The organism is Aquimarina aggregata (assembly GCF_001632745.1).
Taxonomy (GTDB): domain Bacteria; phylum Bacteroidota; class Bacteroidia; order Flavobacteriales; family Flavobacteriaceae; genus Aquimarina; species Aquimarina aggregata.
Window position 1 is genome coordinate 1 of record NZ_LQRT01000035.1, and the last position, 115343, is coordinate 115343.

General features: G+C 31.4%; 98 protein-coding genes and 1 tRNA gene. 53 read left to right on the forward strand and 46 right to left on the reverse strand.

Features of this window, described 5'->3' with window-relative positions; translation table 11 throughout:
- The 12 genes from AWE51_RS18310 to AWE51_RS18370 form a co-directional block, all read left to right on the forward strand.
- A partial coding sequence (locus AWE51_RS18310; protein WP_157766172.1) for a hypothetical protein occupies positions 1-324 on the forward strand: 324 nt, incomplete at its 5' end.
- Positions 325-523: 199 nt separating this feature from the next.
- The gene (locus AWE51_RS18315) at positions 524-994 is read left to right on the forward strand and encodes a hypothetical protein (RefSeq protein ID WP_066316494.1); all 471 of its coding nucleotides are present in this window, start codon (positions 524-526) and stop codon (positions 992-994) included.
- A gap of 99 nt (positions 995-1093) precedes the next feature.
- Positions 1094-1891 carry a hypothetical protein gene (locus AWE51_RS18320; protein ID WP_066316497.1) on the forward strand — a complete coding sequence of 266 codons (798 nt, stop codon included), beginning with the start codon at positions 1094-1096 and terminating at the stop codon, positions 1889-1891.
- Between the two features lie 456 nt (positions 1892-2347).
- Positions 2348-2872, forward strand: coding sequence for a hypothetical protein (locus AWE51_RS18325; protein WP_066316500.1), 525 nt, complete (start codon positions 2348-2350; stop codon positions 2870-2872).
- Between the two features lie 83 nt (positions 2873-2955).
- A complete protein-coding gene (locus AWE51_RS18330; protein ID WP_066316502.1) occupies positions 2956-3435 on the forward strand; it encodes a hypothetical protein in 480 nt (159 codons plus the stop codon).
- Positions 3436-3531: 96 nt separating this feature from the next.
- Entirely contained in the window at positions 3532-4065 is a 534-nt protein-coding gene (locus tag AWE51_RS18335) for an RNA polymerase sigma factor (RefSeq protein ID WP_066316503.1), read from the forward strand.
- Complete coding sequence (locus tag AWE51_RS18340) at positions 4046-4705, forward strand: hypothetical protein (RefSeq protein ID WP_066316504.1); 660 nt, start codon at positions 4046-4048, stop codon at positions 4703-4705. Before AWE51_RS18335 ends, AWE51_RS18340 begins: the two co-directional genes overlap by 20 nt.
- 203 nt (positions 4706-4908) lie before the next feature.
- Positions 4909-5469, forward strand: coding sequence for a hypothetical protein (locus AWE51_RS18345; protein WP_066316506.1), 561 nt, complete (start codon positions 4909-4911; stop codon positions 5467-5469).
- A gap of 186 nt (positions 5470-5655) precedes the next feature.
- On the forward strand, positions 5656-6171 hold the full coding sequence (locus tag AWE51_RS18355) for a hypothetical protein (protein WP_066316510.1): 516 nt from the start codon (positions 5656-5658) through the stop codon (positions 6169-6171).
- Between the two features lie 153 nt (positions 6172-6324).
- Positions 6325-6804, forward strand: coding sequence for a GNAT family N-acetyltransferase (locus tag AWE51_RS18360; protein WP_066316512.1), 480 nt, complete (start codon positions 6325-6327; stop codon positions 6802-6804).
- 181 nt (positions 6805-6985) lie between these two features.
- Entirely contained in the window at positions 6986-7816 is an 831-nt protein-coding gene (locus AWE51_RS18365; RefSeq protein WP_232517411.1) for a DUF4261 domain-containing protein, read from the forward strand.
- 454 nt (positions 7817-8270) lie between these two features.
- Complete coding sequence (locus AWE51_RS18370; RefSeq protein ID WP_066316514.1) at positions 8271-11510, forward strand: WD40/YVTN/BNR-like repeat-containing protein; 3240 nt, start codon at positions 8271-8273, stop codon at positions 11508-11510.
- 290 nt (positions 11511-11800) lie between these two features.
- Here AWE51_RS18370 and AWE51_RS18375 read toward each other — a convergent pair whose 3' ends face one another.
- From AWE51_RS18375 to AWE51_RS18410, 8 genes are all read right to left on the reverse strand, one after another.
- Entirely contained in the window at positions 11801-13084 is a 1284-nt protein-coding gene (locus tag AWE51_RS18375) for a CFI-box-CTERM domain-containing protein (protein WP_066316516.1), read from the reverse strand.
- Between the two features lie 257 nt (positions 13085-13341).
- A complete protein-coding gene (locus AWE51_RS18380; RefSeq protein WP_066316517.1) occupies positions 13342-13809 on the reverse strand; it encodes a hypothetical protein in 468 nt (155 codons plus the stop codon).
- A gap of 171 nt (positions 13810-13980) precedes the next feature.
- Positions 13981-14736 carry a hypothetical protein gene (locus AWE51_RS18385; protein ID WP_066316518.1) on the reverse strand — a complete coding sequence of 252 codons (756 nt, stop codon included), beginning with the start codon at positions 14734-14736 and terminating at the stop codon, positions 13981-13983.
- A gap of 138 nt (positions 14737-14874) precedes the next feature.
- The gene (locus tag AWE51_RS18390) at positions 14875-15660 is read right to left on the reverse strand and encodes a hypothetical protein (protein ID WP_066316520.1); all 786 of its coding nucleotides are present in this window, start codon (positions 15658-15660) and stop codon (positions 14875-14877) included.
- A gap of 27 nt (positions 15661-15687) precedes the next feature.
- Positions 15688-16755 (reverse strand): serine hydrolase domain-containing protein, encoded by a 1068-nt coding sequence (locus AWE51_RS18395; protein ID WP_157766173.1) that lies wholly within the window; start codon positions 16753-16755, stop codon positions 15688-15690.
- Positions 16756-17103: 348 nt separating this feature from the next.
- Positions 17104-17757 (reverse strand): hypothetical protein, encoded by a 654-nt coding sequence (locus AWE51_RS18400; protein WP_066316523.1) that lies wholly within the window; start codon positions 17755-17757, stop codon positions 17104-17106.
- 193 nt (positions 17758-17950) lie between these two features.
- Positions 17951-18781, reverse strand: coding sequence for a LytR/AlgR family response regulator transcription factor (locus AWE51_RS18405; protein WP_066316526.1), 831 nt, complete (start codon positions 18779-18781; stop codon positions 17951-17953).
- A gap of 235 nt (positions 18782-19016) precedes the next feature.
- Positions 19017-20093: a helix-turn-helix domain-containing protein gene (locus AWE51_RS18410; RefSeq protein WP_232517412.1), complete on the reverse strand. Its 1077-nt coding sequence runs from the start codon at positions 20091-20093 to the stop codon at positions 19017-19019.
- A gap of 395 nt (positions 20094-20488) precedes the next feature.
- On the opposite strand from AWE51_RS18410, the gene AWE51_RS18415 reads away from it, so the two are divergent.
- Positions 20489-23068, forward strand: coding sequence for a glycoside hydrolase family 3 C-terminal domain-containing protein (locus tag AWE51_RS18415; protein ID WP_082832504.1), 2580 nt, complete (start codon positions 20489-20491; stop codon positions 23066-23068).
- Positions 23069-23473: 405 nt separating this feature from the next.
- Here AWE51_RS18415 and AWE51_RS18420 read toward each other — a convergent pair whose 3' ends face one another.
- Positions 23474-23929 (reverse strand): DUF6252 family protein, encoded by a 456-nt coding sequence (locus AWE51_RS18420; RefSeq protein ID WP_066316531.1) that lies wholly within the window; start codon positions 23927-23929, stop codon positions 23474-23476.
- Positions 23930-24391: 462 nt separating this feature from the next.
- Between AWE51_RS18420 and AWE51_RS18425 the strand changes: the two genes are divergently transcribed.
- Positions 24392-24910: a hypothetical protein gene (locus AWE51_RS18425; RefSeq protein WP_066316532.1), complete on the forward strand. Its 519-nt coding sequence runs from the start codon at positions 24392-24394 to the stop codon at positions 24908-24910.
- Positions 24911-24998: 88 nt separating this feature from the next.
- On the opposite strand, the gene AWE51_RS18430 is transcribed toward AWE51_RS18425, so the two are convergent.
- From AWE51_RS18430 to AWE51_RS18450, 5 genes are all read right to left on the reverse strand, one after another.
- The gene (locus AWE51_RS18430) at positions 24999-25658 is read right to left on the reverse strand and encodes a hypothetical protein (RefSeq protein WP_066317775.1); all 660 of its coding nucleotides are present in this window, start codon (positions 25656-25658) and stop codon (positions 24999-25001) included.
- A 64-nt stretch (positions 25659-25722) separates the two neighbouring features.
- Positions 25723-26217: a hypothetical protein gene (locus AWE51_RS18435; protein WP_066316534.1), complete on the reverse strand. Its 495-nt coding sequence runs from the start codon at positions 26215-26217 to the stop codon at positions 25723-25725.
- Between the two features lie 183 nt (positions 26218-26400).
- Positions 26401-27456 (reverse strand): ribosome small subunit-dependent GTPase A, encoded by a 1056-nt coding sequence (gene rsgA / locus AWE51_RS18440; RefSeq protein ID WP_066316536.1) that lies wholly within the window; start codon positions 27454-27456, stop codon positions 26401-26403.
- Between the two features lie 440 nt (positions 27457-27896).
- On the reverse strand, positions 27897-28412 hold the full coding sequence (locus tag AWE51_RS18445; protein WP_066316539.1) for a prealbumin-like fold domain-containing protein: 516 nt from the start codon (positions 28410-28412) through the stop codon (positions 27897-27899).
- Positions 28413-28548: 136 nt separating this feature from the next.
- Complete coding sequence (locus AWE51_RS18450) at positions 28549-29652, reverse strand: YaaC family protein (RefSeq protein ID WP_066316542.1); 1104 nt, start codon at positions 29650-29652, stop codon at positions 28549-28551.
- A 302-nt stretch (positions 29653-29954) separates the two neighbouring features.
- Here AWE51_RS18450 and AWE51_RS18455 point away from each other — a divergent pair, with 302 nt between their 5' ends.
- Positions 29955-30362 (forward strand): BLUF domain-containing protein, encoded by a 408-nt coding sequence (locus AWE51_RS18455; RefSeq protein ID WP_066316544.1) that lies wholly within the window; start codon positions 29955-29957, stop codon positions 30360-30362.
- A gap of 24 nt (positions 30363-30386) precedes the next feature.
- Here AWE51_RS18455 and AWE51_RS18460 read toward each other — a convergent pair whose 3' ends face one another.
- Positions 30387-30812, reverse strand: a complete 426-nt coding sequence (locus AWE51_RS18460; protein ID WP_066316547.1) for a hypothetical protein — start codon at positions 30810-30812, stop codon at positions 30387-30389.
- 145 nt (positions 30813-30957) lie between these two features.
- Here AWE51_RS18460 and rpe point away from each other — a divergent pair, with 145 nt between their 5' ends.
- The 5 genes from rpe (at position 30958) to AWE51_RS18485 (ending at position 36240) form a co-directional block, all read left to right on the forward strand.
- A complete protein-coding gene (rpe, locus tag AWE51_RS18465) occupies positions 30958-31620 on the forward strand; it encodes a ribulose-phosphate 3-epimerase (protein WP_066316548.1) in 663 nt (220 codons plus the stop codon).
- A gap of 9 nt (positions 31621-31629) precedes the next feature.
- Positions 31630-32760: an AraC family transcriptional regulator gene (locus tag AWE51_RS18470; protein WP_066316550.1), complete on the forward strand. Its 1131-nt coding sequence runs from the start codon at positions 31630-31632 to the stop codon at positions 32758-32760.
- An 82-nt stretch (positions 32761-32842) separates the two neighbouring features.
- Positions 32843-34600 carry an FG-GAP-like repeat-containing protein gene (locus AWE51_RS18475; RefSeq protein WP_066316552.1) on the forward strand — a complete coding sequence of 586 codons (1758 nt, stop codon included), beginning with the start codon at positions 32843-32845 and terminating at the stop codon, positions 34598-34600.
- A 136-nt stretch (positions 34601-34736) separates the two neighbouring features.
- Positions 34737-35702 carry a YpdA family putative bacillithiol disulfide reductase gene (locus AWE51_RS18480; protein WP_066316554.1) on the forward strand — a complete coding sequence of 322 codons (966 nt, stop codon included), beginning with the start codon at positions 34737-34739 and terminating at the stop codon, positions 35700-35702.
- A 1-nt stretch (position 35703) separates the two neighbouring features.
- Positions 35704-36240 carry a DinB family protein gene (locus AWE51_RS18485; RefSeq protein ID WP_157766174.1) on the forward strand — a complete coding sequence of 179 codons (537 nt, stop codon included), beginning with the start codon at positions 35704-35706 and terminating at the stop codon, positions 36238-36240.
- Positions 36241-36289: 49 nt separating this feature from the next.
- Here AWE51_RS18485 and AWE51_RS18490 read toward each other — a convergent pair whose 3' ends face one another.
- The 10 genes from AWE51_RS18490 to AWE51_RS18540 form a co-directional block, all read right to left on the reverse strand.
- On the reverse strand, positions 36290-37156 hold the full coding sequence (locus AWE51_RS18490; protein ID WP_082832506.1) for a zinc-dependent peptidase: 867 nt from the start codon (positions 37154-37156) through the stop codon (positions 36290-36292).
- Positions 37157-38001: 845 nt separating this feature from the next.
- Positions 38002-38451, reverse strand: a complete 450-nt coding sequence (locus tag AWE51_RS18500; RefSeq protein ID WP_066316564.1) for a hypothetical protein — start codon at positions 38449-38451, stop codon at positions 38002-38004.
- A gap of 274 nt (positions 38452-38725) precedes the next feature.
- The gene (locus AWE51_RS18505) at positions 38726-39481 is read right to left on the reverse strand and encodes a hypothetical protein (RefSeq protein ID WP_066316566.1); all 756 of its coding nucleotides are present in this window, start codon (positions 39479-39481) and stop codon (positions 38726-38728) included.
- A 577-nt stretch (positions 39482-40058) separates the two neighbouring features.
- A complete protein-coding gene (locus AWE51_RS18510) occupies positions 40059-41345 on the reverse strand; it encodes a KamA family radical SAM protein (RefSeq protein WP_066316568.1) in 1287 nt (428 codons plus the stop codon).
- Between the two features lie 14 nt (positions 41346-41359).
- Entirely contained in the window at positions 41360-43618 is a 2259-nt protein-coding gene (locus AWE51_RS18515) for a TOMM precursor leader peptide-binding protein (RefSeq protein ID WP_066316570.1), read from the reverse strand.
- Positions 43619-43757: 139 nt separating this feature from the next.
- Positions 43758-44342 carry a hypothetical protein gene (locus AWE51_RS18520; protein WP_066316573.1) on the reverse strand — a complete coding sequence of 195 codons (585 nt, stop codon included), beginning with the start codon at positions 44340-44342 and terminating at the stop codon, positions 43758-43760.
- Between the two features lie 69 nt (positions 44343-44411).
- Positions 44412-45335: a hypothetical protein gene (locus tag AWE51_RS18525; RefSeq protein ID WP_066316575.1), complete on the reverse strand. Its 924-nt coding sequence runs from the start codon at positions 45333-45335 to the stop codon at positions 44412-44414.
- 236 nt (positions 45336-45571) lie between these two features.
- On the reverse strand, positions 45572-46477 hold the full coding sequence (locus AWE51_RS18530) for a hypothetical protein (RefSeq protein WP_066316578.1): 906 nt from the start codon (positions 46475-46477) through the stop codon (positions 45572-45574).
- Between the two features lie 21 nt (positions 46478-46498).
- Positions 46499-50593 carry a TOMM system kinase/cyclase fusion protein gene (locus tag AWE51_RS18535; protein ID WP_066316580.1) on the reverse strand — a complete coding sequence of 1365 codons (4095 nt, stop codon included), beginning with the start codon at positions 50591-50593 and terminating at the stop codon, positions 46499-46501.
- Positions 50594-50644: 51 nt separating this feature from the next.
- Positions 50645-51604 carry an FHA domain-containing protein gene (locus AWE51_RS18540; RefSeq protein ID WP_066316582.1) on the reverse strand — a complete coding sequence of 320 codons (960 nt, stop codon included), beginning with the start codon at positions 51602-51604 and terminating at the stop codon, positions 50645-50647.
- Between the two features lie 935 nt (positions 51605-52539).
- Here AWE51_RS18540 and AWE51_RS26195 point away from each other — a divergent pair.
- The 3 genes from AWE51_RS26195 (at position 52540) to AWE51_RS18545 (ending at position 56213) form a co-directional block, all read left to right on the forward strand.
- Complete coding sequence (locus AWE51_RS26195) at positions 52540-52698, forward strand: DUF1737 domain-containing protein (RefSeq protein ID WP_082832507.1); 159 nt, start codon at positions 52540-52542, stop codon at positions 52696-52698.
- A 149-nt stretch (positions 52699-52847) separates the two neighbouring features.
- On the forward strand, positions 52848-53009 hold the full coding sequence (locus tag AWE51_RS26200; protein WP_082832508.1) for a DUF1737 domain-containing protein: 162 nt from the start codon (positions 52848-52850) through the stop codon (positions 53007-53009).
- A gap of 291 nt (positions 53010-53300) precedes the next feature.
- A complete protein-coding gene (locus AWE51_RS18545) occupies positions 53301-56213 on the forward strand; it encodes a PKD domain-containing protein (RefSeq protein ID WP_066316583.1) in 2913 nt (970 codons plus the stop codon).
- A 32-nt stretch (positions 56214-56245) separates the two neighbouring features.
- Here AWE51_RS18545 and AWE51_RS18550 read toward each other — a convergent pair whose 3' ends face one another.
- Complete coding sequence (locus AWE51_RS18550) at positions 56246-56779, reverse strand: CIA30 family protein (RefSeq protein WP_066316584.1); 534 nt, start codon at positions 56777-56779, stop codon at positions 56246-56248.
- 253 nt (positions 56780-57032) lie between these two features.
- Between AWE51_RS18550 and folE the strand changes: the two genes are divergently transcribed.
- A complete protein-coding gene (gene folE / locus AWE51_RS18555) occupies positions 57033-57731 on the forward strand; it encodes a GTP cyclohydrolase I FolE (protein ID WP_066316588.1) in 699 nt (232 codons plus the stop codon).
- A gap of 77 nt (positions 57732-57808) precedes the next feature.
- Positions 57809-57979 carry a Lacal_2735 family protein gene (locus tag AWE51_RS26680; RefSeq protein WP_157766175.1) on the forward strand — a complete coding sequence of 57 codons (171 nt, stop codon included), beginning with the start codon at positions 57809-57811 and terminating at the stop codon, positions 57977-57979.
- Between the two features lie 108 nt (positions 57980-58087).
- On the opposite strand, the gene AWE51_RS18560 is transcribed toward AWE51_RS26680, so the two are convergent.
- The gene (locus AWE51_RS18560; protein WP_066316590.1) at positions 58088-59104 is read right to left on the reverse strand and encodes an alpha/beta fold hydrolase; all 1017 of its coding nucleotides are present in this window, start codon (positions 59102-59104) and stop codon (positions 58088-58090) included.
- Positions 59105-59323: 219 nt separating this feature from the next.
- Here AWE51_RS18560 and AWE51_RS18565 point away from each other — a divergent pair, with 219 nt between their 5' ends.
- The 14 genes from AWE51_RS18565 (at position 59324) to AWE51_RS18630 (ending at position 71533) form a co-directional block, all read left to right on the forward strand.
- Entirely contained in the window at positions 59324-60445 is a 1122-nt protein-coding gene (locus AWE51_RS18565; protein WP_066317777.1) for a sensor histidine kinase, read from the forward strand.
- Positions 60442-61146: a LytR/AlgR family response regulator transcription factor gene (locus tag AWE51_RS18570; protein WP_066316593.1), complete on the forward strand. Its 705-nt coding sequence runs from the start codon at positions 60442-60444 to the stop codon at positions 61144-61146. The genes AWE51_RS18565 and AWE51_RS18570 overlap by 4 nt, the downstream gene beginning before the upstream one ends.
- A gap of 91 nt (positions 61147-61237) precedes the next feature.
- A complete protein-coding gene (locus AWE51_RS18575; protein WP_066316596.1) occupies positions 61238-61852 on the forward strand; it encodes a nucleoside monophosphate kinase in 615 nt (204 codons plus the stop codon).
- 254 nt (positions 61853-62106) lie between these two features.
- On the forward strand, positions 62107-63582 hold the full coding sequence (locus tag AWE51_RS18580) for a hypothetical protein (protein ID WP_066316599.1): 1476 nt from the start codon (positions 62107-62109) through the stop codon (positions 63580-63582).
- Positions 63583-63659: 77 nt separating this feature from the next.
- Positions 63660-64100, forward strand: coding sequence for a GNAT family N-acetyltransferase (locus tag AWE51_RS18585; RefSeq protein ID WP_066316602.1), 441 nt, complete (start codon positions 63660-63662; stop codon positions 64098-64100).
- Positions 64101-64322: 222 nt separating this feature from the next.
- On the forward strand, positions 64323-64889 hold the full coding sequence (locus tag AWE51_RS18590; RefSeq protein WP_157766176.1) for a Crp/Fnr family transcriptional regulator: 567 nt from the start codon (positions 64323-64325) through the stop codon (positions 64887-64889).
- A 67-nt stretch (positions 64890-64956) separates the two neighbouring features.
- Complete coding sequence (locus AWE51_RS18595; RefSeq protein ID WP_066316607.1) at positions 64957-65364, forward strand: DUF6463 family protein; 408 nt, start codon at positions 64957-64959, stop codon at positions 65362-65364.
- 2 nt (positions 65365-65366) lie between these two features.
- Positions 65367-66095 (forward strand): DJ-1/PfpI family protein, encoded by a 729-nt coding sequence (locus AWE51_RS18600; RefSeq protein WP_066316610.1) that lies wholly within the window; start codon positions 65367-65369, stop codon positions 66093-66095.
- A gap of 4 nt (positions 66096-66099) precedes the next feature.
- A complete protein-coding gene (locus tag AWE51_RS18605; protein WP_066316612.1) occupies positions 66100-67272 on the forward strand; it encodes an FAD-dependent monooxygenase in 1173 nt (390 codons plus the stop codon).
- 196 nt (positions 67273-67468) lie between these two features.
- Complete coding sequence (locus tag AWE51_RS18610; protein WP_066316613.1) at positions 67469-68155, forward strand: hypothetical protein; 687 nt, start codon at positions 67469-67471, stop codon at positions 68153-68155.
- Positions 68156-68304: 149 nt separating this feature from the next.
- Positions 68305-68736 (forward strand): VOC family protein, encoded by a 432-nt coding sequence (locus AWE51_RS18615; protein WP_066316616.1) that lies wholly within the window; start codon positions 68305-68307, stop codon positions 68734-68736.
- Positions 68737-68969: 233 nt separating this feature from the next.
- Positions 68970-69827 carry a helix-turn-helix domain-containing protein gene (locus AWE51_RS18620; protein ID WP_066316619.1) on the forward strand — a complete coding sequence of 286 codons (858 nt, stop codon included), beginning with the start codon at positions 68970-68972 and terminating at the stop codon, positions 69825-69827.
- Between the two features lie 62 nt (positions 69828-69889).
- Positions 69890-70762, forward strand: coding sequence for an SDR family oxidoreductase (locus tag AWE51_RS18625; protein WP_066316625.1), 873 nt, complete (start codon positions 69890-69892; stop codon positions 70760-70762).
- A gap of 9 nt (positions 70763-70771) precedes the next feature.
- Positions 70772-71533 (forward strand): DUF1330 domain-containing protein, encoded by a 762-nt coding sequence (locus tag AWE51_RS18630; RefSeq protein WP_066316629.1) that lies wholly within the window; start codon positions 70772-70774, stop codon positions 71531-71533.
- 210 nt (positions 71534-71743) lie between these two features.
- On the opposite strand, the gene AWE51_RS18635 is transcribed toward AWE51_RS18630, so the two are convergent.
- Positions 71744-73231, reverse strand: a complete 1488-nt coding sequence (locus AWE51_RS18635) for a serine hydrolase domain-containing protein (protein ID WP_066316632.1) — start codon at positions 73229-73231, stop codon at positions 71744-71746.
- Between the two features lie 310 nt (positions 73232-73541).
- Between AWE51_RS18635 and AWE51_RS18640 the strand changes: the two genes are divergently transcribed.
- From AWE51_RS18640 to AWE51_RS18675, 8 genes are all read left to right on the forward strand, one after another.
- Positions 73542-74003, forward strand: coding sequence for a hypothetical protein (locus tag AWE51_RS18640; RefSeq protein ID WP_066316634.1), 462 nt, complete (start codon positions 73542-73544; stop codon positions 74001-74003).
- Between the two features lie 202 nt (positions 74004-74205).
- Complete coding sequence (locus AWE51_RS18645) at positions 74206-74448, forward strand: CBU_0592 family membrane protein (protein ID WP_232517413.1); 243 nt, start codon at positions 74206-74208, stop codon at positions 74446-74448.
- A 433-nt stretch (positions 74449-74881) separates the two neighbouring features.
- Entirely contained in the window at positions 74882-76249 is a 1368-nt protein-coding gene (locus AWE51_RS18650) for a family 43 glycosylhydrolase (RefSeq protein WP_066316637.1), read from the forward strand.
- Positions 76250-76882: 633 nt separating this feature from the next.
- Entirely contained in the window at positions 76883-82240 is a 5358-nt protein-coding gene (locus tag AWE51_RS18655) for a heparin lyase I family protein (RefSeq protein WP_066316640.1), read from the forward strand.
- A gap of 316 nt (positions 82241-82556) precedes the next feature.
- Complete coding sequence (locus AWE51_RS18660; protein ID WP_066316643.1) at positions 82557-83405, forward strand: AraC family transcriptional regulator; 849 nt, start codon at positions 82557-82559, stop codon at positions 83403-83405.
- Positions 83406-83490: 85 nt separating this feature from the next.
- A complete protein-coding gene (locus AWE51_RS18665) occupies positions 83491-84087 on the forward strand; it encodes a short chain dehydrogenase (RefSeq protein ID WP_066316645.1) in 597 nt (198 codons plus the stop codon).
- Between the two features lie 9 nt (positions 84088-84096).
- Positions 84097-84312 (forward strand): hypothetical protein, encoded by a 216-nt coding sequence (locus tag AWE51_RS27040; protein WP_066316648.1) that lies wholly within the window; start codon positions 84097-84099, stop codon positions 84310-84312.
- A gap of 88 nt (positions 84313-84400) precedes the next feature.
- The gene (locus AWE51_RS18675; protein ID WP_066317781.1) at positions 84401-85318 is read left to right on the forward strand and encodes an NAD(P)/FAD-dependent oxidoreductase; all 918 of its coding nucleotides are present in this window, start codon (positions 84401-84403) and stop codon (positions 85316-85318) included.
- A gap of 115 nt (positions 85319-85433) precedes the next feature.
- On the opposite strand, the gene AWE51_RS18680 is transcribed toward AWE51_RS18675, so the two are convergent.
- Positions 85434-86108 (reverse strand): NAD(P)H-dependent oxidoreductase, encoded by a 675-nt coding sequence (locus AWE51_RS18680; RefSeq protein ID WP_066316650.1) that lies wholly within the window; start codon positions 86106-86108, stop codon positions 85434-85436.
- A 79-nt stretch (positions 86109-86187) separates the two neighbouring features.
- On the opposite strand from AWE51_RS18680, the gene AWE51_RS18685 reads away from it, so the two are divergent.
- From AWE51_RS18685 to AWE51_RS18700, 4 genes are all read left to right on the forward strand, one after another.
- Positions 86188-87081: a LysR family transcriptional regulator gene (locus AWE51_RS18685; protein WP_066316653.1), complete on the forward strand. Its 894-nt coding sequence runs from the start codon at positions 86188-86190 to the stop codon at positions 87079-87081.
- A 124-nt stretch (positions 87082-87205) separates the two neighbouring features.
- On the forward strand, positions 87206-87952 hold the full coding sequence (locus AWE51_RS18690) for a helix-turn-helix domain-containing protein (RefSeq protein WP_066316655.1): 747 nt from the start codon (positions 87206-87208) through the stop codon (positions 87950-87952).
- A 135-nt stretch (positions 87953-88087) separates the two neighbouring features.
- Complete coding sequence (locus AWE51_RS18695) at positions 88088-88480, forward strand: VOC family protein (protein ID WP_066316660.1); 393 nt, start codon at positions 88088-88090, stop codon at positions 88478-88480.
- A gap of 183 nt (positions 88481-88663) precedes the next feature.
- Positions 88664-89029, forward strand: a complete 366-nt coding sequence (locus AWE51_RS18700; RefSeq protein WP_066316661.1) for a nuclear transport factor 2 family protein — start codon at positions 88664-88666, stop codon at positions 89027-89029.
- 488 nt (positions 89030-89517) lie between these two features.
- On the opposite strand, the gene AWE51_RS18705 is transcribed toward AWE51_RS18700, so the two are convergent.
- Positions 89518-91503, reverse strand: coding sequence for an FG-GAP repeat domain-containing protein (locus AWE51_RS18705; protein WP_066316663.1), 1986 nt, complete (start codon positions 91501-91503; stop codon positions 89518-89520).
- Between the two features lie 771 nt (positions 91504-92274).
- Here AWE51_RS18705 and AWE51_RS18710 point away from each other — a divergent pair.
- Both AWE51_RS18710 and AWE51_RS18715 read left to right on the forward strand, forming a co-directional pair.
- Complete coding sequence (locus AWE51_RS18710) at positions 92275-93135, forward strand: AraC family transcriptional regulator (protein WP_066316665.1); 861 nt, start codon at positions 92275-92277, stop codon at positions 93133-93135.
- Between the two features lie 14 nt (positions 93136-93149).
- Positions 93150-94835 (forward strand): amidohydrolase, encoded by a 1686-nt coding sequence (locus tag AWE51_RS18715; RefSeq protein WP_066316667.1) that lies wholly within the window; start codon positions 93150-93152, stop codon positions 94833-94835.
- A gap of 435 nt (positions 94836-95270) precedes the next feature.
- Here the strand turns inward: AWE51_RS18715 and AWE51_RS18720 are convergent, their stop codons facing one another.
- The 16 genes from AWE51_RS18720 to mraZ form a co-directional block, all read right to left on the reverse strand.
- Positions 95271-98183: a T9SS type A sorting domain-containing protein gene (locus AWE51_RS18720; protein ID WP_066316672.1), complete on the reverse strand. Its 2913-nt coding sequence runs from the start codon at positions 98181-98183 to the stop codon at positions 95271-95273.
- Between the two features lie 339 nt (positions 98184-98522).
- A tRNA-Arg gene (locus AWE51_RS18725) sits at positions 98523-98596 on the reverse strand.
- A 14-nt stretch (positions 98597-98610) separates the two neighbouring features.
- On the reverse strand, positions 98611-99060 hold the full coding sequence (locus AWE51_RS18730; RefSeq protein ID WP_066316674.1) for a GatB/YqeY domain-containing protein: 450 nt from the start codon (positions 99058-99060) through the stop codon (positions 98611-98613).
- A 142-nt stretch (positions 99061-99202) separates the two neighbouring features.
- Positions 99203-101188, reverse strand: a complete 1986-nt coding sequence (ftsZ, locus tag AWE51_RS18735; RefSeq protein ID WP_066316676.1) for a cell division protein FtsZ — start codon at positions 101186-101188, stop codon at positions 99203-99205.
- A 300-nt stretch (positions 101189-101488) separates the two neighbouring features.
- Positions 101489-102844, reverse strand: a complete 1356-nt coding sequence (gene ftsA / locus AWE51_RS18740; protein ID WP_066316677.1) for a cell division protein FtsA — start codon at positions 102842-102844, stop codon at positions 101489-101491.
- A gap of 7 nt (positions 102845-102851) precedes the next feature.
- Positions 102852-103568 carry a cell division protein FtsQ/DivIB gene (locus tag AWE51_RS18745; RefSeq protein WP_066316680.1) on the reverse strand — a complete coding sequence of 239 codons (717 nt, stop codon included), beginning with the start codon at positions 103566-103568 and terminating at the stop codon, positions 102852-102854.
- A complete protein-coding gene (gene murC / locus AWE51_RS18750) occupies positions 103565-104911 on the reverse strand; it encodes a UDP-N-acetylmuramate--L-alanine ligase (protein WP_066316683.1) in 1347 nt (448 codons plus the stop codon). Before murC ends, AWE51_RS18745 begins: the two co-directional genes overlap by 4 nt.
- Before the next feature lie 25 nt (positions 104912-104936).
- Positions 104937-106031 carry an undecaprenyldiphospho-muramoylpentapeptide beta-N-acetylglucosaminyltransferase gene (gene murG, locus AWE51_RS18755; protein ID WP_066316686.1) on the reverse strand — a complete coding sequence of 365 codons (1095 nt, stop codon included), beginning with the start codon at positions 106029-106031 and terminating at the stop codon, positions 104937-104939.
- Positions 106024-107232, reverse strand: coding sequence for an FtsW/RodA/SpoVE family cell cycle protein (locus AWE51_RS18760; protein ID WP_066316690.1), 1209 nt, complete (start codon positions 107230-107232; stop codon positions 106024-106026). The genes murG and AWE51_RS18760 overlap by 8 nt, the downstream gene beginning before the upstream one ends.
- A gap of 36 nt (positions 107233-107268) precedes the next feature.
- Positions 107269-108603 (reverse strand): UDP-N-acetylmuramoyl-L-alanine--D-glutamate ligase, encoded by a 1335-nt coding sequence (murD, locus tag AWE51_RS18765; RefSeq protein WP_066316696.1) that lies wholly within the window; start codon positions 108601-108603, stop codon positions 107269-107271.
- A gap of 2 nt (positions 108604-108605) precedes the next feature.
- A complete protein-coding gene (gene mraY / locus AWE51_RS18770; protein WP_066317786.1) occupies positions 108606-109841 on the reverse strand; it encodes a phospho-N-acetylmuramoyl-pentapeptide-transferase in 1236 nt (411 codons plus the stop codon).
- Positions 109842-109889: 48 nt separating this feature from the next.
- Positions 109890-111353, reverse strand: a complete 1464-nt coding sequence (locus AWE51_RS18775; RefSeq protein ID WP_066316697.1) for a UDP-N-acetylmuramoyl-L-alanyl-D-glutamate--2,6-diaminopimelate ligase — start codon at positions 111351-111353, stop codon at positions 109890-109892.
- Positions 111350-113290 (reverse strand): penicillin-binding protein, encoded by a 1941-nt coding sequence (locus tag AWE51_RS18780; protein ID WP_232517414.1) that lies wholly within the window; start codon positions 113288-113290, stop codon positions 111350-111352. The genes AWE51_RS18775 and AWE51_RS18780 overlap by 4 nt, the downstream gene beginning before the upstream one ends.
- A 58-nt stretch (positions 113291-113348) precedes the next feature.
- Positions 113349-113660: an FtsL-like putative cell division protein gene (locus AWE51_RS18785; protein WP_066316709.1), complete on the reverse strand. Its 312-nt coding sequence runs from the start codon at positions 113658-113660 to the stop codon at positions 113349-113351.
- A gap of 26 nt (positions 113661-113686) precedes the next feature.
- Positions 113687-114604, reverse strand: a complete 918-nt coding sequence (gene rsmH, locus AWE51_RS18790; protein WP_066316712.1) for a 16S rRNA (cytosine(1402)-N(4))-methyltransferase RsmH — start codon at positions 114602-114604, stop codon at positions 113687-113689.
- Positions 114605-114664: 60 nt separating this feature from the next.
- Positions 114665-115132, reverse strand: a complete 468-nt coding sequence (gene mraZ / locus AWE51_RS18795; RefSeq protein ID WP_066316715.1) for a division/cell wall cluster transcriptional repressor MraZ — start codon at positions 115130-115132, stop codon at positions 114665-114667.
- Positions 115133-115343: the final 211 nt, after the last annotated feature.

Below are 115343 nucleotides of genomic sequence, written 5' to 3' on the forward strand. Positions count from 1 at the left end.
AAAGTTATGGATTATTTAAACTCTCCTCTTGAATTAAAATCTGTTTCAGCAGTTGACGGTTTTTATAGTTGGAAAGATGAGTACAAATCAGAAGCGAAAAGTTTTGCCTTTTTGCCTGAAAAATTTAAAACAGTAAACAAAGATATTGAAGCATATTTTGTGTATAGTTGGCATTATGACAAACTAAATAAAGATGTAGACTTAATAAAAGTTATTTATAATATCCATTTATCTTCAAATGGAGAAAAATATGTCGTTAAAAATGAGATTGTTTTTAAATTGAAATCTGAATTAATTTTCAGAAGCCCAATACGATTTCATTAATTGGGATAAAAAACCGCTTACAACACTATATGATGTGATCATAGCTAATTAGTGATTAATCGAATGGTTCTTGTATATTTAGGATAGCGCAGTGATTTTAAAGCTGAATTAAAGTATAAAATCTGAGCAGAAATGTCGATGGTTAGGTAACATTTTGCCTCGCCAAGACACATATATTAAACGTTACCGCCAATTAAAAATGAATAAAATAAAACTCATATTGGGATTCTTAATTATCGGACTGAGTAGCTGTTCTAATACGGCAGACTCAAATAACTTGGACAGCGACGATTATGACAAAAAAGATGAAAGAATTAAAACTTTAGAAAAGGAAATCAAATCTTTCAGCGAAATCAAAAATGCCGAATTCGAATTATTTAATGTAAATGGATTTTCGAATAGTCGAACAACAGTGCCAGGAGCATCTTCATGGGACTACAAATTTGCCATTAAAGTAAATCCATCTGATATTGACAAATGGACTACAGGATTGATAAAAATTGAACTTAATGGGAGTAATAAAGAGTGGATGAATAAGATAATTGAGAAAAGAAAAAATGACTGGAAGACTAAAACCGAACCTGAATTTTATACAAGAAAAGAAGATAATGTAACGGTTGCAGTTTATAAATTAGAAGGAATTATCTTCAAACGAGTGATCAATAATTAAAAAGAAAAAGGCGGTAACAATGGCTATAAAGCATAGACCTGAGCAACCAAACCGTCCCTACGCTTCATAGTCAAAGCGTTATATGCAAATAAAACAAGTATGAAAATAAAATTTACTATTCTTTTTATAATATTTATTTCAATTCAATTATTCGGACAAAATGAATCCGAAAAAGAAGAAAACCTTAGGGCTAAAAATCAGATTGGAGAAAAACTAACATATGAATTTAACTTAGAAACAAATGATAGCATTTTGACTAATCAAGACTTCTATAATAAAAACGGAAAGCATATTAAAGATTTAAGATTTAACGAAAAAGGTGAAATAAGATATCGTTATGCTATTCAACTCGATTCAAAAGGGTTAATGGAAAAACAAACAGGTTATAAATTTGGAGAAATTTCAACTGTTCTAACTTATAAGTATGATAAGAATGGCAACAGAACAGATAACTTTCAACATAAACCAGATGGGACTTTGTTAATTCATCAGAAACGCATTTATAATAAAAAGAACTTAAATACTGAACTTCATAACAAACGAAAAAATAGTGAAGATTATTTTAGAAGTAGTCAGTACTATTATAATAAAGATGGTAAATATTCAAAAATTAAATCTTTCAATCCCAACGGGAAATTAATTCGTTTATCAGAATATGAATATAACAAAGAAGGAAATAAATCAAAAGTATATAATATCAAGGATGGTAATAAAGATCTAACTGTTTCGTATGAATATGACGAAAAAAGTAATTTAATTAAAAGATTGCTTATAAAAGCAAATAAGCATATTGAATATAAATATGATAATGAAAATAACTTAATCGAAGAAAAGACTTTCGAAAAGAATGTATTAACTAAAAAGATTAGGTTTTTTTATAAAAAAATTAGCACATAACAGTTTGTGTATTCCATATGCTCCCTTCGGGAAGCAAACGCAACATACAAGAAACGTTATACACAAGCAAAAAAATAAATGATAATTGGAAATAAAAACTCTTTTGCTGTAGAATTTACTCAATTTGATTCTGACTCAAAAATGGGTTACGGAAAAGTTTGGGTTCAAAATGAATTCTATGGAAGTAATGAATCATTGTATACTAAGTAGAACTGAATTACGTGAATTTACAAAAATAAAAGGTTTTGAAGATAAAGTTATTATTCCAAATGATGGAGAAATAATCAATTTATAAAAATACTACACACAACAAAGTATATAAAAAATAACTCACTAACTGCAAGACTAAAAGTTTTGTAGTTTTTTTATTACTATAGTTTTAACAATGAAAATATAGCAAATTAACACACTACGTTTCATATACAAGGAACGTTGTGTACAATTATAACAGAATAAATGGGGATATTTGATAAACTATTTAACAAAAAAAAGGAAGTAATGGATTTTCCTCCTAAACCTAAATGGAAACCGAATTTACCTATCGATTTGAATCTTATTTTAGAAAAATCTAAGTATTATACTGATAAAAAAATACAGATTGCAGTTTTTGAAAATGGAACTGTAATAATGTTTCCTAAAAGAGTTTCTGACATTAACTCTTCTGCTTTAGAAACACTTGATAAAATTTACAATGCTCATCCTGATTTTAACCCAACAGAAATGGATGATGGAAATTATACTATTCAATATAATGAGCCTGCCTTCAATATTGTTTTTAAAGAGGAAATTGAAAATCACTGGAAATATATTGACAAAAATCATCTTGATGGAATTTGCACTGACGAAGTTCTGATAAATGCAAATGGAGAACATAACGTATTTAATGAAATAGGTAAAATCTGTTTGTTTGGACGAAGTAAAATGTTTATGGATGCTCAGAATCCAAAAGTCATTTTGACATTTGACAACCTGGAAAAGTAACTGTAAACATAAAGTAAAAAAATCAATAAAAGTGTGATTATTTTTAAGTCTTGCGAATAATAAGTAAACTAACTTATTATAATATGGCAACTAGAAAAATTATCGGTATTGCATTTTCATTTATAGGTATTTTATTTAGCATAATCTTCCTATTACATTCAGACCTAAATACTAATTTAAAAGAATATTTTGATTTTTCTTTTAAGAGTTATTTCAGCTTATCCTATTTTAATCAAGTTTTGCCGCTAATTATTTGCTTAATTCTGTTCTATGGCGGCATATTGTTAATAATAAAACCTACAAAATCAAACCCTATCTTAGCCTTATTCGGATTTACAGTACTAGAGGAAATTGTGTTCAGTTGGTTTGGTGTAATTTCTATTGATTTCCCAACTTATATTGTCGCAATATTTTTTGCTAGTGCATTACTCTCATTATGGATTGCTTATTCAGACACTATTAACCAAAAACATTTATCATTAAAAGAAGGTGTTTCTAGTTTAATTCTTGGAACTTCAATTAACCTGTTCTCTAATTTCTTTTTTTTTTTTTTTAAAGTGTGATTATTCATTCTCCTTTTCGAATAATATATAAAACCAAGAGATATAGTTTCACAATGAGTAAATAATTATAAATTACAAAAGTACAATCACTTACAAATGATGGTAAATAAAAAAGAACAATTCATAAAAACGATAGATGAACATAAAAAAATCATCTATAAAATTGTGAATTCTTACTGTCCAAATAGAGATAACAGAAAAGACTTAGAACAAGAAATTATTATTCAGTTATGGAACGCATTTGATAAATATGATGACACCTATAAATACTCTACTTGGATGTATCGCATAGCCCTTAACGTTGCTATATCTTTTTATAGAAAAGAAAAAAAATGGTTTTCTAAAAGTGATTTTTATAATGAAGAATCTATTTTTAAAGTAGAAGAAGATACTAGTGAAGTGGAAACAGAATTAGATTATCATTTGAAATTATTACAAGAATTCATCCATAATCTAAACGAACTAAATAAAGCCTTAATGCTATTATACTTAGAGGAAAAAAGCTACGAAGAAATTGCAGAAATACTAGGCATTACAAAAACCAATGTCGCTACAAAAATTAGCAGAATTAAATTAAAATTAAAAAACGAATTTAAAAAAATACGGAAAAATGGAAGCAGGAGAGTTTAAAAAAATATTAGCAGCTTACGATACTAAACTAGATGAAAAATTAAGTTTGAACGTAGCTTCTTTTAAAAGTATCAATTTAGACAAATCAGAAAAGAGAACACTAAGTATTCTTAAGTACAGAATTACAGAAATTGTAGTTTTTTCTTTATTAGCATTGTTTATGGGAAATTATATTGCAAGTAATTGGAACCAATCACATTTAGCAATAAGTGGAATTATTGTTGGTATTTTCACTCTAATTGCGTTAGCTGGCAGTATAGGACAAGTTACTTTATTAAAACAAATTGACTTTGCAAAACCGATAGTTGATATAAGAAATAAGATAGAATTAGTAAATACTCACGGATTGTTATTTGTAAAGTTAATGTTTTTATCCACCCCAATATGGTGGTCTTTTATAGTGGTTGGTAGCGACTCTTTATTCAACATTGACTTATATGCAAATATGGATGCCGATTTTGTGCTAAAATACCTTATGGTTAATTCGTTATTAATTATCCCGTTAGTCTGGTTTTTAAATAAATTAACCTACAAAAACCTACATATTAAATGGGTAAGAAAAACGATAAGGTTATTTACAGGGTCAAAAACTATGAAAGCTTTAGAGTTTTTAAATGATATTGAGAAGTTTGAAAATTAATTAATTACTCTATACTATTATATTTGGTGCTGTGATTAGTTTCTCAAAAATATAAAAGAACGAACAGCCAACAACATATATAAAAAACAGCAGTTAAGGATTAAATTAAACGTTTATTTCTTTTCTACTATCTTTATTTCTAACAAAAAAGTAGCACTTAAAAATCCGCTACTTTTTATATACAAACCGTTGGCAATCATTAAATGAAAAGAATAATAAAAATAATAGGAATTCTTTTAATCCTATATCTCTTTATATCCTATATATTTCCAAAATATATAGCAGCTCCAATAGCAGCTTGGAATTCTCATCAAGTTTGGAAAGAACACGAAAAAAAATCACAAAAAATCTTAAATTCAGATGATTATGAAATAATTGGAGTTTATGAATTTAAAACTGAAAATAGAGAGGAAAATCATTTTGTTTTTATAGATACAGTCCAAAATAAGTTAACTGGGTTTTATTTCGGAACTGAAAGTAGTGGCGAACACGGAATTTCGCATTTTGGAAACCCATTATTGGATCTTAAACTTATTGAAAATAGAATTGAATTTGAGATTGGAGAAAGGGAACTTTATGAAACAACGAGAAATAAAATTTATAAACCATCTCAAAAACCAAAAGAAGAAACTTCTATCGGAATTTCAAAAAGCCCTCTAAGTTATTCTGGAAAATTGACAGAATTTGGATTCAAATTAACCTGTAAATCTGAGTTTTATGATTGTTGGGAGAATGAAATGGAGTTTAAAAGAATATACGATTAAAAAACGATTTGCCAACACTATATATGATGTCATGGCAGCAAAGTGATCAATTCAATGGTTATTGTATATTTATAAAGGTGCAATCCTTGCAAAAAGTAAAAGTTAGCAACCAATCTGCAGAAAAGTCGAAAAGCAAGGTAACATTTCGCCATACTACGACACAAATATTAAATACTATGGTATATAATGGAACAGACTTTCAATAAAAAGGAAATAAATTATCTGATTTTAGTAATTAAATTATTAATTCTAATATTCTTTATTTTTGTTTCAATTAGAGGTTATCAAGAAACTATTTTTGAATTGGATACTAACTATGGAAATCAATATAAATTGTCTGATTTCGTTCGATTAATAACAAGAAGAACATATTTCCGACCTTCCATCCTTTTATTATTCCCACTTATTGGCATTTTTATAAATAAAAAAATTGGTTGGATTTTTATCACATCATACTTTTACTTTCTACTGACTTGGCTAGTTTTTTCTACTATATCCAATGGACTAAATTATAATGAAGAAATACTATTTTTTGCTGTTGCATTGGTGCTAACATTAATATTTATTTGGATTATGAATCGAAAAAAAATCGTTGAGAAAGTTTACAATCTTAAAAAGAACGAAGTTTTGATTACCAATATAAAAGCTTCCTCTATTGGAATTTTCTTGACCTTATATCTTGCATGGACACAAATAATTTAGACGTACTGTAACAACGCGTATAATTAATTGCGGCGGAATTTCCTTATCGGAAATTCACTTCCATTAATTATTTTTTGCAGCAACAGAAGGTACTCGCGTACTTTCTCGAAACTAATCATACACAAACCGTTAGCATTAATTAAGAAGACTGAAATGAAAATTAGAGAAGCACATAGAAATGATTATACTATTTCTACTGACAAGGATAAATTAGATATTTTGAGCATTCACAAATTCCTTACAAACGAAACTGATTGGGCTAACGGAATTCCAATCAATACTTTGAAAACATCAATTGAAAACTCTTTGAATTTTGGGCTTTACTACGAAAAAAAGCAAATTGGCTTTGCTAGAATAATTTCAGACTATTCAACTATTGCATATTTAGGAGATGTTTATGTTCTAAAGGAATATAGAGGAAAAGGATTGAGTAAATGGTTGATAAATGAAATAATGAAACACCCCAATCTTCAAGGATTAAGACGCTGGATTTTATTAACAGATACAGCTGAATGGCTTTATAAAAAGTTTGGGTTTACAGAAATACCTAATCCCGAATTTTATATGGAGAAACATAATCCGAATGTATATAACGGAATAGATAAAACTAATGCCGACAATGGCTATAATTAATATGGGGTTTAAGGCTTAATCCAAAGTTTGAGTATATTTATAAAGCCCGAAAAATCTATCGGATTTTGCTTTGATAACAAAAAAAGAAAAAACAAAACAAACAGTTTTTGCTAAGTGCAAGTACGAAAGTTAGCGTTCTCATACTATCCGTACTACCTATAACCAAGACGTTACAGCATATATGAAAAAACCAATCATAACAATATTAACTGGAATTATTTTAATGGGATTATTTGGCTTCTTTAAAAAAAACAGAATAACGGAAAAAGATACTAAGTCAATAATTTTAGGAATGATTCTTCTTGAAGAGCCAAATTCATTTGACTTAAAAGGTACGGTAACTGAATTAAGAAAAAAATGGCACTTAAAAGTTGACGATACTGATGCCGACGATAAAGCTGCTATTTTAAAAATCAATGATTATACTATTGCTATTGCAAATATGGGGGTTTCTATTCCTGAAAATGAGGTTGAATCAGCCGCAGCATATAATTATTTCTGGAAAAATGGAGTTGAAGAAACCTCAAAACATAAAGGACATATACTATTAACGATAACTAATGCGGGTAAAAATGCTATTAAAGAAAATTTATTATATACTAAATTAGCGTCTTCTGTCATGAACAACAGTAAATCTTTAGGAATATATATTGGAGGAAGAACTTTAGTTTTGAAAAAGGAGTTTTATCAAGAAAATATTAAAATGATGTCTGAACAAGACCTTCCTTTATATAATTGGATTTATTTTGGGTTAAGAGATGAAAACGGAAAAAAATCTATTTATACATATGGTCTTAAGGACTTTGGTAAAAAAGAAATGGAAATCATTGATTCCAAAAACTCTTTTGAAGAACTTAATGAAATGATGTTTAATCTAACGCATTATGTAATTAGTTACAATGTCAAATTAAATGACGGAGAAACAATCGGAATTTCTGCTGATCAAAAACTAAAAATATCAGAATCGAAAGGAAAGTTTATTGATGGAAATACTTTAAAAATAGCATATTAAAAAACGTGCTGTAACACTATGTAAACCCAATGCTTTTAGTGCTATAAGGTAAGGGAGTTTTGTATTTGTGAGGTCGGCGACTCACATTGAGAAAAATAAAAATTCGGGTTTTCCCGCTGTGACTCCCAAGTTTTAATTTGGCTGTATTTATAAAAAACTAAACATAGAAATTATGTGGACTTAGCCCTACAATTGCAAGAGAAGCAATACGAATGTTAAAAAGTAAAAGCCTTTAACTTATCAACCAATAATCATAAAAATTGATGTATAAAAATTAAGTATCAGTTGTCCTATACAGACATAATAGCTACTATAATTGTTTTGGATTCAATGTGTTAATTAAGAGTTAATCTTAAACTGGATATAACATTTAGTTTCGTTTTTTGTAGGTTCAAGTCAGTTCTTTATTTAATAGAACTCGACCTATTAAATCACAATCACATAAAATCTTAAAATGAAAACTACTACCAAGTTAGCTTTACTCTGTTTACTCACATTCTGGGTAACTTTTAGTATCAATGCACAAGAAAAACCCAAAAACCCATTAAACGGATTAGAATTTAGAAATATTGGCCCGGCAATGACCTCGGGCAGAATCGCTGATATCGCCATTCATCCTGAAAATGAAAACATTTGGTATGTAGCTGTCGGTTCTGGTGGTGTATGGAAAACAACTAATTCTGGGACTACTTGGAAAGCCCTATTCGACAAACAAAAAGTATATTCAATCGGTTGTGTGACCATTGATCCTAATAACCCACATACCATATGGGTAGGAACCGGAGAAAATGTCGGAGGAAGACATGCCGGTTTTGGAGATGGTATATATGTAAGTCATGATGATGGTAAGACTTGGAAAAATATGGGATTAAAAAAATCTGAACACTTGTCAAAAATTATTGTACACCCAACTAATCCAGATATCCTTTGGGTGGCTTCTCAAGGGCCTCTTTGGAGTAAAGGTGGTGAACGTGGAGTTTATAAAACTACAGATGGTGGAAAAACATGGAAACGTACATTAGGAGATGAAGCATGGGTTGGCGCAACCGATATGCTTATCGATCCTAATAATCCCGATATATTATATGCAGCGACATGGCAAAGGCACAGAACGGTAGCCGGTTATTTAGGCGGTGGCCCTGGATCAGGACTTTACAAAAGTACTGATAGTGGAGAAACATGGAGAGCTCTTAAAACGGGTATTCCAAAGTCAAACTTAGGCAAAATAGGACTAGCAATGTCCCCCTTTAATCCAGAAGTTATTTATGCAGCTATCGAATTAGATAGGAGAAAAGGTGGTGTATATATGACAACAAATGGCGGAGAATCTTGGGCAAAACAATCAGATGCTGTTGGTGGTGGTACAGGACCACACTATTACCAGGAACTGATTGCTTCACCACATTATGAAGGCACCTTATATATGATGAATAATGCTGCTTTGATTTCAACAGATCACGGAAAAACCTTTACCAATATGAGTAGAACAAATCAGCATAGCGATAGCCATGCTTTGGTTTTTAAGAAATCTGACCCCAATTACTTATTGATTGGTACAGATGGTGGTTTATATGAAAGTTTTGACAATACAAAAAGTTGGAAATATGTAAGAAACTTACCTATTACACAATATTTTAAAATTGCAGTAGATGATGCCCTCCCCTTTTATAATGTATATGGAGGTACCCAAGATAATGGATCACATGGTGGTCCTTCAAGAACTATTAGTTCTGATGGTATTGCAAGTGCAGATTGGTGGAAAACGCTTGGAGCAGATGGAGCTCAAACTGCCACAGAGCCAGGTAATCCAGACATTACCTACGGAGAATTTCAACAAGGTGCATTATGGAGAATAGATAGTAAAACTAGAGAAAGCGTATTTATTCAACCACAAGCAAGAGAAGGTGATCCTTATGAACGCTTTAATTGGGATGCTCCAATTGTAGTAAGTTCACATAATCCTAAAAGATTATATTTTGCCTCGCAACGCGTTTGGAAGTCTGAAAACCGCGGAGATGCTTGGGAACCAATTTCAGGTGACTTAACCTTGAATCAAGAAAGAATGACCTTCCCATATTATGGCACATCTCAAAGTTGGGATAATGCTTGGGACGTATTTGCCATGTCTAACTACAATACGATTACCTCTTTAGCAGAATCACCAAAGCAAGAAGGCTTGATTTATGCTGGTACCGATGATGGACTCATCCAAGTAACAGAAGATGGAGGAGCTAATTGGAGGAAATTCTCTCTAAATACTATAAAAGGAGTCCCTACCACACCATTTGTGAATGATGTTCGTGCAGATCTTTTTGATGCTAATATCGTATATGCAGCTTTAGACAATCACAAGTATGGCGATTATAAACCTTATATTATTAAAAGTAGTGACAAAGGAAAAACCTGGTCTTTGATCAATGGCGACCTGCCAAACAAGCTATTGATATGGAGACTCGTACAAGATCACATTAAAAAGGATTTGTTATTTGCCGCAACAGAATTTGGTGTATATGTTACCCTGAATGGAGGCAAAAACTGGATAAAATTAGAAGGTGGAATGCCGACAATTCCAATTCGAGATATTACAATACAAAGACGTGAAAATGATTTAGTAGCTGGATCATTTGGTAGAGGTATATTCATTTTGGACAATATTGCTCCTTTACGTGAATACAATGCAAATTTGAACTCTACAGAAGCAAAACTTTTTCCTGTAAAACCAGTACAATGGTATCGACAATCTAGTAGAGTTGGTAGTCAGGGTGATGCTGAGTGGATTGCTAAAAATCCTCCTTTCGGAGCTAATTTTACCTATTTTATGGCAGACAAAATCAAATCTAAAAAAGATATCAGAAAGGAAAAAGAAAAAAAGGGAACCGCTAAATTTCCAGGCTGGAATGCTCTAGAAAAAGAAAACAGGCAAAACGGTCCTTCAATCCTTTTGGTAATTAAAAACGCTAATGGAGATGTAATTAATACTGTAAAAGGTACTAACAAAAAAGGGTTTAATCGGGTAAATTGGAATCTGAGTTACCCAAGTAAAAGTGGGGAACGATTAGAAGTTCCCAAAGCTCGACGTGGATTTCGAAATGGAGGTGTACTAGTTACTCCTGGCAATTACACCGTAACTTTAGTAAAACGCATTGATGGTGTAAACACGGTTTTACAGGGTCCTGAATCTTTTAAAGTAGAACCATTGTTTGATACCCCAGCCTTACCTAGAAAGTCATTCAAAGAAATGGATGCATTTAGAGATGCTGCTTTTGCATTCCAACAAGACTTAACAGCAACAACTATTGCATTGTCTACAAGTCAAAAAACTATTAGTGCTATGTTAAGAGCTCTGGACAAAGCCATAACACCTTCTGATGATTTATATAAACGATTACACACTACCAAAAACGCATTATTAGATATTGAAAAAGAATTTCAAGGAGATAAAACAAAAGAAGAAGTTGGAGAACGCTCAAATCCTACCGCTAGCGAGGGTAACGCTATAAGTTGGAGAGCTTTTGGAAATACATACGGACCAACAGAAGAACATAAGGGCTTCTTAAATCGTGTACAAAGTCAACTCAAAAAGGTAAAAGCTAAATTACTACCCATCATTAACTCAACACTTCCTGAACTTGAAAGTGATTTGAAGAAAAATGGAGCACCTTGGGTAGAAGGGCAAGGACTAATTAAGAATTAAAAACATCCCCAGAAAGATTACATAAAAAAGCCTGAATAAAATATTCAGGCTTTTTCTTTTAAATTATCACGTCCTAAAATAAGTTCACAAAAAATCAACTTATTTATAAAACATAAAGGAAATCTTCAACTTATACATTTCTTGTTCTCGAATGATTATAGATTATAAAAAGTTAATTGTGCTTTTACAGAGATCAATAAAATTTGTAAAAACTGTACTATATCTTGATTATAGTTCAACATACCAAACAAAGTTTTACATAAACTGTATTTTATGAGCTTTATTTTTTGTTATAGACTTGTATTCACAAGATACGGGTTGGGGACCTCAACTTCTGGCAAATAAATATCTTTTAATGCTACAACCATTTTACAATAAATGTGATAGGCAATTTCGTTATCACCTCTCTTTATTGCTTCTACACATTGTCTAATAACTTTATATAACCAAGCAAGGATTTCCTCTTCATCTTTTCTACTTTTTATAACACTTACTATCTGTGGAGAATATTTATAATAAGTTGCAATTAACGAACTTCCATTTTCTTTATTCTTCAGATAGGTATCTCGAAAATCTCGTAAAGTCGTTAGTTCTTCACAATTGTCTGGTAATCCTTTTGCCTCTACACAAGCTGTGGTTAGATAACATTTACTTTTATTTTTTTCTTGTTCAGCAACTTTTCTAAGTACTCCTTCAACAGCATTCCTGTGTATATGTCCATACTCATTGTAATATTCCTCAAACGTACTCATAGTAAGCATATGATCAAATGCAGCAAAGTAAATACCGTACATTTCTTTACTTTTTTCTTGCTTTTTCATTTCACCTTTTACTTTTAAAAAGGAAGGTTTTGCAAGAATAAAACTATTCCACTCAAATCTCTCTTGTATAATCGATCGTCTTGTCTCACCATCACCTTTTTCATATTCCTGAGTTAGTTTGTCACCAAGATCCTCAAAGCCATAATCTTTGGGTGACTTTTTCATAATTGCACCCGACTTGTAATCACTTTCAACCTGTATAAAACTTCCAGTTTGAGCTGCATTGGCTGTCTCAAAAATTAAATTAGATAGAATCATTGCTGGATGGCCTTCCATATTAAAATAGGCCGAATCATCTTTGAAATATGCTTCGGAAGTCCCCCCACCCTTTTTTGGTTTAGGCTTATATTTAAGGTCTTCCCCAAAATGTTCTTGTGTTTGTTCATTCGCACTTTCTCTCAAAGCTGCAAATTCTTCAGATCCTTCTGTTAATCCTTGAGCAAATGTTTCCGGATCCAGATCAGTTTTAGACCCAAATCCGACATTTACCTCGTCCCATACTCCTGCTAGTTGAATTACATTACTTTTGGTTAAACGTTGGATTGGATTAGTCTCTGCTATTGTTTCTAATTGGGTTGTTTGTTTAGTTTGAAGGCTATTATCCGCCATTTCCTGTAGTTTTCGTTGAGTAACAGTTTCAGGTCTATTATCGGTAAACTGAAAAGTAGATTCGCCACCACCTTGTTTCTGAGAAATGGTATTTGCTACCGATTGATTTTTGTTGTCATGCGATTTATCAGCATGTGTATTCATACTTTTTCTTTTAAAGTTTACCTATTACTTGTTACACTTACTTCCCAAAGGAAATATATGCATTATACAAATTGTTACTTATTTTTTTATTTCGGTTTCAAATAGTAAAATTTCATTTAAAGAATCATCTTTTCAGTAATAGACTTTGAAAATAGAATTTTTGTTTTCAAATGCTAAAACCTGTAAATCAATAGTTTTCAATATGTATTAGATAACATGAATCTGGATATTCTTTTGGCCCTTACCTACTCTGTTAATTATCGGTTTCTCAAAATCCAATTTACACATTGTATATAAGTTGCTCCACCTTTCTGGCTTTGAGGTGGCACATTTCTCTGAGCACGAAGTTGTCTCAAAATCTTGTTCCTTGTACGGCCATCGAAGTTGATACGGGTTTCAGCTAATCCGCCAAACTTCACATGGTCTCCGTAATGCACATGCCAGTAGGCACCTTCCCCAGCGTCATATGCATTGGCACCACCAGCCAATTGAAATACGATTTGTTGTTGTTGCGAAGTATACGCGTCTGTCATTGCTTGCAACTGCGCTACTTGTTGAGCTTGCTGGCTATTATTAGCCATCTCTTGTAGTTTTCTTTGTGTAATTGTACCAAGTCGATTATCAACAAACTGAAACGTAGACTTGCTACTACTTTGCTTTTGAAAAACAGAATTTGCAACCGATTGGTTTTTAATTTCATTCAGTCTATTAGCGTGCGTATTCATATTTTGTTCTTTAAAGTTGGTCTTTATCTACATCTTTTGTACGAGGTGTTTACTTCTTAAAGAGTTCATATACAATATACGAATTATTACAGTGCATTTTTAATTTATATTTCACACTAAGACACCGATAGTAAAAAAGTAATCATGAATTGTATCTATTATTATACGTCGCTACTTTATGGCTTTAATGAGGTTATTCTTGGCTAACTCTAAAATATCATGTAATTCTTTTAAAGATATTTCTTTTGCATTATTAAAATCTACCAAAACATGATCATATTTTTTAGGGTATTTTTCTTGTATAGCTTCTCTAACAAATTTTACTGCAGGTCGTAAATGGCGGTATTCTCCATCAACTATAACAGATGATTCATAGAGTGCACAGAATAGACTATACGTATCGCTTGATTCGCATACTCGATTATCATTTTTATTCCACCTTTTCGTGACTTTTAGAAGCTCAATCGTATTTTCAATAATTTGTACTTCAATCGCACTAGGTTTGAACCAATTTCCTTGTAATTGTGCGTCTTGAAAGTTAAACTCCTTAATAACTATAGGTAATATTTTTGTACCGTCCTCAAAATTCCCTGCATAATACCCATTTGCATATTGAATAAGAGTTGCTATTCGTTCTGGCATATTGGGCCAGGAGATCTCTACAAACCTTTGAACTGTATCGTTTTTTAAGACAGTGAATTCCATGGTAGGTTTTCCGTAAGGGGCAAGAATTATACGAGACAGTGCACGACCATTTCTAAGGATAGTATACCTTCCTTGACACACTTTTCCGTTATCATCTGTATATGTCCCGAACCAGAGTTCTTCTTTCTGAGCAAAAGTAGTACTAGAGAAGAAAAACAGCACTACTAAAAGAAGTAGATTTGAATACAATATTGATTTGATTTTTTTGATTGATGATTGCATGATTTCTATATTTAAATGATTAAATATAAGAGTCTTATCATATCAAAATGTTACAGTTTGATCAAGTAATAAATTGCATTCTGAAAATAAGGTAGTTAAAAATTGCACGTAACGGTTCTGGTATTTATTTCTGTTTCTCTAAAGAGCATTTCGAAGCATTGCGTCTGATAATATGCTTCCTGCAATTAAAAAATAAACAAATAAAAAGAAACGTAACCTCCCACTCGCTGCCTTTATAGGTTCAGAAATTTTAGCGTCATACAAATCATAAGGAAGACTTTTGCCTGTTGATCTTTCTTTACTAAATGCATTATCGGCACTAAAAGCAAGTAACAGAAGTGGATATTTAAGATACGTAACGAGCAGCTCATCTATCATAAGAACGGTTGTGTTTTGATTGACACGTTCTGTAATGGTAAAAACCAAATAAACAACCAAACCGATTAAGAGAGAAAAAATTGAAGTAGTGATTCCTTTTTCATATTTTTTTAATAGATTATTTTTTTTGTGGACATATGTTAAAAGTAAAATTCTTAATAGTTGTGCAACAATAGTAATTAAAACAATTTCACCGATATACATAAAGTATTCAGAATGATAAGGGTCAATATTCCAACGTATATTTATGGAAACAATAATCAATGTGATTGCTATAAAACGTAGTACTAAAATAGGTATGCTATGCGTTATAAATTGCTTTTCTAAATATTTTCCTAAAAGAAATAGTGTTAGAAAAATTATAATAATTTTATAAATATCGAAATTAACCACTGTTTGAATAAAACTATTGGTTTTCAAAACAGGTGTTAGGTATGCCGCCAGTAACGCACTTGCAAACCAGAGTAGTAGTAGTATTGTATAAGTAAGCAAAAGAAATTTTATTTTTTCTTGTAACGTAGCATTCTGTTTTGTGTTTGTTATCATTGATTAAATAAATTTTGTGACTAATTTTTAATCTTGATTTTTTAATATTGGGATAAGATACTTCAATACAATGTCGAAAGGTAATTTCCCTTTCCAGTTTCCGTAGTTACTTCCGGTAAAAGTGATGACAGCATTGTAATCTTCCAACACCATCATATATTGACCGCCATTTCCAGAGGCAAAAAGCACTTCAGTTTGGATCTCTTTATATTGCAATACTTCTCGATACCAGAAGTAGCCGTACTTAGCTGAAGTAGTGATAGCATTCTTTATACCCGACCAATACAAAAATGACATTCCTACTTCTATTTCACAATTGGTAGATTCTTTGATCCAGTCGCTACTAATTACTGGCTTTCCCTTCCATATTCCTTTATTAGCCACCAGAATAGCTATTTTCAACATATCCAATGGTTTCATATATGATGATCCTGCGGCATAGCCTCTTCCATCTGGTGTAATCTCCCACTGGCATTTATCTATCCCAATAGGTTCGAAGAGGTACTTATCCGCAAAATCCATTAGTGTTTGACCACTGGTTCTTGATATAATTATTCCGATCAGATCAGGTTCCATAGAAGAATACTCCCATTTTGTTCCAGGTTCGTGTCGTAACGGGATATTAAGAATATAATCAAGCCAATCGTCTGTTTCATACATCTCTGATTCACAGTCAGGCCCCTTATCAAAGAAGCCTTCACAAGCCAAGCCAGATCTCATTTCTAATAAATCTTTTACCTTGATTTTGCCTCGGGAGTCATTTGCCCATTCGGTAATAAATTGCCCTATTTCATCTTCTACTTTAAAAAAGCCCTGTTCTATTGCGATCCCAGCTAATAAACTTGTGATAGATTTAAATGAGGACCTGGTTTCGTGGGGCTTATTTTTGTCGAAACCATTGAAATATTCTTCAATAATTATTTTGTTATTCTGAGCAACAATGATTGCATCAATATTGGGATATTGATCCGTACCTATATGTTGTTTAAGTTCTATAATTTGATCATTTTTTGATGGTTGACTATAACAACTCAAAGTCAAAAACAATAATGATAGGCCTAAAACATGTTGAACTTTATTCTTTTTGTGTTTCATAAGTGCAGATAACAATTCGTACAAGAGAAGTAGTAGATTAAAAATTATAACTTTTCATATAGCAAGATACCCAAAAAACAATAGCAGTTCAAATTGTCACTCAAACTACTATTTTTTTGGCTTAGATGCTCTATTTATAGCAATACTATTCTTTTACCTGTGCATAAAAGTTTCTTTACAGTTTATTGGTTTTTCATATTGCTTCTTCTACTTTGTTAAGCATAAATAATTCATAGTGAATATTGTGATTCCTATTACTCATGTACATTTAGTTAGTCTGTTTTTTTTAAAATTGGTAATGAAACAAAATTCAGAATTGTAGATGTTTTAATTGTACTAATTAATTTGTTATTTAGGTAATTTTCTTAAGCCATATTTATAAACATAAACAATAAACCCAAATATTATTAGCATTCCCAGAGCAGACGGAATATACTGACTATGTGGTTGGTATTTTTCAAAGACAGTACCGATAAATGCAGCTAAAAGAGCTGAAAAAGCACTAGTCATTTTGTAAATATGCTCATAAATCCATACACGATGTTTTAGGTATTTTTTTCTTGGAATTAAATACCTCATAAAATCATAGCTGATTATAAAAAGTAGCGCGCCTACTGTGCTATATATTATTATAGGAGACCAAATCATACCAATAGACTTGAAGTAATATAAAAAGTATGCCAAGGTTAAAAGACTAATTATAGCAACGATAATATCAATCCTCTTAGGAATATTTGATTTTAATAATAGTGTTCTATATCCAGAAAAAGCAACATATCCACTTAATACTGTTATGACTAGTAAGAACGTATTTCTTTTAAAAACAAATACACCTATAAAGCCTGTTAGAATAACTATCGAAATAAATCTTAGAAAATATTTTCCGCTAGTATTGTGTATTTTATCGCCCTTAATGCTAATTAAAGCAATTAACCCAAGCAATAGTCCAATTGAGCCAGTTATGATATGTAGTAAAATGTTCGACTTATGTAGTATTTCCATGTCTTAGATTTGGTTAGTTAAATAGATTCTCACTAGAGCAATCAACACGACCCAAATAACTGAAATATAATGAGTCACGAAATCTAAATATGGTGAATAGCCAAGAATACTGGTGAATGGTACTGAAAAAAGTGTGAGCGAATTTTAATAAATTTAATAAAAGAGATATTGCTCTAAATCTATTAACTAATTGTTACTCGATCTTAATAAGTTTACGAATGGTTGTAGAGTAACCTTTACTGCTGGCAATTGGATCTAATCCATTATTAAAGACTATAAGATAACGACCGTTAAAATGGGGTTTGATCTGCTCGATATGACTTTTATTTACAATGTACTTCCTGTGTACTCTTGAAAAATTTTTATCTAATCGTTTTTCAAGAAAGAGTAGAGAATAATCACATAGCCTTTTTTCTCCTAATAAATTATGTACAAATGAGTAGTTATCAAAGGCCTCAAAATAGGATATATCTCGAATTGGAATTAAAAAGATATTTTCACCTTGCTTTACTGGAATACTCGTAATTGCATCGGTCTCATCTAAAAACTTGTCCGTTTTATTTTTTTGATCTTGTAAAGTCTTTTGATTTTCAATAGACTTGAGGTTTTTATTTTTTTGAAAATCATATTTAAAAAAACTATACCCCAGCACTAAAGAGATAATACCATTAAAAAAATACATTTTACCAGCAGACAATGGTTTGAACTGTTGACTGTGAAAAACTAATGATCTTATTACATGTTCTACCTCTGACGCTAATACACCAACCAAAAAGAAAGCTAAAGATATAAATAGGTAAAATTTAATTCTTGTTTTAAAATAGAACTTAAACCAAGATTTATTTAATCCAATAATTATTAAAGTGTACCCAATAAGAAAGCTTGTTGACACAGACTGAATAATCCATTGAATCCAGTTTAGATCCTCGTTTATACTATAATTAGCGGTGCCTATACCAAGACCTACAAATACAATGTGCGGAATAAATCGATTCGCTTGTTTAAAATAAAATGGTATAGCCATTAGTATTATATAATCTATAATTTGCTTAAATCGTTCTTCCCCCAACTTAGCATACTGTATACCTAATCAAGAAAAGAGAAGCAACAAATCAAAAATGCTAATTTTTCACTTAGCAAGATACCTAAAAAAGAAATAGTAGTTCAACTTGTTACTCAAACAGTTATTCCTTTTACACCTTATTGGTACTAGTTTTATTTTTTTATCTGCACATGAAAATTTCTTCAAATTGCAAATTTTAGTATAGCACTTCCAACTCCATCAACTCACAACTAATATCTGTTCGTTGTACCCCACTTACACGAAATAAAGCATTAAAATGTTGTGATTTACCTTGAAGTTGCTTTTTAAACTTAGTAAGCCATTCTTTATTCGTAAATTTTCGTACAGTCGCCATAACTCCAATATCATTATTAGACACAAAATATATTGCGCTTTTTCCTGGACTAAGAGATGAATATGAAACCATAGCATATTCTATTTTTTGAGTAGTTCCAAACTCAGTATTATAGATTTTTTCAGCGTTATTGTTTTTGTATTTAAAACCATCTCCAAAAGTGGTAAACACTTTACTATCTTTTAGAAATAATGATTTTGATAAGTTCATAGTTTTGTATTGTCCTACAAACAAAATGTTATGGTTTTGTACATCTTCGTATTTTAGTTTACTTTCCAGTTCAAGTTGAAAATCTACACCTTCTGAATTAAACCATTTACTCAAAGTTTTAACTGTATATGGTGCCATTTTAGACATGAGTGTATAATCCGTCGTTTTTAATTCTTTGCCACCATGTTTTTGTGTATATTTAATAAAGTCATTATGATTATTGATTTCTGGATATGAAATCCCATATGTTTGACCATCAGACAGTTTTTCATAAACAATAAACTGGTCAGAAATGACTAGTAAGTTTTGGCTATTCTTATCAAAATAAGCCTCCCAAACAAAATCCGGTTTTTTAACAGCTGTTCTAATAACAAAAAAAGCAACTACAACAAGAAGTAGCCCCCCTATGAGCTTAAGGTATTTGGTTTGAATTGATATAGATTCTTTATTATTGGGTTTAGTTTTATAGTATTCTTCAGTCGATAAAAAACTTAAATTGTATTGTCCTTTATTAATTTGAAATATTACATCCTCATTTTCTATAGTTTCAGCATAGTATTCCTCTATTTTTTTACGAAGCTTATACATATAAGAACGAACTGTACTATTACGTTTGTTTTCAGAGTAATCGATTCCGTAAAGGTCACTACCAATTGTAACTTCATTTAATTCTTCTCCACTAATAGTTTTTTCAACTAAGTATTTCAACAAGTCCACATGAGTAGGTGAGTTTACAAATAATTTATGTGAGCAAATCCGATTTAGTGCTTCTTTAATAACTCTTTTTTTGTTTTCGGTAATCATACTACACAAAAATACTACGATTTTCTAATAAAGCACACATTACATTATACAATTACCTCTCACTCGACAAATGATTAAAAGCTAGATTATTACAAACAAAAAATCACCGTTGCAGTCACTGTTTTACAACACAAAATTATTGGTTTTTAGCATTTTTAACCAAACCCCAAAGTACTATTGTATAAAGTACAAGAAAGTAGAAAAATGATTAATTTAAAAGATTAAACAATCTTATAAATACAATTGTGAAAGTTCATTTGAAACTAACCTAAAACAGTAGAAAGATTAAATTATTTAGCATGACACAGAAAAACATTATTTATTGTTTCCTTTTCGTTCTGATGGGATCTTTAAATACTTACGCTCAAATCTGGAAAGATCCAAAGGCTAATATTGATGCCCGTGTAGAAGATCTGTTATCGAAAATGACACTAGAAGAAAAAATAAGCTATTGCGGCTCAAGAATCCCCGCAATTGAACGATTAAAAATTCCAAGTTTTGAATGGTACGGAGAAGCTTTACACGGTATAATTGGATGGAACTGCACGCAGTTTCCACAAAATATCGCTATGGGAAGCACATGGAATCCAGATTTAATGTTTGATGTCGCCACTGCTATATCTAATGAAGCACGTGCACTAAAAAACATGGGGCAAAAAGAAGTGATGATGTTCTCTCCTACAGTAAATATGGCGCGTGATCCAAGATGGGGTCGAAATGGTGAATGTTATAGCGAAGATCCTTTTTTAATGTCAGAAATGGCGAGAATGTACATTCGTGGAATGCAAGGCAATGATCCAAAATATACAAAAACGGTAACAACAGTAAAACACTATGTGGCAAACAATGTTGATACTGGTCGTGAAAAGCATCATTCTATAATCAACAAAAAGGATTTATATGAATATTACTTTCCTGCTTATAAAACTTGTGTTGTAGATGAAGAGTCGACCGGAATTATGACGGCCTTAAATGGATTAAACGGAATACCCTGTTCTGCTCATAATTGGTTAGTAAATGATGTTTTGCGTAAAGAATGGGGATTTGATGGATATGTAGTTGCAGACTGGACAGCTGTTGAAGGTTTAGAAAAAAGAATGAATTATGCTAAAAGTCAACCTGAGTCTGCTGCAATGGCTATAAAAGCAGGTGTTGATCAAGAGTGCTTTAGAAATGACAAAAAACAAGCACCAATGGTTTATGCACTTAAACCAGCTATCGAACAAGGGCTTTTAACAGAAAAAGAATTAGACGTATCTGTTCGTAGATTGCTACGTTTGCGCTTCATGACTGGTGATTTTGATGATCCATCGCTTAACCCCTACTCGAAAATTCCAACAAGTATAATGGAATGTGATGCACACAAAAAATTAGCGCTTAGAGCCGCCGAACAAGCAATCGTACTTTTAAAGAATGATAATGTACTTCCGTTAAAAAAAAATATCAAAAGTTTGGCTGTTATTGGACCTTTTGCTGATAGATGTTGGATGGGTATTTATTCTGGTTTTCCTAAAAGTAAAGTTAGTCCATTTGCTGGGTTAAAAAACATGTCTTCTGCTAAAATTAGTTACGCCAAAGGTTGCGAAGTTACCAAAAATGCTACCGATGATAAAAAAATAGCCGAGGCAGTAGCATTGGCCAAAAAATCAGAACATGTAATATTAGTTGTGGGAAATGATGAGACAACCTCGACAGAAAATATTGATCGCAAATCATTAAGATTACCGGGTAACCAGCACAAGCTTATCAAAGCAGTTCAGGCCGTAAATAAAAACATCATACTGGTATTAGTTCCTAGTGGTCCAACTGCCATTACCTGGGAACAGAATACTATTCCAGGAATTATCTGCGCTTGGCCCAATGGTCAAGAACAGGGGACTGCACTTGCCAATGTTTTGTTTGGAAATACTAACCCTGGAGGTAAATTAAATTCTACATGGTACAAATCAGACAATGATTTACCCGATTTTAACGACTACAATATTCAAACTGGGCGAACTTATATGTACTTTCAAGGTAAACCTTTGTATCCTTTTGGCTATGGTTTGAGTTATTCTAATTTCAAAATTGAAAATATAGAGCTTAGTAGAAAAAAAATAAGTGTACAGGAAAATTTAACAGTGCATGTAAACGTATCTAATTTAAGTACTATCGATGGTGACGAGGTTGTACAAGTTTATGTTCGTGACCTTAAAACTTCGCAAAAAACCCCTATAAAAGCCTTAAAAGGGTTTAAGCGTGTTAGTGTACCAGCCCGAGGAACTAAATCGATTAAAATTATACTCCCCTACGAAGCTTTTTCCTATTACGACACTAAAGAAGAACAGTTTATGGTTGAAGAAGGTATGTTTGAAATTTTGGTTGGTAACTCAAGTGACAATATTACAATTGCAAAAACTATAGGAGTTAAAGGAGGCATCGTTCCATCTATTAAAGTAGGCCAAAAAAGTGGTTATTTTAATAGTGAAGATGAGAATCGCTATAAAAAATGGGATTATTTATATAAAGATGAATCTTCTATGAAATCATCAGAAATAAAAGAAGGAAAAGATGTTGCGTGGATTGCGTATGACATTACATTTGTTGATCCAGGGTTTTATGTAAATACATGGTATGCCGAATTAAATTTTACCTCATCTACCAAAAAAGCAATTGTAGAAACTTCTATGGCTGGAGCTACAATTGGTTCTTACACAATCTCGGACAAACAATTAATATTACCCATAACGATCCCAATTCCTCCAGAATATGGAAAACCTGTACGACTTAAAATTAAAACCTTAAATGGGGAAGTGAAACACAAATCAATAAAAATAATTCCTCCTGGAAATAAAGAACCTTTTGTGATTAATCGAGTAATAGCAAAATCGAGAAATTAATAGACTACGAAATTGAAGTTTTAATTCTAGTATTACATATAAAAATTCAAGAGCTATGGCATTGGGATTGAACTTAATCAACAGAACTTTTAATGAACACTACCCACAATTTATTTTATAGCTTATTGTTTAGATCTGATTCTTTTAGTATTATATGTTTCTCCTCGATGTATATTCTTTTTAGTAATTAAGGATATATTATTCTTATGATTAAATGTTAACGATTTTTATATAACATATAAAAATCGTTAACATTTTGGATATACACTAAGTCGAACTTTTAATTTTATATTTTGTTACATCTTTTATTTCTAATTTAAACCTATATATTGCTGCTACAAATGTATATTAGAAACATATTTATCTCTTGCATCGAATCGATGCGTAATATGAATATGAGTGAGATTATTTAAATGATGTAGCGCTAAACTTTCCTTCTGATATAGAAAATGCTACATTATTTAAATCCCCTGTGAATGAAAATGTACCTGCTATTTTGTTATCCACAACACTTGAAAGAGTTATTGTACCAGACTCATTTACTGAAGTAAGATTATTACTATTATCGATTAGTGTTGCGGTATAATCATCAGTTTCACCACTAACAATTGTGTACGTACCTGTTTTTAATTCGACTGGCAACCACAGTCTAATTGAATTATTTGTCCCTTTTATCTCAATTAGTTTGATTGAATTGTTAGAAAGTACTGATATATCTGATTCCTCTATTAGAGTGTCATTTAATTTATAACTAATAAATGAACTTGTATTTACAATAGGCTCATCATCATCAGAACTACAGGATTGAAGTGTTATGCTTAAAAAAAATATTATTATTAAAAATGGTTTTACTTTTTTCATGATTATTGTTTGATTTTTTGTTTAATGAAATGTGTTTAAAATTATTTGTGTGTGAAAATCAAGAACTATACCATTTCTGGATCAAAATTAGTATGAACGTTAAATGTACGCGAAACAAAAACGAGTGAAAAAAAATGTTAGTTTTCAGATTATATAAGAGTCAAATACACACAAACCTTTTGGTTTACTATAAAACTAAAACATACTTAAAGCCATAGACCTTGCATACACCTATCTACCAATCAAACACTTACTCAAACTTAGCTTTCGACTTCATCAGTGATTTTCAGGCTTCATATAAAATAACCTAATAATTATTTGTACTGGAATTGAACTTTATAATTAACCTTATTTCAGGCAAACGTTATTGCCAGTAAACAGTTTTCTTAAGAAAGGTAAGAGTTAGCTTATTTTTATTTAGAATTATTAAAAATAGAATATATTTACACAAAAAAATTCATTATGAAAAAACTAGCCTATTGCCTTCTAGTATTTATTTCTTTAGTCAATAATACTATTATGGCACAATCTATAGAAAGTGATAATAATCCAAGGAACATTATTTACATTAATGCTGGTACTCTTTTAGTATATAATTCGGTCAATTTAAATTATGAACGTAGTATTTGGCATTCTGATAACGGTTTTTTCAAAAATTATTATTTGAATCTTGGAGCCGGTATTTTTAGTAGAAATTCTGGATTTGCACCTGGTCCTAATTCAAAGGGAATTGTAAGTAGCTTAGGCCTAATCGCACTTACCGGAAAAAGTAATGGTCACTTTGAAACTGGCCTTGGTGTTTCCGTGAATATAGAAACCGATATAACTAATGATGACCCTGAAGAAGGTTTTGAAAAAGAGACCTTCGTTTTACCAAATATAACCATAGGGTATCGATATCAAGAAGAAAATGCACCCATGATTCGCTTAGGGATTGATTTTCCAAGGGGTATTTATATGGGTTTTGGTTATGGATTTTAATATATAAACTTTGTTTTAAATATCCTGTTGATTATTTATTTCTGTTATTTCTATTACTAATCACAAATTTTTCGCAACGCACAAATCTTCAATTTACTTTTGATGTTTTATGTTTGAGCATAATAATTCCAATCCAAACAAACCAAAAAATCTGTGTTAACCCAAAAATGGCTCCTACATCTTTTAGCCCGGGTATCATGGTTATTATACCAGAAACACCCACTATTAATCCAAGAAAATTTAATGCCTTATGAAATACTTTTTCTCTTAAACCATAACCACTTATCAGAAATACCCAAAGGCCTCCAACGACCTCAACACCACCTCCAAGTCCATTCTGGATAGATTCAATTATTCTCCAGGATGTGAGTGCTACAGTATTATTTTCTGTAAACAAATCATTTACGGTTTCTAATCCAATATTAGCAATCATACCACTAGAAATAACTAAACATGACCATATAAATCCAAGAATTGGTATGACTTTTATTCCTATTAGAGATTTATCTTTAAAGTTTTCATGAATAGCAATCGTAAGCGGAATTAGAACTAAACCAAATATGACATAAATAAGCAAATTCCAGCATTGAAACAATGCCTTATTATCGAGAACAAATTTCAATTTATCAAGCTCGGTTTTATCTGTATCCATAGCGGGAGCCATAAAAAAGAAAAGAACTACAAAACCAATGATATATAAAACTGCCTCAATAATACCAGCTATACCTCCAATTTTTTGATTGTTCATTTTAATCATCTTGCTTATTTTCAAGGAAGACGACTAAACCTAGAATTTGTTACAGATCCTTACTTTATTTGACTTCTATAAACTGGGTACTTAAATATAGTTGTTTCCAAACTCCATCTTTATAATTTCCAACCTTAAAATTATAGGTTGAATCATTTACATACTCCCACATATCTGTTACGTTAGAACCACCATATTCATATTGATAAATGATATTTTTATCTTTTGAAAATACTACACCCTCGGTCAATCCGCCAAAAACATCAAACTCCCAAAATTTAATGCTATTTAATTCTTTATCAAATTGCCTTATTCCATGATTTCGTTTTCCTAATTTAGTTTGTTCTTTATCTACAAATCCAATAGCATTTGTGATAACCAGGGTACTATCTAAAGAATACTCAAACTTAATTTCTTGTACAAATTTACTTCCGTCTCCCCAATTTCCTTCTGCTTTCCAAGTTTTCTCAACAAGGTTGTCAAACATTGAAAGTTTTGAATCTTGGCTAAAGACTTTAATAGAAACAAAAAAAAGTAATATTACGAATACGTTTTTCATAATTGTATATCATATTTAATCTGAAATGCATTTTTATGCTGCTCTAAGTTATCTCTAAAACATGAAAATATGTAAACTTTAGCTTGATTTTTTCATTTCATATATACAAAAAAGCCTACTTAGAAAGTCTATTCAATTTTCTAAGTAGGTTTTACTAGCAATTAATTTTACACCTTGTTATATTTATTTCTTATTCTGTTTTTTTAAGTTTTTAATCATTTTACCAAATTTTTTATCTTTTTTTCGTTTTTCAGAAACAGTTAATTCAAAGTGAGTTTTTTCCTTCTCCATCTTTATATAATTTTTATATGACGCTTTATTAATCTTATTAGTATCAAGTGCTTTTAACACTTCACACCCTATCTCATTAATATGTTTACAATCTGAAAATTTACATTGTTCAGATAACGCAACAATCTCACTAAAGGTATCTTTAAGCCCACTTGATGAATTCGTAATACCCACTTCTCTCATACCGGGATTATCTATTAGAATTCCTTTTTCTGTAATAATCAATTCTCTATGAGTCGTATTGTGTTTTCCTCTGGTAATACTTTTACTTATTTCTCCGGTAAGCATTATATTTTTACCCGCCAAATTATTAATAAGAGAAGACTTACCAACTCCAGATGAACCTAAAAGGCAATATGTTTTACCTTTACATAGGTATTCTTCTAATTTTTCAAACCCTTTTTGTGATGCATTACTTAACCATACTAATGGGATTCGTTTTATACGATTTTGAATAGAAGTAATTAAAGATTTTAATTTACTATCATCTACTAAATCAATTTTATTTAAAATAATGATTGGCTTGATATTAGAAGAGTTACAAATAGCTAAGTACCTTTCTATTCGGTTTATATTAAAATCTCTATCAATTGCTTGTACGATAAAAGCATAATCAATATTAGTTGCAATTATTTGTATTGCTCCCGATTGACCAACAGCCTTTCTTGATATCATTGAATATCTAGGTAGTATTTTATGAATTATTGAGCTATAGGAATCATAAACCATCAACGCAACCCAGTCTCCTACCGCTGGAAAATCCATGCGACTATTTGCGGTATACCTTAAATTACCTGTGATTTCTGCATCATATTCACCTTTTTCTGTTTTGACAACATATCTTTCTCTATGTTCTGAAATAATTCTACCTATTTCAAAATCTTTTAGATTATTTTCAATTTTTAGTTTTTCTATTTTTTTGTTATATCCAAGGTTTTCTAGTTCCATGTCTTATAAATTTGAAAGATCGTGACAGACTCTCTTATACATACAAATGATAGAGATGAAATTTGAATATTTAGAGCATTTACGTGAATAAGCTCTATATTAACCCAAATAATAAGGAGGTCACAATCCATGTGATATTTAATGTAAAATGTAAATAAGTAGTGTAGCTTCGAAAGGTTTTTCGAAGTTAAGAATGATAGTCAATACGTAAATTGACTATCTATTTTACAATATCCAAATATGATATTACAGACATAAAAAGTATTAAGTACTATTATAGTGATGATAAAAGTACGAAATATATTTTGTTTCTTCTTTTTTCTAGAAAGTGGTAAACTAGTATTCGTATTAAGTAAGGTATTTTATGAACGATAAGTTTATTTGCCAAAAACGCGTTACATTCTATATAAACTTTCTTTAAATCTTACACATTAATCGTTTTAAAAATTAGTCATTTTAATACTCTTGGATTCATTTTCAGAAAGAATAACATGTTGCATTAGTCCTCCTCCAGTTTTTTCCCACAACATAAAAGCTATGATATAATACTCACCAGCAGGAAGATTACTAAATTCAAACTCTCCATCTTTATTACACATAGTTTTTATGGTATCATGATATCCTTTTGGATCAGGAGTAAATTTAGGAATCCCATCTTCAATATGAACATAACCAGAATTTGTATTGCGATAAATATGATTTAATCTTTCTTGGGTATATTGGCAATTTGGCATTAACTCTATTCTAAATTCTTCCCCGAAGCGTATCTTACCATTTTTTGATTTAAACTTAGCAGTTCCCTTTATTTGACTATTACCTTTGGTCTTAAACCAACTTACTTCTTGATTCTTAAATTTATTTACTATTGTAATTGGAGTATCATTTTTAGTTTTTTTCTTGTCAGCGCAATTAATACATAAAAACCCAATTATAATTAGTACTAATTTATGTTTCATATTATTAGAATTAATTTTCTGACACGTTTACTATATTTCTCAGATTACTATTACCTAATCTACTTGAGATTGGTGCTAAGTTAGCTATAAATACTTTGCTATTATTTTTTACATAAAGGGCTATACAGAACATTACTTATTCGATTTTTGCCATAGGGATTGCACAAATTTGTTTTGTAATATGACTTACCATGACATAAAAAAATTGAATTGGACAAGAAATTATAGCTTCATTAATAATCGGTTGGTAGGCTCCTTTTAAGATTTCTTCATTTAATGTGGGGCGATATCTTGCAACTGTTCCTATGTAATATGCAAAACCTAAAAAAGACGAAAGTCTATGAAGACGATAAGGTTCTAAGTCCAAATAATAACGATAGCCTTGTCTGGTTAACATTGGTGTAATATTTAGTGCATTGATATCATTTACTATCTTTTTATAACACATTTTCCAACTCGCATCAGAGTTTTTAGTATATGCCGTAGAAAAATGCGACTTAAAATATTTTCTTTTCGAATCATTTTCAACATCTAACTCAAAAAGTTTTTCTTTATAGATTCCTTTACGCAGCTTATCTACTTTCATTTGCTTATCAAACTTCTTTTCGTAGCTAAGCGTATAAAATAATCTGTTTCTATTCTTGTTGGTGCGAATGGTAATTTCTATCGGTAAAAATTTTCTTTTTTTATCAAACAGATTTAATGCATATCCTATTTCATGTACCTCTGGTAATTCCCATAGGATATCTTTAAACTTTAAATCTACTCCATCCCCGTTACTAATTTCTTTTCCTAAAACTTTTGCAAATTCATGAAAAATAGATATCCCTCCCCCATTAGGGTTAGCTAGTTTTAATTTATCTTTTGAATCTGAGGGTAACGATAAACCATGATGCTCCACTTTAGTCTCTAATTCATATCCTTCTATAATCAAATAAACTTTAACCAGATTAATAAATGAGTAATATAACAATGTACCTTTTGACGGCATTTTAGCCTGCAAAGATGAGTTATAAAAATCACGTGATAATTGAGTAAAATATCTAGCCTTAATAAGTTTTTTTCTCATTTTGGTCGAGTCACGTTTAATAGAGTTAAACCAACTATCAATCCATGCTTCTAAATATCCCAATGGATCTGATGTCAAACTAAAAAGAGCACCCGCATCATTTTTAAATGGAAAATATTTTACCGTCTTATATTCTCGTAGGGCTACATCTCCAATGTCTTCTAATTTCATTTGGCATCTATATTTACTAAGCTTAATTATGTGATTCTATTATGAAGTATAAATATAGAATCTTTTGTATACTCTAAATAATTCTATTGTTACAATTTTATAATCAGATACTATTTCTAGATTCTTAAAAAGAACACCACACGTATAACCATAACATATTCTACAATAGAACTACCCTAAACCCGTAATAATTTCGAAATAAAACAATAAAAATGGCTGCTAGTTTTATATAGTATTCAATGAATTTATAAATTTATTTAAAAGTTTGTACATTTAAGTGTTTCTGGTCAAAACCATTTAAAATGAGATACACTATTAGCTATGTAAGTACTATCAACTCAAGTTTATCAAAATCTGAGGTAAAAATGCTAATGGATTTTGTTAAAGATCGTAATAGTATATTAGGCGTTACTGGCATATTAATTCATACAGAGGGTAATTTTTTTCAAGTGCTAGAGGGGGAACAAGAGCTCGTGAAGTCTTTATTTAAAAAGATCAAAATAGATGATCGACATCATAGTATCATCAAAATGCTAGATACAACAACAGATAGTACTTCTTTTTCTCAGTATCATTCTTCATTTACGGTTGTGTCAGAGCGGGATGGTCAAAATGAATTACGTCAATTTCTAAAAAAAGAGAAAGAAAACAATCCTGGGCATTTTAAAAGTATATCATATTTGACTAAAAAAATCATGAATATTTTATAAAATACTTCAATACAGGTAGTACTATTATTTATATAGTTTTTTACGCGAAGTGTTTACATCTATAGCCAAGCCTTTATCAATTAACTCAAATATATCAAATCGCCATTCTGTTAACATAATGACTCTTTGATATTCGAGGTCGTTGTAATTTATCTTGCGACCAGTAGCAACGTTAATCAGTTTTCCGTTACATATTGACTCTTCAGAAAGACCTATTTTCTTGATAGGAACAAAGCTATATCCGTTATAAGTAATCTTTTTTGTTAAATCTGACAATGGGTAAAGTACTAATTTATAATTCTCTTGCCAAGCTATGCCAGCATCTTCATTATCATTTATATCACAAAGGTCTTTAAAAGAAAACGGTACTATTCTCTGTTCTTTATTTTGATAAAAACACTTTTTATCAGCATATGCAGCCAGGTGCCGTATTTTTAAGTTCCCTATCATATAATTAGTTATCTTCTTCTAATTCGTCTTAATTGATATTCATTAAAAATAGTCAAAAATTAAGCTTACTTATAAAGATTTTCAAAACATTGCCTATTTAATTTAAAACTTAAAGTAGTATTTTTGCACTAAACAAAAAAAGTTTATGGCTTCAAAATATATTGCTCCTTCTGTTTTAGCTGCAGATTTTGCTAATTTACAACGTGATATCGAGATGATTAATAACAGTGAGGCTGATTGGTTTCACATCGATATTATGGATGGTGTTTTTGTACCAAATATCTCATTTGGGATGCCTGTCTTAAGAGATATTGCAAAACATGCGACTAAAACTATAGACGTTCATCTAATGATTGTTGACCCAGATCGGTACATAAAAACTTTTGCAGATTTAGGAAGTAACATTTTAACCGTTCATTATGAAGCATGTACACATCTTCATAGAACATTACAAGCTATCAAAGCTGAAGGGATGAAAGCTGGTGTTGCCATAAACCCCCATACTAACGTGAATTTACTAGAAGATGTTATTAATGATATCGATTTGGTATGTATTATGAGTGTGAATCCAGGGTTTGGTGGACAATCTTTTATAGAGAACACCTATAAAAAAGTAACTCGTCTTAAAGAAATTATTACACAAAATAATGCAGGCACATTAATTGAAATTGATGGTGGGGTCACAAACAAAAATGCTAAAAAACTAATTGATGCTGGTGCTGATGTATTAGTTGCAGGAAGTTTTGTCTTTAAAAGCGAGAACCCTACTCATACTATAAAAGAATTAAAAGAAATCATAAAAGTTTAATCACCAAAGATGTCACTGGCACTAACACCTTCTTTTGATACCTGGACATCATTTTTTTTGTTGGTAAGTTCGTTAGGATTCTTCTTAACCGTTATCTTGAGTCTTAACAAGAGTAATAGAGCAAATAATGCACCTATTGTTTTACTAATTCTAGGGTTTTCTTTTATACTCCTACAATACGTCCTTTATTGGACAAAATATCAATCCAAGTATCCTTTTGTTTATTTCTTTGATACTAGTTGGTATTTATCTTTTGGACCATTATTATATACCTATATCACAAAATTTTATAACAATAAACTTAAAACACAATGGTTTCATTTCACTCCTGCCATAGTCGTATTCATTCTTAGTTTTTACTTTCTTATTCGATCTAATGGATTTCAAAATTTCGAAACTCTTAATGGCAATTCTCTATTTTATGTTTTTCACTTTTTAAGATCTCCATGGTTAGCAGCTGTATCTTTTATTATCTATCTTATACTTATTAAATACAATAGTTCTATTTATACAACCAAAACAAAATCTCAATATGATATAGTACGTGCTAAATGGACAAACCTGCTTATATCTTTATTCTTATTGTTTACTATTTCTTATATCAGTTATTATGTATTAGTACAATTTTCATTTTTCAATTTGCATTGGGACTATGCAATATCATTTTCAATGTCATTTTCGATATATGCAATTGGATATATGGTATATAAAGAACCTTCAATTTTTAATGGTACACTTTTATCTAATTTATTCTTGAAAGAACATTATGCCCACACACTCACAGAAACCACTAAAAACGATTTTTTTAATACATTAATTATCCACCTAAAAGAAAATAAACCCTATACGGATAATACGTTAAGGTTGACACATCTTGCAGATCAAATAGGGTTATCTCCACATACACTCTCTAAACTTATTAATGAAAAAGCTCAAAAAAACTTCAATCAATTCATTAATGAATATCGATTAGAAGAAGCAAAAAAAATGCTTCAAAAAGATCCTGATACAAGTATAAAAACTATCTATTTTGATGTAGGATTTAACAACAAAGCTACTTTTAATGCCGCTTTCAAAAACAAGTTTAATTGTACTCCTTCAGCATATAAGAAAAAATATGTAGTAGCTCAGGATAAATAAAGAGTAAAGAATTATAATTTTAAACCCTTTATACTATCATTCTTAGGACTTTTAGCCTTATAAATCTTAAAATCCAAGGCTTATGAGAACTTTTATTTTACTCTTATGTTTTTGCTTTTCTAGCGCTTCTTTTTCACAAAAATTTACCTTAATCAAAGATTCTATTAATCCAATAGTATCAGATACAGCTATTGGCGCAACCTATTTTGGTACTTCATGGACCGACATTAATAATGATGATCAGCTTGATCTATTTTATGCGGGTACTATTTATAAAAATTTAGGAAATGGAAATTTTGAAATTGCCCAAAACAATGCCAATATCCCTAGGGCCACTGCTCTTGTAGGTTGTAGTTGGGCTGATTATGAGAATGACGGAGATCTAGACCTTATCTACTCTAGATTTTCGTCTCCTGGCACATTTCAGACCAGAATTTACAAAAATTCGAATGGTCAATTTACAGAAGCTAATACTATTTTAAATACTATTAATTCTGCAACCTGGAGTGTACAATGGTGTGATTATAACAACGATAGTTATATAGATTTTATACTCACTTTTGCAGATTTATTTCTAGGTTCTAATCGCTTTCCAAACCGCTTGTACCGAGGCAATAGTGATGGCACCTTTACCGAAGTAAATGCGCCTTACGAGTTTCTTACCGAAAAAGCGGCATACACAGTTTCTAATTGGACTGATTATGATGAAGATGGAGATACGGATTTGTTAATCGCTAGTGGTCCTGCATCTGGTCCTACGGGCATTAAACCTGATTTTTTGTTTAAAAACTTACAAATCGAAACAGGAAAAGAAGGATTTCAAAAGTTAACAAATGCTGATATTTCATTTGCAGAAGATCCTCAAGATGGACAATGTTATAATGTTGTAGACTATGATAATGATGGAGATCTTGATATTTGTCTCACCAATTATTCTGGGGTAGAAAACAAATTTTACATAAATAACTCTGGAGCCTATACAAATACAACTACTCCATTTACAATCAATAATACACAAAACTTAACTAATGCCTGGGGAGATTTTGATAATGATTCGGATTTAGATCTTATTGTTACTGCATCAACTCCTACAGGAAGTGGTTATTTTATTAATAATGGGGATGGAACCTTTACAGAAAGTAATGTAAACTTAATTAATACAGAAACATCCGGAAACTCAACAGGTGCAACTATTGGGGATTATGATAATGACGGGGATCTTGATTTTTTTGTCGTAGGTCAAGGGATAAAAGGGCTCTTTAGAAATGATTTAGCTATCAAAAATCATTTTACAAATATTAAACTTATTGGCAACCCATCCAACAAGGCAGGATTAGGTGCTAGATTAGTACTCACTACTAAAATTAAAGGAAAACTAGTAACTCAAAAAAGAGAAATATCTGCTTCAAATACATTTATGGGTCATAATAGTTTAAGGGCACATTTTGGATTAGCTAAAGCAAAAAAAATCGATGAATTAACCATTTATTGGCCATCTGGAAATGTCTCTAGATTCAAAAATCTTCGGGTCAATACGTTTTACACCATAGAAGAAGGCAAAAAAAAACCCATTTCTCCAAAAATCAAAAAATCACGTATTAGCGTAATCGTATACCCTAATCCTGTTAAAAATGTCGTAAAAGCTAAAGTTTTAAATATAAAAACTAAAGTTCCGATTAAAGTTGAAATTTTAAATGCGAATGGAACTATTATCACAGAAAAAACATTCAACTACAACGAAAAAATTGTAATGAATACAGCTACTTTGATAAAGGGAAATTATTTTTTGAGCATCAAAATAGATGAACAAAAAGTTCTAAAAAAGTTTCTAGTTAGATAGCCTATCCCCTATTTTTGAGTAGTAAAGGCAAGTTTCTCTTTTTTGAAGCTTGCCTTTTATCATCTTAAAAGCATAAAAATTAGTAGTTTTATGGGTTATTAAACCTATTTTAGGCAAAACGGATATAATTTCTTGCATGAAACACATTGATTTAATAATTGTTGGTGGAGGTCCCATAGGAATTGCCTGTGGTCTAGAAGCCAAGAAAAAAAATATTGATTACTTAATTCTTGAAAAAGGACCTATCGTTAATTCATTGTTTAATTATCCTGTTAATATGCAATTTTTTTCTTCTTCGGAAAAACTAGAAATTGACGGAATTCCATTTATAAGTAATGAAGCTAAACCAAAACGTAATGAAGCACTAGAATATTATAGACGTATCGTTACGTCGAACGATTTAAGTATTAATTTATTCGAAGAAGTTATTACCGTTAACAAACAAGATAAAGACTTTCATGTAACAACTAATAAAGAACAATATATAGCTACCTATGTTATTATTGCAACAGGGTTTTATGATATCCCAAATACCATTAACGTTTCTGGAGAAGAGTTGCCCAAAGTATCTCATTATTATAAAGATCCTCACTTTTACGCAAAACAAAAAATAGCTGTGATTGGTGCTAGTAATTCTGCTGTTGACGCAGCATTAGAATGTTATCGAAAAGGTGCAGAGGTAACGCTACTTGTTAGGGGTTCAGAAATTGGAAAGCGTGTTAAATATTGGGTGCGCCCTGATATTGACAATAGGATTGCCGAAGGAAGTATTAAAGCATTCTATAATGTAACTATTACAGAAATATTACCGCAAAGTATCTCTATCCATACTCCCGAAGGTGATTTTTCTCTAGCTAATGATTATGTGCTAGCACTAACTGGATATAAACCTAATTTTAAATTTCTCAAAAAAATAGGGATCAACCTTTCAGAAGACGAAAAATTATATCCGCAATACAATGAACAAACTATGGAGTCTAATATAGCCAACCTTTATCTGGCAGGAGTTATTTGTGGAGGTATGGATACCCATATTTGGTTTATCGAAAATTCCAGAATTCATGCCAAAATCATTCTCAACAATATCATTTCAAAAAAATAATATGCTTAAAAAAGATCCCCTCTTAAGCTTTGAAAAAATCTCAAAACAATGGCTTTTTGACCTTGAGCATTACACTAATGAGGTGTTATATCAAAAACCATCAGAAACCCAATGGTGTCTGGCAGAACTTTTTGATCATATTATAAGAGTTGCAAGAACTTACCAATTACCTAACTTTAATAACTGTATCCAAAATAATATTAGAAAAGGAGCCTTAAAAAATGGCACTGCTTATCTTGTTTTTGATCTTAACATTATACCCTACAAGAAGATTCGTATGGAATCTTTTCCAACAAAGGTTGCAAGGGATTTCAATCCTTTAGAAAGAGACGCTAACGAGCTTATTGAAGATTTTAAACTCTTTATCAATGAAGTCAAAAGAAATGCAACTTTACTTTCTAATTTCGATAAAAAGACAAAGCATTTTCATCCATTTTTTGGGATGATCAATGCTAAAGAATGGTTTTCTTTAGTAGAAATACATATGAGACATCACAGTAAACAAAAGAAGCGATTAGAATCACTAAAACTCTCCTAAAAGAGTGTAATAAGATAAATGTAATTCTTTAGCTAGAAGAGGGTTATAACTAATCTTCAAAATATCTAAAATTGAGCATTTGCGCAACATAGCCATATATCTCGGGGAATTTTTTCTTGAGTTCTAAAGGGGTTTCCATAAAGACTTCAACCAGAACTGCTATAAACTCAAATTTATCGGTATACGCATATTCTCTTAATATCCTAGTTTCTACAAGTTTCTGTCGTATTTCTTGGGCTCCCAAATATTCTTCAAGCATTAAAAAAGTATCATAAAAAATCTCAGAGCTAATATCTGTATTTTTGATAGAGTTATAATGAATAGCATGAGTAATTTCGTGAATTCCTAAGCTTTTTCCATCATCCTTATGCTGGTTTCCTCTCTGGAAATGTTCCCATGATAGTGCTAGAGCTTTGGACCTTGGATTAAACTCACCATTATTTTGTGTTTGATTTAAGATTGAATAAAACGAAGTTGGATAAATTACAATAGTGTTGAGATACTCTAATAAATATTCGCGCATCCCAAAAGTAAGTTGTACAACCATCATACTAATTTGCATCCGCATAAAATCATCTATAACCAGACCTTCTCTTCCTACAAAGTTAATCTCCTGCAGAAACCTAAAAGTTCTGTGTTCAAAATAGCGTTTTCTTTGTTTATCCAAAGAAGAGTAAAAGCTGTTTTTAAGTAAAAAAGGTGTAAGAGTCTCTGGTAATTTTTTGATTTTAAAATAAAAATGAACAAAGTAAGGTTTCTTATTACGACGAGAATAAACAGTCTCTAAATATCGCAATACATAATACATACAAATAGATACAACGCCAACCGTCACAAAGACACCTATAACATTTTGAAGCACTGAATTTCCAGAGCTTTCATCAAGTTGTATTAAAGTAAATATTGAAAAATTCAAAAAAGAAAAATGTAGGTTAAGGTTATTAAAAATAGTGTTTTAGAAGTTAAAACCTTATTAAAACGATATTTTAACATATTTATTCTTTAAAAATCTATGGTTATTCTATCGCTTATAACATCCTATCCCATAAATATGCGTTGTTATTGAAAATTTAACGATTTCCAGTGCGCTTAGGAATGAAATTTGATCCATAAAAACTGTCAGTACCAGTGTTTAATTTTAGAAGAACACCCCATAACATTAAAATTAAAATACGACATGTTTAGATTTTACAAAAAATATCCAATCTCTTTGGATTACCTAGATATATTATACAGAAATACTGTTTCAAAACTTCCTGTAAGCAATCGTATTAAGTATTGTGAATCTTTAATTCACAGAACGAAAGATGATATTTCGAATGCCAATTGCGCAGTACAAAAAAGGAAATTGAAAAAACTTTTAAAAGCGGCTAAGATTGAAATATTTAAACTTAATCAGAATAATTAGGCATTCTCATTATTTTTTTAGGCACATGGCACAAAAAAAGGTTTGACTATATTTAGCCAAACCTATATAACTCATTAGCAGAAATTTAAATTATACAATAGCCCCCTATTAATAACCAGCTGACACTGTTTTATTTTGATTACAAAGTAAATTTACAAAGTAACCTGAGTATATAATATTTCATTGTATTTCATCAATAAAAATCCAGTTAAACCGTACTTTATTATGCCTTTAAATTTAGACTTTAAAACATAAAAAAGGTTTAGCATATACAGCTAAACCTCCCTATTAAGTTTGATGGTACTGCCTAAAACAGTCCCCCATTACCCTCAAACTATTCTATTTTGTTTTATTTATACCTCTTGTTTTATTGATGCAAAAGAGGTTTCTTCATTAATCTTTTTAAAATATTTTAATACTCCTTTTAATTTTATATTGCTTCGCTTTGGAGCTACATTATAGTTATCCAAAACTTGATCATAAATGACCTTATTTCCTAAAGCTCGGATTTCTGCACTAATTTTAACATGTATAGCTATATACCCATCTGTACAACTACAATTTATTATCTCAACTCGTATTTCTGGGTTATCATTAATTCTAGTTGTAATATAGCTATTGTGCGGAATTTCAATTTTCTCAATTTTACCTTCTTTTATTCCTTTGAACTGGCTAGAGTAATAAATATCATAATGATTATTACCCAAACTCACTAATTGAAGCGTCGTCTTGATGCGCTCTTGTAGTGGCCAATGACCAAATTTCACTCTTTGTGTTTTCTTATCTATTATGGGATATGACATGTCGCTTATAAGTTTAGTTTGATTCTTATTAAAACAACAAACTGTGTTAATACGGGTATAAAACTATATAATAGTGTAGATGAAAAATATTTCATCATATTTCATATGGCTTTTCAACTACACTATTGTACTTAATACATGTATCCAAAATTAGCTTTAGTAGAAATTAAAAAAACCATCAAAAGAAAGCTTTTGATGGTTTAATAATAAATTTGAGTTACTACTTAAATAATAGTGTAAATCTAATATTAGTTCTTAATATCCTAATAAAACATTAAGCCAAACTACTTAATGCCTCAAGTTCTGTAGTATTATTTTCTAAATAAAGTTCACTTAAGGATTGAACAGATATATAAGCTTGATTACTATTTTGTGTACTATCGGCATTTATCCATACAAGTTGTTGTCCATTCCCTTGTAAATTAAATGGTGAAGTCTGAGTATCTGAAGTGGTAATAGTCACAAAATCTTTAGCATCTCCAGCATATTTAATAACCGTGTCTGGGTTTACCAATTTGTTTACTATAATTACCTCTGCACTACGTTCTGCAAACTGAACCGCTGTAAATTGATTAATATTACTTTGAATTTGCCCAGAGTACCAATGAGACTCAGGAACAGCATAGAAACGTGTAAATTTCTCAAAACTTTGGTTTTCACCATTTAAAGGTAATTTCTTGTTATTAATCCCATTTGTATCTATAGGCATTTTTACACTACCAATAAAAGCTTGAATTTTTGCCCCTTGATTTCCATTAGTTATGGCTATAGAAACCGTATTTGTTTGACTGCCATCGATGAAACATAATGCTGCTAATCCTTGATTCATTGTAGTGCCTGGTACGGTTACGGATACTGGTGGTTGAGAATTTGACCACACTACTTGTAAAGTTGTAGAAGCATCATTTCCTGCTGCATTATAAAAAAATAAGCAATATAATTGCCCATTATTTAAACTACCATTACTTGTAGCAGTATCTCCTTCACCGAGTTCTATTAATCTACCATTATTCCAGTTAATTGTTGACATGATTTGTTTGTTTAAATTTATTCCCTACTCTAATTTTATGAGCTTTTCGGGTTCCTCTCTTAAATCAAAATCAATAGTAGCTACTTGATCGAATAAACTATCCGATCACCATAATTTTTAACAATCTAGTTTAAAATTACATTGTATTTTAAAACGATTTTCTACTAAATACTGATGGTTTTTAAATGGTAAACATCATAAAGGGTTGGGCAGAATTATCCAGTAAAACATATGTAATCTTAGGGTCTAATTTTTGGCCAAAATCAAATTAATATTATCTAAATCAGAAGACGTCTTTAATACCTGATCATTATAATATTTTTGACATAATGAATGTAAGAGTTTATTATGGGAGAAAATATTTCATTCTATTTCATAATTTCATCATAAAATACTGATTAACATTACTTTATAAGCACCAAAGAAGTATAAAAATGAAGGCGAAACCGCAATTCAAAGTTGATAAAAATGTAGATTTATTGTATAAAAAAAATCATAGTACATTGAGCTACAAAACATTTAATTGAGTATCATTCAAATGAAAGAGATTAACTAAATATGGCTATCAATTTTTACATTAAACAAGTTGATCTATAGCAGAGGGGGATTCACTAAACAACTCGATTAAATTTCCTGCATTTTTTGTAGTGTCACTATAGGGAATTAATTTAATAGTACCTTCTCCAAAAGTATTTGGTGGAGCTTGTAAAGATTTTAACACAAAGAACCGTTCATTATTAATTGTAACCACACCATCCAATAGTGTTCTATGTAAATCGTTCATGAATACTGGTCCCCTAACAGTCCTTGCCAAACCAGTAGTTTTCTTTTGTGCTTCTTGAAAAATTTGCAGTGCTTTTGCCAGTGGAATTCTAAAACAGGATTCTGAATTATGGTCAGCCTCTATAAACATATAATACGGTACCATTCCTAAAGTAATTTGTTTATTCCATAAAGTACTCCAATCTTCTGGAGTATCATTTATACCTTCAACAAGAGGTCCTTGACATCTAATAACCGTTCCTGTTGCTCTAATTCTTTGTATCGCTTGTTTAACAGCTTCATTTTCTAACTCTACTGGATGAGTAAAGTGCGCACATAAATTAAGATGTTTACCTCTGGATTGTATGTATTTAAATAATGCTAATAATTCATCGGCATCTTGATCTGTTGTAAACCTAAAAGGCCACCAGGCTAAAGATTTTGAACTAATACGTATTACTTTTACAGAATCTATTTCTAAAATAGGATCTATATATTCTCGTAATGTTTTTGCTTTAAGCACTAATGGATCTGCCCCCGTAAACAATACATCACTAATCTCTGGATGTTCTTTTAAGAAAGCCACTGGTTCTTGAGGATCCTTATATGAAGAGTTTTGCTGTGCTTCTTTATTATTAAACATGATCCATCTAAAGCAATACGAACAATACGAATGACATGTTTTGGCCATTGGATCCGGAAATAAGCTTACTATGGTTCCAAAATTGCTATACATTCCCCTTACCCTAACGCCATCAACTTTAGGAATGCTTGTCTCACAATGTTTTACTTCGGGGTACATTTTTTTCTTTACCTTCTGAATAAAAGGCATTAGTGTTTTTTCTTCTAACCCACTTTGATATAATAATTGTAACGCCTTATAATCAGTTATAGGTAGCATCTCTTTTCTTGGAAAGATTAATTTATAAATCGGATCATTAGGTATCGCATCCCAGTTTATTAAATGTTCTAAAACATAAGTATTCACTTTAAAATGAAAGACGCTGGAAAGAATATCAAATACTTCTCTTTCTTTTTCTGGTAACCTTGTATAATACTCGGTTTTCTTAAATGAATTGTTGTTATAGGATATAAATTTCATGGTTAATTATCATTTTAAATAAAAATACTCAAAGGGTTTAATTCTTCTTCTGTAAGAGGTTCTTTAAATTTTCCCATTTTTACAGGTACATCATACAGTCTTCCTGGGGCAGTACGTCTCCAAAAATGGCGTAATCCCGGTACAATTACTTTGGCTACTGAAAGGCCTATATCTGGCTGTGTTAAATCCAAAGCCAACGTTTCTAACCCTTGTTTTTTGGCTTTTTCTATGCAAAACTGCAAACTATCATAAACTGTAGCTGGGCAAAGTTTCGCATAGTCAGCTTGCATATTCTTTTTTTCTTTATCTAATGGAATCAGATATGTATTATCTTTTAATGTGGCATTATTTAACCAGTCTATAAACACCTTATCTGTAGTTAAATAATCTTTCTTATCGTTGATAACTACGGGTAATAACTGATTAAGTTCTATAATTGCTCTTTCTAAAGCAATATTGGCATCTACATGAGCTCCAAAAGCATAAAGCACTTTATCTTTTTCATCTTCTTTTATACTATGGCTAATGGCTACAAAAACAGGAATTTCCAGATCTGTAGTAATATCCAGTACATAAAGACTTCTATTTATGTCTTTATAATACCTCATCATTTTGTTGACATACTCATTACCAGCAGTTTCTAAAGCCACTTCTGGGTATTGAATACGATTATACCACCAAATTGCTGCAGCATCACGCTCTACAAGTTCAAGAAAACCTTGTAGTATAGCTTCTTCTATAGTATTACCTGCCGCACAACCGTTAGAATCAGGATATGCATACAAACGCTTCTCGTCCTTTGCCGGATATTGCGCATAACAATAGCAAGAAGGAAGAAACTTAAACTCTTTGTGTGTAAGACTATATACCGGAGTCCAATCCATTACCTCATCCGTATCGAATGCAATTGGAATTAGTGAGTAAAACTTAGTGCTTTCATTATTGATTCGTTCTCTATCCTGATACTGTGCATTGCTATAAAGCATACATTGGTTAGGATGTATTTTAACATCCAAATCCTTAAAAGCAGCTTGAACTTTATAAGCTTCTCCTTGGTACATAAGACTATATCGTTCTATGGCTTCACATAAAGCACCGGTTTTAGCTTGAATCTCTGTTTTTCCTTTACCACCATTTGCACTTCTGAGATGTAGATTTAACCAGAATAACGAAGAACTTTGAAGTGCCATATTTTTACCTGAACCAAAATTATAAATTGGCGCATCTTCTACAGGATGATATGCTCTTAAATAAGGAACAACTCCCGTTATATCACTAACATGATGCATATACTTCTCTAAAGTCACCTCTGGGGGTACGGTGCGATAACCTCCCAAATGATCAGATAAAATATCTTCTTTTTTTAAATCAATTGGTGACGGATGTTGGCTTAACACCTCTTTAGTTCCACATGCTCTACATTGCGGTCTTTTAACTACTCTGTGTGTACTTTGTTTTCTTGTTTTAGTATTTATAGCGATCAAATGATTAAATAATTGATCATTATGATCATGATACATCCATGAAACCAATTCAGAAAGAGCAACACTTATACCCCACTGTTGTGCTAATGGATGATTTATTACAGGACGGGCAATAGTATGATTGGTTTTAGCAAGTGCCTGATACAGCTTACTCTCTTGATCATGTAATGCTAAACGATGTTGTAAACAAGCCCAACAAGCACTATCAGCATTATCGGGAAGTATAAGAGGACCTATGTAAGGAGTTGTACCATTTAACTTAAGTAACAACCATGGTATCTGATGATCTAACATTTCCTGATTTACGGATTCCAAATCAGGATGTAAATAATCTGTAGTCAAGACAACAATTAAAGTAGGAGTTTCAGAGAATTCTATCCCAACATTTCTACACGCATCATTAAACATCATCGTATCTACCGATCCTAAAGCCCTTACAGCGATTGATTTGTTCTTAAATATCGTAGATAAGGTATTTGTATCGTAACCCGACTCTTCCCAATATGCAGTTTGTTCTGGAGTAAAGTAGGGCTTTGATTGTGTAATATAACCCTCTGATTCTAATTGATGCAACGTAATTATAACATCACTAAGATTAGAACTATAGTGCTCATAATTAGCTACAATGAAATCTTTAGTAATTTTTTCACCACTAATCTTCTCTAAAAGTTGGATTGCTAAAGGCGATTGTAATACAACACTATCTCGTTCTGAGGTCATGATCGTATAGTGATCGTTAACATTAACTTTAGTATATTTTTCTTTAATTCTGTAAAATGTATCTGGCATTATATCAAGAGTATTCTTTTGAAATTTTTATCAAAAAAAAACAATAATCAATGTTGAGTTATCTAAGAAAACAACATTGATTATTTTATTTAAAACTACCAAAAAAAATAGTTCTATGCTTAATAAAAATCACGTAATTTTATGAAGTCGTTAAAATTATTTCTGCTGTTTCTTTATTGTCTTTACAATACACTTTGGTTAACATATCTTTATTTGGTATAAAACATGGTAAAATAAGTATCGCATCATAATATTGTAAATCTTCAGTATCAAAAGGTAGAATCACTTTTGACACTCCATTTTCTGCTAGTAATTCTCTTTTTATTGTTTTTATACCTTCTTTACCATTACTAAATACTTGCACAAATAAAGGAGATTCTTTTATAGTAACTGTTTCTTTACTACCTCCTTTTTTAGTAAAATATAGATTCGGCCAGGCTGTTTCATAGTCTAAAATCACCCGAGTATTTTGCGGTATTTTCATACCGCAACCTTTCCAGGGTTTACCATTTTCTATCCAAACATAAGTATTGTCTTTTTTACCATCTGTCATAAATGCTACTGTATTTTCAGGATCTTGAAAAGCCTCTAGCAAATCTTTATCGCGCGCACATTTAAGACTAAGTTCATAATATCGTTCGTAAATAGTATATATCTGATTTTTAGTTGTATTTGAATCTAAAGTCGTTTTTTCCTGTTTTTGGTCTATTGTGATTGTTTCCATGGTTTAGGTTTTAAGAATTTAAAAATATCGATAAGCATTTTGACTAACGAGATACTAATTCTTATTAAATCAAGTACAAGTTGCAATAAATTCTTCTACTATTGCATCTGCACCAAAAATTTTCATATTTGTCTTTACATCTAATCTTGGACTTGCATAAGGTACATACAGAGTATATTCGTATTTCTTTTCTCCTTTTTGCAACTCTAACTCAATTTCACTAAAATCTAGAGAGGCATAATTTTCTGTATCTGCTTTATTAATCGTAAAAAAACCTGATTTTAATTTTTGTTTATTTTTCTCATTCTTTTTATAATAGAAATCTGTATCCATCAAAATAGAAAGTTCTAATTGATAAGGTTTTTCTTCAACAACAATTTGGGCTTTATCCTCTATACTATCTGTTTTTTCTACAATTACGAATTTAGATTTTGAAATTGAAGTATCTAAGATAATATTGGTCTGTTTTGGAATTTTCATTTCGCAACCCGGCCAGAAGTACCATTTTTCTTCAGAATCAGTAGCTATAAAACCTTCTAATTGGCTCTTTACTTCATTAACTATACTTTTATATAATTCGGGTTTCGTACTGCGAAGTTGCGTTAATTCTGTAATGGTATAACCTACCGCGAACTCTATTTGGTCTTTGTTATTGGTTTTTTCTGTTCTAAACAAAACTCCATTGGTTAAAAAACCATGTCTCAAATTATTAGAATTAACATAGGCATCTCTAACAAAATCATTAATAGACTCAAAAAAATGAAATGTATTGAAAAATTCAGTAATTCTTAAGATATCTATTTTAATTAAATCTGTTTCATTAATTAGTACCTTAAATTTTGAGGTTATCGCTCTATCAATTGCATCATACACTTGGTACAACGGATCATTATTAGGTTGAGCATCGAATAATGATTTGATTTCTTTTCTTACGAGCTCTTCTAAATTTAAATTCTCTACAATTGTTGATGGTTCAGTTTCTTCATTAACCATGATTTTAAGTTTTAAGAGTTATTAATTAAATAAGTGTTTGGTTTTTAGCTGTCTTATTATCCTACATAATATTAAATTTTAACTTAATAAGGATTAAACTTAAATCAATTACGGTTTTAAGTTACTAAAAATCAAACACTTAAATAAGATACTATAAATTAAATAACTCACCCAAAAACAAAGGCTTGTTTATGATATTTTTAATAATATTCTAACAATTAAAAAATGATCTAGAATTAAGTCGTAGTTGCAACAAACTCTTCTACTCTTCCATTTTTACCAGAAATTTCCAAATGCGTTAACACATCAAACCTTGGACTGTTATAAGGCATATATAGAGTAAAGTCGTATTCTTCACCATTTTTTAATACCAAATCGATTTCACTAAAACCATCGGCATTTACACCTTCAAATTCAGGCTCTGATCTATTGATCGCAAAAAAACCAGCTTTTAATTTTTGCTCTTTAGCCTCTTCATTTTCTTTATAGAAGAATTCATTATCCCCCAAAAGAGAAACTTCCAATTGGTAAGGTTTTTCTTCTAATATGATTTGGGTCGCCTGATCATTAGTCGATTTTATTTTTTTCTTAGTTACGACGAATTTAGATTTTTGTACCGAAGTATCTACTAATATAGTAGTCTCTTCTGGAATTTTCATCTCACAACCTGGCCAGAAATACCATTTTTCTTCAATTTTATCATTTTCTATTGCTGAAGCACTTAGATTTTTTAATTGTTCATCTATTTCTGAAAGAATTCTATCATACTCATTTGAAGGTAGTTTAGCAAGTTCATGAATATTATATCTTTCTTTCACTTCTAGTTTATTTCCTACTTTTTCAGTTCGAAACAATGCTCCGTTAGTTAAAAACCCAAGCCTTAAACTATTGTGCTCTAAATAAGCATCTCTTAAAGCTTCATTTACAGATTCGAAAAAAGATAATGTATTAAAGAACTGTACAATTCTTAATATATCGTCTTTTGTTGTACCATCATTTGGTATGTTTTGGTCAATCATATGATACATTATATATGATGAATCATTAAGAGGTTTTGCATCAAATCTATCTTTGACTTCTTTTCTCACCTTTGCTAAACGTAGGTGTATTGACTCTTCTGCCATTAAATCTTGTGTGCTCATTTTTTTCGGTTTTAATTAGATTTATAATTGTATTTGCGTGTTTAGTTTTTGATATCTTTTAAAAATTTCGAGGCTTTGAATTTCGGTCATGGTATTACAAAATTCTTTCATACTACTTAATAATTCTTCCGCTTTTTTAATTTGATTCTCTTTAATTAAAAATTCGCTGTAATCTACGGTTGTGTGCAATTTTAATAAACCAAACTTCATCTCTTCGGCATATTGAATCGCAGTTTTAAAAATAGATTCTATCTCTTCAGTTGTGTTTTTCTTTTTTAAGCACATGCATTGTCCTAGTAAATTATAAAAAAGAGGTAAAATAGAACGCTCTTCATGTTTTAATTGACGATCTAAAGAATTATTCAATAATTCTAATGCTTTGTCATATTTTTTTGTTTTCAAATATGTTTTAATCATAGACGGTTCATAATAAGACAAAGCCAAACTTTGTCCTGCTTTTATAATACCTTCTCTTTGTTCTTCTGCCACATCTGTTTTATCATTAACCCAATCGGTCAATATATCGAGTAAACATGAAACCCAAACTTGTTTTAATCTATCACCTAGAATTTCATGTAACTCATCTGCATATTTCTTACTCAAAATTTTATCATCAATCAAAGAAAGAAAACATATCATAAAAACAAAAGCTGTAACTAATAGAGCATCATTATCTGTAGTTTTTGCATAACGAATTCCCTTTTTATATAATTCTAAAGCATTATTAGTGTATCCTCTAAAACAATAAATAAATCCTAATAAGCCAGTAGCGAAAATATAGGGATCAAAACCATAGTCCTCAAAAATACTTTTATCATTTTGTAAATCAAATTTTTCGAATACTGTGGTAAGCAATTTTTCTGATTTATCTATATCTCCAGAAATAAAATAAGATTGTCCTAAAAATGAAGATATTGCCATTTCTACCCTATGATTTTTCTTTTGAATAGATTTTTCAATAAGCATTTCACCAATATTTTTTGCTTCTTTACTTTTTGATTGCGCATGAAAATAGGAAAACAACGCCCAATCATTCTTTAATTCATGTTCATCAATATCCTCGTCTACAGTATATCCTTCTTTCGATTTTAAATTTGCTATTAACTCCACATTCCGATTAGCCATTTCATATAAAGCATGGCTCCCCCATCCTTCTTTTAAAGAGATTGCAGCCATGACACAGATATTTAAATCCAGTTCGCCCTTGAGTTTTTGATTTTCATCTTGAATTCGTACTACCCATTCTTTAATCACCAGATGCAATCGTAAGGCTTCTTCATTTGCAGAATTTTTGATATCTCGTTTAATTGCTTCTAATCCAAGTTGTGATGCTTTATCATATTGACCAGCCTCTGCTTGATGTCTGGCTAATTCAAATGGATTTTCTTTTACAACTTCCTTAAAATTATCTTCAAGAGCTTTAGCAATTCTACCGTGAACTTCTCTTTTTAATTGAGATACCATACCATCGTAAGCAGCATCCCGAATTAACGCATGTCTAAATACATAAATCTCATTTTGTACACGACGTTGTCTATAGATTAGGTTAGCTTCTTGTAATACATTAAGGTTACCTTGTACCATCGCTTCATCATGAGAGGAAGATTTTACCAAAAGGTCGTAGGTAAATTCTCGACCTATAGCCGACGCTACTTGTGCAGTTTCTTTGGCAAAGCCAGTTCGATCTAATCTTGTATTTAGCAATCCTTTTAAAGTTACCGGTACAGAGGTTGCATCAAACTTTGCTGCTAACCGATACGTATCATTTTCTAGTATCAAATATTCTTGATCGGTCAACATTGTTGTTAAATCTTCAATAAATAGAGGAATTCCATCTGATCGCTCAACAATATAATCTAATGCTTTTTCATCAATTTCTTTTTGATGTATTAAATCTTTGATCAATGATTCTGCATAAGCTTTTGTTAGTATCTTCAATCCTATTTCTGTAGCTTGTTCTTCTTTCCAGTCATGTTCGAACTCTGGTCGTGCGGTAAGTAACAACAAGTAATTTTGTTTAGAAATTTTTGAGATTAGTATGCTCAAAAAGTCAAGACTTGTAGGATCAATCCAGTGTAAATCTTCAACGATAAGCATGAATTTTTTTTGAGTATCAATACTTAAAATCCATTCTTCTAGAATATTAAACAAAACTTCTTTTTGTTCTAAAGGAGATATTTCAGAGTTTTGATATGTATCACCTAAAGGAATGGCAAACCACGAGCATAATATCGGTATCGCTATCGCGGGATCACATTTTACCTTTTTTAATGCATTCTCTAATTGTGGTATGCTATCTGTTAAATCATCATGTATCCCCACATCCTTTTTGAGCATTTCGAAAATAGGATATAAAGCATTATTTTGATATTCTGGTAGACAACGACATTCTCTAACTACAAATCCATCATGTACTAAACCTTTTTTGGTTTCATAGATAAGCTTAGATTTACCTATCCCGGCTTGCCCCTTAATCAAGATGGTTTTTCCATTTTTAGGAGCTACCGTTTTCCATACGTCAAAAACGTGTTCTTGTTCTTGTTCTCGACCAATCATTCTTTGATCTGCACTTCTCAAACTAAGATTTGACAATGCCTCTGCCGGTCGCTCACCTGTAAGCAAAAATGCTGTTAATGAGTTACTACCTCCAGAAAAACCCTGAGTAATAAAAGGTTCAAATTCTAAATAAGGATCTAATAATTTTTTGGTCGTTTCTCCAACCAAAATATGCCCTGGTTGTGTTGTATATAAAAGATTAAATGCAGCATTTGTTACTAATCCTTCTGGATCGCTTTTATGTTTTATAAGTACGGTACCAGAATTCATTGCTACACGTATATCAATACTTATTCGGTGTTGTGCATACAACAATGCACTTCTTTTTTGCAATTGACTAATCAATTCTAATGCAGTTCTACCCGCACGTCTAGCATCATTATCACTTACTTGTGGATACCCGAAATACATAATCATCGTATCTGCCATTGTTCCTGATATATGAGCACCAAAACGCATACCAGTATCTTTACAAAGATGCAACTGATCTTTTTGAATTGCCTCTAGAGTTTCAATATCTAAGGTTGCATTTTCGGATATAGACAAGCTTAGTTTAGCGCACAAAACAGTAAGTTGTCTTTTTTCACTATGAGTGCTAAGCCAAGCAAATTGATTAATTTCGGTAAGGTTATCGGCAGGTTGTACAGGTGTATTTTGAGGTTGGATCCTACCTACCAAAGTACTTAAATTTACATCTTCTAATGCTTCAGAAATCATGATCGCATTATGAATACGTCTTCGTGGATCTTTGTGTAACACATGACTTAGCACCTTTGCTAATGGATGATCCAAAATTGAAGGAGGCAAAGGTACATCTGTAAGATCTAATTGTTTTTGAAAAATTTCTGCAACACTCGTACCTTGCATTACTGGTTTTCCTGTAAGGCATTCTAAAAAGATTAATCCCCAGGCATAAAGATCAGATTTTACCGTTGGCGGTTCTCCTCTTAATTGTTCAGGTGCAGTATAAGCGGGAGTACCAATTACATCATGTGTTAATGTAAGGTCCTTATAGTCTTCACTTTTAAAGTCATAGGTGAATGTCCCCATACCAAAATCTAATATTTTCACATAAGATTTTGTACCTAATTTAGTGACCATTATATTATGTGGTTTTAGATCACGATGAATTATCCCTTCTGAATGTGCGCAAATCAACGCTTCCAGAACTTGTTCCATCAATGCACCGGTCTCTTCTGCTGATAAACCGTTATATCTATTGATCAGATCCTTTAATGTCTCACCAGAGATAAATTCAAAAACTGCATAGGGTTCATGGTCTCCCGTATAACCTTTATCTAAAAGTTTAACAATATTTGGATGACTAATTTGTACGCAAAGTTGCGTTTCTCTCTCGAAACGAGCTATTTGTTGCTTTCTTGATTGTTCATCAAGAGTGTTTTTAAACTTAAGCATTTTAATAGCTACAATTTGACCTGTGCTTATTTGCTCTGCCTTAAAAACCTTACCATATCCTCCCTCTCCTATTTTTTCAAGAATATTGTAATTTTTAAGATCAGTATCGACATTTGATGTGTTTGTTGTCGAAGAGTTTTTCATTATCGGGTACTATTAATTTGTGATGTGTCTATATATATTTCGATTAGGGGATTAATTTGTCATTGCTAATACTTCTCCAATGCACGCTTCTTCTTTTATAATTTGAAAATAAGGATGTGCAAAGCGTACTTCACCATATCTTCTTTCAATAATATTTGAAAATAAATATCCATATGGTTTTGTTTCGATCAATAATTTTCTAAGTCTATAAATTTTTAAATTCAGATAGTAGGTATCTAGTTCTTTACCAAATTCTTTACTCATATCAGCCAATAAATCATCTATAGACATCCAACCTTGATCTCCCATTACATGATTTGCATTAACATCTGCGAGTCTCTTTCTAGCCAAAGCTAATAGAATATAATTATGAACACGTTCACCTAAATCTAATTCTAGATTCTGTGTTATAATCTTAATGTGTATATGTTCTTCGTCAGAACTTAAAGTAAACTGAAAATACGCATTGTTTACCACATGCCCATTATCCATTGTGTCTTCTAGTACTTGGTTTTCTACAAAAACATATTCTTCACCATCTATACTATATGTTTTGTTCTGTGCCAGATCAACAGCAACTCCAGCTTGTTCGAATTTCCAAGTAGTATCTTCAGGATAAATAAGTATTTCTGGTTTTTCTTCGTTTGGAAAAGCGTGACAAGAAGTTAGTTCTATAATATTACTAGTATTCTGAATAGATTTAAGATAGCTCGAAGGAGAATCCAAATTAATCATTTCCCATTGTGTAGATTCGTGTTCTCCAAATTGAATTCTACAACCTTTACTAAGTTTTACTGTGGCATGATTAATATATTCTCCATTAACTAAAGTACCATTTCTACTGTGATCTTGTATATACCAATCACTACCTTTCCAAGATATTAAAGCATGGGATTGGGAAATATCTTTCTCCGAAATGTGGGTATTCGCAATATGTCGATTCCTACCAAAGGTATGCTGTGTATTCAGGTATACGATTTCTTCTGTTTGATTATTTTTTATAATAGCCATTATCCCAATATTTCATTTATATTCCTTGTATACTAATTACATAGTATTTATAAATAAACTACTCTGGCAAACCGTAAAATACAATTAGCAAAAAACATTAACTCCCCCTAAATAAATGAATATTTTGAAATAATTGTCATGAACTTTAAGTTGGTTAAATTTTAAACGATTATTATTTTAAGTTTACGTCAAAAAATATACTTGCACTTAAATCTTATTTTTTAAATTATGAAGATGATATTGCATCTTTCTGGGTTAGAAAAGAGTAATTTACATCATAAATTGAATTGTTTTTAAGCTTATTAGTGCTTCTCAAATATAAAAAACATTATTTCTTTTCTCACATGAAAGAACACTTAAATAATTGAAAAATAAATAGTTATGGTTTTTCCGTAATCAAATAATGGTAATGCTATAATTTAATGTTTTTCAATTTTGAAATACATTCATACACATCCATTTTGGATTTATCTGAAATCCAGAATATTAAATCTAAATCAACAATGATTTGAATTACCATAGCCAATTTTTTATTTTTTTGAACTTAATTATTTTCTAAAAAAATAAAAAAAGAAAGCATATACATCCCTTATATATTAGTTTAAACCAAACAAAAAATCTAAATCAATTGAATACCAAATATTTACTTGCCTTTTTATTAGAAACTGTAAAGCATTTGTATATATCCTTAAACTAAAAAAGGCGTTTATTATCTCCCAAACCAATATAAATATGGAAATGATTTTAGCGTTTTTTTAACATAGAATCATCATGTGTGCTGTTGCTTATTTATGTTTTGATTTTCAGAAACTTAAAGCTTAACTCACGAAAATATGATTTTACTATTTAATCTAATTATGGATACCCGCAATAACAGTATAAAAATCCTAAATAAATTAGTGTTTAACTATACTCAATTAAAAACTAACTAAATCATGAAATACAAAATTATATCTGCCCAAACCGAAATTAAATTAGAGAATAGAGTCAATATATTTTTAGATGATGGTTGGGAGCCCACCGGAAGTATGTTTATTTTAAATTATGGAGGAGAATTAGGTTTTAGATACTTTCAACCTATCGTTATTGGTTAGTAAGTATTAAGAGGAGCGAAAAATCTTACCAAAGAATTTTATACACTGTTAAATAATTGTTATACGGATACCCGTAACAAATTGATTAAAATTTTGAATATCTTAGATTTTCACACCCCACAACATATAAAAGTAAAACTCGTCAACCTATGAAATACAAAATAGTATCTGCTCAAACAGAAAACAAACTGGAAAATAAAGTTAATGTTTTCCTCGATGATGATTGGAAACCCACAGGAAGTATGTTTATACTTAATTATGGAGGAGAATTAGGGCTTAGGTTTTTTCAACCTATTGTTAGTGAAGAGTAAGAATAAAAAATAGTAAACCATGCAGTAGCAAATACAAAAAATGAATTGCTTTGTTAATAAAGTATAAGTTATTTACAATTATTAATCTGGTTGACCAAAATTTATAAGTATTACCAAAAAATTATACTACTTTTATACTACTAAAATATCCCCCTTCTGTATTACAGTTATTCAATAACCGTAAAATAACAATTGGTTCTTATACCATAACATCCGCATATCTTTCTATTTTTTTAAGACAATAAAAACGTCATTATCGTCATTGTTTTATTATTTCTAAAAGAAAATATTATGCTTAAAAAAATAGTCGTTTTTCATTTATTATTTCTTGCTAATCAATTCGTTTTTGCTCAAACTACCAGAAATAATTATAACGCCAGATATGAATTAAATGATCACATCTATCATGGAGCTGGACAGAGTTATTCTGATTTTCAATCTTATTATAACAAAATGCCTAAGCATCATAAGCCATCTATGTATATGTATTATGTTTCGCTTAAAAGTTTAACATCTGGCACTTGGTCGACTACTTTAAAATCTAATTTAGCGTCTTTTAGAAACGATTTTGTCATACCGCAGATTGGCGTATCAATGACTGTAGATGGTGATCCAAATCAACATTATGAAGATGATGTCGCTATAGGACAGTATGACCAACAGATCGATTATCTTATTGAAGGTTTAAAAGAATTAGACAGGCCTGTTTTCTTGAGAATTGGTTATGAATTTAATGGCTCTGCTTGGAATGGATATCAAGCATCAACTTATGTAGCATCTTTTAAGAGAATTACCGATAAAATAAGAGTAGCAAACATAGAAGTCGCTACTGTATGGTGCTTTTCTGCTGATGGTGATGCTGACTTCACTTCATTTTATCCAGGGGATTCTTATGTTGACTGGTGGGCAATTGATATTTTTTCTGCAGAAGGATTCACGAGTACAAAAACAGTAGCCTTTATGAATTCTGCCCATAGTGCTAGCAAACCAGTAATGATAGGAGAATCTACCCCTAGATTTGTTGGTGCAGACGATGATCAAGATTGGGATAATTGGTTTAAAGATTATTTTAATTTTATTGATAATTATCCCGGTATAAAAGCTTCTTGTTATATTAGTTGGGATTGGAGCAATACTCCTTGGCCGACATGGGGAAATGCTATAATTGGTACAAACGACTTGATTCGTGTTTTATACACCCATCACTTAAGAGAACGCTCTTTCTTTAATGCTAAAAGTGAATCTGAAACCAGAAAACTTTTTTCCTCAAATGATGTTATTGCACCAGCAACTCCAATACTAAATGAAACAGAAATGAATCCTGCTAAACCATTTCTTAAATGGAATACATCAAACTCTGTCGATACCGCACACTACATTATTTATAAAAATGGATCTGCCATAGGTACGACTAGTACTAATCAATTTACTGATATAAGTGCCAAAGCCGGCCAATCTTTTGGTCTGGCAGTAAGTGCTATCGACTTAGCGGGTAACGAAAGTCCAAAATCGGCTTCATATTCTTTTGAACTTAGTACTACTATTATAAAAAATACGAATCCAAATTTTGAGATTGACAATTCTTTTTGGTCATTAAATACATTTGAAGGAGCACAAGCCTCCTTATCACATTCTAATAAAAGTGCTACTATACGCCTTGATCAATCAACGGGAACAAACTGGCATACACAATTGGTACAGGCAACAGACATTAAAGCCGGCAATACCTATTACATAGAAATAGAGGCATATGCAAGTTCCTCTACAACAATAGAAGTTGTCTTACAACAAAATCACTCCCCGTATGGGTTATTAATCAACGAACAGCCAACGCTTTCTGAAACTCTAACAACAATTAAAACTCCAATTGTCACTGCGACCACAGATGATACTATGAATATTGCGATTTTTTTAGGTCAGGTAAGCCAAGGAATCGATATAACAATATCAAGCATTAAATTATATGAAATTAGCAAATCAAATACTGCAAATAACAATACTCCAATTGCAATAATACCCAAAGAAAATATTACGGTTGACACAGGAGAACTTCATCTTAATGGCTCCTCTTCTTTTGACAGTGACGGAATAATCAATTCGTATAAATGGGCTCAGATAAGCGGTCCAAATTTAGCAGTTACAAGTGGCGCCTCAACACCCGATTTTATGATTAACATGAGTAAAGAAGGGATATATATTGTACGTTTGACTGTAACCGATAATAAAGGAGCGATAGGAACAGATGAAATAGAAATTAAAGTCACTGGTAACTCAACAGACATAAAACCTGTTGCTTCATTTACTGCAACGCCAATAACTGGAACAGCTCCTTTACAGGTACTTCTAGATGCATCTGCTTCTTCTACACCTAATGGCGGAAATTTAACCTACTCCTGGGATCTTGGTAACGGTAATACTGCTACAACGGTAACAACTTCGACTACCTATACGCAAGTGGGAGAATTCACAATATCATTAACCGTTATTAACGAAGATGGAAAATCGGATAGTGCTACCAAAATTATTAAGGTTATCGATACAGATACCAATTGCGGTTACGGAACACCCATTTTAGAAACACTGGCATCGATCAATACTCAATACACCCATATTAACGTACTTGGAAAGCAAGGTCCTGATCTTTCTAATATAACAAATTTTACTATAAATTGGAGTCTTGAGAATAACGGGTTATATCAGTTCTCAATGAACACAAATAATGGTAATCCTAATTATTGGAATAACTTTCTTCCTAAGATTAGACAAAAATTTAATCAACCTCAACCAGAGTTAACACTCACAGGAACAGGAATCCCAGGGTTTGATGGCTCTTATTGGGTAACTTTAGATTCTGATAATTTTGTAATGGTTTCTAAAACTAAAAATTTTACCATTTATTATTCTATAACTGCAACTACACCCAACTGCAATAAGCAACAAGTGGAAACCTCAAAAACTCTATATAGAAAAGCATTAATGTATCCAAATCCAAGTCGACAGGATTTTATTTTATCTCTTAACAATACTAAAGAAGTTTCTAGAATAGATATATATGATATAATGGGGCAAAAAATTAAAACCCTTTATCCTTTAAATGATAAAAACATACAATTTGGTAAAAACCTTTTATCGGGTATTTATTTTATCAATATTGTTCTAAGTACTAAAGAAATTATTACCCTTAAAGCTGTAAAAACTGAATAACTAGTACAATACTATAGCTATGATTAGTCACATTATTGTAATTTAATACTATCTATTTCTAACTTAAAATTTTCAGCTTCTTTATTGGCAATAAGAAATGCAATTTCTTCAAGGTTTTCACAAGGAAAATTATCCATGTCTAATTTCCTACCTCTAAAAGTAGGGTACATATCTAAAAGCGATATCTCTATCGACTGCCAATCTTTTGTAGTTTCAAAATAAGAGATATATGCGTGTCGATCATTTTTATTTGATTTTATCCTAAACTGATACCGTTTTCCGTCCCCTTTTAATTTAATAAGAACTTTACTGTAATTTGCAACTCTTTTAGATTCAAACGTATGCCTTACCGAAGAAAATCCACCATTGTTTTCTAGGGATACGTATCCTTCAAAAACGCCATTACCTTCTTCATTAATATAGAAATTACCTCCTGAACGACCACCCATTACGGTATCATCAACAATTTTCCAACTAGTGCTAATACTATCCTTATTGAAATCAAAAATAATTAATGAGTTGCTCATCGTCATAAAAAAACTGTAAGATAGAAATAGATACTTCATAAGCTCAATATTTAAAAAGCTTTAAAAGCCTCGAACCTAGTCAAAGGTACAACGGTTCAATAAATAAAATTTATAGTAGTATGTTAATTTTTGTTTAATGTATACTCCAAAAAGTTAAACATTATTGTAACTTTGAATTGAAAGTATAAGGAAAAAGCGTAAGTACACTTGAAATTAATTCAACAAAACAAAGTCTGCATACCTTAATACTGAAGGTAAATTTTTGCCATTTACACATCTTAAATAGTAACGAATGAAATTACAAACTGAAACAATAACAAAACCTAATGGTTATAATTTAAATGGTTTTTCGATTGAAGATATAGGAGATGATCACCTTAGTACAGGACTAGAAACACCCATGAAAAAAAATGCTTTCGATATATCTGATTCTGAAAAAAAGGAACGAATTGCTCATTTATTTGCAGAAATCATGGATGTTATGGGATTAGATTTGTCAGATGATTCTCTACGTGGCACTCCTCAGAGAGTTGCAAAAATGTATATAGATGAGATCTTTTCTGGGTTAGATCCCAAAAACAAACCCAAAATAGCATTATTTGATAATAAGTATAAGTATCAACAAATGCTAGTCGAGAAAAACATCACTTTTTATTCTAATTGTGAGCATCATTTTGTTCCTATAATTGGTAAAGCCCACCTTGCTTACATCTCGTCTGGTAAAGTAATTGGTTTATCTAAACTTAACAGGATTGTACAATATTTTGCCAAACGCCCACAGGTCCAGGAACGATTAACGAATCAAATTGCTACAGAATTAAAAAAAGTTTTAGAGACTGAAGATATTGCTGTAATTATTGATGCGAAACACCTTTGTGTATCCTCTAGAGGAATTAAGGATGATACTTCGGCAACAGTAACTTGTTACTATGGGGGAGCATTTAATACGCCCGAAAAAATAGCAGAATTACAAAACTATCTTAACCATTAATTTTTTTCATCGTGTAACAAAGTTAGTGTAAGTAAATAGAAGGCTTATAAATTATAATATACATTTAAAAACACATTATGTTTGGATTGTTTAAGAAGAAAAGTCAAGTTGAAGTATTACAGAAGAAATATGAAAAACTGATGAGTCAATGGCATGAATTATCAAGTATTAACAGAGCAGAAAGTGACAAAAAATATGCTGAAGCAGAGATGATCCTTAACCAAATCGAAAGTCTGAACAAAAAGTAAAAAAAGAAGCGAGTTTCAAAAATGAATCTCGCTTAAGAAATAGTTTTACATTTGATATGATATGGTCGATTAAATAATCGACTTTAGATAAATCGGTAGTATCATTGATTAACTTTTTAATTCTTTCAGTAATTGAACAATTTCTCTACAGATAATATCAGCATTCTTTTTTTTTGTAAAAATAGTTTGGTGGTTCCCATCAATTAATACCTGTTTCCCAATGCACGAAAGATCTATAAATTCTTTCTGAGCTTTAATAAATTTGTTTAGATATTTTTGAGGGTTTATACCTCGTTCCCGATATGATTCTTTATCGATTTTGATTGCTGTGAAGACTCTAATTGGCAATGCTTCAAATTGATTAATGATTTTTGCGAGTTTTAGATTAGAGTGGTAATTTTCTAATTCGCTTTTGTATCCTCTTAGACCTTTTCCGTTTAATAGCATATCTCGCATTCGATTATTTATTTCTTTGGGTAAACCATCACCAGCAAATGTAGGACCTGTAAAACTTTCTATCAGACCTAAAACTCCCGCATCTGCAAAAAAAGTGGCCACATTCAACCCCCAAATCACTGATTTAAATCTAAAAGAAGATACTGGTGCAGCATTAAATCTTTCAACTTGTTCTGGGTGTGTAGCGTCAATAAAAACTACAGCTGCTACTTCATTAGGATATAGTTTTGTAAGTACACGTATGTAAGTACCTCCAATTGAATGTCCTGCCAATATATATGGCGGTGATTCACCTGCATTTCTCAGAAGTTTTCGTAATTCTTTAGCAATAGTTTCTGCATCACGCGGTGTATTGCCCAATTCACTATAACCAACTCCAGAACGATCATAACGTACCACTCGCAAACTATCTTTAAGTCCTTCACTTAACCAATGGTAGTATTCTGTTGGTAAACCACCACCTCCTTCAATTACTAGAGTTGGTTTATTACTTTTTTTTCCTGTGGCATTTATATGAAATTTAACCCCATCTACCGCTATAAGTTTCCCCTCTGGTTGATTAGGCTCAGCACCCAATAAACGAAAAACTAAGCCCGCTAGAACTAATAATGTGATTGATACCGAAATGAACAAAAAGAATCTTTTTATAATTTTCATAATAATTTTCATGATACTTAATTTTTGCATCAAACATAGTTGTACTTTTCTCGAATCCCCATTTATTATTACAAACACACCCGAAATACTTTTACACAATTGCTATCGTAGGTTGTAATAGCGTTCGCTAAAAAACTAGAGTGATTTAACCTAAAAATGATCATGTTTGTCATGTTTATTTGTTATCCTTATGCGAATCTCTATTTTTATATGAGATAAATGACTATGCGTATGAAAACCCATTTAACCAGCTTTATTAAAAGTAACTATAGGGAATTAGTCATAGGAGGAATTCTTGCCAGTGCAATTTTTATAGTTGGACACTTTTCTGGTGGTTTTATCGTACGACCAGATTCTGTTGTTCTACCTTTTTATATGGGTATAAACATTTTTAGCTTTTTGTTTTGTTGGCTGACTCTTGCACTTTTGATTTCCAAGTTTCCGATGTACAAAGTTTTGGGAGTATTTGGGTTACTATTTTTGGGAGCAATAGCAGAGTATTTCATGAATATTCCTAATAATCCGATTACTATCCCACTATTGATTTTATTTTGGATGGGAGTCAGTTACTTGATTATACCAAAGTTTTTTAAAAAATACCAGATCGCTATTATCTTTACTTATGGTGCTGTGATTACTTATTTCTTTATGTTCAGAAGAACATCTAATTATGCAGAAGATCACCATCCGGTTGTTACTACTTTTCTTATCGTTTCTATATCAATGATGATCGTTTTGTGGGCATATGATCGGTGGAAATGGTTGACTAACTTAAGAGCAGATAAAGCTAAGGCAGAATTAATGTTATTAAAGAATCAAGTTAACCCACATTTTTTCTTTAATACCCTGAATAATCTGTACGGATTAGCCGTAGAGAAATCAGAAAAGGCTCCTGCCATGATCCTTAAGCTCTCTGATATAATGCGCTATACAATATATGATGGTAATGCCGATTATGTTTATCTAAAGGATGAAATAGCCTATATCGAAGATTATATTGAATTAAACAAAATACGATATCAAAAAAAAGTGGAAATTACCTTTATAAAAGATATTCCTTATTCACACAAAATAGCTCCAATACTAATTGTAATTCCTTTAGAAAATGCATTTAAACATGGTGTCGAGAGTTTGATGGAAAATGCCTTTATCAAAATTGAAATTACCACAACCAATTCGGGTATATTTTTTCGAATTAAAAATAATTACGAATTCAAAGAACTAAAAAGTAAAGGTATTGGATTAGAAAATTTGCAAAAGAGACTTGCCATGATCTACCCTAATAAACATAAATTAGAGATAACTAAAACTGAAGATATTTACGAACTAAGTTTATCAATCAAAACAACATGAACTATCTAATTGTAGATGATGAGCCGATAGCACATCGTATTTTAGAAGGCTACTGCGCCGAACTACCATTTTTAAAAAAAGTTGGTAATGCTTACAATGCACTAGAGGCATCAGCAATAATTACCAAGCATAAGGTAGATTTGATTTTTCTAGATCTTAACATGCCTAAAATTATGGGGTTTGAATTATTAAAAACATTGCCCTCTCCTCCTAAAGTTATCGTAACAACTGCTTATAAAGAATATGCCTTAGAAGGTTATGAATTAGATATTATTGACTATTTGTTAAAGCCTTTCTCACTTCCACGTTTTTTGAAAGCAATCAATAAAATTACTACAGAAAAGGAAGAAAAAAAAGTCGAAATGAGTACTGTTGACACGAAAAAAAACGAACGTTTTTTTCTCAAAGGAGATAAAATGTATCATCAAATTCTAATGAAAGATATTTTATTTGTAGAGGCTTTTGGCAACTACTGCAAAGTCTATCTTACAGAAAAAATGATCCTTACCCATGAAAAAATTTCTACGTTAGAGACATCACTCATTAAAGAAAAGTTCCTGCGAGTTCATAAGTCATTCATTGTAGCAATTCATAGAATTGAGACCATTCAAGGAAATCAAATCTATATTCACGATCATAAAATACCTATTGGTCAGACCTACCGAAGTAAAATCAATACTTTAATAGCCAGAAAAAAATAATTGTGATATGTATGCTTTTGTGTCTTGCCCTTATTTGTAAAAAACAGCATTTAGTAAATATAAAAAGTAATGTATACTTTATACTAAAAATATGTTTACTAGTGAACATAACGAATTGTTATTATACACAACCGAAATGAAACAATGTCATTTAATTACTTCAACAAGTTTTTCATCCCAAAAAGGGTTTGAAGATATACTTGTTGAAATATTTGATTTAACAAAGTTGAATATTCAAGAGTTACTAATCAATAAACTAAGGAATGATTCAAATTCTGACCTTGCAAACGATATAAAAAAACAGGTTGAAAAGGGAGAATTAGTTTCAACAACTCTAATTACTGAATTAATTAGAGAAAAAATAATTGAAATTAAAAATGAGATACTTATTATTGGATACCCAAGAACAAAAGAGCAACTTGATTATTTGACAAACTTGCTTTCTGAAAACGGGTTCGAAATTATTCAATTATGGATATTGGAGTTAAGCAACATTGAAAGATTAATTGAAGGTAAAGATCAACAAGTAAGTACAGCAATGATTAAAAAATTTGACCAAACTAAATATCAAAATAAAGAAATATCTGAATTAATTGATTGTCCTGAAATTACAACAAAAATGGAATTCGAATATCCTATGGAATGGGATACGTACAAAATACGAAGTAAAATAAAAGATGTGTATAACACCATATATAGCAAATAGAACGAGTTGTGTGTAATCCAATAGTATTTGTCCATTTGCAAAGTCGCCAAATCTCTTGATTTGGTATTACAAAAGTAAAATTAAAACAAAACACAAAAGATTTAGCTTGTGGCTAAACCGAAATAATCACTTGTTTTCTATCCTATTTAACAAATATTAAACGTCATAAGCAACCCAAAAAAATATCACCAAACTCTAGGTAACATTTTCATCAATTAAAACATAAAGTAATATATAAACAAACTAGATAACAAATGAAAAAAACAATCTCCACATTGATTCTTGTTCTATTTTATTTAATCGCCTTTCCTTATCAAACAGAGTTTGTAGTTACAGAAGGAGTTGAATATGGAAATTCTGGGACTTTATCACAAGGAATAAATACTCTAAACGGTAACGGTACAATTACCATCAAAGGTGATATTAAAGTTAATGGTAATGTAACAATTCCAGAAGGAATTGAACTTAACTTTTTTCGAGGAAACAAACTTAAAATAAATGGTAATGTTACAGTAACGATTAATGGAAGTATTAATGCTGGTTCCTATCAAATATTTGATTTAGATGATAATGGGACAATTGATGATTGTTTTATTGATAATTTTGATCTTACTAAAGATGATGGAAAAGTTAACGGAAATCTCAAAAATGATTTTGTAATACCTCAATGGTTTGGTGTAGATGATACCGGAAGTCAATTTACATCTCAACTATTTCAAAAAGCTATAGAAGCATTTCCTAATGTAAGAAAATTTGTGGCCAATGGAAGATTTGTTTTAGACCGTATGTTATATCTGAATCAAAGTAATAGATACTATGATTTTAGCGGAGCAACATTTATTGGCGCTAATTCTGATTCTAGAATAATGTGCCGGGGTAATGATGATTTATGGAACATCCCATCCAACGAGTTAATAAATTATGAAATTCTTTCTGGACAAAGTAGAGATAACCTAGATGAATATCAACTTTTAAACACAAGCAGTATTAAAGGGTCTGTAGGTGGAGGAATGATTGCGATTGGAAAATATTTCACAAAAGAGGATACCTTCATCTCCCCATACTCTGTATGGGACGTTACTTTATATGGAGGTTATTACATTCCTAGATATAAAGGAGATGTTGCAATAGGTATTGGAAATGCTAAAAATATTGAGATCACAGATGTTAATATTAATTGTTATAATGGTTTACGAGGTATCGCCATTCAACCTCCTACTAATAAAGAAAGAGTAAAAGGGAATTATGCAAAACTGTTTTATTTAGATAAATGGGAGTATAAAATTGACTCCATAACGACATCAAAAATTAGTAGAACAGATCATATTATTCTAAAAAATATTATTCAACAAGGGGGGATTAATATCATAAACATTGATATAGAGCCTGGAACTAAACATTATGTCAAAAATGTAGTAATTGATAATGTAATAGGTCATGAAATCACAGGCTTAGAACACCTTACAGGGGAAAAAGGTCACTCATTTAGATTGAGCTCTCAAAATGATGGTATTAAAATAGAAAATGTCTCTTTATCTAATATCATATTAAGCTATGTTCATGGAGGGTTTCGATTTGACGGTGTAACTGGATCCATATCAAATTATCAAATAAATGCTGCTCAAAATAGTGATGAAGAATATGTAGAAGTAAATAGCTTTATAAAAAATGATCGAAAATCTTTAGAAGATGCTCTAAAAAGGATTTCTGAATTAGAAAAAAGTAACTAAGCAGACTTGGCTTATAACGGAAAAGTAAAAAACATTAAAACGATTTTTTACTTGAGACGTTGCCTATAATTAAAAAAATGAAAAAAATAGATGATATTGATAAAAAGGAGTATAAAGAAGTTGTTGAACTTTGGGAAGCTTCAGTTAGAGCAACACATCATTTTCTAAAAGAAGAAGATATTGAATATTTTAAACCACTAATATTAAACACCTATTTAGATGCTGTTGAATTAAAATGTATTCGGGGTAATGGTAAAAAAATAGTTGGTTTTCTTGGAGTTGCTGATCAAAACTTGGAAATGTTATTTATTCATCCTGATTTTAGAGGAAAAAGAATAGGAAAAACACTATTAGATTATTCAATTGACAAATTGAACGTTACGAAAGTTGACGTGAACGAACAGAATGAACAAGCTGTCGGGTTTTACAAGCATTGTGGATTTGAAGTTATAGAGCGTTCTGAATTGGACTCTTCTGGAAAACCTTACCCAACTTTACATATGAAATTAATAAAATAACTACAGCCAACACGGTTTATAAAACATAGCTAATAAGTGCTTAACCAAAAGGTTTGTGTATATTTAGGAAGGCCCCAAATTTTTGATTAGGCTTTTAAACGAGAAAAAATGAAAAGCAAAATATTTATATTTAGCTAAGTAATAAACCGAAACGTTAGTGCTTATCACTTGCTCTACGTTTCTTATACTTAACGTTAACAATAATTTGACATTGATTGTAAATTGAATAATATATCAAACAAAATAGCTTTAAATTATTGTGCTCTTAAGCAATCAACTGTTTTAGATTGGGAAACCAAGAGCACAATAATTGAATACAAAAAAGGTGACCAAATAGTAAAAGAAGGACAACAAAGGCATAAATTATTTTTTTTGATAAAAGGCTCTTTAAAGGCATATTATATTCTTAATGACAAGAAAATCACAGATTGGTTTGCTTTCGAAAATCAATTCATCACTTCAAGTTCAAGTTATCTCTCTGACGAACCAAGTCTTCATTTTATTGAAACCATAGAAGATTGTGTGGTCCTTGAAACTGAAAAATCTAATGTAGAATTACTTTGCAAAAAACATCATGATTTTGAACATTTGTTTCGTGTCGTTTTATCAAAAGTAATTGTTCAATTTAGATATAGAATTGCTTCTATTCAATTTAAAACTGTTAAACAACGATATGAAAGTTTAATAGAACAATATCCGCAGATTGAATTAACAGTACCATTAGGAGATATTGCATCTTATTTAGGAATAACACAAGAAACTCTAAGCAGAATAAGAGCATCTAACTAATAATTTGATATAGGTCAAAAAATATTTTTAAAAGTACGCTTACCTTTATACCTATAACAAGCGAATTATGAAGTTATTTAATGGCAAAATATTAATTTATACAGGAATTTCGCATTGTCTATTAGGTATATCCCCTTTTGCTTTTGGAAAACAATTTTTAACATTTTCTCAAACATACTTTTTCAAAATTAGTGATGGGCTTTTTGAATTTCCGTTGTTGAATGGAATAATGAATTATGAAAATTTTGCTTCTTTTTGGTTTGTATATTTTGGGATTTTAATTATAGTCATTGGAATTCTTATAAATTACATAGAAAAGACAAATAAAATAGTCCCTAAAAAATTCATAACTACATATCTAATTGCAGTATTAATTGGTGTTTATATGATTCCCTTTTCTGGTATGACATTTCTTATGCTGCCACACGCAATATATATGTTGTACCAAAGTAGAAACAAGAAAATTAAAGTATAAAAATGAAAAAAACAATCACATTACTCACACTAACATTAATACTTTTAAGTTGTTCAGAACGAACAAAAACCAATTCTGAAAAAACAACAATTACAAAAATTCCAATACAAGAAAAAATAACAAAAAAGTTTATTAACCAAAGTTTACCAACCATTGGAATACTAATCTTTGAAGGAGTAATAATAAATGAAGTAGTTGCTCCATTAGATGTCTTTTCTAATCCTACCATTGACAATAAGAATCTTTTTAACGTAATCACGATTGCAAAAGAAAATAAAACTTATAACAGCGCTCATGGATTAAAAATAATACCAGATTTTGTAATTGAAGATATACCTGAATTAAAAGTTTTAGTAGTACCAAGTTCATACAATCCTACCGACCAAACTTCAGACGAAAAATTAGTGAATTTTGTTAAAGAACAGAATAAATCAACCGATTATATAGCTAGCCATTGTGCAGGAGCATTTTTAATTGGTGCATCAGGAATTGCGAACAATAAAAAAATAGTCACCTATGTTACTGGTGGAAAGTCTTTAAAAGAAAATTACCCCAATTTACAAGTTGTTGATGATAATAAAATTTCTGTTATTCAAGATGGGAAATTTATTTCATCGAATGGTAGCTTAGTAAGTTATATCGCCTCGTTTGATTTGTTAGAAAAACTAACAAGTACAGAACATAGAAAATTTGTTGAAACATCAATACTATTTGATAGAATAAAAAAATAAATTTATGACCGAAAATATAGCTATAATTGGTGGAGGAATTGGAGGTTTAGTTACAGCATTGTCCTTGGATAAATTAAATATTCCATATACATTATACGAAAGAGCTGCTTCGTTGGAAGCAGTTGGAGCAGGAATATGGCTATCACCAAATGCTTTACAAGTTTTACAATGGATTAATCCTACCCTACTACAGGAAATTCAAAATGCTGGAAATACTCTTAATAGAATTTTGGTAGCAGATCATAAATTTAACCCAATATCGGATTCCAATCAAGATTTTGTACAAGGAAAATTTGGTTTTACTACAATGGCTATACATAGGGGAGAGCTACAGGAAATTTTATATAAATATGTACAACAAGAAAATATTGAATTGGGTAAAGAATTCAAAGAATACGCACAGGATAGCGAAAAATCTATAAGGTTATATTTTATAGATGGTTCTCATGTAAATACAAATGCAATAATTGGTGCAGACGGGATTAAGTCCAAAATAAGGAAACAACTATTTCCTAATAGTAAATTAAGATATTCGGGACAAACTTGCTGGAGAGGTATTTCTAACTATGATTTAGATCCTCTACTAGAGTCCGTAGGTTTTACCTTATGGGGTGAAAAATTGCAATTTGGTGTGTCTAAAATTTCAAATGGAAAAGTATATTGGTTTGCTGTAAAAATGAGTCAACCTAACCTAACCGATGATGAAAAAGACCGTAAAGTTATGTTAACGAACATGTTCTCAGAATACCCTCCTCTTGTAACTTATCTTATTAAAAACACACCAAACGAGAAAATTTTCAGAGATGATCTTTCTGATTTAGAACTACTAAATAAATGGAACCTGGGAAATATCTGCCTAATTGGAGATGCTGCACATAGTATGACTCCAGATTTAGGGCAAGGTGGCGCTCAAGCAATTGAAGACGCATTTTACTTATCAAACTTCATCAAAAAAACTAAAAAATTAGATACAGCATTCGATAAATTTTATAATTATAGAAAGGCGAAAGTTGAAAAACTAGTAAAACAATCAAGACTCACATCAAAAATCTCAATAACAAACAGATTCTTGGAAATCATTCGAAATTTTATTCTTAAAAAAACACCTCAATCTTATATAAAAAAACAGATGTTAGAATTGTATAAACTGGACAAAACTATTGCCAACAATATATAAGAAAATATAGGACTTTTGAGTTTAATAGGAAGGTCTGTATTTATTTGCCAAGTCACCAACTATAAAATTTGACGTTAATGAGAAAAAAGATAAAAGCAAAATTATTTATATTTGACTTAATACCAATCCGAAATGTATAGCTTATCCCCGCCCTACCTTTATTATACTAATCATTAAACAATATTAAAATAAAGATATGGGAATTTTTGATTTTCTAAATTCTAAACCTTCAGTTGAAAAACTCACTAAAAAACTTGTAAACTTTGTATACGACAGTGTTCAAACTGAAAAAGGTGTCCGAGTTGAAGATGCTCTTTGCGTAATGTCGACAATTTTGGCTGAAAGATGTATCAAAATTGCCGGTGAATTTTCGATCTATAAACACAATTTTGAACCTGGTTCAGCCATATTTTCTGAAAAAATTAATGAAATTCTTGTTGGATCTGTAGCAGTAGAAAATTGGAATGAATTACCAGAAGACGCTATTTTTTCAAAGATTAAAAGAAAAATAGATTCTCATTTTAGTAAAAAACCTTTCCCAGCGTTGACAAAAATTTTTGAAGGATTTGCAAAAAATATAGGAGAGTCAGAATGGGGAAACATTAGCTTAAGCGTACCTAATGAAAATAAACCTTCTATATTGCCATTACAAGCTGGATATGAAACAAGAAAGTATGTTGATGACACTATTAATCTCGAAAGTGACGAAAAAACCTTACGCATAGTAATAAATGCTATTTGTCGTGTACTAATTGATACCAAAATGGCTTTAGACTCATCTATTGCTTTGACTTTAGTATTCGAAATAATAAATGGAATGTCTAAAACCGCTACAATGACTGATGAAAAAATGAAAGAATTACAAGCAGAAATAGAAAAGTAAAACATTACCAAACAACACCTATGCGATAATGCGGAGTTTGGGTTAAATCGAAAAGGTATTGCTTATTTTCTGCCCTACGTTTCTTATACCAAACGTTGTGCTTTATTAACAAAAAGATTAAGAATAATTAATTTCTGAAAAAATAAAATATGGCAACAATCAATACTTATTTAAGCTTTATGGGTAACACCGAAGAAGCATTTAATTTTTACAAATCAGTATTTGGTGTCGATTTCGTTGGTGGAATAAGACGCTTTGGAGATATGCCTGATAATGAATTAATGTCGGAGGAAGATAAGCAAAAAGTAATGCATGTTGGGTTACCAATAGGCCCCGGGAATTTCCTTATGGGGACAGATGCACTTGAATCCATGGGACAATCGCTAACATTTGGAAATAACTATTACATCTCTATTAGTCCAGAGAGTAAAGAAGAAGCTATTAAACTATTTAATGGGCTTTCATCAGGAGGAACGATAACATCGCCACTAGAGGATACATTTTGGGGTGGGTACTTTGGGACATTTACCGATAAGTTCGGAGTGCAATGGATGGTAAATTATCTTCAAACAATGAATTAAAAACGAAGCACAATAACAGCAATAATTCATTGCGACGGAATTTCCTACTCGGAAATTATTATCTTGAAACGATAACTCGGTTTTCTCAGAATATCCTAGCTTATGATTCCGTAATGAAACTATAACCTAACCGTTGTACACAAACAGAAAAAACTGAACTAAATTGACAACAATTTGAACTGTTTGTAAAACAATAACTAACTTACAAGCGTTATTTTTCAACAAAAAAATAAATGGTACAGGATTACAAAACCATCGATTTATTTGGCAAATTACTTTTTGAAACTATTATTCTAAAACCGCCCTATAAAAAACCAAACCTCATGCCCAATGAGGCTTGTTTCTTATATATACTAAAAGGCGAGTATGATTCTATTTCAGAAACTGAACGACTACGCATTGAAGCAGGAGAATCACTTTTAATGAAATGTGGTAACTACACCTGTAATATGCTACCCTCTGCCAGTTCAGACACATATCAAGCGCTTGCAGTTCATTTTTATCCAGATATATTATTAAAAATTTATGAGAACAAACTTCCTGATTTTCTAACACAAAAACTCCCTTTAGATATTGGGATGTCTAAACTTAATAGCGACATTTTAATTAGAAAATACATAGAAGGTATCTTGTTTTATTTTCAAACTCCTAAATTGGTTACCGAAGAAATACTCATCTTAAAACTCAAGGAAATTATCTTGTTGTTAAATCAGACCAAAAATGCACCTGCTATTAGAAACATTCTCTCTAATCTGTTTCATCCAACATCGCATTCCTTCAGAGAAATTATAAAAGCGCATTTTTATGAGAATATTTCTTTAGAAGAATTAGCCATTTTAAACAATCAGAGCCTATCTACTTTTAAAAGAGAATTTAAAAAGATATACAACGCATCTCCGGCAACTTACCTTAGAGATAAAAAACTAGAACGCTCTTTAAAACTGTTACTTTCATCTAATTTAAGAACAACAGATATCGCTTACGAATGTGGTTTTAGTAATGTATCGCATTTTTCGAAATCCTTCAAGGGCAAATATGGAATTTCGCCTACCGCTTACAAACTGAACCATTTAGACAAATCTTTGAGCTAATTATAAAACATTTACTTCTCATCGATTTTCATCTTTGCATCAGTAACAAAAAATATGTAAAGATGAAAACAGTACTTATTACAGGATCCAGTAATGGATTTGGATATTTATCCACATTAACACTCGCTAGAAAAGGTTACAACGTTTGGGCTACTATGCGTGATGTAAACGGAAAAAACAAAGCAAAAAAAGAGGAATTAGAACATATTGCAACAGAAGAACATATTGCAATTACTGTTGCCGAATTAGATGTAACTAGTGAAAAATCTACGAATGATTTATTAAAAAAAATACACTCTGAAGAGCAAAACGGGCTTGATGTATTAATAAACAATGCTGGAGTAATGTATGTTGGTATTACAGAAGCGTATAGTTTAGAACAAGCTCAAGAACAGTTTGACACAAACTTTTTTGGAGTTATCCGTACCTCTAAGGCGTTCCTTCCTCTTTTAAAAAAATCTTCAGATGGATTAATTATTAATATTTCATCATTAGCTGGACGATTGGTATTTCCTTATTTCGGAATTTATTGTGCTAGTAAATTTGCTTTAGAAGCTTATTCTGAAGCGCTTTCGTACGAATTAAGACCTCTTGGAGTAGATGTTTCAATTATAGAACCAGGTCCTTATCCATCAGGATTATTATACAGTGGCCCAAAAGAAGACGACAACCATACATTAGAAACTTATGGAGAAATGGCTTCTGTTCCAAAAACAATGCTTCAAAATTTTGATCAATTCTACAAAAGTGATGCCTCTCCAAACCCTCAGGAGATTCCAAATGCAGTTTTAAAACTAATAGAGATACAACAAGGAAAAAGACCTATTAGAAAAGCCGTAGGTATAGATTACAATACCAACGAGTTAAATAATAGAACTAATTCTATTCAAGAAAGTCTAATCAAAGATGCTTTACAAATGGAGCACCTACTCTAAATTAAAAACATGAAGTATTTAAACACAATTACAAGCATTGCTTTAGGTATACTCTCGTTTGTATCATACATTTCTAAAGCTCAAAACTCAAATATTAATACTAAACACTTAGAAAAAGTGGAAACAAAAAGTCAGGAAATAGTCAACGTAGCACTTATATATATAAAAGATGGCGAAGAAGCTAGATTTGAAGAATATAAAAAGAAAGGTGGTGCTATTTTAGAAAAATATGATGGAAAAATAGAACGCATCATTAAACCAACAATGCTAGTTAAAGGTGATTTAGAATTACCTAACGAAATCCATTTTGCGAGATATCCAAGTATTGAAGTATTTAATAAGTTCAATGAAGATCCAGAATTTATTAAGATTAGAAACGAATATGCTATTCCCGCATTGAAAGACATATCCATCTTTACAAGTAGGAATACCGATTTTAAATTTAAGAAAGAAACAGGTGATAAACGTAAAACTTATGGAGTTGCTTTTATTTACTTTAATGAAGGAGAACAATTTGCAAAGCAATTTGCAGAATATCATGATGACGTTTGTGAAATTATGCCTGAATTTGGAACACATTTCGAACGCTTCATTGCTCCTTTTCAATCAAAAGGTACTATAGAACAACCTGATGAAATTCATCGTTTTTATTTTGACTCAATAGAAGGGTTACAACAAATGGGCACTGATGAACGAATGAAAGCTTTATTCCCTAAAAGGGATGCTTCTTTAAAAAATCTGTATTTTTTTATAGGTGAAGCTAGCTTATAAATTCTTAATACAAAATTGTAATAAACTAACATGCAATACTATGCATGTATAAGTAATAACGGTTTGGGTACTAACTCAAACCGTTATTTATTAAACTTAGAGATCTCGTAAACTGAAAAGTGGCTGCAAAACCCGCAACTACTCATAACCTAAACAGTTATGTGTAATTTTAGAAACAGTTTAAAACAAGAGAAAAGAATATTTACAGAATTATATCTTTTCAATCTCTAGAATCATTTTCTTCGAATTTTCGTTTTCCGGTTGCAGCTCTAACGATTTTTGATAATTGGATAAAGCTTTTTTAAACTGTTTATCTTTATAAAACGCATCGCCCAAACCACTATAGGATTTTCCAGAAGGAAACTTATCAACCATAAGTTGATAAACGCAAATTGATTTATCAACTTGATTTTCGTTTAAAATTACTCCCCCTAAATATTCGAGTGTTTTCTCAGATTTTTGCGGTAATTCAGAGACCAAAAGTTTCAGTATTTTGATGGCATCCTCATTTTTATTTTTTTCAAACAATTTATATGACAATCGTGCCAATTCTAATTGGTTTGAAAAATTATAGTTATCAAAACTGGATTTTTTTAAAGTTTTATAATATGCTATACCCTTATCAACATTTTCGTAGGTTTTCTCGCGAATAGTGAGATAAATTGATTTTTGAGGTGCTTCAAACTCTTCATCTTTTACGATATGCATTATTGCCTGAGCTATCTCACCAATTTTCAGACTTTTGCTATTCGTCATTAAAATAATCATAGCTTTTTCTTGTATGTCATAATAAACAATTGATTCATAATTGCGAGAAGAGCCGTGATGCACATAGGTAGTTAATTCCTTATTTGTAAATGTACCATTACCTAAAGCAGATTGGCTTTCTTTTGAATAGGCTTCAAAAAGCAGATATAAAGATTCTTTTGAAATAATATGGTAAGATATTAATTGGTTTACCCATTTTGCTAAATCATCAATTGACGGACATACCCAACCAGACATTGTTAATTGCCGTTTTTCATCATTAACTCCCTCACTGTTAAACGCTCTTACAAAATCAGGGTTTTCATACTGGTGGTCAATCACAGAATTGTTCATACCTATAGGTTCTAGAATATTCTGCTTCAAAAATTGATTAAACGTTTTTCCTGTTATATTTTCTATAATACGCCTTTGAAGAAATATATTGTTATTGCTATATAAATAGCCTTTACCAGGTTCAAATTCTAATGTTTTAAGGTTTTTTAAGTCATTATAAACATCATTATCGTTATGCACATTATCCCAATCTATTGATGGCAATCCACTTGTGTATTGTAAAAGATTTTTAATAGAAATTTTATTTGACCAATCTGGAAGACCCAATTGATATTTTGATATTTTATCATCTAAATTGAGTAATCCTTTTTCTTTTAACATCATAATTCCTATCGCATTAAATTCTTTTGAGATAGAACCAATATTAAACATAGAGTTTTTACTAAGTGTTTTCGTTTTACTTGCATCTGTGAAACCTCTTTCGGCTCTGTAAATAACTTTCTCGTCTTTGATTACTAAAGCATTCCCATTAAATATTCCTCGCTTTTGACAAATATCTAATATTGAATCTATTTGAAATTGATGCTTATTTTGAGCACTTAGTTGAAAAGTAAAACTTAAAAGAATTAGAGAAAAAATTAAAGTATATTTATACATAATTGATTTGATTGATTGTTTACGTATAGATTATACTTTCTGTAATTTGTTACAAAATATTAGAAATTAATTACAAATACTTAACTAACTACACATAGCACCATATATAAAAAACAATAGGATTTATTCTTAAAACAAAGGCCGGACATTTTTGGAAAGTCGTAAAATTTTAAAAAAACTGGTTTGTGTTCCAACAAGCGATTATCAACCTGATAACAAGGCTTGTTTTAAACTTTATTCTAAAGAACCCGAAAATAGCATTCTTAAAGTGAACAAAATAAGCAACTATCTAAACAAAAAATAACAGAAAATGGTGAAACTAAGATTGGTATCCAATTTTGACAATATTCTTAGATCGAAGATTTACTTTTTCTTGAAAAAATCAATCTGGAAGTATTTAGTGGCAACTCTAGTTCTTGGGTTCTTAAAGCCTATAAATGAATTAAACCCAATACTATCCGGATTAATATATTTTACCGGAATCAATTTGATACTTTGGCCTTTACAATACATAAGTACAAAAACCTATGCTAAGACAATAAATTTTGACGCAATGGTAGAATTTAGTGAAACTGAAATCAAAATTAATCATACTAATCAAGACTTGATAGAAATTAAAGATTGGAATTGGATTAAAAAGATTGAATTAAATAAAAAAAGAGTGTGGTTAACATTAAATCAAGCAAAACCATTTGTAGTTTCTATACCAAGATCAAAGTTGAATAATTCAAGTATCCAATTATTTGAAAGAATGAAAAAACATAAAGAATGATCATTAACAATAGCTATGGCGCATACTTCCTCTGGTCATGATGCTTAAATAAAAACTTGTTTGACACTGAAAAGTTAACACAGATAAACATAATACCTACTATCGTATATTAGGAATAATTGACAAATCGTAAGGAATAATTGTCATTTCTCAAGATCGCTTCCTACCTGATATTTGCAATATATCCTTTAAACAGAAAAAGATGGAAATGAATAGTATAGATTGGATTGGTTTTATTGGAGTTTTTCAAATTCTATTAGCATATATACTTAATGTAATTGGAAAAATTAAAAGCACTGATTTAACGTTTATCTTACTAAACTTGATGGGTGCAGGCATGGCTTGTTTTGCATCAGTACTTATGGGATATATCCCATTTATAATACTTGAAGGAGTATGGACTGTTGTAACATTAATTACGCTTATAAAATATAAAAGAAACTAATAAAAAAGACTCCAAATCTAAACGATATTGAATACATTTTTTAGACGATCAAAGATACTGGCAAAAGAGATAAAAGAATCTCTTTTTTAAAATTCAAAGACAGGTTTGGGCGTACTATTTTTAACAGAATTGGCCAAAAAAATATTGGCTACACTCGCTGATTATTTTTTTGCCATTTTTTGGTTTATAAAAAAGATAACCATCAAATCTATACATAGATCATGTGTCATTATTTTCTTAAACTAAGACAGTGTTGATTTTTTGGTTTTACCATGCAAATCATTTTGACGTATCACATTTTGAGTTAAATTAGCACTTAACAAAAAGATATACATTCGTATTTGACCGAAGTTTCTTAAACTTTTGTTGACAAGGTTAGTATATATTCACTCTTATATAGCATTCTAAAAAAGAATGAGATAAATTATTTTATATGAAAAATCCAGGTATAATAATTTTAATATGTTTTAATATTTCTATTAATCTATTTTCACAAAATCCTATCATCAAACATATCTATACCGCAGATCCAACAGCTCGTGTTTATAATGGAAAATTATATATATATCCTTCTCAAGATATCGCATGGAACAAGGAATGGGAAAAATTAGGAGCAGAAAAAGAAACTAATGGTCATGTTATGACTGATTACCATGCTTTTTCTACAACCGATATGATTAATTATACCGATCATGGTGTTATTGTTGCTCAAAAAGATGTGCCTTGGGGTAATAAAGTTGGATATGGGATGTGGGCTCCATGTATAACATATAAAAATGGAACATACTATTATTATTTTCCTAATAAGCCCGCCGACAAAAGTGGTTTTAGACAGATAGGGTTGGCTACAGCAACAAATCCAGAAGGCCCCTTCTCTATAGAACCAAATTATATACAGGGATTAAAAGGTATTGATCCAAATCCATTTATAGATGATGATGGGCAGGCCTATATGTATTGGGGAGGCGGAAAAGGGAATTCTTTAAAAGGAGTAAAACTTTCGGATGATATGAAATCTGTTAATGGTCAAGCAATTTTAATTAAAGACTTACCTCAGGAGTACAAAGAAGGTCCCTTTGTATTTAAACGAAATGACATATATTACTTAACATTTCCGCATAATAGAGACACCAAAAACAGTACAGAAGAAATTGGATATGCAATTAGTAAAAACCCTTTAGGTCCTTTTGAATATAAAGGAACAATCATGGATCGTTTTGAAGATTGTTGGACAAATCATCAATCTATAGTCCAATATAAAAAACAATGGTATATGTTCTACCATCATAACAATATTTCAAAAGTAGGAAACTTAAGGTCAGTATGTGTAGATAGCTTGTTTTTTAATAAAGATGGAACTATACAAAAGGTTATACCTACTTTACGCGGAGTTGGAGTTCATCAAGCAACAGATACTATTCATATGGATAGGTATTCAAAAATTTATAACGCTGAAATAGATTTCATAAAAGGTGTTGGCATTCCTGAATGGAAAGTAACCAATACAAAACCCGAAAGTTGGGTGCAATACAATTCTGTAAACTTTACTACAAAAACTAAATACGTTAAACTACAATTACTAAGTTCTTCAAAAAAAGCAAGTATTGAGATTAGAGAAAACTCCCCTACAGGTAAAATTATTGCAACAGCTAAAGTTTTTAATACAAATGGAAAATGGAAAACTATAAATGCCAAAATGAACTATCAACCCATTGGTAAAAAAAATATTGTATGTCTTTTTAAATCAGAAAATGAAAATGAAATTGAATTAGATTGGATATTTTTTTCAAAGTTCAATTAATTTAAAAATCTTACTAATTGATAGTCAAATCATATAAATTTTATAGAAAATTAACATCACTAAATGATCTGTAAAGTTATATAACTTATGCCGTTTATCGTCACTAGCATCTCGTAAATGAATCAATCAACGATGCTAATATTTATCTTAAATTTAAGTAAAAAGAAATACAGAAAAGCTAAACACTTAACTCTTTCTCACAAAAAACATCCTTTAAACCTATTTGATCCTTATTTATTCTAGAATATACACATAGAACATATTCTTTAGTCCCTTAAAGTTCCTGTAATACTGGTCACTTATCTATTAATTCTTTTAGTGTATCTTTTTGACTCTCTCACAACTCTTTTAGCAAAAACTATAATCTATCTTAAAACCTGACCTTCAATTTCTTGAAGTTATAAGATGTTTACCATAGAATCACAATTGACCTTTATTTTATAGGAACAGGTACAATTATTTATCACGGTATTAAATACTGGATAAAAATACCCTAAATAGATCATACAATACGAATACTAATTTAACTACTACGAATACTCGTTGGTTGACGCAATCAATTTTGTTTATAATAATTTAACTTCTTAACTCTCAACTATTAATTCTCTCAATTAAAACTAAACTAATAACAAAATGAAATCACATTTTTCAACTTTTAAAAAAAAAGTCTATCTCTGTATAGGGTTTATTTTTTTCTCCCTTACTCTAACATTACAGGCCCAAACGTTATCCGTTACCAACCTTGTTAAAAACAATGCTGTTTTACAGCGAAATACAAAAGCAAATATCTGGGGAAAAGGAAAACCAGGTAATACCGTTACAATCAAATTGGGTAATGACAACAATGTAACAACAAAAATAAAAAATAATGGTACTTGGAGTGTCAAGATTCCTACCGGTAATGCTGGCGGTCCTTATAAATTAAGCATTAAAGACGCTACAAAATCGTATAATTTTTCAGGTATTTTATTAGGTGAGGTCTGGTTATGTTCTGGTCAATCTAATATGGATATGCCTATGAAAGGTTGGGATAATCAACCTATAAATAATGGCCCTACCGAAATTGCTAATGCCAAATTTCCCGACATAAGACTATTTAAGGTGCCTTTAAAACCTTCTTATAACAGAGAAACCTCACTTGGCGGTAATTGGACAGTATGTAATCCTAATAGCGTTAAAAACTTTTCGGCGGTAGCTTATTTTTTTGCAAAAGAAATACATCAAAAATTAAAAGTACCCGTAGGTGTTATTGTAGCATCTAGAGGCAACTCAAAAGGAGAAGCGTGGACCACAGCAAAGTCATTAACTTCTGTTAGAGGATTCGAAAATGTTATTGCTGATTTAGATGTAGCAAGACAAACACCAGATAAAGGAAAATATAGAATCGTTAATATTAATGGAGGTTTTATTGTTCCAGAAGCTTTATATAACGGAATGATTCATCCTGTTACCCCTTACACAATTAAAGGCGTAAACTGGTATCAGGGAGAAAGTAATACAGGCGATCCAGATCAATACAAAGGGATCTTAAAGAATCTTATTTCAGCCTGGAGATCAGAGTTTGATAACCAAGATTTACCATTTTATGTTGCTCAGATAGCTCCGTATGATTATAAAAACAAAAAATCTCAAGAATTAAGAGAAGCACAATTTTTAGCCCAAAATATATCTAACACGGGCATGGTTTCTTTATTAGATGTAGGTGAGATTAATGGGATACACCCTGCAAAAAAACAAAAAGTAGGACAACGATTAGCATATTGGGCACTAGCCAAACAATATGGTAAGAACATTGTTTTCTCTGGTCCAACATTTCGTTCTGCAACTTTTAACAACGGAAAAGGGATACTTAAATTTGACTATGCCGACGGTTTAAAATTAACTAATGATGATAATTTTGAAATCGCAGGATCTAATGGAAATTTTGTAAAAGCAACTGCCGTAGTAAAAAATGGAGCTATAGAAGTTTCGGCAAGTAATGTTTCAAATCCAACCCAAGCAAGATATGGATGGTCTAATTTTGTTAAAGGATCTTTATTTAATGGGGCTAACATACCTTCTTCATCTTTTAGAACAGGAAATGCTGTAAATCCGCCAACAGATAATACAAGACCTGCGGCAAATATTGCTAATGGCATTTATTATATACAAGATCCATCAGGAAATGTAAAGATTAATAGTCCTAGTGGAAGAACTATTGATAAAGCAAATGTTACCAGTAATAGCGTTAAGTGGCAATTCACTAAAGTTGGAAATTATTATACTATAAAAAATCAAAGAAACAATGAATTTTTAGAGGTCCCTTATGAGGCTTGTAATGCCAATGATAAACCGCAAAATCCAAATATTAATTTAGGAACTTGGACTTCCGCTAATAGTAATCATCAACGATGGAATATAACTAAAGTAGGAGATAATTATTTTTTACAACCATTACATTGCGAAAAAGTGGTAGACAGAAATAATAGCAAGGCTTTACATTTATGGCCATATCAAGCTAGTAACGGTCAACAAACCTGGAGAATTGTTAGTGCTTCAGGCACACCCCCTATTTCTACCCCTGGTGATGTATATATAGACGGTGAAAATGCCTCTATTCGTCAATCAGATGGTTATATAAATGACGAAGGTCGAACCTTAAGATGGCAAAATCAAGGTGATGGACAAAACTTACCAAAAATAGACTCAAGCATTAAAAGAGCTGGCTCGAATAGTGTAGCTATGCAAATTAATGGTGCTTCTACAGGTAGCACTAGCCAACGTTCAGAGTATTGTTTAAATGCCTGCTGGCAAACTAGTGAGCCTTCTGTAAAAGCTGGCGATACTTGGTATACTGGTCTTAGTTTTCAATTAGATGCTAAGACATGGGCTGATCCTACTTCTTGGTTTGTTATTCAACAAACACAACAAAAAAAGTCACCTGGGCAAAAAAACAATAACCCATTTGTATCCTTAGAGATCAAAAAAGGGAATAAACTAGATGTTAGAGTAGCCTCAGGAAAAAATGGTGATAGCAATATAAAATTCACCCATAAAGAAATAATTACTCTTAAAAAAGGAGTTTGGTATGATGCAATAGTTGGTTTTAAATTTAGCCCTAATAGTAACAATGGTTTTTTGGCTGTTTGGATAAAAACTGCTAATCAAACAACCTACAAAAGGTATGGTCTAGATAATATTAAAGTTGGTTATACCGATGCACCTCAACAAGTAAGTCAAAACAAAACCGGAATTTACAGAGGAAGAGTAGGCGGTACAAATAAAATGTATTTTGACGAGGTAAGGTTTTCTACTAATCTAGAAGGTGCAAAAATACCAACAAACACTACTCCACCATCAAATGACTGTAAAGTCCCATATAAAGGCAATAATTTTACTGTAAGTAATCAAACTAAAACATGGTCTTCTGGAGTAATTAATATGTCCTGTGCTTCTAAAGCAGATATATACTTAGATATTCAAGGTACTGGTGACATGGAAGTTGCTGACTACCTTAATGTTTTCTATAAAGTTAATGGGGGTAATGAACAATCTATTTCGCAAAACACCGATAGTTTTACCAAAAAAACAGTTACTAAAAAAGGTATTACAGGAAACACTGTTGAAATAATCGTTAAAGGAAAAACAAGCGCAACTGGTGAAGTATATTCGGTATCAAATATTAGAATTGACGATGGAGGAAATCCAGATCCTAATCCACCAACAAATGACACAAGACCTACAGCAAATATTGCAAATGGTATTTATTATATACAAGATCCATCAGGAAATGTAAAGATTAATAGTCCTAGTGGAAGAACTATTGATAAAGCAAATGTTACCAGTAATAGCGCTAAGTGGCAATTCACTAAAGTTGGAAATTATTATACTATAAAAAATCAAAGAAACAATGAATTTTTAGAGGTCCCTTACGAGGCTTGTAATGCCAACGATAAGCCCCAAAATCCGAACATTAATTTGGGAACTTTTACTTCTGCTAATAGCAATCATCAACGATGGAATATTACTAAAGTAGGTGATAATTATTTTTTGCAACCATTACATTGCGAAAAGGTAGTTGATAGAAATAATAGTAAAGCTATACATTTATGGCCTTATCAAGCTGGTAACGGCCAGCAAACCTGGAGAATCGTTAGTACGACAGTGACACCACCAACTGTTGCTTCTGGTGATGTATATATAGATGGCGAAGATGCCTCTATTCGTCAATCAGATGGTTATTTAAATGACGAAGGTCGAAGCTTAAGATGGCAAAATCAAGGCGATGGACAAAACCTGCCAAAAATATCTAATGTTAGTAGAGCAGGATCTAAAAGTGTAGAAATGAAGATTAGTGGTATTAATACCACTAATGGCGTTCAACGTAGTGAATACTGCTTAAACTCATGTTATTCAACAGCAGAACCAGCCTTAAATCCTGGAGATACTCATTATACTGGTTTCAGTATTAAACTAGCAGCAGACACATGGGATGATCCTGCTTCATGGTTCGTTCTTCAGCAAGCACAGCAAGCTCAGTCTTCTGGTCAAAAAGGCAATTATCCATTTGTAGCTTTCGAAATTAAAAGTGGCAATATGCTTCATTTAGCCTCTCGCTCAGGTAAAAACGGAAATACACAACGTAATCCAGCCCCATCGGTTTCAGGTAAAGATCTTGTTGCTATTAAAAAAGGAATATGGTACGATATTATAATTGGTTGGGAATATAGTCCTAACGCTGCAACTGGTTGGATAGCTTGTTGGATTAAAACTGCAGACCAATCTAAGTACACAAAATATAGTATTAACAATATTAAACATGGTTATTATGGCGCTCCACAACGAATGGAGCAAAATAAAATTGGAATGTACAGACAAGCCGGATCAGGTAACAATAAAATATTTATCGATGAGGTCAGACATTCTACCAACCTAGAAGGAGCAAAAATACCAACAAACACTACACCACCATCAAGTGATTGTAAAGTTCCATATAAAGGCAATAATTTTACGGTTAGTAATGAAACTAAAACATGGTCTTCTGGAATAATTGATATGTCCTGTGTTTCTAAGGCAAATATATCGCTAGATATTCAAGGTACAGGTGATATGGAAGTTGCTGATTACCTAAATGTTTTCTATAAAGTTGATGGAGGTACCGAACAATCTATTTCTAAAAACACCGATAGTTTTACCAAAAAAACGGTTACTAAAAAAGGAATTACAGGAAACACTGTTGAAATAATCGTTAGAGGAAAAACAAGCGCAACTGGTGAAGTATATTCGATATCAAATATTAGAATTGATGATGGTAGAAATACGAATCCGTCAACAAATGATCCAAGAATTGCTGCAAATATTGCAAATGGTGTTTATTATATACAGGATCCATCAGGAAATGTGAGTATTAATAGCCCTAGTGGAAGAACGATAAATAAAGAAAATAGTACCGGTAATAGTGCCAAATGGGTATTTACTAAAGTTGGGGAGTATTATACTATAAAAAACCAGAGAAATAATGAGTATTTAGAAGTTCCCTATGAAGCTTGTAATGCCAACGATAAGCCACAGAATCCAAATGTTAATTTAGGCACTTGGACTTCGGCGGGCAATACCCATCAACAATGGAATATTACTAAAATAGGAGATAATTATTTTTTACAACCATTACATTGTGAAAAGGTAGTTGACAGGAATAATAGCAAGGCGATACATTTGTGGCCTTATGAAATTGGCAATAGTCAACAAAATTGGAAAATTGTTAGTGAAAACAATAAGGGTTTAACGTCTAAAAAAATTCAAATAAACTCGAATCCAGTTTCTAATGGGGTAATCAACTTAACCCATGCAAAAGGATTTTTGTATACGATTAAGAATATTTCAGGGCAATCTGTTCAGTCAGGTACTATAGATAATGATACAATTGATGCATCGATCTTAAGTGCTGGAATTTATATTATCCAATTCTATACTAATGGAATTACCCAAATTAAGAAGGTAATTATCATGTAATTTATCTCAATGTAAAACGTGTTAATGACTTCTTCTAAGTGATCACTTAGAAGAAGTCATTAACACGTTTTTTTTATAATCTTACAACTAAAGTATTATATAAATAGTTACCGGCAAAAGTCTTTTTTTTACAACAGATAATAAATCACTATATACAATTCTTTATATATACTCATCGCAGGTCAAAGTATAGATCAAAAGGTTCTAGTATATTTGTTATTGTACCATCCTTATTAAAAAAAAGCAACCAATACTTCGAAAAAGAGACAGATAGTATAACTTAGTGATAATTCTAAAACCTGGACAGAAACCTTGAATGGAAAAAATTCCTGTACGACATATTAAAGAACCTTATTCGGCACAAAGTTTTAATATTGTAGAACTAAAAAACTTAATTTCTGAGAATGATTTGGTTCAAGAACTTCACAGGCACAATTTTTTCTTTGCTTTATTTTTAGAAAGCGGAAATGGTGAACATAGTATTGATTTCACATCATATCCCGTCAGTGATCATTCGATTTTCTTTATGAGACCCGGACAAGTACACCAACTTACTCTTAAAAAAGGAACCACCGGTTACCTTATACAATTTAATCGGGATTTTTATGCCCCAAAAGAAGAGCCAACAAACTTTGTACTCCGCAAAGTAAGTCATAAAAATTACTGTCCTCTAAATTCAAAAAAATTCAAAAAACTACTTTCTATTTTGTCTTTTATCTATGAAGAGTACTCTCTAAAACAAGAACGATATGAAGACGTAATCAAAGCAAATTTAGAAATTCTTTTCATTGAGATTATAAGGCAAAGCCAAAATCCGAAAACAATTTCAAACCATAACCAATATTCTCAAGAGCGATTAGAGCAGCTTTTAGAGTTATTACAAAACAACATTTCATCTCACAAGCAAGTGTTAGAGTATGCTACAATGATGAATCTTTCTTCTTTTCAACTCAATAAAATAACCAAAGAAACTGTTGATAAAACCTGCTCGCAAATCATTAACGAACATATTTTACTTGAAGCAAAAAGAAATCTTTTAGGAACATCTCATCGAATAAATCAAATTGCCTACGAATTAGGTTATGAAGACACTTCATACTTTATCCGGTTTTTCAAAAAACACGCCGGAGTTTCGCCTGAAACTTTTAGAAAAAACTTCAAATAAGTCCTGTACGACTTGATTTTTGTCCTATCTATTATCCTGAAAACCGAAATAATTTTGTCTCACACTTAAAAAAGTAAAGACAACTATGAAAATAATCATTGTAGGTGCATCTGGTACTATGGGGCAATATCTAACAACTATTTTAGAAAAGGAAAATCACAAAATAATTAAAGCTAACCGCTCGTCAGGTGATATTCAAGTAGACATTACATCGCCCGAATCTATAGAAAAAATGTTTAAACAAGCTGGAAAATTTGATGCATTGATTTCTACTGCTGGACCTACTTTTGTTGGGCCTTGGAAAAATCTAAGTGATCAAACTTTTAGGACAGGAATTCAAGGCAAAATGATGGGGCAAATTAATCTTGTGCTTATTGGTCAGCAATACATCTTACCCAAAGGCTCTTTCACATTAATAACAGGAGCTCTAACTCACGAACCGCAACGGTATTTTGCCAATGCTTCCGCAGTTAACGGAGCGGTAGAAGGTTTTGTACGTGCAGCTGCTATTGAATTAGAAAATGGAATTCGCATCAATGCAGTTAGTCCAACAGTAATCGAGGATTCACCACAGTATTTTTCTCATTTCCCTGGTGAAATCCCGACCACAATGAAACAGTTAGAATTTGGATTTCGTAAAAGTCTATTCGGAACAGTAACTGGACAGATTATAATACCATAAGAGACAATTATGAAAACCAGAATTATTAACGCTGTCAAAATTTGGATTGTAATTTATCCCTCGATCACCTTATTTTATCTAGTATTGGGAAAATACTTAGCAGACATTCCATTGTATTTTAGAACCTTAATCTTAACCTTAATTTTAGTACCATGGATGATGTTTATCGGTTTACCGTTTCTAAATATGATATTAAAGAAATTTCAAAAAGATGAAAAACTTTAACAGACGTACATTCATCAAACAAAGTGGGATTTTAACGACAGCTTTCGTTTTACCATTAAGATCAAAAGAACTTTTAAAGACTAAATACATGATAGATATAAAACATTTTGACGTAATAATAATTGGTGGAAGCTATTCTGGTCTTGCTGCAGCAATGGCGTTAGGCAGAGCACTAAGAAATGTACTTGTAATTGATAGCCAAAAACCATGTAATCAACAAACTCCTTTTTCACATAATTTTTTAACTCAAGACGGAAAAACGCCACAAGAAATAGCAACGCTTGGCAAACAACAAGTAGCTAAATATGATACTGTTCATTTCTTAAACGATATGGCTACCACAGGAAATAAAATCGAAAACGGTTTTGAAATTCAAACTTCATCCGGAGATAAGGTTTCTGCTACTAAATTGATTTTTGCAACAGGGATCAAAGACATTATGCCAAAAATCAATGGTTTTAAAGAGTGCTGGGGTATTTCAATTCTTCATTGTCCATATTGCCACGGATATGAAGTAAAAAAAGAGACAACGGGTATTTTAGGAAATGGAGAATACGGTTTCAAGTTTTCTAGACTTATTACAAATTGGACTCAAGATGTAACACTTTTTACCAATGGGAAATCCACGTTCACCAAAGAGCAAAACCAGATACTACAAAAACATCAAATCAAAATTATTGAAAAGGAAATTGAACAATTCGAACATAAAAACGGTTATCTCAAAAACATCATTTTTAATGACGGTTCAACAAAAAAAGTTAAAGCCATTTATACTAAAACCCCTTTTGAGCAACACTGCTCTATTCCAACACAATTAGGGTGTGAATTAACAGATGAAGGTTACATAAAAACCAACCATTTACAAAAAACAAGTATCCCTAATATTTATGCATGCGGCGATAACACAACTCGAATGCGAACCGTTGCAAACGCAGTATCAATGGGAACAACAGCAGGAATGATGTTGAATAAGGAATTTGTATTAGAAAGGCTTTACTACAAATAACCAACTCGCCTGGTAAGGTCATTAATGATATGAGGTATTTTATCAAGAGCAAGTGACTTATTACTCTGGAGCCAATCAATACGGGGCAATACAGTACTAGATGAAGCAACAACATCTAAATATCTTTATCCGCATTTTGATACTGGTGGTGGAAGTTATTACTATGGATATGGTTAGGAAACCAGCTATCTACCAATTTTTTAATTTCCGATTTAGCATTATCCAAAATAGAAGTCAGTTCATCCCTATTTTGGTCAACCCCAAAAGCTAAAATCTGCTCGGAAGATATTCCTATGAAATCAAAATTTTGCCTTATTGTTGATGAACCATATTCTTTCACATCATTAGAAGTTTCATAATCAAACCCACTAACAATAATTGATAATGCTTTTTTACCTTTACATAGTCCTGTAAATCCTCTTTCAGGATTAAAAGAAAATGTTTTATCACTTACTATAATAGCATCAATCCAAGCTTTAACTGTTGCAGGTAAGGTAAAATTGTAAATAGGAAAAGCCACAACAATATTATCCGCTCTTAGTATTTGATTTATATATCCATTATGGTTTGACAAAACAGAAAGTTCTGATTCTGAAAAATCTCTTTTTCCTCCGTTCCATTCCATTATTAATTTCAGGTTTTCAGTCAACAATAAATCTGGAGGTGTTTGAGATAAATCTAAATGAATTAGTTTGGTTTTTTTCTTTGCCAGCTTTACGAATTCATCAAATAAGATTTTTGTATAAGACCCTTTTCTAGGTGTGTAGTTTATTACTAATGTCGTTGTCATAATTTATGTTTTTCACAAATATAAATTCAACTCATCAATAATTTTAATTATTTTTATTTCCTTATTTATAATATATGTTATGATTAATTTAGAATGGTTAAGAACTTTTAATTCTATTTATGAATGTAAAAATATAACGGAGGCTTCAAAAAAATTAAATATGACTCAACCAGGAGTTAGTAAACATTTATCCGCTTTAGAAAACCATATTGGCAAAAAACTATTTGAAAGAACAACTAGAACATTAGCACCTACCGAATATGGAAAATTTCTATACTCACAAATCAATAATCCATTACGAGAATTAGAGAAAGTAGAATATTACTCAGGGCAACGAGCAAAGAAGCAACGTTCTGCAATAACAATTGGTTGTACCACCGACTTTTTCAAGAAAGAATTAATGCATAAAATTTATTCTTTTGATATGTATATCGTTACTCTTTTTGGTAACGAAAAAGAACTAATTGAAGCGCTTGATGCTGATAAAGTTCAATTACTTATAGGAATAAAAAAACATTTTATGTACGACCATGAATTTACATTTTTAAAGAATGAAGAGTTGGTATTAATCAGTTCAAATGACATTGAAATTCCAAAAGATTTAGAACATAATGAAAAAAATCTCATCAAATGGCTACAAAAACAAACTTGGTTCTCTTTTGATAATGAGCAAAATGATATAAAAAAGTTTTGGAAAGCTAGATTCGGTGCTAGTTCTAAAATTGTACCCAGATATATTTTACCTTCTTATATAGACATAATAGAATCTATAAAACATAATCAAGGGTTTAGTATTGTACCTAAATATTTATGTGAAAAAGAGTTGAAGAATAATACAATTAGACTACCATTCAAAAAATCAACACCCATAAATCAAAAACGATTTTATTCATATAAATTAAAAAATAGTAACTCAAAAGAAATTAATTTATTTAGAGAAAAAATGAAAATAACTAATACTAACAATGTATAAAAAAACATAGTGATTTGAGTTTTTACTCAAGTCAATATTACTTATATTTTGTACATTAATTTCTGAAAAGTAGCACATAAAAATTAGCTACTACTCATGCACGAAAATGTTGACAGTAATTAGAATGAGCTATAAAGAATACATTCCACCTAAAAATTTGAATTTAATTGTTGATTCCATTTGGATAGCAACAAATAATGGAAAAGAAATAGAGTCTAGAATCCTACCAGATGGATATGTTGACATCATTTTTGACCTTGACAAACAAATGCATTTGAATCCAGAAAATGAGATTAGAGTTTCGGGTATGATGACAAAGTTTAAAAAAGTAGTATCAAGAGAGAATTCTGAAACTTTAGGGGTTCGATTTAAAACGGGTCAGTTTAATTCTATCTCTAATATTTCGCTTTCAGAAATAAAAAACACGACTATAAATGCATCAAACTTATTTCCTAAACTTAACAATTCTTTTTTAGATGAACTTTTTGATAAAAAGAATCATTTAGAAAAAGTCCAATTAATCAATAGTTTTTTAATGACCGAAATAAATTGGTCAAGTCTTGACATAAACAAATTAGAACACTCGGTTTGTAAAACTATCCGATCTAACTATAGAGAGTTAGACTTGAGCAAAGTAGCTAAAAATCATTGTATAAGTTTGAGACAACTGGAAAGACGTTTTAAAACGATAGTTGGAGTTACCATGAAAGAATATCATTCTATAATTCGTTTTAACAAAGCCAAAGATTATATCACAAAAATGCCAAACTTGAGTTTATTAAGCGTAGCTTTTGATAATGGCTATTTCGATCATTCTCATCTTGCCAAAGAGATAAATAAAATGTCTGGACTAAATCCTTCCGAATTATAAGGTTGTCGTTTTTTTACATAGTATAACCATTTCTTACCTATTACATTTGTAATAGAAGTAATTATGGAATATTTTTTAATGGTAGTTCTCATTAACTCCTTTATTAATTCTTATTCTCCAACTAAAAACAACTATATGGCAAAATTAGAATCTCTTACACCAAACATAATGGTTAATAACGTAAATGCAACCATCGATTATTATACAAACAATTTAGGCTTTAAATTGATAGATACAAATCCAGAATCAGGTCAACATGATTGGGGCTATGTAATATTAGATAATGTAGGCATGATGTTCCAAGAGGAAAAATCATTAAAAACCGAGTATAAAGAAATAGAACCTTTAAACATTGGAGGTGCATTGACTTTTTACATTAGAGTAAAAGACATAAATAGTTATTACAATCGAATATCTCAAGAGGCTAATATCATAAAACCGATGAACAAAACTTTTTATGGCACTAATGAATTCGCCATAATGGATTTAAACGGTTTTATTTTAACATTTTCAGAAATACCAGAATAAATTGCCTAATGAATTTTGAACAAGTTGCAAAACAGCTCGCTAATCCCTTTGGTGAATTTGGGGTTGACGTTGCATTGAGAATGAATCCTATGAATGAATTCATAAGTAAAACAACTTAAGAATTGTTAAATTTAAATCTTAACACTTAAAATTAAACATTCGGTAGAACTAAAAAAAAGTAAAATGAACAAAGAAATTATACAATGCATTACTGATTTTATTAAAGGAGGAGACGAAAGCAATCTAGATAAATTAAATAAGGTATTACATAACGAATATAGAAATATACAGTCTGGATTTTTTTCAGAAAAGGGTTTATTTATAATTGATAAAGAAAAGTATCTAACCCTAATAAGAGAAAATACTTTTGGAGGAATACCGCGAACTATGAAAATAAATTTAATAGAAATTAACGGAGATATTGCATATGCCAAAATAGTTCTGGAAAGCGAAAAAATGGTTTTTAATTCATTAATAACACTAATTAAAGAGAATGAAAATTGGTATATTATTGGGAACTATCCGCATTTTGATTATAAAGCAGAATAAACTGATAACTCATTATTAAAAAAACTACTTACCAACAACCTATAAAGACAATAAGGGTCAAATGCAGAATCTCATTATTACACTGCAACAAACAAGACAAATTGAGATAACTTTTGAACTCTTAGAAATATCAACGCTTACACTAGACAAAGAGGATAGATTATTCTTTATTTTTCTATAAAACCTTGAAGCTTTTTGCTCCAGGTTTTTCTAAAAACCAAAGAACCAATCCACTGGATTGGTTTTCTGTTTATACTGACCATGGAGGGATCAACTCCGTTGATCCCATTATGCTCACTACTGCAGATACAAAACTAGCAAAGCTATCGCTTTACAGTTTTTATTATTCTTCAAAGATTTGAAGCTTTTGGCTTCAATCTTTTTCATAAAATGTTTAGAAGAAATTTCAGAATATGCAAAAGAGCATCAAGGATCATTTCTTCTTAAAATACTTTAACTTTTCTGTCACTTTTGAAAAGGTTAGTTTTTTACTCAAAAATCAATGGTGTCCATATGTAACTAGGAGATTCTGCTATTTGATAGTAAGCATGATTGTTTGTAAAAATGTTAGTTTTACCTCCTATTATCCCGCTATTATTAAATGTTCCAAAAAACAATTTATCAATTGTTTCACCATAGGCTTTTAGGTGTTGCCAACCAGAATTTCCTCCATAAGAAACATACCAATCTTTTCCATTTGCATTAAAAACATCAGTGGTACCATTACCATCAAAATCACCAAACCCAAGTTGCTCAACAGATTTACCCGATGAATTTATTCTGGTCCATGTTGAACCCCCTCCATAAGAAACGTGCCATCCCTCTGAATTAGCTTTAAAAATATCGATCTTCCCATCACCATTAAAATCACCAAACCGTAATTTATTTAACTTAGTAGTTGTATTAGAATTTAATAATGACCAACCTGAATTACCTCCATAAGAAACATACCAATCTTTTCCATTAGCATTAAGCACATCCGTTATACCATCACCATTAAAATCACCAAACCCAAGTTGTTCAACCAATTTATCAGATGAATTTATTTTTTTCCATTCCCAATCACGATACCCCGAATAATTATTTGGTGTTGGTAGATCTGCTATAAACCAATTACCATTAACTGACACAAAGATTTCAGTCTGTTGATCATTGTCAAAGTTTCCTAATTCAAAATCCATCATGATATCTTGATCAAAAGGTTTAGGAGATGCAGGTCTTGGTTCTCGAATAGTCCTCCTTTTATCAGAACTCTTTCTATAAAAAGGTTGTAAAATGGTTATACTATTTTCTTTTTTATTCCATTCTTTAGTAATATATAATTCTTTATAATTTCCATTTACTTCATCCCAATCATAAATATTATTCCATGCAAATAGGTTTCCTCTATAGAGCATTCGATCATTTGTTTCGTTAATAAGAACTTTATGGGATATAGCCTGATTCATATTAACCGCTGCAAATTTATTATCTTCTATCAAACACATCAAATTTGGAATCCCTCTTATAATTATATTATCTGTTTTTTGTTTAAAGATATTATGATGGATATAAGTAAAATGACCTGCTACTGCATCATGAGACTCAGTGGTTCCGTGAACATCAAAATTACCATAGCTTTGATCATAGCTTTCTACATAATTATATGAAGCTTCATAACCTGAACCTCTAACTCCTGATGATCCAATATCATGCCTATTTTGATAAAATCTATTTCCTTTTATCAAAGCAAATCCTTCACCTCCAACAACCGCTCCATACCCCAACTGCTTACCTCTATTAGAATGAAAATTATTGTTTAAGATTTCTATTTTTTCTGTTGATTTTGAATCAATAGTAATTGCACTATATGGCCAATTATATAATTCATTATTATCTATTTTTAGATAGTCAAATCCATTAGTCCGTATCCCCATTCTATACTTATAGAATGGCTGACCAACTTCAACTTCCCCTGACGGGCCTTCAATTCTTAGGCCCGTAATTCTTCCTCCATCACCTTTAAATTTAAACAAAGGTTTTTCTTTACCGATATGGTAAGGTGTTTTTATCAAAGCTCCACAAGAACCATTATTATTACCTCTACCACTTGCCAAAGTAACCCCTTTAGGAATAACTAGTGCAATGGTATCATTTACTACTATTTCAGCATTATCTTCAATATATATTACATATTCTGTGATGGTTTTATTATTTAACACAGCTCTTAAACTATCTAGATTATCTACTATATAGTTTGCTTCACTTTTGTCAATGATGTTGTCATAACTAATATCACCACTAATAGCCCCGCCAATAGGATTACCAACGTCATCAAATCCGTAGTTTGATAAACAATTATTCCTAATTAATCCTTTGGATTGTATCTTTTTATTCTCTATTTCATTAATCAATTCAGATTCTAATGCAGTCTTACTACAGCTTGAGTTTAAAATAATAAATATTAATGTGAAAATATATATGTTGTTTTTCATATTCTTTAATTTAGTTTTTACTATAGAAGTATATGTCTTATTTATAGTAAATGTTACCTCAGAAACAAGTATTTTTTATTACACTTTTATGGTTAAGAATAAAGTTGGAATTAATTACAAAAAGCGAGACAATATCGTTTCATTATAACCAAAGAGGGTATTAACTAGCGTTGATCCCATTAAACTCACTACTACAAATAAGAAACCACGCCATTTGGCGTGGTTTCTTATTTGTAGTAGTGACCCCAAGCATTCATGGCTCAAACTTTTTAACAAAATATTTAGAATAAATTTCAGAATACGCGAAAGATCGTCAAGCCTTATTGATAAATTGATAAGATCATTTTTTAATGAAAAATTTTAACTTTTTTGTAACTTTTAAAGAGTTAGGAATATTTAATAAGATATAAGGCATTATGAGTAGTCCATCAAGGCTATTCCATTTTCTGATATTAGTGCTAAATTACCTTATACTATACTTAAGTCTTATTCTTTTTGCTTTTTCCATTCATCTACTACTTTGAGATAGACTTCATAAATTTTTTATTATCAGATTACGATGCATACTTTTTTGTTTTGCATCGTTTTGATGTAAAATCTTTAGTGCCTTTAGGCAAGTTAAATCTCCTTATTGATTTGAAAACTGGAATAGTATGGTATTAAGTTTTTTTGAATACATAAGTTGCTGTTTGTATACATACTTTTGATGATTGTATAAAAGTTGTCTTCCTAGGACAACTTTTCTGTTTTTAAGCTAGTTATATTTGTAGCGTGAATAAAACACAGTTCTATACAGACCAATTACAACAAGTAATAGCATATTTGCGAAATGCTAGTAATGAAGGTGTTACTATTGAAGAGTTAGAATGTGTTTCAAACTTTTCATATCGAAATCTTCAACGCATTTTTAAGGCGAGATACCACGAATCAATTGGAGCTTATTTAACGAGAATAAAAATTGAAAAGGCAGCTAAGCTCTTACTTTTTTCAAAAGAAGCTATAAAAAACATTGCTTTTCAAGTTGGTTATAGTGATGTGCAAGCTTTGAGTAAGGCGTTTAAAAAGCAGTTTGGAATTTCACCAAGTCGGTATAGAAAACAGAAGAATGAATTATTATCCATTAAATTTAATACTAATGATACAGATATGAGCTTTCATCATGTAAGAATCGAGAGTTTAAACACTAAAAGAGTGTTTTATAAAAGCTGTAAAGGAGATTATTTTAGTGATAAAATTGATACAATTTGGAGTGAATTAGAACAAGAAGCTATAATCCAAGAAATAGATATTAACAAAGCAGAAAGCTTTGGTATTATTTGGGATGAACCTATAATTACAGAGTCTATCAAATGCAATTATGATGCTTGTTTAGTAATACCAGAAACCAAAAAAATAAAACGTAAAAATTTTAAAGTAAAAACTATTTCTCCTAATAAATATGCCGTATTTGTTCATATTGGAAGTTATAAAACTATTGATAAAACGTACGATAAAATATTTGGACAATGGTTATTTAATACTGAATATGAAATATCCGAAGAACCCTTTTTAGAATTTTATAGAGAACACCAATATCATACCGATAATCCAGAGGAGTATAAAACTGAAATTTATGTTCCATTAAAGCAATAATATTTATAAAACGTATGAAACCAATTCTTATTTTATTAAGCCTTATCTTATCAAATACATCATGTAATAATGATGATAACAAAACTACTTCTATAGTCCAAAGTGATCAAAAGGTATATTACAATGCTAAAATATACACCGTAAATACAAGTCAAAAATGGGCAGAAGCCATGATTATTGAAGGGAAGAACATTACATTTATTGGTTCCGATATAGAAGCAAAAAATATAGCAAATAAGAATGCAGCGTATATAAATCTGGAAGGAGCTGTTGTGCTTCCTGGAATCCATGATGTACATATGCATCCATTGGAGGCATCGAGCGAAAACTTTTTATTTATTCTTAATGAAGAAGAAACCAATGTAGAAAACTATACATCAACAATTCAAAACGCATTAAGTGTAAATCCAGATGCAGAATGGCTATTAGGTTGGGGTCATTCATTTTATGCTCTTTTAGATGCAGAACGTTCACCGTTAGCGATTTTAGATGATATCTCTACTACACGACCTATTCTAATCATGGAACAGACCTCACATTCGTTTTGGGCTAATTCTAAAGCATTAGAGCTTGCAGGAATACATGAGAATACACCTAATCCTGTTGGAGGTATTTATATGAAAGAAGAAGATGGTAGTCTTAATGGAATCTTGATAGATAATGCCGGAAATGAATTGTTAGATATGGTATTGAGCCCAACTCAAAAAACAATTGAAAATGATTATCAAGGTTTTAAGAACTATGGACTTGTCGAATTACGTAAAAATGGAATTACTTCTGTTTGTGATGCTAGAACCTATTGGAAGAGAGATCATCACCTTATATGGAAACGATTAGAAGAAGAAGGTAATTTAACAGTACGTGCTAATCTTGGTTTATGGGCATATCCAAGCGAAAATGATGCTTCTCAAATTGCAACACTTCAATCGCTGTACAGCAATGACCCGAATAGTTTTTTAAAGATTAATCAGATAAAGTTATACAGTGATGGTATTATACATCAAACCACTTCTGCTATGGAAGAAGATTATCTTGTAAATTTCTTTAAAGAACCAACCAATAATGGGTTGAGCTATTTTAATAAAAATAGAATAGCAGATTATATTAACCAATTAGAAACGACAGGGTTTGATTTGCATATTCACGCTATTGGTAATCGTGGCATTCGTGAAACCTTAGATGCTATTGAGCAATCAGGAACTGCACGAGGAAGGCACAGAATTACACATTTAGAATTTGTCAACGAATCAGATTTAGCTCGATTCGCACAGCTAAATGTTACTGCTGATTGCCAAGTCGCAGGTGATTTCACAAATCCAGAGCATTGGAGTGAAAATGATGAACTAATTGGTAGTTCAAATACTCAAAAGGTAGTCCCTATTAAAAGTTTAATACAAGCAAATGCACGTTTAACATTAAGTAGTGATTGGGATGTAAGTAATCTAAACCCTTTTGTAGGCATGCAACACGCCGTAACTAGAGTTCCAGAAAATATCTCACTTGAAGAAGCTATTAAAGCGTATACTATTAATGGTGCTTATGTAATGCGCCAAGAGGATAAAGTAGGTTCATTAGAAGTTGGAAAACTAGCCGATTTTATTGTGCTTAACCAGGATATTTTTGAGATTGAACCAAATGCAATTGGACAAACTAGGGTAGATTTAACTGTATTAAATGGTGAGATTATATACGAAAGATAAGATAGTTTAATTTCTTCTTTATAGCTTCTAGTAAAGTCTATTATTGCAATCTTTACCACTATTACTAAAGTAATACTTTAGGTTTTTTCTTACGAACCAAGGAAGAATTCAAACCTTAGATATTTGATCCCAGCCATTAGAAAAACAAATAAAAAACAAAAACCATTGTAAAACCCTGATTTACAATGGTTTTTCACTTGCAGTGATCCCAATGATACAAAGTCCGAACTTTTTAACTGATTATTTAGATAGTATTTCTAATCATCTAAAAGAGTATAAAACCTTACTAATAGCTTATTAAGATCATTTTGCTATAAAATGTCTCAACTTTTTTGTAACATTTATAAAGAAATAAAGTAACGTCTCTTGTATGTTACTTAATATACTGTTAGAATATTGTGGTTTCATAGATTTATATTATGGCAAGTTTTTTTATCATTTAACTATTATTTTTTCTGTTATTATTTTGTCCGTCAAAATCACAGATACTAGATAAACACCTCTTGTCAAGTTCGAAACATCAATGTCCTTACCTTTATCATTATTTAAGTCCAAAGTATCTTTCTTAAATACTAATTGGCCATCCATTGAAAATATTTTTATATCACAAGATTTATATTGATCAATCATTTTTAAAGTTAAGAACCCATTTTCTGAAGGATTAGGATATATAACGATATCTTTTTTTAAAGTTATTTTATCTGTAGTAAAGTTACTTTTTAAGTTGCTTTTATTTTGCAATGTTGTAAACCACCTTTCTCTAGCGGGGATGTTTTGAAGTAAACTTTCTTCTAAAACTGGAGGCCCAATAGCTGGCCAGGAAACATCATTACCTATATAATCATTGAAGAAAGAAGGCATTTCATCTAGGTAATATGATGTATCTGGGAGGTATTTATATTTTTTTATTATAGTATTTTGATCATAAATTTTATATTCTTGTTGATACATTTGGAACTTAGTATTTTCGACTGTTTCAGGAATATTTCCTTTTGTATATTCTATTAAGCGTATTTCTGCTTGTTCATTTCCAAGAATATTAGGATATAGCATTGCTTTTATCATTAAATTGCTTTCATGATCACAATTATTGATTTGGGTATCGTTAATATGGTTTCTAAAAAATGTATTATACGAACCATTTGGACCCCAATGATGATCGGCAAATATTCGATCGATACTATTACCTTCAAAAAGATTAGCATAAGGATAAGTTCCATGCAAGTTCAAATCCCCAAGAGCATGACAATAGAATCGATCTTCTGTATCTGTTTGTTCTCTAGAATAGTTATAACCAAAAACATTATTATTTGAACCGTCCTGTGCTATCATTGCATGGCGTAACTTTCTAAAAACATTGTTTTCAACCTTACAATGTATACTTCTTGAGCTCACAGAAACGCCATAAGCACGACCTCCTCCACCATATCCATATGCCTCATGTAAATAACTATTTCTAACTTCGATAAACTCAGACTCTCCAATCTCAATACCACTAGAATATACTTTTTCTATTTCAACGTTATCCACCCAGCAATTTCGGGCATTGTTAATAGAGATAATTGCAGAAGCTTTAGTTTTTTTGATTGAATTTTCAAAATTATCACTGTATCTAAGAGAAAGGTCGGCTATGCCAATTTCTTCTACAGCAGTGAAATAATAGACTTTTGCAGCATTGGTTTGATCTTTAAACTTTTCCCATGCAAGACTAAAATCTTTTTTAAGCTTATAGGTTGTATTGGATACTGGAATAACAGAAGAAATTAGACCCGTATATTCATTTGGCTGGATTGAGTCCGAATCTACATTTGGTTGTTCATGCCATTTTCCATTGGTGAATAATATTTCCATTAAATGTTTTTCCCCGTCGGGAATACTAGATGGTTTGTCAAGAGTAATTTCATTAGCCTCCCTTTTATAATCTATAACAATTGGTGGTATTTCTCCTGGGCCATTAGGGGATTTTTTTAAACCTCTAATATTTATGAAATGATTTGCATATTTCGAATATTCAGGATCAATATTAAAAACAAGCTCTGTATATTTTCCATTCAGGTGATTTTCAGATTTAATACCTTGGCCTTGTATTACAATCCAAGAATGATCATCATTGCTGTAATCCAAAACTATTTGTTGATTAAAAGGCAACATATAAGATCCTGATTGAAATTGTATAACAATATGTTCGTTCGGAAAGGTTGTTTTTAATGCAACTGCTTCGCTTAACTTTATTTCAAAATTCGCATAATTTGTTTCAGGGTTATCACTTGGTGGGGGCATTTGAACAAAATGGTTAAAAGAATTTGGAACCGACTCTCCACCTCTATATCCAGCATTGTCCCAATCTACAATTCTGTTTAAAGGGATAGTACCTCTAAAGTTTAAGGGAGAATGTAATTTATATGTGAATAAATTCCCTATATTTTGATAACTCCAAATATCTTGGATATTATTGGTAGCAATAAGATCATCTTTGTTAGTACCATCAAGATCACCAAACAATAGTTTTCTGTTAGTACCATCAGTTAGGGTTGTGGTAATTTCATAATGAAATCTTTCTCCGTCGGATAAAAACATCCAGATTTTTTTACCTTCAGTTGTATTTCCGCTTAGGGCAAGATCAAGACGATTATCTTCTTCAGAATTCGAATTTACAAAATGAACCTTTTTTCCAGCATCAGAAGCTAGGAGTGTATATTTAAGGTATTCAAATGTTGAGCCCTTTGATTTGAATGTCCAAATACGTTTATCATTTCCATAATCTTGAGATAATATTAAATCATCTTTACCATCCCCAGTAATATCTGCAAAATGTTCTTCTTTGGGATTTCCGGTAGTTGTAAAAGTATCTATTTCAATGAAATCAGAACCATTATATTTAAAAATATTAAGATGTTTAAAAGAGCCTTCATCTTTAATCAGAATGAGTTCATGTAAGGAATCTCCATCGATATCAGCAAAATATTGCTTAGCCCCGGCATAATTGGGTAACAATGTATGCCCCAAATATTTAATTTCATTAGCTTTTATGGTATAATACCATATGTTTTTATCATCATTACTATCTGCAAAAGCTATGAAATTTGATCTACCATTTCCATCAATATCTGCAACTTTATATGTTTCAAAAATGTTACCAGCTGTAAAGTCGAACTCATTTAAGTAATCGAATTTGTAAGTTTTGTGACCAGAATAGAGTTGTTTGATTTTGAAATCTTTTCTGTTTTCTGTAAAAACAGATAGAATATCAGCTTTTTTATCTCCATTGATATCCTCAAGAAATAAATCTTGGCATTTTATGCTATTAATGGACAATAGACTTATAATGAAATAGATTATTTGCTTCATATTTTTTAATATATATTCTTGTAATTATTAATTTTAAAATGCTTTTACATTTTCTAAAATTTTGTATAACATAATAATTTAGTTATTTATAACTCTAACATTTAAAAACAATCGAGGCTTTGTTTGAGTTGGTATTGATATTTTAAACTACTTGAATTTTAAAAGATCAATCATAAAATTTCGTTATTTCAGAAATTAAATTAGGCATTTTTTGTTGCCATTATAAAAGTTTATGTTTCAGCGGTTATAAATGTTACCCAAAAAATTAATATTATATTTATATATCCAACAAAAAAGCCAGACAAAATTGTCTGGCTATGGACAATATTGTCCAAAATGTGACCGTGGAGGGATTCAAACCCCCAACCCTCAGAGCCGAAATCTGATGCGCTATTCAGTTGCGCCACACGGCCGGTATATCAAATACTTATGATAATTTACTTTTTACTATTGTAGAAATCGTCTTGCCATCTGCTTTACCCGTTAATGCACCATTAGCCATCCCCATTACTTTACCCATATCCTTCATCCCTTCTGCTCCGGTCTTAGCAATAATATCTACTATCACTTTTTCTATTTCTTCTTCACTTAATTGTTCAGGTAAAAACTGTTCTATCACCTTAGCTTGTGCCAATTCTGGCTCTGCTAAATCATTACGCCCTTGCTCTGTAAAAATAGCCGCACTATCTTTACGTTGCTTAACTTGTTTTTGTAATAATTTTAATTCTTGTTCTTCAGAAAGTTCTTCTTTAACTCCACTTTCTGTTTTAGCCAATAAAATAGCCGATTTTACAGCACGTAATGATGTTAATGCATTTGTATCTTTAGCTTTCATAGCTTCTTTCATTGCGGTCATTACCTTTTGCTCTAAACTCATGATGATAAATTTTAATCTTGTGGATTGCGAATATAAAAAATAAACCGATAATCTATAGTGAGATTATCGGTTATCTATAACTTTTTTATTGATTCTAGTCGATATCCAAAAAGACAAAACCGAATCTAAAATAAAACTGAAGTTAATCTACATTATCATGAAGAAAAGAGTTGTTTTTTCTTAATTGAATATCATCATTACTATCGGTTCCTAATGATGTTCTTGACAATCCTGAATCTTCAGGTTTTGCATCTACATCGATACCAGCTCTTTTATATGCCGGTTCTTTTTCTATATCATCAATTTTGTTTGCACTATTCCTGAATTTATAGTTAAATTCTTTCATTTTCTCACGACGTTCTGCCGCTCTTGCTTTTAGTGTTTCAGAAATAGGTTGATTCATTGGATCTATTTCTTCTGATGTTTCCGTTTCGGGAGCAGGAGCAACTGTTTTCTTTTCGAAAGCTACTGTTTCATCTACTACCTCTACCACTTCAGTTGGCTTAGCATCTGTAAGTCTCTTTTCTTCTTCCATATAGTCTTCAAGACTATATTTACGTCCACCATCTGCAATAGCTTCGCCTACAGGTACAACCTCTATAGGTTCATTAACTTCCATATCAAGGATATCATCACTTAAATCAAATACTATAGGCTGCTCATCTTCTTCTTTTTGCTCAACAACATTTTCTGAAGCATTAGGTTCTTTAAATGTCGTTTCTTCATTTCCAGTTACAGGCATATCAAATGCCAATGCAAATTGATCTTCTTTTTCTTTAGTGCTATCTTCTAATGCTACTTCTTTAGCATCGTTAACTTCTATTTCTTTAATAATATCTTGTGCATTAATAATCACAAAATCATTATCTGAAGAAAAAGCATCAACAACTTCATAACTTACATCAATGTTTTTCAGCAAATCTGTTGTTGGCAACAATAGATTATCCTCATCTTCTTCATCCTCAACCAATTCATGTTTTATTATTTTTGGTTCTTCTACCTCTTCTTTTTTAGGTAATGGAGATAAAATTGGAGTAGCATTTCCGGTAGACTTAGGTGTTAAGTCCTGCACAGCTGCTCTTTGTTCATCTTCTAGAGTATGGATGATCTTCTTTGTTTCGGTATTTACAATCTCATCCTGTTGTTCTACATTAAATCCTGTTGCAATAATAGTTACAGAAATTGCCTCTTCTAATGATTCATCTTCACCAACACCCATGATAATATTAGCACCATGACCTGCTTCTTGTTGTATATGGTCATTAATCTCACCGATTTCGTCGATAGTAATTTCTTCTTTACCCGATACGATAAGTAATAACACATTCTTTGCTCCTGCAATCTTATTATCATTCAATAACGGAGAATCTAATGCTTTTACAATAGCATCATGAGCACGTTTATTACCTGAGGCATTAGCAGACCCCATAATTGCCGTACCACTATTACTAAGTACCGTCTTAGCATCACGTAAATCAATATTTTGTGTATAATGATGTGTAATAACTTCTGCAATACCACGAGACGCAGTAGCTAATACTTCATCGGCTTTAGAGAAACCAGCTTTAAACCCTAAATTACCATAAACTTCTCTAAGTTTATTATTATTTATAACAATTAAAGAATCCACATGCGCACGTAATCGCTCTACTCCTAAATGAGCTTGTTCATTACGCATTTTTCCTTCAAATTGGAATGGAATAGTAACAATTCCAACAGTAAGAATATCCAATTCTCTAGCCATCTTGGCAATAATCGGAGCTGCACCAGTACCGGTTCCTCCTCCCATTCCAGCGGTAATAAAAATCATTTTGGTATTCGTGTCCAGCATTCTTTTTATTTCCTCATAACTCTCTAAAGCAGACTGTTCTCCTACTTCAGGGTTTGCTCCTGCTCCTAATCCTTCTGTTAACGAAACCCCTAATTGGATTTTGTTTGGGATAGGACTATTTTCTAACGCCTGGGCATCTGTATTGCATATCACAAAATCCACTCCTTTGATCCCCTGCTGGAACATGTGATTGATGGCATTGCTACCACCTCCACCTACACCAATTACTTTAATGGTATTAGATTGATTTTTAGGTAAATCAAATGAGATGTTTTCAAACTCTTCGTTGTTACTCATAATTGCTAATTTTCTGGTTCTCCTACTATTTTTTTATATTTTCATTGCTCAAAACATGAACATTCTTATCCGCTTTCACTATTCATTATTCTATTATTGTTCTAGAATAATTTCTTTATTACCAACCCCTCAACGCTAGCCTCTCACTAAAATCATCTTCAGGATGATTTCTTAACCTGCCAACCCCTCAACGCTGGCCTCTCACTAAAATCATCCTCAGGATGATTTCTTAACCTGCCAACCCCTCAACGCTGGCCTCTCACTAAAATCATCCTCAGGATGATTTCTTAACGTTCGATCCTATTCTGCGTTATCAAGAAATTCTTTAAATTTCTCGGTCCACTTTTCTAGAATATTTTTTCTTGGTTTAAGATCAACTCTAGGTGTCGTATTTTCTTCTACAACTGTTTCCTCTGTCGCTGTTTCGACAGGTTCTTTTATTTGTACATTTTCTACCACCTCATTTTTAGCGGTCTTTTTTTGTTTCTGAATGTACACGAGGCTATCCATTACTAGTCCAACTGCTGTAGCATACATCGGACTTGTAGTTTCTGAATCACTATTACCGGCAAGATGCTCATTAGGGTATCCTATTCTGGTATCCATACCTGTAATATATTCTGCTAATTGCTTAAGATGTTTTAATTGAGATCCACCTCCTGTTAAAACCACACCTGCAATTAATTTTTTCTTAGGTGACTCATGCCCGTAGTTCTTGATTTCTAAAAACACTTGTTCTATAATTTCAACTACACGTGCGTGAATTATTTTAGAAAGGTTTTTTAATGTAATCTCTTTTGGTTCTCTTCCTCTTAATCCAGGGATCGAAACAATCTCATTATCTTTATTTTCTCCAGGCCAAGCAGATCCAAATTTAATTTTCAATAACTCTGCCTGTTTCTCTATAATCGAACAACCTTCTTTAATATCCTCGGTAATTACATTTCCTCCAAATGGGATTACTGCTGTATGACGAATAATACCATCTTTAAAAATTGCTAAATCAGTTGTACCGCCACCTATATCGATAAGTGCTACACCAGCTTCTTTTTCTTCCTGACTCAATACCGCATTTGCCGAAGCCAAAGGTTCTAATGTAACATCTGATAATTCTAATCCTGAACTCTTCACACATCTACCGATATTACGGATCGAAGTTACTTGCCCAACGACAACATGAAAATTGGCTTCTAGTCGGCCCCCATACATTCCTATAGGTTCCTTTATTTCGGCTTGCCCATCTACTTTATATTCTTGAGGTAGTACATGAAGAATTTCTTCTCCTGGCAACATCACCAATTTGTGTACCTGATTGCATAACTTATCAATATCATCATCATCAATTACCGCATCAGGATTTGATCTGGTGATATAATCGCTATGTTGTAAGCTACGAATATGTTGACCTGCTATACCAACAGTTACATCTTTAATTTTTACTCCTGAAACGCTCTCTGCTTCTTGTACAGCTTGCTGAATGGATTGAATGGTTTGCGTTATATTATTAACCACACCTCGATGTACCCCTAAACTTTTGGATTTACCAACTCCAAGGACCTCCATCTTACCATATTCATTGTACTTTCCGACCATGGCAACTATCTTAGTTGTTCCTATGTCTAATCCTACCGCTATTTCATTTACTTCTCGTTCCATATTGGTATTATTTTATGGTACATACCACTTGATTACTAAATTGCAAACTGACTTGTTTATACTTTTCGAGACTTTTATCTTTTAAAGCTTTTTGGTAAAAAGCTTTAAAATTTTTAATCTTACTATTTAAATCTTCTATTCCCCCAACAATTACTCTAAAAGAGTATACGCGTAATTCTAATTCGTATTGTTTTTTCATGTTTAAATAAACACCAACAACATGCTTTTTTAAAAACTCGTCTTCCCGAATTTTTTTCAATAATGGAAAAACCTCTGTTACTTCTCGTTCCGAAACATTATGCACTAAAGGCACATGTGCCGAATAACTTTCGGACAGTGGCATCGTATTTCCTGTTACATCTACATAAAAAGGAGTGACCGCATTAACTCTTGCAATCGGAGTGCGTTGTTTAATTTTAGCCCTAAGTTCCCCATTTACAGTCAAGTACACGTCAGAATACTCAATCATCTCATGTGCGTCTAACTTTTTCTCTACAGTATTCAAAACTAAAATTTCTTTTCCCACGTTTGTCACCTTCTCCGGATTTTGTATTAACAATTTATTAACCGTGAGTTCATTTACATAAGGATCTTGTTCTTCTACGAATTCGATTAGAACTTCATTAATCTTTCGTTCCTTATTTCTTTTACTTGTAAAAGCAAAAAGAATAATGACCAAAACAATAAGGCTACAATATTTTAAATATGTCAACATCTTATTCATATCATTAATGCTTCTTTTATATCATTAACTTCTTCTCCTATGTCACCGGCTCCGATAGTTAAAACTACCTGAGCATCACTTTTTCTAATTTCATCAATTAATTTTTCTTTTGTTACTAATTTTTTATGATCTATAGTTATCATATCTAATAACCATTTTGATGTAATTCCTGAAATAGGCAGTTCTCTTGCCGGATAAATATCCAAAAGCAACACATGATCAAACTGACTTAGACTTGAAGCAAAGTCTTTAGCAAAGTCCCTTGTTCTACTATATAAATGTGGTTGAAAAACTGCCACAACCTTTTTATTAGGATGCATTTCTCTGACTGCCTGATGTAATGCATTAATCTCTGTTGGGTGATGTGCATAATCATCTACATATACCAATTGATCTGTTTTGATCTGATAGGTAAAACGTCTTTTAACTCCTTTAAAAGTAAATAAAGCCTTTGCTAGGGATGTGGTCGGGGAGCCGAATAGCATCGCTATAGCAAAGGCTGTAATAGCATTTAACAAGTTGTGTTTACCTGGCAGGTTTAAATGCAAGTCATTGATATATTGATCTGGTGTTTTTAGATCAAAAATATAGGTGCCATTATCTATTCTTATATTTTGAGCACTATAATCAGAATTATCTTCGATACCATATGTGATACCGTTAATCGGAAGTCCATTACATATTAAAAGATGATCTTTTGCTCTGGATGCAAATTCTCGAAAAGAGTTTTCAAGTGCATTAGCTTCTTCATAAATATCCAAGTGATCAGCATCCATAGAGGTTACTGCTGCAATATCAGGATACAATTGTAAAAATGATCTATCAAATTCATCGGCCTCAACTACCACAACATCATTACCTTCTAAAATAAGATTAGAATTATAATTTTCACTTATTCCCCCAAGAAAAGCAGTTACTTTTGCACCACTCTCTTTAAGTAAATGCCCTAAAATTGCTGTTGTTGTTGTTTTTCCATGGGTTCCCGCAACAGCTAAAGTATATACTCCTTTAGTGATTATTCCTAAAACCTCGGCGCGCTTTTTTATCAAAAACCCATTACTTTGAACATACATTAGTTCTGTATGATCTTTTGGTATTGCAGGAGTATATATAATTAATGTATTTTCTGTATCAAGAAATATTTCTGGTATCTCGTCTACACTATCATTAAAATGAATATCGATCCCTAATTCGCTTAAATCAGTGGTTATTTGAGTTGATGTCTTATCATAACCAGCTACATTCTTACCAAGAAATTTAAAATATCGAGCAAGCGCACTCATACCGATACCTCCTATACCAATAAAATAAATATTCTTTATGTTCTCTAACCCTTTACTCATTTATACTTTTTACACCTTAGTGCGTTTACTTTTTTAATATTTCTTCGATTTCATCAACAATATCTGAAGTTGCATTTGGCAATGCCAACGTCTTAATTTTTCCCGAAAGCTCTTCTTGTATCGTTTTAGACACTAAAATTTCTGATAGTACATCCTGAAACTGTTCATCTAGCTCACTTTCTTTTAGCATCCTTGCTCCACCTTGATCAACGATAGCTTTTGCATTTTTAGTTTGATGATCTTCTGCCACATTAGGAGAAGGAATAAACAATACTGGTTTTCCTACAATGCACAATTCTGAAACAGAACTTGCTCCAGCTCTAGAAATAATAACATCTGCAGCAGCATATGCTAAATCCATTGTGTCCAAAAATTGATGTACTTGGATTTGATTTTGACTGTTGTACTTTTTGTATTCTTCGAAATACAGTTTACCACATTGCCACAATACCTGTACATCATTTTTTTGAAAAAAATCTAATTCTTTTTCGATAAGTTGATTTACTCTTCTAGCTCCAAGACTACCACCCAAAACTAAAATTGTTTTCTTTTGAGCATCAAGATTATATTTTAGCAATCCTTCTTCTTTTTTCCCTTCTATTGTTAGCAAATCCTGACGCACGGGATTACCCGTTTTTACAATCTTGTCTTCAGGGAAAAATCTATTCATGTTATCATAAGCAACGCATATTTTATCAGCTCCTTTTGACAACCATTTATTTGTAATTCCTGGAAAAGAGTTTTGCTCTTGGATAAGTGTTGGTATACTTTTAGCATTTGCTACTTTTAATAACGGTCCACTAGCAAACCCACCTGTACCAATAACCACATCTGGTTTAAATTTCTTGATCACTCTTTTTGACTTCCATAAACTGCTTAATAGCTTAATCGGAAACAACAAGTTGCTCAGTGTTAGTTTTCTTTGAATACCACTAATCCATAGTCCAATAATTTCATATCCTGCTTGCGGTACTTTTTGCATCTCCATACGATCCTTAGCACCCACAAATAAAATAGAAACCTCAGGGTATCTACTACTTAACTCATTTGCAATAGCAATCGCAGGATAGATATGTCCTCCTGTTCCTCCGCCGGATAATATGACTTTTAGTTTACTCATATATTTCTTGCAAAACCTCTAATGGATTTTCTTCTTTCTCTTTTTCTTGTTCTTCTTTTACCGCCGCCACATCTCTTTTACTACTCACACTTAAAACAATCCCAATAGCAAGACATGTCATCCAAATGGATGTACCCCCACTACTTATAAGCGGAAGTGTTTGTCCTGTAACAGGAAATAACTCTACTGCTACAGCCATATTAATTAATGCTTGAAACACTATGGGTAGACCAACTCCCATAACTAATAATTTGCCAAAAATATCTGTACTCTTATGCGCTACAATAACTAGCCTAAACAATAACAACAGATACAGCAACATTAAAAAAACACCTCCTACAAAACCCCATTCTTCGATAATGATTGCATATATAAAATCTGATGATGATTGCGGTAAAAAATTTCTTTGAACACTTTTTCCTGGTCCAGTACCAATAACTCCTCCTCTTGCTATTGCTATTTTTGCTCTTTCTATCTGATAATCTTCTTGAGTATCCTTATTATCAGTGAAATTTTCTATCCTGCTTACCCAAGTATCAACTCTATTTGGGAACATTCCTGGAAATGCTTTTGCAAAAAGAACAAAGAAAACCAATACAATAAAACCTGTACCTAGGATCACTGAAATATACTTTAGTGGATATCCACCAAGAAAAACTAACATTATTACAGTTGAAAATATGATCGCAGCAGTTGAAAAGTTTGCGGGTAAGATCAACATTAAAATTAAAAATACGGGTAACCACAACGGAAGCAATGTCTCTTTAAACGATACTGCTTCATTTTTAATTTTTGAAAGATATCTTGCCACATATGCCATTAATACCACCGCTGCCAGCGTTGATGTTTGAAATGTTACGCCTACAAATGGTACTCGAATCCATCTACTTGCATTTGCTCCACCAATAGTTGTGTTTTGAGCCATCGTGATTAATAATAATATTAAAACGACAGGAATCATAATAATAGAAAGGCCTTTGAAATAATGATGTGGAATTTTATGAACCCCATACATAATCAAAAAACCTAGCACAAGGTGTGCAAAATGCTTTATTAAAAAAATGAAAGTATCTCCGTCGCCATAGAGATATGCCAAATTACTACTAGCACTATACACAGGTAAAAAAGAGAATAATGCCAACAAGGCAGCTACTGCCCAGATCACTCTATCACCTTTTATATTTGCTAATATTTTAGTCATCTCTATAGTTAAGTATTACTTATTACATTCTTTATTTTATAGCTCCCTAACTGCTTCTTTAAACTGTCTTCCTCTTTCCTCATAGTTTTTAAACAAATCAAAACTTGCACAGGCTGGAGACAACAATACACTCTCATTTCTTTCTGCTATTTTGTACGCCATATTTACGGCCTCTTTCATAGATTGCGTTTCTACAATATTGTCTACACAATTACCAAAAGCATTAATAATTTTAGAATTATCAACACCTAAACAAATAATTGCTTTTACTTTTTCATTAACCAAAGGAAACAACTCTGTATAATCATTCCCTTTATCTACACCTCCAACGATCCATACGGTGGCCGATTTCATAGCATCTAAAGCATAAAATGTCGCATTAACATTTGTTGCTTTGGAATCATTAATGTATTGCACATTGTTTATTTTTAGCACACTCTCTAACCTATGCTCTACACCATGAAAGTTTTCTAAACATTCACGGATTGTTGTTTTTCTAATCTTAAGTAATTGTGATACTGTGGCTGCGGCCATAGCATTCTTTACATTGTGATTTCCTTTTAATGATAAATCTGTTGTTGGCATAATGATTTCGTTGTTGTCTATTATTATTTTTATATTATTATCTTCTAAATATGCTCCGTTTTCTATTTTTTTTGTCAGCGAAAAAGGAAGTAATCTTGATCGAATAGGGTTTTTCTTTATATACTGAGTGATCACCTCATCATCTGCATCATAAATAAAATAATCATCCTCATTCTGATTCATTACTATTCTAAATTTTGATGCGATATAATTCTCAAACTTGTAATCATATCGATCCAAATGATCAGGGGTGATATTGGTTAAAATAGCAATATGAGGAACAAAATCTTTTATTCCATCTAGCTGAAAACTACTAAGCTCTAACACATAATATGGCGCATCATTTTCTGCTACTTGTTTAGCAAAACTATCTCCGATATTTCCTGCCATATTCACATTCAATCCTCCTTGTTTAAGTATGTGATGTGTAAGCATTGTTGTTGTAGTCTTACCATTACTACCTGTAATACCAATGAACATAGCAGACGTATGGTTTGCCGCAAACTCAATTTCTGAGATTACTGGGATTTCTCTTTCTCGCAGACGTTTTACTAATGCTACGGTGTCAGGAATACCCGGGCTCTTCATTACTACATCAGCCTCTAAAACTTTAGCTTCTGTATGCTTTTGTTCTTCCCATTCGATTTCAAAATTTCTAAGAACTTCTTTATATTTCTCTGTGATCACTCCCTTATCGGAAACGAACACATCAAATCCTTCTTTTTTACCTAAAATAGCAGTTCCAACACCACTCTCTCCACCTCCCAGAACTACTAGTTTTTTCATAATTACCTAACTTTAAGAGTAATTACGGCTATTATTGCCATAAAAATCCCTACAATCCAGAATCTTGCAACAATTTTACTTTCGTGTATTCCCTTTTTTTGATAATGATGATGCAAAGGAGACATTAAAAACACTCTTCTTCCCTCTCCATACTTTTTCCTTGTATACTTAAACCAGCTTACCTGAATCATTACTGATAGTGTTTCGATAAAAAAGATTCCACAAAGGATCGGTATCAAAAATTCTTTACGAATAGCTATGGCAATTACGGCTATAATTCCACCAATTGTAAGACTACCGGTATCTCCCATAAATACTTGAGCTGGGTAGGTATTGTACCATAAAAAACCTACCAAAGCACCTGCAAATGCGGCAATAAAAATTGTCATCTCACCCGAGTTTGGTATATACATCACATTTAGATAATCAGAGAAAATAATATTACCCGATACCCAAGCAAACAATGCTAATGTCAATACTATAATCGCAGACGAACCTGCCGCTAATCCATCAATCCCATCTGTAAGATTCGCTCCGTTAGACACTGCAGTTACTATAAAAATGACTATTGGTATAAAAACTAACCATGAATATTTTGCCATCTCTGGGCTAATCCAAGTAATCAAACTAGAGTATTCGAATTCGTTATTTTTAAAGAAAGGTATAGTTGTCTTTGTTGATTTAATTGCTGGGTTAAAGTCAGATACTTTTTCTCCTTCTACGGCACTAAGTTGTTCGACTTCTGATTTTACTTTCTCTTCTTTAATTGTTATATCACTATGAAAGTACATTGTACATCCCACAATGAGTCCAAGTCCTACTTGACCAATAATTTTAAACCTTCCTGCTAAACCTTCTTTATCTTTTTTCTTAATTTTTAAATAGTCGTCTGTAAAACCAATAACCCCCATCCATAAGGTTGTAATGATTAATAGAATTACATAAATATTATCAAGCTTAGCTACAAATAAAACAGGCACTAATGTTGCCAAAATAATAATAATCCCACCCATCGTTGGGGTACCCGCTTTTTCGGCCTGACCTTGTAAACCAAGTTCTCTAATACTTTCCCCCATCTGTTTTTGCCTTAAAAAGCCAATAATGCGCTTACCATAAATTGTAGAAATTAACAATGACAGTATGATTGCAATCGCGGCTCTAAAAGTGATAAATTGAAATAGTGTCGCCCCGGGGAACTGGTATTCACTTTCCAAATATTCAAACAGATAGTATAACATAGGTTGCTTTGTTACCTTTAACATGCAATTGGATGCATCTTAAAAGATTTATTTATTTAGTTTTTTTAATTCTTGTTTTACAATTTCGAAATCATTAAAATCAATACGATTTCCGTTAATTTCTTGATACGTTTCATGACCTTTACCTCCTATAAGAATGATATCATCTCTTTCAGCCAATTGGCAAGCAGTTTTAATAGCCTGTTTTCTATCGGTAATAGACAGTGTTTTCTTATAATCTTGAGGTTCTATACCTTTCTCAATATCTTCTATTATTTGAGCTGGATCCTCTGTTCTTGGGTTATCACTAGTAAAAATTACTTTATTACTTAATCGAGCCGCTATATTTCCCATAACAGGACGTTTCATTTTATCTCTATCCCCACCACACCCTATAACAGTAATTAAATTTTCATTATTAGTTCTTATATCATTTATTGTTTCCAAAACATTTTTAAGAGCATCTGGGGTATGGGCATAATCTACAATTGCAGTAATCTTTTCTTCTGAGATTAGGTATTGAAATCTTCCACTTACACTTCTTAAGTCACTTAATAACTGGAGTATTTCTAATGTTTCTAGACCCAATAATTCTGCAGTACCAAAAATCGCCAATAGATTATACGCATTAAAACTTCCTATCAACTTAGCCCATACTTCATTATCATTTAATTTCAACAACAAACCTTCTAGGCTATTTTCTAAAATTTGTCCTCTATAATCTGCATATGATTTTAGCGCATAGCTATATTGTTTGGCTTTTGTATTCTGCAGCATAAATGCTCCGTTCTTATCATCTTTATTTACCAAAGCAAATGCACTTGACAACAAACCATCAAAGAACATTTTTTTAACATCTCTATATTCCTTAAATGTATTATGATAGTCTAAGTGATCGTGTGATAAATTGGTAAAAATACCTCCCGCAAAAGTTAGTCCTTCGGTACGTTTTTGATGAATGCCATGAGAACTTACTTCCATAAAACAATACTCTACCCCAGCTTCATTCATCTCTTTTAGATAATAATTAATCATCAATGAATCTGGTGTTGTATGCGTAGCTTTGTATTCTTTGGTATCCACCAGTATATTAACTGTAGAAAGCAATCCTACTTTAAAACCTGCTTTTTTAAACAATTGATACAACAAAGTTGCGATGGTAGTTTTACCATTAGTACCTGTAACGCCCACCAATTTTAAGTTTACAGAAGGTGACCCATAGTAGTTTGATGCCATAATCGCCAAGGCTGTATTAGAATCTTCTACTTCTATATACGTTACTTCTTCTATTCTATTTAAAGGTATTTTTTCACAAACAATAGCTTTTGCTCCAAGATCAATCGCTTTTTCTATAAACTTATGACCATCAGATACCGAACCACGAATAGCAACAAACACATCTTCCTGTTTAACCTTTCTAGAATCAAACTCAACCTTATTAATATTTACAGTAGTATTACCCACCACAACATTAATAGCAACCTTATATAATATGTCTTTTAATTCGATCACGATAATTCTAATCTTACTGTTTGATTGGTTTTTACTTTAACACCTGGTTCTATAGACTGTTTTTCTACTCGCCCTGATCCTTTTAGCTCTACTTTTAACCCCATATTTTCTAAAAGAGAAATCACATCCATTGCTGGCATTCCTTTTACGTTAGGCATAATAGTTTTATACTTTTGAGCATTTTGGTAATATTTATCATAACTATTTACTACCGAGTTACTCTCTACAACCGCATACGACACTTCATCTATCACCGGTATATCGTTATATATTTTTGTAGCGATAGTTTTAAAAACCGGAGCTGCAACTTCACTACCATAATATCCTTTTTTCTTATTTGGTTTATGGATTACTACAATACATGAATAAATAGGCTTATCCGACGGAAAATACCCAGCAAAAGAGGATATATATTCTCTCTCCTTATCTTTACCATAATTACCCCAGCAGGTACCTGTTTTTCCGGCAATACCAAAACTTTCAGTATAAATATTATCAGCAGTACCTCTTTTGACCACATTTTTCATCATTTCCTGAGCTATTCTTGCTGTTTTCTTTGAACAGATTGTTGGGTTTAAAATCTCTTTATCAAATCGTTCTCTGGTCTTATCCCAGGTTTTTACTTCTTTAATGAATCTTGGCTTTACCATTTCGCCATCATTTGCTATTGCGTTATAAAAAGCTAAGGTTTGTAATGGCGTAATTGCCACACCATATCCATGAGCCATCCAGGGTAAGGTTGTACCATACCAATCATCATCACCTGGATATGGAATTTTAGGTTTACCTTCTCCTTTAATGGATAACTCTAAGGTTTCCCCCAATCCCATATTAATTAATCGGTCTACGAATTTTCTAGGATTATCTTTATAGTGTTCATCGATCATTTTTGCAAAAGCAGTATTCGAAGAAATTTCGAAAGCTTTTGCCGCAGATATCTTTCCGTACCCTCCCCAGCGAGAATCTTTAACTACTCTATCATAAAACTTTACACGGCCATTCTCTGTATCAATAACATAACTAGAATCGATCACCCTATCTTCTAAGGCCGCCACCATTGTCATTAATTTAAAAGTAGATCCAGGCTCATGAGATTCTCCTACCGCATAATTTAACTTTTCATAATATTTACCAGCTTTTGTTCGACCTAGATTAGAAATTGCTTTGATTTCCCCTGTTTTTGTCTCCATAACAACAACAGTCCCATGTTCTGCCTCAAACCTCTCTAGTTGACCCAATAACGCATGATGTGCAATATCCTGAACATTTACATCTATAGTTGAAACAACATCATATCCATCTCTTGGCTCTACTTCATTAGCATCTCCTATTGGTTTCCATTGATTTTTTGCTATTTTTTGTTTTTTACGTTTCCCTTCTTTTCCTCTTAAAAAAGGTCCATAAGCACCTTCTAGACCTACTCTTGTATAGTATCCATTTTCATCTCTTCTCTCATACCCAACCGTTCGCTCGGCAATTTTACCTATCGGATGTTCTCTAACTGTATTTTGCTCGACAATAAAACCTCCTCGATTTGCGCCTAACTCAAATAATGGAAACTCTTTAACTCGCATATATTGAGAATACCCAAGATTTCTTCGAATCAAGAGGTATCGATTTTTATTTGCTCTAGCTGTTCTAATTATTTTGTCATAATATGAAATAGGCTTTCCAAATTCTTTGGATAACGCCTCGCAAAGTGGCTTAACATACTCTCTAAAATCCTTATCAGTTACGGTAAGCGCATCAAATCTTATATTATATTTAGGGACAGAGGTAGCTAGCAAATTACCTTTGCTGTCATATAGGTTTCCTCTATTAGCCGGTATATCAAATGTTTTAAAAACTCGTTCCTGAGCTTTTTTACGATACATATCGCCTTCAACAAACTGAATATTCACTAATTTCACCAAAACGGCAATGGCAAAAATGAACATACAGACTGCTATAAAATACAACCGGTTTAATATGTTTTTTTCTTTTGTAGCCAAGAGCTTAGTTTTTTACAATTATTTTTTGCGGTGGTGTAGTAGGACGTTTTAATCCTTCTTGAGTCATCTTTTTTATTATAGAAGACTCCATTTTAAGTCTCATCAATTCTGTTTTACCATCAACAAATTGTGTTCGCAACTCTCTTACTTCATCATTTAAATGCGCTATTTCATGAACTTTACTTTCTGCATTGTGTGAACTGGCAATCATTACTATTGCCAAAAAAGACAAAAACAGTAGCATTCTCCAGTTTTTCATCGCATCATCTGCAATAAGAAACTTACCTTTTAATATGTCATAAACAGTTTGTTTCATCCCAAAAACCCACTCTATTTATTAAATCAATTTATCTTTTCAATTTTTTCAGCTATTCTAAGCTTAGCGCTTCTAGCTCTATTATTCTCTTTAATCTCTTCTTCAGTTGGAACAATTAATTTTCCTACTTTTTTAAAAGGAACAGACATGTTACCATAAAGATCTTTTTCAGGCTCTCCTTCAAACATTCCATTTCTAATAAACCTTTTAACCAATCTATCCTCTAAAGAGTGATATGATATCATACTAATTCTTCCTCCCACATCTAAAAGACTTAATGTTTGCTCTAAAAACTCCTTGAGCACTTCTATCTCTTGATTTACTTCAATACGTATCGCCTGGTATATCTGAGCTAAAATTTTATGCTCTTTGTGTCTAGGCAAGAAAGGTTTCAATACCTCTTTCAACTCTACACTTGTTTTTATACCGTTTTCTTTTCTTGCTCCTACTATTGTTCTTGCTAATTTGGGAGCATTTCTTAGCTCACCATATTCAAAAAACATTTTTCTTAAATCCGCCTCATCATATTCATTAATTACATTGTATGCTGACAGGTTCTTATTTTGATTCATTCTCATATCAAGATCAGCCTCAAACCTTGTAGAAAACCCACGTTCTGCTACATCAAACTGATGTGATGAAACTCCAAAATCACCTAGAATACCATCTACTTTTTTCACACCATGAAATCGAAGAAATCTTTTTACGAATCTGAAATTTTCATTTATAAGTGTAAATCGATCATCATCAATAGTGTTATCCAAAGCATCTTGATCTTGATCAAAGGCAAACAATTTACCTTCTGGACCAAGTCTTTTTAAGATTTCTTTAGAATGCCCACCACCACCAAATGTTACATCTACATAGATTCCATCTGGTTTAATAGCAAGTCCATCTACGGTTTCTTTTAGTAAAACTGGATTATGATATTCGGTTTCTTTCATCTATTACATTCTTATAGCTTAACCAATCAAGTACATCTTATTTTTCAAGAAGCATACTGCTTAGTCAATACTTATGTCATCATCAAATCCCATTACCTCTTCGGCTAAATCAGCGAAATCAACAGCTACATCATCTATTACTTTTTCATATTGATCTTTATCCCAGACTTCAATAATATTAACAGCAGAAGACAACACTAGTTCTTTTGTAATACCTGCAAAACCAACAAGGTCTTTAGGAATTAAAAGACGACCGGCAGCATCAATTTCAACAATTTTAACACCCGCAGTAAACCTTCGGATAAAATCATTATTTTTTTTCTTAAAGCGGTTTAGCTTATTTATTTTTTGCATCATTTGGTTCCACTCAGCCATTGGATATAACTCTAAACAAGGCTGAAAAACCGACCTTTTTAACACAAATCCATCTTGTAGCACAGGCGAAAGCTGCTTTTTGAAAGCAACAGGCATCATAAGACGTCCCTTAGCGTCTGCCTTACATTCGTATGTACCAATTAGATGCACCACTTTGTTTCCCTAAACGTTTAATTAGCCAAATATATTGAAAAATTTACCACTTTTTACCACAATTTACCACATTGTTAATAAGTTATACTTAAAACGAGTCAATATTTAGCTTTTAAAACTTTAATATTTTGTCTGTCAGTACACTTACAGAAGTGCAAGAAAACAATAGGCTATACTCATTTTGGATAGAAATTGAACATCAAAAAAAGGA

Excerpts from the sequence above, each read along its gene's own strand:
- AWE51_RS18390 (WP_066316520.1), bottom strand. The coding sequence starts at position 15,660 with ATGATAACAAACACAAAACAGAATGCTACGTTACAAGAAAAAATAAAA.
- AWE51_RS26680 (WP_157766175.1), top strand. The coding sequence starts at position 57,809 with ATGTTTGGATTGTTTAAGAAGAAAAGTCAAGTTGAAGTATTACAGAAG.
- AWE51_RS18330 (WP_066316502.1), top strand. The coding sequence starts at position 2,956 with ATGGCAACTAGAAAAATTATCGGTATTGCATTTTCATTTATAGGTATT.
- mraY (WP_066317786.1), bottom strand. The coding sequence starts at position 109,841 with ATGTTATACTATCTGTTTGAATATTTGGAAAGTGAATACCAGTTCCCC.
- AWE51_RS18550 (WP_066316584.1), bottom strand. The coding sequence starts at position 56,779 with ATGAAGTATCTATTTCTATCTTACAGTTTTTTTATGACGATGAGCAAC.
- AWE51_RS18690 (WP_066316655.1), top strand. The coding sequence starts at position 87,206 with ATGAGCTATAAAGAATACATTCCACCTAAAAATTTGAATTTAATTGTT.
- AWE51_RS18325 (WP_066316500.1), top strand. The coding sequence starts at position 2,348 with ATGGGGATATTTGATAAACTATTTAACAAAAAAAAGGAAGTAATGGAT.
- AWE51_RS18345 (WP_066316506.1), top strand. The coding sequence starts at position 4,909 with ATGAAAAGAATAATAAAAATAATAGGAATTCTTTTAATCCTATATCTC.
- AWE51_RS18385 (WP_066316518.1), bottom strand. The coding sequence starts at position 14,736 with ATGCAATCATCAATCAAAAAAATCAAATCAATATTGTATTCAAATCTA.
- AWE51_RS18595 (WP_066316607.1), top strand. The coding sequence starts at position 64,957 with ATGAAGTTATTTAATGGCAAAATATTAATTTATACAGGAATTTCGCAT.
- AWE51_RS18525 (WP_066316575.1), bottom strand. The coding sequence starts at position 45,335 with ATGGTTAATGAAGAAACTGAACCATCAACAATTGTAGAGAATTTAAAT.
- AWE51_RS18605 (WP_066316612.1), top strand. The coding sequence starts at position 66,100 with ATGACCGAAAATATAGCTATAATTGGTGGAGGAATTGGAGGTTTAGTT.
- murG (WP_066316686.1), bottom strand. The coding sequence starts at position 106,031 with ATGAGTAAACTAAAAGTCATATTATCCGGCGGAGGAACAGGAGGACAT.
- AWE51_RS18785 (WP_066316709.1), bottom strand. The coding sequence starts at position 113,660 with ATGAAACAAACTGTTTATGACATATTAAAAGGTAAGTTTCTTATTGCA.
- AWE51_RS18480 (WP_066316554.1), top strand. The coding sequence starts at position 34,737 with ATGAAACACATTGATTTAATAATTGTTGGTGGAGGTCCCATAGGAATT.
- AWE51_RS18445 (WP_066316539.1), bottom strand. The coding sequence starts at position 28,412 with ATGAAACATAAATTAGTACTAATTATAATTGGGTTTTTATGTATTAAT.
- AWE51_RS18540 (WP_066316582.1), bottom strand. The coding sequence starts at position 51,604 with ATGGCTATTATAAAAAATAATCAAACAGAAGAAATCGTATACCTGAAT.
- AWE51_RS18460 (WP_066316547.1), bottom strand. The coding sequence starts at position 30,812 with ATGATAGGGAACTTAAAAATACGGCACCTGGCTGCATATGCTGATAAA.
- AWE51_RS18650 (WP_066316637.1), top strand. The coding sequence starts at position 74,882 with ATGAAAAATCCAGGTATAATAATTTTAATATGTTTTAATATTTCTATT.
- AWE51_RS18645 (WP_232517413.1), top strand. The coding sequence starts at position 74,206 with ATGGAAATGAATAGTATAGATTGGATTGGTTTTATTGGAGTTTTTCAA.
- AWE51_RS18505 (WP_066316566.1), bottom strand. The coding sequence starts at position 39,481 with ATGTCAACAATTAACTGGAATAATGGTAGATTAATAGAACTCGGTGAA.
- rsmH (WP_066316712.1), bottom strand. The coding sequence starts at position 114,604 with ATGAAAGAAACCGAATATCATAATCCAGTTTTACTAAAAGAAACCGTA.
- AWE51_RS18375 (WP_066316516.1), bottom strand. The coding sequence starts at position 13,084 with ATGAATACACATGCTGATAAATCGCATGACAACAAAAATCAATCGGTA.
- AWE51_RS18655 (WP_066316640.1), top strand. The coding sequence starts at position 76,883 with ATGAAATCACATTTTTCAACTTTTAAAAAAAAAGTCTATCTCTGTATA.
- AWE51_RS18565 (WP_066317777.1), top strand. The coding sequence starts at position 59,324 with ATGAAAACCCATTTAACCAGCTTTATTAAAAGTAACTATAGGGAATTA.
- AWE51_RS18720 (WP_066316672.1), bottom strand. The coding sequence starts at position 98,183 with ATGAAGCAAATAATCTATTTCATTATAAGTCTATTGTCCATTAATAGC.
- AWE51_RS18360 (WP_066316512.1), top strand. The coding sequence starts at position 6,325 with ATGAAAATTAGAGAAGCACATAGAAATGATTATACTATTTCTACTGAC.
- AWE51_RS18685 (WP_066316653.1), top strand. The coding sequence starts at position 86,188 with ATGATTAATTTAGAATGGTTAAGAACTTTTAATTCTATTTATGAATGT.
- AWE51_RS18760 (WP_066316690.1), bottom strand. The coding sequence starts at position 107,232 with ATGACTAAAATATTAGCAAATATAAAAGGTGATAGAGTGATCTGGGCA.
- AWE51_RS18675 (WP_066317781.1), top strand. The coding sequence starts at position 84,401 with ATGATAGATATAAAACATTTTGACGTAATAATAATTGGTGGAAGCTAT.
- AWE51_RS18415 (WP_082832504.1), top strand. The coding sequence starts at position 20,489 with ATGACACAGAAAAACATTATTTATTGTTTCCTTTTCGTTCTGATGGGA.
- AWE51_RS18405 (WP_066316526.1), bottom strand. The coding sequence starts at position 18,781 with ATGGCTATACCATTTTATTTTAAACAAGCGAATCGATTTATTCCGCAC.
- AWE51_RS18340 (WP_066316504.1), top strand. The coding sequence starts at position 4,046 with ATGGAAGCAGGAGAGTTTAAAAAAATATTAGCAGCTTACGATACTAAA.
- AWE51_RS18630 (WP_066316629.1), top strand. The coding sequence starts at position 70,772 with ATGAAGTATTTAAACACAATTACAAGCATTGCTTTAGGTATACTCTCG.
- AWE51_RS18545 (WP_066316583.1), top strand. The coding sequence starts at position 53,301 with ATGCTTAAAAAAATAGTCGTTTTTCATTTATTATTTCTTGCTAATCAA.
- AWE51_RS18535 (WP_066316580.1), bottom strand. The coding sequence starts at position 50,593 with ATGAAAAACTCTTCGACAACAAACACATCAAATGTCGATACTGATCTT.
- AWE51_RS18660 (WP_066316643.1), top strand. The coding sequence starts at position 82,557 with ATGGAAAAAATTCCTGTACGACATATTAAAGAACCTTATTCGGCACAA.
- AWE51_RS18780 (WP_232517414.1), bottom strand. The coding sequence starts at position 113,290 with ATGTTCATTTTTGCCATTGCCGTTTTGGTGAAATTAGTGAATATTCAG.
- AWE51_RS18520 (WP_066316573.1), bottom strand. The coding sequence starts at position 44,342 with ATGGAAACAATCACAATAGACCAAAAACAGGAAAAAACGACTTTAGAT.
- AWE51_RS18575 (WP_066316596.1), top strand. The coding sequence starts at position 61,238 with ATGTTTACTAGTGAACATAACGAATTGTTATTATACACAACCGAAATG.
- AWE51_RS18470 (WP_066316550.1), top strand. The coding sequence starts at position 31,630 with ATGTCACTGGCACTAACACCTTCTTTTGATACCTGGACATCATTTTTT.
- AWE51_RS26200 (WP_082832508.1), top strand. The coding sequence starts at position 52,848 with ATGAAATACAAAATAGTATCTGCTCAAACAGAAAACAAACTGGAAAAT.
- AWE51_RS26195 (WP_082832507.1), top strand. The coding sequence starts at position 52,540 with ATGAAATACAAAATTATATCTGCCCAAACCGAAATTAAATTAGAGAAT.
- AWE51_RS18745 (WP_066316680.1), bottom strand. The coding sequence starts at position 103,568 with ATGAATAAGATGTTGACATATTTAAAATATTGTAGCCTTATTGTTTTG.
- AWE51_RS18625 (WP_066316625.1), top strand. The coding sequence starts at position 69,890 with ATGAAAACAGTACTTATTACAGGATCCAGTAATGGATTTGGATATTTA.
- AWE51_RS18400 (WP_066316523.1), bottom strand. The coding sequence starts at position 17,757 with ATGGAAATACTACATAAGTCGAACATTTTACTACATATCATAACTGGC.
- AWE51_RS18370 (WP_066316514.1), top strand. The coding sequence starts at position 8,271 with ATGAAAACTACTACCAAGTTAGCTTTACTCTGTTTACTCACATTCTGG.
- AWE51_RS18500 (WP_066316564.1), bottom strand. The coding sequence starts at position 38,451 with ATGTCATATCCCATAATAGATAAGAAAACACAAAGAGTGAAATTTGGT.
- ftsZ (WP_066316676.1), bottom strand. The coding sequence starts at position 101,188 with ATGAGTAACAACGAAGAGTTTGAAAACATCTCATTTGATTTACCTAAA.
- AWE51_RS18320 (WP_066316497.1), top strand. The coding sequence starts at position 1,094 with ATGAAAATAAAATTTACTATTCTTTTTATAATATTTATTTCAATTCAA.
- AWE51_RS18665 (WP_066316645.1), top strand. The coding sequence starts at position 83,491 with ATGAAAATAATCATTGTAGGTGCATCTGGTACTATGGGGCAATATCTA.
- AWE51_RS18715 (WP_066316667.1), top strand. The coding sequence starts at position 93,150 with ATGAAACCAATTCTTATTTTATTAAGCCTTATCTTATCAAATACATCA.
- AWE51_RS18365 (WP_232517411.1), top strand. The coding sequence starts at position 6,986 with ATGAAAAAACCAATCATAACAATATTAACTGGAATTATTTTAATGGGA.
- AWE51_RS18640 (WP_066316634.1), top strand. The coding sequence starts at position 73,542 with ATGGTGAAACTAAGATTGGTATCCAATTTTGACAATATTCTTAGATCG.
- AWE51_RS18610 (WP_066316613.1), top strand. The coding sequence starts at position 67,469 with ATGGGAATTTTTGATTTTCTAAATTCTAAACCTTCAGTTGAAAAACTC.
- AWE51_RS18435 (WP_066316534.1), bottom strand. The coding sequence starts at position 26,217 with ATGAAAAACGTATTCGTAATATTACTTTTTTTTGTTTCTATTAAAGTC.
- AWE51_RS18450 (WP_066316542.1), bottom strand. The coding sequence starts at position 29,652 with ATGAAATTAGAAGACATTGGAGATGTAGCCCTACGAGAATATAAGACG.
- AWE51_RS18355 (WP_066316510.1), top strand. The coding sequence starts at position 5,656 with ATGGAACAGACTTTCAATAAAAAGGAAATAAATTATCTGATTTTAGTA.
- AWE51_RS18560 (WP_066316590.1), bottom strand. The coding sequence starts at position 59,104 with ATGAAAATTATTATGAAAATTATAAAAAGATTCTTTTTGTTCATTTCG.
- AWE51_RS18615 (WP_066316616.1), top strand. The coding sequence starts at position 68,305 with ATGGCAACAATCAATACTTATTTAAGCTTTATGGGTAACACCGAAGAA.
- AWE51_RS18635 (WP_066316632.1), bottom strand. The coding sequence starts at position 73,231 with ATGTATAAATATACTTTAATTTTTTCTCTAATTCTTTTAAGTTTTACT.
- AWE51_RS18315 (WP_066316494.1), top strand. The coding sequence starts at position 524 with ATGAATAAAATAAAACTCATATTGGGATTCTTAATTATCGGACTGAGT.
- murD (WP_066316696.1), bottom strand. The coding sequence starts at position 108,603 with ATGAAAAAACTAGTAGTTCTGGGAGGTGGAGAGAGTGGTGTTGGAACT.
- AWE51_RS27040 (WP_066316648.1), top strand. The coding sequence starts at position 84,097 with ATGAAAACCAGAATTATTAACGCTGTCAAAATTTGGATTGTAATTTAT.
- AWE51_RS18570 (WP_066316593.1), top strand. The coding sequence starts at position 60,442 with ATGAACTATCTAATTGTAGATGATGAGCCGATAGCACATCGTATTTTA.
- AWE51_RS18695 (WP_066316660.1), top strand. The coding sequence starts at position 88,088 with ATGGCAAAATTAGAATCTCTTACACCAAACATAATGGTTAATAACGTA.
- AWE51_RS18700 (WP_066316661.1), top strand. The coding sequence starts at position 88,664 with ATGAACAAAGAAATTATACAATGCATTACTGATTTTATTAAAGGAGGA.
- AWE51_RS18705 (WP_066316663.1), bottom strand. The coding sequence starts at position 91,503 with ATGAAAAACAACATATATATTTTCACATTAATATTTATTATTTTAAAC.
- AWE51_RS18680 (WP_066316650.1), bottom strand. The coding sequence starts at position 86,108 with ATGACAACGACATTAGTAATAAACTACACACCTAGAAAAGGGTCTTAT.
- rpe (WP_066316548.1), top strand. The coding sequence starts at position 30,958 with ATGGCTTCAAAATATATTGCTCCTTCTGTTTTAGCTGCAGATTTTGCT.
- rsgA (WP_066316536.1), bottom strand. The coding sequence starts at position 27,456 with ATGGAACTAGAAAACCTTGGATATAACAAAAAAATAGAAAAACTAAAA.
- AWE51_RS18380 (WP_066316517.1), bottom strand. The coding sequence starts at position 13,809 with ATGAATACGCACGCTAATAGACTGAATGAAATTAAAAACCAATCGGTT.
- folE (WP_066316588.1), top strand. The coding sequence starts at position 57,033 with ATGAAATTACAAACTGAAACAATAACAAAACCTAATGGTTATAATTTA.
- AWE51_RS18395 (WP_157766173.1), bottom strand. The coding sequence starts at position 16,755 with ATGAAACACAAAAAGAATAAAGTTCAACATGTTTTAGGCCTATCATTA.
- AWE51_RS18530 (WP_066316578.1), bottom strand. The coding sequence starts at position 46,477 with ATGAGCACACAAGATTTAATGGCAGAAGAGTCAATACACCTACGTTTA.
- AWE51_RS18430 (WP_066317775.1), bottom strand. The coding sequence starts at position 25,658 with ATGAACAATCAAAAAATTGGAGGTATAGCTGGTATTATTGAGGCAGTT.
- AWE51_RS18475 (WP_066316552.1), top strand. The coding sequence starts at position 32,843 with ATGAGAACTTTTATTTTACTCTTATGTTTTTGCTTTTCTAGCGCTTCT.
- AWE51_RS18455 (WP_066316544.1), top strand. The coding sequence starts at position 29,955 with ATGAGATACACTATTAGCTATGTAAGTACTATCAACTCAAGTTTATCA.
- AWE51_RS18485 (WP_157766174.1), top strand. The coding sequence starts at position 35,704 with ATGCTTAAAAAAGATCCCCTCTTAAGCTTTGAAAAAATCTCAAAACAA.
- AWE51_RS18600 (WP_066316610.1), top strand. The coding sequence starts at position 65,367 with ATGAAAAAAACAATCACATTACTCACACTAACATTAATACTTTTAAGT.
- AWE51_RS18620 (WP_066316619.1), top strand. The coding sequence starts at position 68,970 with ATGGTACAGGATTACAAAACCATCGATTTATTTGGCAAATTACTTTTT.
- AWE51_RS18585 (WP_066316602.1), top strand. The coding sequence starts at position 63,660 with ATGAAAAAAATAGATGATATTGATAAAAAGGAGTATAAAGAAGTTGTT.
- AWE51_RS18730 (WP_066316674.1), bottom strand. The coding sequence starts at position 99,060 with ATGAGTTTAGAGCAAAAGGTAATGACCGCAATGAAAGAAGCTATGAAA.
- ftsA (WP_066316677.1), bottom strand. The coding sequence starts at position 102,844 with ATGGAACGAGAAGTAAATGAAATAGCGGTAGGATTAGACATAGGAACA.
- AWE51_RS18515 (WP_066316570.1), bottom strand. The coding sequence starts at position 43,618 with ATGCCAGATACATTTTACAGAATTAAAGAAAAATATACTAAAGTTAAT.
- murC (WP_066316683.1), bottom strand. The coding sequence starts at position 104,911 with ATGAGTAAAGGGTTAGAGAACATAAAGAATATTTATTTTATTGGTATA.
- AWE51_RS18580 (WP_066316599.1), top strand. The coding sequence starts at position 62,107 with ATGAAAAAAACAATCTCCACATTGATTCTTGTTCTATTTTATTTAATC.
- AWE51_RS18425 (WP_066316532.1), top strand. The coding sequence starts at position 24,392 with ATGAAAAAACTAGCCTATTGCCTTCTAGTATTTATTTCTTTAGTCAAT.
- AWE51_RS18335 (WP_066316503.1), top strand. The coding sequence starts at position 3,532 with ATGATGGTAAATAAAAAAGAACAATTCATAAAAACGATAGATGAACAT.
- AWE51_RS18420 (WP_066316531.1), bottom strand. The coding sequence starts at position 23,929 with ATGAAAAAAGTAAAACCATTTTTAATAATAATATTTTTTTTAAGCATA.
- AWE51_RS18510 (WP_066316568.1), bottom strand. The coding sequence starts at position 41,345 with ATGAAATTTATATCCTATAACAACAATTCATTTAAGAAAACCGAGTAT.